The organism is Nonomuraea sp. NPDC005692 (assembly GCF_040631115.1).
In the GTDB taxonomy this organism is placed as follows: Bacteria; Actinomycetota; Actinomycetes; order Streptosporangiales; family Streptosporangiaceae; genus Nonomuraea.
In genome coordinates this window covers 57,672-169,822 of the sequence record NZ_JBEXYU010000004.1, presented here as the reverse complement: position 1 = coordinate 169,822, position 112,151 = coordinate 57,672, and the positions used below count along the sequence as shown (strand labels likewise).

107 protein-coding genes (2 of these 107 cut by a window edge) are annotated in these 112,151 nt (G+C 73.2%); 52 read left to right on the top strand and 55 right to left on the bottom strand.

The annotated features are described in order from the left end of the window. Both ABZ459_RS11390 and meaB read right to left on the bottom strand, forming a co-directional pair. A protein-coding gene (locus ABZ459_RS11390) for a CehA/McbA family metallohydrolase (protein ID WP_357968909.1) crosses the window boundary here: on the bottom strand, positions 1–1,183 show its 5' portion. The gene continues 980 nt to the left of window position 1, outside the view; only the first 1,183 of its 2,163 coding nucleotides appear in the window; its start codon is at positions 1,181–1,183; its stop codon lies beyond the left edge, outside the window. Between the two features lie 153 nt (positions 1,184–1,336). Further along, entirely contained in the window at positions 1,337–2,305 is a 969-nt protein-coding gene (meaB, locus tag ABZ459_RS11385; protein ID WP_357968907.1) for a methylmalonyl Co-A mutase-associated GTPase MeaB, read from the bottom strand. A gap of 102 nt (positions 2,306–2,407) precedes the next feature. Between meaB and ABZ459_RS11380 the strand changes: the two genes are divergently transcribed. Further along, positions 2,408–3,985 (top strand): protein kinase, encoded by a 1,578-nt coding sequence (locus ABZ459_RS11380; RefSeq protein ID WP_357968904.1) that lies wholly within the window; start codon positions 2,408–2,410, stop codon positions 3,983–3,985. A gap of 22 nt (positions 3,986–4,007) precedes the next feature. Here the strand turns inward: ABZ459_RS11380 and scpA are convergent, their stop codons facing one another. From scpA to ABZ459_RS11355, 5 genes are all read right to left on the bottom strand, one after another. Then, on the bottom strand, positions 4,008–6,152 hold the full coding sequence (gene scpA / locus ABZ459_RS11375) for a methylmalonyl-CoA mutase (protein WP_357968901.1): 2,145 nt from the start codon (positions 6,150–6,152) through the stop codon (positions 4,008–4,010). Next, positions 6,149–7,864: a methylmalonyl-CoA mutase family protein gene (locus ABZ459_RS11370; RefSeq protein WP_357968898.1), complete on the bottom strand. Its 1,716-nt coding sequence runs from the start codon at positions 7,862–7,864 to the stop codon at positions 6,149–6,151. The genes scpA and ABZ459_RS11370 overlap by 4 nt, the downstream gene beginning before the upstream one ends. Before the next feature lie 45 nt (positions 7,865–7,909). Then, positions 7,910–8,689, bottom strand: coding sequence for an N-acetylmuramoyl-L-alanine amidase (locus tag ABZ459_RS11365; RefSeq protein ID WP_357968896.1), 780 nt, complete (start codon positions 8,687–8,689; stop codon positions 7,910–7,912). Between the two features lie 78 nt (positions 8,690–8,767). Then, on the bottom strand, positions 8,768–9,706 hold the full coding sequence (gene mtnA, locus ABZ459_RS11360; RefSeq protein ID WP_357968893.1) for an S-methyl-5-thioribose-1-phosphate isomerase: 939 nt from the start codon (positions 9,704–9,706) through the stop codon (positions 8,768–8,770). 42 nt (positions 9,707–9,748) lie between these two features. Beyond that, positions 9,749–11,614, bottom strand: coding sequence for a potassium transporter TrkA (locus ABZ459_RS11355; RefSeq protein ID WP_357968891.1), 1,866 nt, complete (start codon positions 11,612–11,614; stop codon positions 9,749–9,751). Positions 11,615–11,709: 95 nt separating this feature from the next. Here ABZ459_RS11355 and ABZ459_RS11350 point away from each other — a divergent pair, with 95 nt between their 5' ends. From ABZ459_RS11350 to ABZ459_RS11325, 6 genes are all read left to right on the top strand, one after another. After that, positions 11,710–13,221 carry a serine/threonine-protein kinase gene (locus ABZ459_RS11350; protein WP_357968888.1) on the top strand — a complete coding sequence of 504 codons (1,512 nt, stop codon included), beginning with the start codon at positions 11,710–11,712 and terminating at the stop codon, positions 13,219–13,221. A 56-nt stretch (positions 13,222–13,277) separates the two neighbouring features. Beyond that, the gene (locus tag ABZ459_RS11345; protein WP_357968885.1) at positions 13,278–14,390 is read left to right on the top strand and encodes a DUF5925 domain-containing protein; all 1,113 of its coding nucleotides are present in this window, start codon (positions 13,278–13,280) and stop codon (positions 14,388–14,390) included. A gap of 118 nt (positions 14,391–14,508) precedes the next feature. Further along, a complete protein-coding gene (locus ABZ459_RS11340; RefSeq protein WP_357968883.1) occupies positions 14,509–15,543 on the top strand; it encodes a C39 family peptidase in 1,035 nt (344 codons plus the stop codon). A 6-nt stretch (positions 15,544–15,549) separates the two neighbouring features. After that, the gene (locus ABZ459_RS11335; protein WP_357968881.1) at positions 15,550–16,806 is read left to right on the top strand and encodes a hypothetical protein; all 1,257 of its coding nucleotides are present in this window, start codon (positions 15,550–15,552) and stop codon (positions 16,804–16,806) included. Continuing rightward, entirely contained in the window at positions 16,794–17,420 is a 627-nt protein-coding gene (locus ABZ459_RS11330) for a prolyl oligopeptidase family serine peptidase (RefSeq protein WP_357968877.1), read from the top strand. The genes ABZ459_RS11335 and ABZ459_RS11330 overlap by 13 nt, the downstream gene beginning before the upstream one ends. Next, complete coding sequence (locus tag ABZ459_RS11325; RefSeq protein ID WP_357968875.1) at positions 17,417–18,679, top strand: M20/M25/M40 family metallo-hydrolase; 1,263 nt, start codon at positions 17,417–17,419, stop codon at positions 18,677–18,679. Before ABZ459_RS11330 ends, ABZ459_RS11325 begins: the two co-directional genes overlap by 4 nt. A 22-nt stretch (positions 18,680–18,701) precedes the next feature. Here ABZ459_RS11325 and ABZ459_RS11320 read toward each other — a convergent pair whose 3' ends face one another. Beyond that, positions 18,702–20,246, bottom strand: a complete 1,545-nt coding sequence (locus ABZ459_RS11320) for an FAD-dependent monooxygenase (RefSeq protein ID WP_357968872.1) — start codon at positions 20,244–20,246, stop codon at positions 18,702–18,704. 84 nt (positions 20,247–20,330) lie between these two features. On the opposite strand from ABZ459_RS11320, the gene ABZ459_RS11315 reads away from it, so the two are divergent. Together ABZ459_RS11315 and ABZ459_RS11310 are read left to right on the top strand one after the other, a co-directional pair. Continuing rightward, on the top strand, positions 20,331–20,984 hold the full coding sequence (locus tag ABZ459_RS11315) for a TetR/AcrR family transcriptional regulator (RefSeq protein WP_357968870.1): 654 nt from the start codon (positions 20,331–20,333) through the stop codon (positions 20,982–20,984). Between the two features lie 54 nt (positions 20,985–21,038). Beyond that, positions 21,039–21,638 (top strand): TIGR03086 family metal-binding protein, encoded by a 600-nt coding sequence (locus ABZ459_RS11310; RefSeq protein WP_357968867.1) that lies wholly within the window; start codon positions 21,039–21,041, stop codon positions 21,636–21,638. Between the two features lie 42 nt (positions 21,639–21,680). On the opposite strand, the gene ABZ459_RS11305 is transcribed toward ABZ459_RS11310, so the two are convergent. The 3 genes from ABZ459_RS11305 to ABZ459_RS11295 form a co-directional block, all read right to left on the bottom strand. Next, positions 21,681–22,424 carry a DUF427 domain-containing protein gene (locus ABZ459_RS11305; RefSeq protein ID WP_357968864.1) on the bottom strand — a complete coding sequence of 248 codons (744 nt, stop codon included), beginning with the start codon at positions 22,422–22,424 and terminating at the stop codon, positions 21,681–21,683. 40 nt (positions 22,425–22,464) lie between these two features. Beyond that, positions 22,465–23,049, bottom strand: a complete 585-nt coding sequence (locus ABZ459_RS11300) for a hypothetical protein (RefSeq protein WP_357968861.1) — start codon at positions 23,047–23,049, stop codon at positions 22,465–22,467. 74 nt (positions 23,050–23,123) lie between these two features. Beyond that, a complete protein-coding gene (locus ABZ459_RS11295) occupies positions 23,124–23,591 on the bottom strand; it encodes an adenylyltransferase/cytidyltransferase family protein (protein ID WP_357968858.1) in 468 nt (155 codons plus the stop codon). 176 nt (positions 23,592–23,767) lie between these two features. Here ABZ459_RS11295 and ABZ459_RS11290 point away from each other — a divergent pair, with 176 nt between their 5' ends. Continuing rightward, on the top strand, positions 23,768–24,298 hold the full coding sequence (locus ABZ459_RS11290) for an ATP-binding protein (protein ID WP_357968857.1): 531 nt from the start codon (positions 23,768–23,770) through the stop codon (positions 24,296–24,298). Here the strand turns inward: ABZ459_RS11290 and ABZ459_RS11285 are convergent. Further along, positions 24,252–25,226 carry a LuxR C-terminal-related transcriptional regulator gene (locus ABZ459_RS11285; RefSeq protein WP_357968854.1) on the bottom strand — a complete coding sequence of 325 codons (975 nt, stop codon included), beginning with the start codon at positions 25,224–25,226 and terminating at the stop codon, positions 24,252–24,254. The genes ABZ459_RS11290 and ABZ459_RS11285 overlap by 47 nt on opposite strands. Positions 25,227–25,422: 196 nt before the next feature. Here ABZ459_RS11285 and thrS point away from each other — a divergent pair, with 196 nt between their 5' ends. Further along, positions 25,423–26,598: a threonine--tRNA ligase gene (gene thrS / locus ABZ459_RS11280; protein WP_357968851.1), complete on the top strand. Its 1,176-nt coding sequence runs from the start codon at positions 25,423–25,425 to the stop codon at positions 26,596–26,598. Positions 26,599–26,614: 16 nt separating this feature from the next. Here thrS and ABZ459_RS11275 read toward each other — a convergent pair whose 3' ends face one another. Next, on the bottom strand, positions 26,615–27,583 hold the full coding sequence (locus ABZ459_RS11275; protein ID WP_357968848.1) for a magnesium transporter CorA family protein: 969 nt from the start codon (positions 27,581–27,583) through the stop codon (positions 26,615–26,617). Further along, a complete protein-coding gene (locus ABZ459_RS11270; protein WP_357968845.1) occupies positions 27,583–28,296 on the bottom strand; it encodes a DUF72 domain-containing protein in 714 nt (237 codons plus the stop codon). The genes ABZ459_RS11275 and ABZ459_RS11270 overlap by 1 nt, the downstream gene beginning before the upstream one ends. Positions 28,297–28,366: 70 nt before the next feature. On the opposite strand from ABZ459_RS11270, the gene ABZ459_RS11265 reads away from it, so the two are divergent. Further along, on the top strand, positions 28,367–29,650 hold the full coding sequence (locus ABZ459_RS11265) for a YibE/F family protein (protein ID WP_357968842.1): 1,284 nt from the start codon (positions 28,367–28,369) through the stop codon (positions 29,648–29,650). Positions 29,651–29,656: 6 nt separating this feature from the next. Here the strand turns inward: ABZ459_RS11265 and ABZ459_RS11260 are convergent, their stop codons facing one another. Next, positions 29,657–30,514 carry an NAD(+)/NADH kinase gene (locus ABZ459_RS11260; RefSeq protein ID WP_357968839.1) on the bottom strand — a complete coding sequence of 286 codons (858 nt, stop codon included), beginning with the start codon at positions 30,512–30,514 and terminating at the stop codon, positions 29,657–29,659. Positions 30,515–30,592: 78 nt separating this feature from the next. Between ABZ459_RS11260 and ABZ459_RS11255 the strand changes: the two genes are divergently transcribed. Then, a complete protein-coding gene (locus ABZ459_RS11255) occupies positions 30,593–31,444 on the top strand; it encodes a DUF72 domain-containing protein (protein ID WP_357968836.1) in 852 nt (283 codons plus the stop codon). 25 nt (positions 31,445–31,469) lie between these two features. Here the strand turns inward: ABZ459_RS11255 and ABZ459_RS11250 are convergent, their stop codons facing one another. Further along, complete coding sequence (locus tag ABZ459_RS11250) at positions 31,470–32,726, bottom strand: cytochrome P450 (RefSeq protein WP_357968833.1); 1,257 nt, start codon at positions 32,724–32,726, stop codon at positions 31,470–31,472. 163 nt (positions 32,727–32,889) lie between these two features. On the opposite strand from ABZ459_RS11250, the gene ABZ459_RS11245 reads away from it, so the two are divergent. Next, the gene (locus ABZ459_RS11245) at positions 32,890–34,032 is read left to right on the top strand and encodes a glutamate--cysteine ligase (RefSeq protein ID WP_357968830.1); all 1,143 of its coding nucleotides are present in this window, start codon (positions 32,890–32,892) and stop codon (positions 34,030–34,032) included. On the opposite strand, the gene ABZ459_RS11240 is transcribed toward ABZ459_RS11245, so the two are convergent. Both ABZ459_RS11240 and ABZ459_RS11235 read right to left on the bottom strand, forming a co-directional pair. Beyond that, a complete protein-coding gene (locus tag ABZ459_RS11240) occupies positions 34,023–35,558 on the bottom strand; it encodes an NAD(P)-binding domain-containing protein (RefSeq protein WP_357968827.1) in 1,536 nt (511 codons plus the stop codon). The genes ABZ459_RS11245 and ABZ459_RS11240 overlap by 10 nt on opposite strands. Next, positions 35,558–36,130 carry a carboxymuconolactone decarboxylase family protein gene (locus ABZ459_RS11235; protein ID WP_357968826.1) on the bottom strand — a complete coding sequence of 191 codons (573 nt, stop codon included), beginning with the start codon at positions 36,128–36,130 and terminating at the stop codon, positions 35,558–35,560. Before ABZ459_RS11235 ends, ABZ459_RS11240 begins: the two co-directional genes overlap by 1 nt. A 139-nt stretch (positions 36,131–36,269) precedes the next feature. Between ABZ459_RS11235 and ABZ459_RS11230 the strand changes: the two genes are divergently transcribed. Next, complete coding sequence (locus ABZ459_RS11230; RefSeq protein ID WP_352354061.1) at positions 36,270–36,662, top strand: nuclear transport factor 2 family protein; 393 nt, start codon at positions 36,270–36,272, stop codon at positions 36,660–36,662. 24 nt (positions 36,663–36,686) lie between these two features. Here the strand turns inward: ABZ459_RS11230 and ABZ459_RS11225 are convergent, their stop codons facing one another. Beyond that, the gene (locus tag ABZ459_RS11225; RefSeq protein WP_357968823.1) at positions 36,687–37,202 is read right to left on the bottom strand and encodes a carboxymuconolactone decarboxylase family protein; all 516 of its coding nucleotides are present in this window, start codon (positions 37,200–37,202) and stop codon (positions 36,687–36,689) included. 320 nt (positions 37,203–37,522) lie between these two features. Between ABZ459_RS11225 and ABZ459_RS11220 the strand changes: the two genes are divergently transcribed. Further along, positions 37,523–38,230 carry an NAD(P)-binding domain-containing protein gene (locus tag ABZ459_RS11220; protein ID WP_357968821.1) on the top strand — a complete coding sequence of 236 codons (708 nt, stop codon included), beginning with the start codon at positions 37,523–37,525 and terminating at the stop codon, positions 38,228–38,230. A 16-nt stretch (positions 38,231–38,246) separates the two neighbouring features. On the opposite strand, the gene ABZ459_RS11215 is transcribed toward ABZ459_RS11220, so the two are convergent. From ABZ459_RS11215 to ABZ459_RS11205, 3 genes are all read right to left on the bottom strand, one after another. After that, the gene (locus tag ABZ459_RS11215; protein ID WP_357968819.1) at positions 38,247–40,652 is read right to left on the bottom strand and encodes a SpoIIE family protein phosphatase; all 2,406 of its coding nucleotides are present in this window, start codon (positions 40,650–40,652) and stop codon (positions 38,247–38,249) included. Between the two features lie 77 nt (positions 40,653–40,729). Next, entirely contained in the window at positions 40,730–41,575 is an 846-nt protein-coding gene (locus ABZ459_RS11210; protein ID WP_357968817.1) for an SDR family oxidoreductase, read from the bottom strand. Positions 41,576–41,848: 273 nt separating this feature from the next. Next, the gene (locus ABZ459_RS11205; RefSeq protein WP_357968814.1) at positions 41,849–42,295 is read right to left on the bottom strand and encodes an ATP-binding protein; all 447 of its coding nucleotides are present in this window, start codon (positions 42,293–42,295) and stop codon (positions 41,849–41,851) included. Between the two features lie 344 nt (positions 42,296–42,639). Here ABZ459_RS11205 and ABZ459_RS11200 point away from each other — a divergent pair, with 344 nt between their 5' ends. Beyond that, positions 42,640–43,020, top strand: coding sequence for an STAS domain-containing protein (locus tag ABZ459_RS11200; protein ID WP_357968812.1), 381 nt, complete (start codon positions 42,640–42,642; stop codon positions 43,018–43,020). Positions 43,021–43,524: 504 nt separating this feature from the next. Here ABZ459_RS11200 and ABZ459_RS11195 read toward each other — a convergent pair. Then, positions 43,525–43,887: an STAS domain-containing protein gene (locus tag ABZ459_RS11195; protein ID WP_357968809.1), complete on the bottom strand. Its 363-nt coding sequence runs from the start codon at positions 43,885–43,887 to the stop codon at positions 43,525–43,527. Between the two features lie 295 nt (positions 43,888–44,182). Here ABZ459_RS11195 and ABZ459_RS11190 point away from each other — a divergent pair, with 295 nt between their 5' ends. Together ABZ459_RS11190 and ABZ459_RS11185 are read left to right on the top strand one after the other, a co-directional pair. Beyond that, positions 44,183–44,791 (top strand): TetR/AcrR family transcriptional regulator, encoded by a 609-nt coding sequence (locus ABZ459_RS11190; RefSeq protein ID WP_357968806.1) that lies wholly within the window; start codon positions 44,183–44,185, stop codon positions 44,789–44,791. Positions 44,792–45,379: 588 nt separating this feature from the next. After that, positions 45,380–45,742, top strand: a complete 363-nt coding sequence (locus ABZ459_RS11185; RefSeq protein ID WP_357968804.1) for a DUF1622 domain-containing protein — start codon at positions 45,380–45,382, stop codon at positions 45,740–45,742. 158 nt (positions 45,743–45,900) lie between these two features. Here ABZ459_RS11185 and ABZ459_RS11180 read toward each other — a convergent pair whose 3' ends face one another. Continuing rightward, positions 45,901–46,656, bottom strand: a complete 756-nt coding sequence (locus ABZ459_RS11180) for a PASTA domain-containing protein (protein WP_357968802.1) — start codon at positions 46,654–46,656, stop codon at positions 45,901–45,903. Between the two features lie 123 nt (positions 46,657–46,779). Next, positions 46,780–47,532, bottom strand: coding sequence for a peptidylprolyl isomerase (locus tag ABZ459_RS11175; protein WP_357968799.1), 753 nt, complete (start codon positions 47,530–47,532; stop codon positions 46,780–46,782). Positions 47,533–48,013: 481 nt separating this feature from the next. On the opposite strand from ABZ459_RS11175, the gene ABZ459_RS11170 reads away from it, so the two are divergent. Beyond that, positions 48,014–48,580, top strand: a complete 567-nt coding sequence (locus tag ABZ459_RS11170) for a histidine phosphatase family protein (protein ID WP_357968796.1) — start codon at positions 48,014–48,016, stop codon at positions 48,578–48,580. Between the two features lie 160 nt (positions 48,581–48,740). Here ABZ459_RS11170 and ABZ459_RS11165 read toward each other — a convergent pair whose 3' ends face one another. After that, positions 48,741–50,210: an alpha/beta fold hydrolase gene (locus ABZ459_RS11165; RefSeq protein ID WP_357968793.1), complete on the bottom strand. Its 1,470-nt coding sequence runs from the start codon at positions 50,208–50,210 to the stop codon at positions 48,741–48,743. Positions 50,211–50,677: 467 nt separating this feature from the next. Between ABZ459_RS11165 and ABZ459_RS11160 the strand changes: the two genes are divergently transcribed. The 3 genes from ABZ459_RS11160 to ABZ459_RS11150 all read left to right on the top strand — a co-directional run bounded on the left by ABZ459_RS11160 (position 50,678) and on the right by ABZ459_RS11150 (position 52,726). Then, the gene (locus ABZ459_RS11160; protein ID WP_357968790.1) at positions 50,678–51,205 is read left to right on the top strand and encodes a hypothetical protein; all 528 of its coding nucleotides are present in this window, start codon (positions 50,678–50,680) and stop codon (positions 51,203–51,205) included. Between the two features lie 223 nt (positions 51,206–51,428). Beyond that, on the top strand, positions 51,429–52,022 hold the full coding sequence (locus ABZ459_RS11155; RefSeq protein ID WP_357968787.1) for a hypothetical protein: 594 nt from the start codon (positions 51,429–51,431) through the stop codon (positions 52,020–52,022). Between the two features lie 383 nt (positions 52,023–52,405). Beyond that, positions 52,406–52,726, top strand: a complete 321-nt coding sequence (locus ABZ459_RS11150) for a GYD domain-containing protein (RefSeq protein WP_357968785.1) — start codon at positions 52,406–52,408, stop codon at positions 52,724–52,726. A gap of 406 nt (positions 52,727–53,132) precedes the next feature. Here ABZ459_RS11150 and ABZ459_RS11145 read toward each other — a convergent pair whose 3' ends face one another. The 4 genes from ABZ459_RS11145 to pdhA all read right to left on the bottom strand — a co-directional run bounded on the left by ABZ459_RS11145 (position 53,133) and on the right by pdhA (position 57,619). After that, a complete protein-coding gene (locus tag ABZ459_RS11145; protein ID WP_357968782.1) occupies positions 53,133–53,450 on the bottom strand; it encodes a MazG-like family protein in 318 nt (105 codons plus the stop codon). 494 nt (positions 53,451–53,944) lie between these two features. After that, positions 53,945–55,489 (bottom strand): 2-oxo acid dehydrogenase subunit E2, encoded by a 1,545-nt coding sequence (locus tag ABZ459_RS11140; RefSeq protein WP_357968780.1) that lies wholly within the window; start codon positions 55,487–55,489, stop codon positions 53,945–53,947. Then, entirely contained in the window at positions 55,486–56,511 is a 1,026-nt protein-coding gene (locus ABZ459_RS11135; RefSeq protein ID WP_357968778.1) for an alpha-ketoacid dehydrogenase subunit beta, read from the bottom strand. The genes ABZ459_RS11140 and ABZ459_RS11135 overlap by 4 nt, the downstream gene beginning before the upstream one ends. Before the next feature lies 1 nt (position 56,512). Further along, the gene (gene pdhA, locus ABZ459_RS11130) at positions 56,513–57,619 is read right to left on the bottom strand and encodes a pyruvate dehydrogenase (acetyl-transferring) E1 component subunit alpha (protein ID WP_357968775.1); all 1,107 of its coding nucleotides are present in this window, start codon (positions 57,617–57,619) and stop codon (positions 56,513–56,515) included. A gap of 121 nt (positions 57,620–57,740) precedes the next feature. Here pdhA and ABZ459_RS11125 point away from each other — a divergent pair, with 121 nt between their 5' ends. Next, positions 57,741–58,250 (top strand): Lrp/AsnC family transcriptional regulator, encoded by a 510-nt coding sequence (locus ABZ459_RS11125; protein ID WP_357968772.1) that lies wholly within the window; start codon positions 57,741–57,743, stop codon positions 58,248–58,250. Between the two features lie 20 nt (positions 58,251–58,270). On the opposite strand, the gene ABZ459_RS11120 is transcribed toward ABZ459_RS11125, so the two are convergent. Together ABZ459_RS11120 and paaZ are read right to left on the bottom strand one after the other, a co-directional pair. Then, the gene (locus ABZ459_RS11120) at positions 58,271–59,062 is read right to left on the bottom strand and encodes an enoyl-CoA hydratase-related protein (protein WP_357968769.1); all 792 of its coding nucleotides are present in this window, start codon (positions 59,060–59,062) and stop codon (positions 58,271–58,273) included. Position 59,063: 1 nt separating this feature from the next. Next, positions 59,064–61,103 carry a phenylacetic acid degradation bifunctional protein PaaZ gene (paaZ, locus tag ABZ459_RS11115; protein WP_357968766.1) on the bottom strand — a complete coding sequence of 680 codons (2,040 nt, stop codon included), beginning with the start codon at positions 61,101–61,103 and terminating at the stop codon, positions 59,064–59,066. Between the two features lie 91 nt (positions 61,104–61,194). Here paaZ and paaA point away from each other — a divergent pair, with 91 nt between their 5' ends. Genes paaA through ABZ459_RS11080 form a run of 7 tightly spaced genes read left to right on the top strand, consistent with a single transcriptional unit; the run spans position 61,195 to position 66,659 of the window. Beyond that, the gene (gene paaA, locus ABZ459_RS11110; RefSeq protein ID WP_357968764.1) at positions 61,195–62,160 is read left to right on the top strand and encodes a 1,2-phenylacetyl-CoA epoxidase subunit PaaA; all 966 of its coding nucleotides are present in this window, start codon (positions 61,195–61,197) and stop codon (positions 62,158–62,160) included. Next, a complete protein-coding gene (gene paaB, locus ABZ459_RS11105) occupies positions 62,157–62,450 on the top strand; it encodes a 1,2-phenylacetyl-CoA epoxidase subunit PaaB (protein ID WP_352324188.1) in 294 nt (97 codons plus the stop codon). The genes paaA and paaB overlap by 4 nt, the downstream gene beginning before the upstream one ends. A 13-nt stretch (positions 62,451–62,463) precedes the next feature. Continuing rightward, positions 62,464–63,384, top strand: a complete 921-nt coding sequence (gene paaC / locus ABZ459_RS11100) for a 1,2-phenylacetyl-CoA epoxidase subunit PaaC (protein ID WP_357968760.1) — start codon at positions 62,464–62,466, stop codon at positions 63,382–63,384. Beyond that, on the top strand, positions 63,381–63,923 hold the full coding sequence (paaD, locus tag ABZ459_RS11095) for a 1,2-phenylacetyl-CoA epoxidase subunit PaaD (protein ID WP_357968757.1): 543 nt from the start codon (positions 63,381–63,383) through the stop codon (positions 63,921–63,923). Before paaC ends, paaD begins: the two co-directional genes overlap by 4 nt. Position 63,924: 1 nt before the next feature. Continuing rightward, positions 63,925–65,010 (top strand): 1,2-phenylacetyl-CoA epoxidase subunit PaaE, encoded by a 1,086-nt coding sequence (gene paaE, locus ABZ459_RS11090; protein ID WP_357968755.1) that lies wholly within the window; start codon positions 63,925–63,927, stop codon positions 65,008–65,010. A gap of 57 nt (positions 65,011–65,067) precedes the next feature. Next, entirely contained in the window at positions 65,068–65,808 is a 741-nt protein-coding gene (locus ABZ459_RS11085; RefSeq protein ID WP_357968754.1) for an enoyl-CoA hydratase/isomerase family protein, read from the top strand. Continuing rightward, complete coding sequence (locus tag ABZ459_RS11080) at positions 65,805–66,659, top strand: 3-hydroxyacyl-CoA dehydrogenase family protein (RefSeq protein ID WP_357968752.1); 855 nt, start codon at positions 65,805–65,807, stop codon at positions 66,657–66,659. Before ABZ459_RS11085 ends, ABZ459_RS11080 begins: the two co-directional genes overlap by 4 nt. Here ABZ459_RS11080 and ABZ459_RS11075 read toward each other — a convergent pair. Continuing rightward, on the bottom strand, positions 66,647–67,291 hold the full coding sequence (locus ABZ459_RS11075) for a TetR/AcrR family transcriptional regulator (RefSeq protein ID WP_357968749.1): 645 nt from the start codon (positions 67,289–67,291) through the stop codon (positions 66,647–66,649). The genes ABZ459_RS11080 and ABZ459_RS11075 overlap by 13 nt on opposite strands. 122 nt (positions 67,292–67,413) lie before the next feature. On the opposite strand from ABZ459_RS11075, the gene ABZ459_RS11070 reads away from it, so the two are divergent. Beyond that, on the top strand, positions 67,414–68,256 hold the full coding sequence (locus ABZ459_RS11070; RefSeq protein WP_357968747.1) for a PHP domain-containing protein: 843 nt from the start codon (positions 67,414–67,416) through the stop codon (positions 68,254–68,256). A gap of 19 nt (positions 68,257–68,275) precedes the next feature. Here ABZ459_RS11070 and ABZ459_RS11065 read toward each other — a convergent pair whose 3' ends face one another. From ABZ459_RS11065 to ABZ459_RS11030, 8 genes are read right to left on the bottom strand one after another with little or no spacing between them, the layout of a single operon-like run. Further along, positions 68,276–68,998: a tyrosine-protein phosphatase gene (locus ABZ459_RS11065; RefSeq protein ID WP_357968744.1), complete on the bottom strand. Its 723-nt coding sequence runs from the start codon at positions 68,996–68,998 to the stop codon at positions 68,276–68,278. Next, a complete protein-coding gene (locus tag ABZ459_RS11060; RefSeq protein ID WP_357969648.1) occupies positions 68,995–70,605 on the bottom strand; it encodes a beta-N-acetylhexosaminidase in 1,611 nt (536 codons plus the stop codon). Before ABZ459_RS11060 ends, ABZ459_RS11065 begins: the two co-directional genes overlap by 4 nt. A 16-nt stretch (positions 70,606–70,621) precedes the next feature. Next, entirely contained in the window at positions 70,622–72,571 is a 1,950-nt protein-coding gene (locus tag ABZ459_RS11055) for an NPCBM/NEW2 domain-containing protein (protein ID WP_357968741.1), read from the bottom strand. A 10-nt stretch (positions 72,572–72,581) separates the two neighbouring features. Next, entirely contained in the window at positions 72,582–74,126 is a 1,545-nt protein-coding gene (locus tag ABZ459_RS11050; RefSeq protein WP_357968739.1) for an alkaline phosphatase D family protein, read from the bottom strand. 8 nt (positions 74,127–74,134) lie between these two features. Beyond that, the gene (locus tag ABZ459_RS11045; protein WP_357968737.1) at positions 74,135–75,436 is read right to left on the bottom strand and encodes a sugar ABC transporter substrate-binding protein; all 1,302 of its coding nucleotides are present in this window, start codon (positions 75,434–75,436) and stop codon (positions 74,135–74,137) included. A 22-nt stretch (positions 75,437–75,458) separates the two neighbouring features. Further along, complete coding sequence (locus ABZ459_RS11040) at positions 75,459–76,268, bottom strand: carbohydrate ABC transporter permease (RefSeq protein ID WP_352353992.1); 810 nt, start codon at positions 76,266–76,268, stop codon at positions 75,459–75,461. Positions 76,269–76,276: 8 nt separating this feature from the next. Then, a complete protein-coding gene (locus ABZ459_RS11035; protein ID WP_357968734.1) occupies positions 76,277–77,203 on the bottom strand; it encodes a sugar ABC transporter permease in 927 nt (308 codons plus the stop codon). Then, positions 77,200–78,501 carry a glycoside hydrolase family 36 protein gene (locus tag ABZ459_RS11030; protein WP_357968732.1) on the bottom strand — a complete coding sequence of 434 codons (1,302 nt, stop codon included), beginning with the start codon at positions 78,499–78,501 and terminating at the stop codon, positions 77,200–77,202. Before ABZ459_RS11030 ends, ABZ459_RS11035 begins: the two co-directional genes overlap by 4 nt. A gap of 161 nt (positions 78,502–78,662) precedes the next feature. Here ABZ459_RS11030 and ABZ459_RS11025 point away from each other — a divergent pair, with 161 nt between their 5' ends. The 4 genes from ABZ459_RS11025 to ABZ459_RS11010 all read left to right on the top strand — a co-directional run bounded on the left by ABZ459_RS11025 (position 78,663) and on the right by ABZ459_RS11010 (position 83,493). Then, positions 78,663–79,817, top strand: a complete 1,155-nt coding sequence (locus ABZ459_RS11025) for an ROK family protein (protein ID WP_357968729.1) — start codon at positions 78,663–78,665, stop codon at positions 79,815–79,817. Positions 79,818–80,001: 184 nt separating this feature from the next. After that, the gene (locus tag ABZ459_RS11020) at positions 80,002–81,681 is read left to right on the top strand and encodes an RICIN domain-containing protein (RefSeq protein ID WP_357968727.1); all 1,680 of its coding nucleotides are present in this window, start codon (positions 80,002–80,004) and stop codon (positions 81,679–81,681) included. A gap of 145 nt (positions 81,682–81,826) precedes the next feature. Next, entirely contained in the window at positions 81,827–82,855 is a 1,029-nt protein-coding gene (locus tag ABZ459_RS11015) for an alcohol dehydrogenase catalytic domain-containing protein (RefSeq protein WP_357968724.1), read from the top strand. Positions 82,856–82,869: 14 nt separating this feature from the next. Then, positions 82,870–83,493 (top strand): cysteine hydrolase, encoded by a 624-nt coding sequence (locus tag ABZ459_RS11010; RefSeq protein ID WP_357968721.1) that lies wholly within the window; start codon positions 82,870–82,872, stop codon positions 83,491–83,493. On the opposite strand, the gene ABZ459_RS11005 is transcribed toward ABZ459_RS11010, so the two are convergent. Then, positions 83,482–83,958 carry a hypothetical protein gene (locus ABZ459_RS11005; protein WP_357968718.1) on the bottom strand — a complete coding sequence of 159 codons (477 nt, stop codon included), beginning with the start codon at positions 83,956–83,958 and terminating at the stop codon, positions 83,482–83,484. The two genes, ABZ459_RS11010 and ABZ459_RS11005, sit on opposite strands and share 12 nt — an antisense overlap. A 257-nt stretch (positions 83,959–84,215) precedes the next feature. Here ABZ459_RS11005 and ABZ459_RS11000 point away from each other — a divergent pair, with 257 nt between their 5' ends. The 9 genes from ABZ459_RS11000 (at position 84,216) to ABZ459_RS10960 (ending at position 94,699) form a co-directional block, all read left to right on the top strand. Beyond that, positions 84,216–86,447, top strand: a complete 2,232-nt coding sequence (locus ABZ459_RS11000) for a hypothetical protein (protein WP_357968715.1) — start codon at positions 84,216–84,218, stop codon at positions 86,445–86,447. 112 nt (positions 86,448–86,559) lie between these two features. Continuing rightward, positions 86,560–87,675 (top strand): GntR family transcriptional regulator, encoded by a 1,116-nt coding sequence (locus tag ABZ459_RS10995; RefSeq protein WP_357968713.1) that lies wholly within the window; start codon positions 86,560–86,562, stop codon positions 87,673–87,675. Between the two features lie 54 nt (positions 87,676–87,729). After that, on the top strand, positions 87,730–89,022 hold the full coding sequence (locus ABZ459_RS10990; protein WP_357968710.1) for an extracellular solute-binding protein: 1,293 nt from the start codon (positions 87,730–87,732) through the stop codon (positions 89,020–89,022). Then, entirely contained in the window at positions 89,019–89,951 is a 933-nt protein-coding gene (locus ABZ459_RS10985) for a sugar ABC transporter permease (RefSeq protein WP_357968707.1), read from the top strand. The genes ABZ459_RS10990 and ABZ459_RS10985 overlap by 4 nt, the downstream gene beginning before the upstream one ends. Next, the gene (locus ABZ459_RS10980; protein ID WP_357968704.1) at positions 89,944–90,756 is read left to right on the top strand and encodes a carbohydrate ABC transporter permease; all 813 of its coding nucleotides are present in this window, start codon (positions 89,944–89,946) and stop codon (positions 90,754–90,756) included. Before ABZ459_RS10985 ends, ABZ459_RS10980 begins: the two co-directional genes overlap by 8 nt. Positions 90,757–90,787: 31 nt before the next feature. After that, positions 90,788–91,795, top strand: a complete 1,008-nt coding sequence (locus ABZ459_RS10975; protein ID WP_357968701.1) for a Gfo/Idh/MocA family oxidoreductase — start codon at positions 90,788–90,790, stop codon at positions 91,793–91,795. Continuing rightward, positions 91,792–92,562, top strand: coding sequence for a sugar phosphate isomerase/epimerase family protein (locus tag ABZ459_RS10970; RefSeq protein ID WP_357968698.1), 771 nt, complete (start codon positions 91,792–91,794; stop codon positions 92,560–92,562). Before ABZ459_RS10975 ends, ABZ459_RS10970 begins: the two co-directional genes overlap by 4 nt. A 102-nt stretch (positions 92,563–92,664) precedes the next feature. Next, positions 92,665–93,690 carry an NAD-dependent epimerase/dehydratase family protein gene (locus ABZ459_RS10965; protein ID WP_357968696.1) on the top strand — a complete coding sequence of 342 codons (1,026 nt, stop codon included), beginning with the start codon at positions 92,665–92,667 and terminating at the stop codon, positions 93,688–93,690. Between the two features lies 1 nt (position 93,691). Then, the gene (locus ABZ459_RS10960; protein ID WP_357968693.1) at positions 93,692–94,699 is read left to right on the top strand and encodes a dihydrodipicolinate synthase family protein; all 1,008 of its coding nucleotides are present in this window, start codon (positions 93,692–93,694) and stop codon (positions 94,697–94,699) included. Between the two features lie 50 nt (positions 94,700–94,749). Here the strand turns inward: ABZ459_RS10960 and ABZ459_RS10955 are convergent, their stop codons facing one another. Continuing rightward, positions 94,750–95,856 carry a dipeptide epimerase gene (locus ABZ459_RS10955; protein WP_357968690.1) on the bottom strand — a complete coding sequence of 369 codons (1,107 nt, stop codon included), beginning with the start codon at positions 95,854–95,856 and terminating at the stop codon, positions 94,750–94,752. Positions 95,857–96,103: 247 nt separating this feature from the next. Between ABZ459_RS10955 and ABZ459_RS10950 the strand changes: the two genes are divergently transcribed. Continuing rightward, positions 96,104–96,601: a CAP family protein gene (locus tag ABZ459_RS10950; RefSeq protein ID WP_357968688.1), complete on the top strand. Its 498-nt coding sequence runs from the start codon at positions 96,104–96,106 to the stop codon at positions 96,599–96,601. Between the two features lie 64 nt (positions 96,602–96,665). Here the strand turns inward: ABZ459_RS10950 and ppk2 are convergent, their stop codons facing one another. The 4 genes from ppk2 to ABZ459_RS10930 form a co-directional block, all read right to left on the bottom strand. Beyond that, complete coding sequence (ppk2, locus tag ABZ459_RS10945; RefSeq protein WP_357968685.1) at positions 96,666–97,625, bottom strand: polyphosphate kinase 2; 960 nt, start codon at positions 97,623–97,625, stop codon at positions 96,666–96,668. A 109-nt stretch (positions 97,626–97,734) separates the two neighbouring features. After that, entirely contained in the window at positions 97,735–98,811 is a 1,077-nt protein-coding gene (gene pstS / locus ABZ459_RS10940; protein WP_357968683.1) for a phosphate ABC transporter substrate-binding protein PstS, read from the bottom strand. A gap of 68 nt (positions 98,812–98,879) precedes the next feature. After that, positions 98,880–99,584: an alpha/beta hydrolase gene (locus tag ABZ459_RS10935; RefSeq protein ID WP_357968680.1), complete on the bottom strand. Its 705-nt coding sequence runs from the start codon at positions 99,582–99,584 to the stop codon at positions 98,880–98,882. Between the two features lies 1 nt (position 99,585). Beyond that, positions 99,586–100,344, bottom strand: a complete 759-nt coding sequence (locus ABZ459_RS10930) for a DinB family protein (protein ID WP_357968678.1) — start codon at positions 100,342–100,344, stop codon at positions 99,586–99,588. Between the two features lie 72 nt (positions 100,345–100,416). Here ABZ459_RS10930 and ABZ459_RS10925 point away from each other — a divergent pair, with 72 nt between their 5' ends. Beyond that, entirely contained in the window at positions 100,417–101,373 is a 957-nt protein-coding gene (locus ABZ459_RS10925; protein WP_357968676.1) for a WYL domain-containing protein, read from the top strand. Here the strand turns inward: ABZ459_RS10925 and nhaA are convergent. Then, positions 101,370–102,590 (bottom strand): Na+/H+ antiporter NhaA, encoded by a 1,221-nt coding sequence (gene nhaA / locus ABZ459_RS10920; RefSeq protein WP_357968673.1) that lies wholly within the window; start codon positions 102,588–102,590, stop codon positions 101,370–101,372. The two genes, ABZ459_RS10925 and nhaA, sit on opposite strands and share 4 nt — an antisense overlap. A gap of 119 nt (positions 102,591–102,709) precedes the next feature. Next, positions 102,710–102,856 (bottom strand): hypothetical protein, encoded by a 147-nt coding sequence (locus tag ABZ459_RS10915; protein ID WP_352325968.1) that lies wholly within the window; start codon positions 102,854–102,856, stop codon positions 102,710–102,712. A 146-nt stretch (positions 102,857–103,002) separates the two neighbouring features. On the opposite strand from ABZ459_RS10915, the gene ABZ459_RS10910 reads away from it, so the two are divergent. Beyond that, complete coding sequence (locus ABZ459_RS10910) at positions 103,003–103,335, top strand: YnfA family protein (protein ID WP_357968670.1); 333 nt, start codon at positions 103,003–103,005, stop codon at positions 103,333–103,335. Here the strand turns inward: ABZ459_RS10910 and ABZ459_RS10905 are convergent. Beyond that, the gene (locus ABZ459_RS10905; protein ID WP_357968668.1) at positions 103,313–104,002 is read right to left on the bottom strand and encodes a glycosyltransferase family 2 protein; all 690 of its coding nucleotides are present in this window, start codon (positions 104,000–104,002) and stop codon (positions 103,313–103,315) included. The two genes, ABZ459_RS10910 and ABZ459_RS10905, sit on opposite strands and share 23 nt — an antisense overlap. Next, positions 103,999–104,979 (bottom strand): NAD-dependent epimerase/dehydratase family protein, encoded by a 981-nt coding sequence (locus ABZ459_RS10900; protein ID WP_357968667.1) that lies wholly within the window; start codon positions 104,977–104,979, stop codon positions 103,999–104,001. Before ABZ459_RS10900 ends, ABZ459_RS10905 begins: the two co-directional genes overlap by 4 nt. 128 nt (positions 104,980–105,107) lie before the next feature. Here ABZ459_RS10900 and ABZ459_RS10895 point away from each other — a divergent pair, with 128 nt between their 5' ends. The 3 genes from ABZ459_RS10895 to ABZ459_RS10885 all read left to right on the top strand — a co-directional run bounded on the left by ABZ459_RS10895 (position 105,108) and on the right by ABZ459_RS10885 (position 107,812). Then, entirely contained in the window at positions 105,108–106,433 is a 1,326-nt protein-coding gene (locus ABZ459_RS10895; RefSeq protein WP_357968664.1) for a glycosyltransferase 87 family protein, read from the top strand. A 41-nt stretch (positions 106,434–106,474) separates the two neighbouring features. Next, on the top strand, positions 106,475–107,089 hold the full coding sequence (locus ABZ459_RS10890) for a TIGR04282 family arsenosugar biosynthesis glycosyltransferase (protein WP_357968662.1): 615 nt from the start codon (positions 106,475–106,477) through the stop codon (positions 107,087–107,089). A 111-nt stretch (positions 107,090–107,200) separates the two neighbouring features. Beyond that, positions 107,201–107,812 (top strand): methyltransferase domain-containing protein, encoded by a 612-nt coding sequence (locus ABZ459_RS10885; RefSeq protein WP_357968659.1) that lies wholly within the window; start codon positions 107,201–107,203, stop codon positions 107,810–107,812. 160 nt (positions 107,813–107,972) lie between these two features. Here the strand turns inward: ABZ459_RS10885 and ABZ459_RS10880 are convergent, their stop codons facing one another. The 4 genes from ABZ459_RS10880 to ABZ459_RS10865 form a co-directional block, all read right to left on the bottom strand. Continuing rightward, positions 107,973–108,386, bottom strand: a complete 414-nt coding sequence (locus tag ABZ459_RS10880; protein WP_357968656.1) for a PepSY domain-containing protein — start codon at positions 108,384–108,386, stop codon at positions 107,973–107,975. Positions 108,387–108,529: 143 nt separating this feature from the next. Next, positions 108,530–109,372, bottom strand: coding sequence for a GNAT family N-acetyltransferase (locus ABZ459_RS10875; RefSeq protein WP_357968654.1), 843 nt, complete (start codon positions 109,370–109,372; stop codon positions 108,530–108,532). A gap of 65 nt (positions 109,373–109,437) precedes the next feature. Then, complete coding sequence (locus ABZ459_RS10870) at positions 109,438–110,484, bottom strand: methyltransferase (RefSeq protein ID WP_357968651.1); 1,047 nt, start codon at positions 110,482–110,484, stop codon at positions 109,438–109,440. A 115-nt stretch (positions 110,485–110,599) separates the two neighbouring features. Beyond that, positions 110,600–111,499 carry a hypothetical protein gene (locus ABZ459_RS10865; protein ID WP_357968648.1) on the bottom strand — a complete coding sequence of 300 codons (900 nt, stop codon included), beginning with the start codon at positions 111,497–111,499 and terminating at the stop codon, positions 110,600–110,602. Positions 111,500–111,664: 165 nt separating this feature from the next. On the opposite strand from ABZ459_RS10865, the gene ABZ459_RS10860 reads away from it, so the two are divergent. Continuing rightward, positions 111,665–112,151, top strand: the 5' portion of a protein-coding gene (locus tag ABZ459_RS10860; RefSeq protein WP_357968645.1) for a peptide deformylase. Its footprint extends 128 nt past the window's final position; 487 of the gene's 615 nt are visible here — the first part of the coding sequence; the start codon lies at positions 111,665–111,667; its stop codon lies off the right edge, out of view.

The following is a 112,151-nucleotide window of genomic DNA, read 5'->3' as shown; positions in this document are numbered from 1 at the left end:
AGACGTGGCCGAGCAGATCGTTGCGGTACTCGACGCCCATGCGGGCCAGGTGGGTGGCGTCGGACCAGGGCAGGTCCGCCCCCGCCCAGTGGTCGAGGGCCTCCCGGTCGTAGACGCGCGGCCCGGAGACGTTCCCGGCCAGCAGGTTGAGCACGTGCAGGTCCTCGCCGAGCTGGGCGGCGGCCGCGTCGGCGGGCAGGCCCACCAGGTCGCCGGCCCAGTTGAGGTGGACGTGCAGGTCGCCGCCGTACCAGCCGCGGGCGGCGGCGTCGTAGAGGCGTTCCGGGGAGAGCCGGAGCAGGCGTTCCTCGCCCGGGGCCAGGGTGACGTCCAGGGTGGACTCGGCGTACTCCATGCCCCTGGTGACGGTGATCGTCAGCGGTTCGGCCGGGACGTCGAGCGTGCGGCCGTCACCGTGGAAGTAGGGCCTGCCGTGGTAGTCGTGACGGGCCGGGACGCCGGGCGGGTACCAGCCGCGGCCGTCCCGGGAGGCGACGCTCCACCGGCACGGCTCCCCCGCCACCAGGGTGAGCCGGGCGGCGGGCACCGGGCGCAGCAGGGGATCGAGCCGGACGCGCTGCCCGTCGGCCACGATCACGCTGCCGGCGTCGGCCTCGACCAGCCAGGCCCCGTGGGGGGCCAGCTCGCGCTGGGCGTCGTCCACGCTGACCGGGCAGGGGGTGTCGCGGGAGGAGTCGACGAGCAGGAAGATCTTCTCCGCGCCGCGTCCGGACGGCGGCGGCGGGGCCTCAACGGCCCTCGCGGGCCGGGCGCCCGCGACCGGCACCTCGCCCACCCAGCGCGGGCCCGAAGGCGCCCTCGGGGCCAGGACGGTGATCGGCGCTCCCCGCAGCTCGATCCGGTCCGGGCCGACGCGCAGCGCGGTCAGGTGCGGCGGCAGCTCGCCGGCGAGGGTGTCGCGCAGCACCCGGTCGTAGTCGGGCTCGGCGAGGTGGGCGGCCAGCCGGTCGATCGGCTGCCCCCGGTGCAGCCGCCCGGCCTCCTCGAAGGCCAGGCGCCAGAACGTGCCGAACAGCGAGGGCGGCAGCACCCTGCGCCTGGCGAAGAACTTCACGTAGTGGATCTCCGGCTCGCCCCAGGTGATGCCGTGCTCGGCCAGCAGGCGACCGTACTCCTCCAGGGCCCCCGCGACCGTTTCGGGCAGCATCGGTTCCGCACACATCTGCGCTTCTCCCCACGTCGGTTGCGCGACATCGTGACATGTCCCGCTCAAGCCGTCGGATCGGAGATGACGCTGCGGATACGGATATTTCTCCCCCAGGCGCAAGTCTGTTCCTCCGGGGAGTGGACAGCTCCCGGCGACCGCCGCCGGCCGTCAGGGCCGCTTGAACACCGACAGCAGGCGGTCGGCGGCCAGCGCCGGGGTCAGCTCCCCCGCCAGCACCTCCCGCTCGACGTCCGCCGTGATCGCCGCCACCTCGGGGTCGTGGCGCAGCTCGGCGAGCAGGCGGTCGCGGACCAGCGTCCAGGTCCACTGCACCTGCTGGCGGCGGCGCTTGGCGGCCAGGTCCAGCGAGTCCTGATGGGCCAGGACCCGCCGCCACAGCTCCTCCAGGCCGTCCCCGGTGAGCCCGCTGCAGGTCAGGACGGGCGGCGGCCCGGCGTCCGAGCGGAGCATGCGCAGGGCTCCGGCCAGCTCCCTGGCCGCCTTCCTGGCCGCGAGCTCGTACTCGCCGTCGGCCTTGTTGACCGCGATCACGTCGGCCAGCTCCAGCACGCCCTTCTTGATCCCCTGGAGCTGGTCGCCGGTACGGGCCAGGGTGAGCAGCAGGAACGTGTCCACCATGTCGGCCACGGCGGTCTCCGACTGCCCGACCCCGACGGTCTCGACCAGCACCACGTCGAACCCGGCGGCCTCCACCACGACCATGGCCTCCCTGGTCGCCTTCGTGACGCCGCCGAGCGTGCCGGAGGTCGGCGACGGGCGGATGAACGCGGCCGGATCGGCCGACAGCCGGGCCATCCGGGTCTTGTCGCCGAGGATGCTGCCGCCCGTCCTGGTCGAGGAGGGGTCGACGGCCAGCACGGCCACCTGGCGCCCCTGGCCGGTGAGGTACGTGCCGAGCGCGTCGATGAACGTGGACTTGCCCACGCCGGGCACGCCCGAGACGCCGACCCGGCGGGCCCGGCCGGACAGCGGGGTGAGCTCGACGAGCAGCCGCTGAGCCAGCGCCATGTGGTCCGGTCTGGTCGACTCGACCAGGGTGATCGCGCGGGCGATCCACGTACGGGAGCCTGCCCGTACGCCTTGGGCGTAGTCCTCCAGCGAGCGCACGCGGTTCACCCCTTTCTTTCTCATTGATCAGCCTAACTTCTGACAAGTCCCGTTATTTGCCAGTAAGGTGCTGGAGTTCTGATCACAGCCGTCACAGGAGTCACTCCCCTCATGCCCAACGTCGAACCCCTCCGCGAGGGCGACCCGGCGGCGGTGGGACCCTACCGGCTGGCCGGACGGCTCGGCGCGGGCGGCCACGGTGTCGTCTACCTCGCCCGCGGGCGCGACGGCGGTCCGGTGGCCGTCAAGGTGCTCGCCGAGGGCGTCACCGCCGGTGAGCCGTTCGCCAGGGAGATCGCCGCCGCGCGTGCCGTGGAGCCGTCCTGCGTCGCGCGGGTGCTCGACGCCTCGGTCAGGGGCCGCCCGTACGTCGTGACCGAGTACGTGGACGGGCCCTCCCTCCAGGAGACCGGCGCGCTGCGCGGCGCGGACGAGCTGCGGCGGCTGGCGGTGACGACCGCGACGGCGCTGGCCGACGCGCACCGGGCGGGCGTCGCGCACCGCGACTTCAAGCCGTCCAACGTGCTGCTCGGGCCGGACGGTCCGCGGGTGACCGACCTCGGCGTCTCGGCGGCGTTCGGGACGGGGGTGAGCGCGACCGGCGCCATCACGGGCACGCCCGCGTACATGGCGCCCGAGCAGCTCTCGGGGCAGGAGGCGGGCCCGGCCGCGGACGTGTTCGCGTGGGCGTCGGTGATCGTCTTCGCGGCGACGGGGATGCCGCCGTTCGGCGAGGACTCGCTGCCGGCGGTGATCAACCGCATCCTGCACGACGAACCCCGCACCGGCGACCTGCCGCAGCCGCTGCTCGGCGTGGTCCTCGCCTGCCTGGCCAAGGACCCCGCCCGCCGCCCGCCCATGGCCGACGTCCTCCGCCACCTGCTCACCACCTCCTCGGCCACCTCCGGCCCCTCGCCCCACCCGTCACCGCCGGGCCCCCCGACCCACCCGGCACCCACCGGGGCGTCGGCCCGCCCGGCGGCCTCCGGGGGGTCGGATGCCGCGTCGGGGACGACCGGGCTGCGCCTGGTCGCGGGCACGCCGCCCCTTCCCCACGGGGGACCCCCGCAACCGCAGGCCCCGGCCGCGCAGGCCGCCAAGCCGGGGGCCGCGCCCAAGGTCAGGGTGCGGCGGCGGGTGAAGACGGCGATGGTCGCCGGGGTCTCCGGGGTGTCCGTGCTGGTGTTGTCGGGCGCCATCGTCTGGCTCACTCCCTCGACGCCCACGCCCAAGGCCACCCACGTGGCCGACGTGACCACCGCCCCCACCCCGGCACCCACCCCCGCCACGACGACCTCCCCCACGCGACGCCCGCGGCACACCCGCACCCCCGTCCCCGGGCCGCAGGAGGAGAGCACCTCCGGCACCACCCCGGCCCCCGACCGCCTCACCCTGACCCCCCTGCGCCCGTCCGGCGGCACCAGGAACGGCGACTGCTGGGACGGCACGGTACGGCTCCAGGCGGCGGTGACCAGAACCGGCGACCCGGTCACCCTCCGCTACACCTGGATCGTCGACGGCACGGTCACCGCCCGCTCCTCGGCCACGGTCGCCGAGAACGGCCCCCGGCACCTGACCTCGCCGACCGCGCTGACGGACGCCGGCCCCCACAGCATCACGCTGCGGATCACCGCGCCGGTGGCCCGCCAGCGCACCATCGCCGTCACCATCTGCGACGACGCCCTCTGACCCGGGCGGGCCGCCCATAGGGTCAGGGGCGGCCGGTGAGCGTCCGGAGCAGGTCGAGGGCGGCGTCGGCGATCACCGTGCCCGGCGGGAAGATGGCGGCGGCGCCGGCGGCGCGCAGCTCGTCGTGGTCGCCCGGCGGGATGACGCCGCCCACCACGATCATGATGTCCCCGGCGTCGAGGTCGGCCAGGGCACTCCGGAGCGCGGGCACCAGCGTGAGGTGCCCGGCCGCCAGCGACGAGACGCCCACGATGTGCACGTCGGCCTCGACCGCCTGCCTGGCCACCTCTTCCGGCGTCTGGAACAGCGGGCCGACGTCGACGTCGAAGCCCAGGTCGGCGAAGGCGGTGGCGATCACCTTCTGGCCCCGGTCGTGGCCGTCCTGGCCCATCTTGGCGACCAGGATGCGCGGGCGGCGGCCCTCGTCCCGCTCGAAGTCGGCGCAGGCGCGGCGGACGCGCTCGATGGCCTCGGCGGGGCCGGACTCGTCGCGGTACACACCGGAGATGGTACGCACCTGCTCGGCGTGCCGGCCGAACACCCGCTCCAGGGCGTCGGAGATCTCACCGACGGTGGCCTTGGCGCGGGCGGCGTCCACGGCCAGCTTGAGCAGGTTGGCCTCCAGGCCCGGCGCGGGGTTCTCGGCGGCCTTGGTGAGCGCGTCGAGCGCGCGCTGCACGGCCTCGCCGTCGCGTTCGGCCCGGAGCCGGGCCAGCTTGTCGAGCTGCTGGGCGCGTACGGCGCTGTTGTCGACCTTGAGCACCTCGATGGGCTCGTCGTCGGCGGCGCGGTACTTGTTGACCCCGATGACCGGCTGGCGGCCGGAGTCGATGCGGGCCTGGGTACGGGCCGCCGCCTCCTCGATGCGCAGCTTGGGCAGGCCCGCCTCGATGGCCCTGGCCATGCCGCCGGCCGCCTCGACCTCCTCGATGTGGGCCCAGGCGCGCTCGGCGAGGTCGTGGGTGAGCCGCTCGACGTAGTAGGAGCCGCCCCAGGGGTCGATCACCTGGGTGGTGCCCGACTCCTGCTGCAGGAGCAGCTGGGTGTTGCGGGCGATGCGGGCCGAGAAGTCGGTGGGCAGCGCGAGCGCCTCGTCGAGGGCGTTGGTGTGCAGCGACTGGGTGTGGCCCTGGGTGGCCGCCATGGCCTCGACGCAGGTGCGGGCGACGTTGTTGAAGACGTCCTGGGCGGTGAGCGACCAGCCGGAGGTCTGGCTGTGCGTACGCAGGCTCAGCGACTTGGGGTTGGCCGCCCCGAACCGCGACACCAGCTTGGCCCACAGCAGCCGGGCGGCGCGCAGCTTGGCGACCTCCATGAAGAAGTTCATGCCGATGCACCAGAAGAACGACAGCCGGGGGGCGAACCGGTCGACGTCCATCCCGGCGGCGATCCCGGCGCGCAGGTACTCGACGCCGTCGGCGAGGGTGTAGGCGAGTTCGAGGTCGCAGGTCGCCCCGGCTTCCTGGATGTGATAACCAGAAATGCTGATTGAGTTGAATTTCGGCATCTTTTCGCTCGTATAAGCGAAAATATCCGAGATTATGCGCATCGAGGGGGCCGGCGGATAGATGTAGGTGTTGCGGACCATGAACTCCTTGAGGATGTCGTTCTGGATGGTCCCGGCCAGCTCCTCCGGCGCGACGCCCTGCTCCTCGGCCGCCACGATGTACATCGCGAGCACGGGCAGCACCGCGCCGTTCATGGTCATCGACACCGACATGCGGTCGAGCGGGATGCCGTCGAAGAGCTGCCGCATGTCGTAGATGGAGTCGATCGCCACCCCGGCCATGCCCACGTCGCCGGCCACGCGCGGGTGGTCGGAGTCGTAGCCCCGGTGCGTGGCCAGGTCGAAGGCGACCGACAGGCCCTTCTGCCCGGCCGCCAGGTTGCGCCGGTAGAAGGCGTTGGAGTCCTCGGCCGTGGAGAAGCCCGCGTACTGGCGGATCGTCCAGGGCTGGTTGACGTACATGGTGGGGTAGGGCCCGCGCAGGTACGGGGCCGCTCCGGGATAGGTGCGCAGGAAGTCGAGCCCGTCGAGGTCGGCGGCCGTGTAGAGCGGCTTGACCCCGATGCCCTCCGGCGTCTCCCACACCTCGCCCCCGGGGACGGCCTCCGCGCCGGAGCCGGCCCCCGGCCCGAGCGGGACGCCCGAGAAGTCGGGGATCATCGCAGCACCTCCAGGTCCTCGAACGTCTGACGGAGCACGGCGAGCGCGTCGCACCCCGCGTACAGGCAGGCGTCCACGCCCTCGTAGTCTCCCTTCCCCGCCAGCCAGACGCGTCTCGCCCCCGCGTGCCGCAGGGCGGCGGCCACGGCGCGGGCGTGCTGGGCGTACAGCTTGTCGGTGGAGCACAGGCAGGCGACGGCGGCGCCGCTCACGGCGAAGGCGGTGGCGATCTGCTCGGGGTCGGCGCCCGGCCCGGCGGTCTCGGTGGCCAGGCCGCCGGCGTGGAACAGGTTGGCGGCGAAGGAGGCCCGCGCGGTGTGCGCGGCGACCGGCCCGATGGTGGCCAGGAACACCTTGGGACGCTCGGGCAGGGCGTCGGCGACGTCGCGCAGCGCCTCGAACTCCTGGGCGTAGCGGGCCACGGGCCGCCCGGCGGGGGCCGGTGGCCGGCGCAGCGGCTTCTCGCCGGGGTCGGGGAACTCGCTGACGCCGGTGATCGGGAAACGCCGGTGGGCGATGTCGTCGTCGCGGCGGGCCCGGGTGGCGGCGACGCGCCGCTCGATCAGCTCGCCGGCGGCCGCCACGCCGCCGGCGGCCTCGATCTCCTGGAACCACGCCCAGGCGCGTTCGGCCAGGTCTTCGGTGCGGCGCTCGACGTACCAGGAGCCGCCGGCGGGGTCGGCCACCCGCCCGATCCCCGACTCCTCCAGCAGCAGCGACTGCGTGTTGCGGGCGATGCGCCGGGAGAAGGCGTCGGGCAGGCCCAGCGCGGCGTCGAACGGCTGCACGGTGACCGCCTCCGCGCCGCCGACGCCCGCCGCGAAGCAGGCCAGGGTGGTGCGCAGCATGTTCACCCAGGGGTCGCGGGCGGTCATCATGGCCGCGCTGGTGACGGCGTGCTGGCGCTGGCCGCCGTGCTCGGCGGCGCCGCACACCTCGGCCACCCTGGCCCACAACCGGCGCGCCGCGCGCAGCTTGGCGATGGTGGCGAACTGGTCGGCGGTGGCGGCGTACCGGAAGTCGATCTGGCCTAGCGCTTGCTCAACCGTGAGGCCGGCGCCGGTGAGCGTGCGCAATTCGGCCACGCCCCGCGCGATCGAGCAGCCCAGTTCCTCGGCGTCGGCGGCGCCCGCGTCGTGGTACGGCGTGGCGTCGACCATGACCGCGCGCAGCCCCGGGACCGCGACGCACCGCCCGGCCAGCTCCGCCCCCTCGCCGCCGCTCGCGCCCAGGTTGCCGCTGGGCGTGACGCCCTTGGCGGCGGCCAGGCCGAACAGCGTCTCGGCGGCCTCCCGCGTGTGCTCCCCCGCCTCCAGCACGATCGGGGCCAGGTCGAGGTAGACGTCCTTCAGCACGGCGGGCAGCGCGTCCACCGGGATCGCGCCGTCGCCGACGACCAGCCAGAGCGAGGTGACGCCGTTCTCCAGGTCGGCCAGCACCGCCTCGGGGTCGGCCACGGCGTGCCGCTGCCGGACGTCCCAGCCGGGCCGCGCCCGCGCCCCCCGCGTGAACGGCGGCGCGCCCGGCAGCCCCGGATCGCCCGGCAGGTCGCCCGCGTCGTAGAGCGGCGCGACCGGCACGCCGTCGTAGGTCGGGCTGGACAGCGCCTCCTCCGGCGAGCCCGCCTCGACCCCCGACTTGCGCAGGACCTCGACCGCCAGCCTCCGCCAGTCGTCGCGAGTGGTGGGAGGAAAGCCCGCTGCCAGTTCCATGCAACGGATAGTAGGCGCTGCCCGGACGCCGCAGTAATCCGGGGGTTACCCGTCAGCCGTCGGCGCCTCCCAGGCCAGCCTCCACGTGAGCGGGCCCACGATCCCGTCGTCCTCGACGCCCTGCTCGCGCTGGAACTTGCGGCACACGTCGCGGGACCGGGCGCCGTACGCGCCGTCGACGGTCAGGTCGTAGCCGCGCTTGGTCATCTGCCGCTGCCACGTGCGCACGTCCTCGCCCTCCATGACCGGCGGGTACTTCAGCAACCGGCCGGGGAAGGGCGGCGCGCCCTTGGACGGCGGCGGGGTGGTGCCGCCGCCGGGGCGGGGCGCGCCGCGCTTGATCCAGGCGTACAGGGGGTCGCCGGGGCAGTCGGTCGAGTAGCCGTCGCGGTGGCCCTTGATCTCCTTGCCGGCGCCGCCCCGGTCGCGGACGTACTGGACGGCGTCGAGGACGGCCTCGAGCATCGCGTCGGGCGGCTGCACGAGCCCGGCGTTGCCGACCAGCCCGAGCACGGCGTAGTGACCGGCGTTGAGCCCGGGACCGTTGGCCGCCGGCAGATGATGCAGCCCCCGCCCCTCGAACACCTTCCGGTGCGGACAGGCGACGAAGCTGTAGCCGATGTCGATCCAGCCGTTGCCGTCCATGTGATAGCCCTGGATCGATCGCACGAGGGAGACGCAGCCGGCGTGGTCGGACACGATGGCGGGTTCGACCCGGCCGCCGGTGTAGTGGACCTTGACGCCCTTGGTCGAGTCAAGCTGGGTGTAGGCGCCGCGGGGCGCGCGGGCCTGCCAGTCGCGGCGTAACACCAGATCGATGTCCACGAGTGCTCTCCGAGAGTAGATATCGGGACGACCGAGCGTAACGCCAGCGAGGTGAACAGGTCCGGGGATCGCGCTATTTCACGGCCTGATCACCCGCCGTTCGGTCACGATCGCGGTGATCAGATCGTGCGGCGTCACGTCGAACGCGGGGTTCAGCGCCTGTGTGCCCTCGGGCGCCAGGCGTACACCTCCGACGGTGAGGAGCTCCTCGGGGTCGCGATCCTCGATCTCGATGTGGTCGCCGGTCGGGGTGGCGGCGTCGATGGTGGACTCGGGGGCGACCACGATGAACGGCACTCCGGCCCGTTCGGCGCCGAGCGCGAGCGCGTACGAGCCGATCTTGTTGGCGGTGTCGCCGTTGGCGGCGATGCGGTCGGCGCCGATGAGCACCGCGTCCACCTCGCCCTTGGCCAGCAGGTACGGCCCCGCCGAGTCGGCGACCAGCCGGTGCGGGGCGGCCATCCTGGCCAGTTCCCAGGTGGTGAGCCGGGCGCCCTGGAGCAGCGGGCGGGTCTCCAGGGCGAGCACCTCGGCCAGGCGGCCGCGTTCGTGCAGGGTCTGGACGACGCCGAGGGCGGTGCCGCGTTCGACGGCGGCCAGGCCGCCGGTGTTGCACACGGTCATGATCCGCAGCCGGTCGCCCTCCAGCAGGCCGGCGCCGCGCTCGCCCATGGCCAGGCAGGCGGCGATGTCGTCGTCGCGGATCCGCAGCGCGGCCGCCAGCACCGCCTGCCGGCCCTTGTCCAGGTGGGCGGCGGCCTGGTCGACGCCCCAGGCCAGGTTGGCGGCGGTGGGGCGGGCCGCGCGCAGCTCGGCGATCTGGCCGAGGTCGCCGTCGGCGAGCACGACGCCGAGCGCGCCGGCCACGCCGAGCGCGGGGGCACCGCGCACGGCCAGCCGCCTGATCGCCGCGACGAGCTCGGCCACGGTCTCGACGCGCAGCCGCACGCACCGGCCGGGCAGCAGGGTCTGGTCCACGAGCTCGATGGCGTCGCCGGCCCAGTCGATGGTCCTCACGCCGCACACGGTAACCCACGGCTCCCGGGCGGGGCCGTGGGGTCAGCGTTCGGCCAGGACGATCACCGAGTCCTGCCGGCCGAGGACGACGGTGTCGCTCTTGGCGGGGTTCAGCACGATTCCGTAGTGCGGCGGGACGTTCCTGGAGACGTTGTCGCGGTAGCCGATCGCGGTCTCGCCCCTGCGCCGGGCCGCCTCGACGATGGTGGCGAAGGTGACCTCGGCGCCGGTCCCGACGTAGGAGGCGGCGGGCCTGGGGTAGATCTCCGAGCCGTGCGAGTCGAACAGGTAGCCGAACACGTCGGCGAGGTGCCGGTTCTCGGCCAGCTGGGCCAGCAGGAGGCCGATGACGGTGTCGCTGATGACGATGTCGTCGGCCTCGGTGACCTCGGCCAGCGCCCGGTTGCCCTCGTCGTGCATCTCGCTGACGATCGAGTAGTGCTCGCCGAGCGTGCTCTGCATGTCGCGGAGCTGGAGCAGGGTCATGAGCGTGCGGGTGTCGGCGTGGTGGGGGTCGAAGCGGTCGTCGGAGAGCACGATGACGTGCTGGTAGAGGCCGACGCCGAGGGATTCCAGCGCGTACCGGTCGGTGGTGTCGCAGTCCTTGACGTTGACGGTGAGGGTGCGCAGCCCGGTCAGGCCGGTGCCGGCCTTGGGGTGGTCGGCGGCGATGTCCAGGACCGAGCCCGGGGAGACGTAGCCGTCCAGGTAGCGCACGATCTGCTCGGCGCGGCCGTTCCAGTTGAGCAGGAGGGTGCGTTCGGGCTCGGGCTGGGGGGCGGCGGCGGTGGTGACGGCCTGTTCGTCGATCGGGGGCTCGCCGGTGGCGAGCGTGATGTGGGAGTCGTCGTGGGCGATGACGACGACCTGGTCCTTGGCCGTGATGACGGTGTCCATGGGCGGGTTGAGCACGACGCCGGCCGGGCCGCGTAAGCCGATGACGGCGGCGGTCTCGTAGGCGTGCAGGGCCTGGCTGTAGGTGGCGCCGACCAGCTCCTCGTCGGCGCGCAGGTAGATCTCGCCGCCGTCGAAGTTGAGCAGGTCCATGCAGACGACGGACATGCCGGACTGGCGGGAGGACTGCACGATCAGCCGGGAGGCGGTGTCGTCGGAGTCGACGAGGTGCACGTCCTCGCCGCCGGCCAGCCGGGCGGCGGCCAGGTTGCGGGCGGAGGCCAGGGCGGCGACCACGGGCGGGTGGGAGCCGGCCCGCTTGGCCAGGGCGAGCAGGATCTTGATGACGTGCGCGTCGGGGTCCTCGCCCTCGGGGGAGAGCACGACGACGGACCTGGCCGTGGTGAGGTTCATCAGGCCGAGGTCGCGCGGCTCGGTGGGACGTCCGGTGCGGCAGACCAGGCGGGTCCTGCCCAGGTCGCCGACGTGCTCGCGGATGTCCTCCTCCATGGCGAGCTTGTCGCGGTCGGCCAGGACGGCGATGACCGAGTTCTTCTGGCTGGCGTGCGCCTTGACGAGCTCGGTGACGATCGTGAACACCTGGTCGGACCAGCCGAGCACCACGGTGTGGCCGGACTCGACGATGCGCGAGCGGCCCCTGCGCAGGCGGTCCACCTTCTGCTTGAGGCCGTTGGACAGCAGGCCGACGAGCATGCTGACGATGAAGATGCCGCCGAGCGACCCGGCGAACATGACGGTCATGTAGCCGAACGAGCCCTTGTCGCTGGCGACCTTGCTGGGGGTGAGGGCGTGCATGAGGGCGACCCACAACACCTGCCCCGGGCCGCTGACGCCGTCGGGCTCGTCGGGCGCGAGCCAGAGCGTGAGCGCGGCCACCACGAGGATGAGCGCGACCGACACCACCGCGAGCCAGCCGATGAGCGAGGCCGTCCCCCTGGACATGGTGTTGTCGAACCAGTACCGCGCCCGTTCGCGGACCGTGACCCTCGACACTTCCCCGATACCTCCGTGTAAGGAGTGATTTAAACCGACGTCACAAGGTACCGGGCGATCTTGGCTTCCGCATGGCGAGCGGTAACGTAGCCGCCATGGTGATCCCCCTCACACCGGACGATCCGGCGTTCTTGGGCGATTTCCGCCTGGCCGGGCGTCTGGGCGAGGGCGGGCAGGGCGTGGTCTACCTGGCCCACTCCCCCTCCGGGGAGCCGGTCGCGGTCAAGCTGCTCAACGCCGGTGACCAGGAGACCCGGGTCAGGCTGGCGCGCGAGCTCGACGCGCTGGAGTCGATCGCCTCCTTCTGCACGGCCCGCGTGCTCGACGTCTCGACGCGGGGCTCGCGGCCGTACGTGGTGAGCGAGTTCGTGGACGGGCCCTCGCTGGCCGACCGCGTGTCCGGGCGGGGTGCCGGGAGTGCGGCCGGGCGCGGGCCGCTGCGCGGCGGGGAGCTGGAGCGCCTGGCGGTCGGCACGGCCACCGCGCTGGCGGCCATCCACGCGGCCGGGATCGTCCACCGTGACTTCAAGCCGTCCAACGTGCTGCTCGGGCCGGACGGGCCGCGGGTGGTGGACTTCGGCATCGCCAGGGCCGAGGGGGCGGCGACGCACACCTCGGGGCTGGTCGGCACGCCCGCGTACCTGTCGCCGGAGCAGATCGCGGGCTCGCCCGCCTCCGGGGCCTCCGACGTGTTCGCGTGGGCGGCGACGATGGTCTACGCGGCCACGGGGGTCAGCCCGTTCGGGGCGGACACCGTGCCGGCGGTGCTGCACCGGGTGCTGCACGCCGAGCCCGACCTGTCGGCGCTGCCGTCCCGGCTGCGCGGGCCGGTCGCCGCCGCCCTGGCCAAGGACCCGGCCCGCCGTCCGACGGCCGCGGCCCTGCTGATGACCCTCGTCGCCCCCAGCCCGGCCGCGACGCCGACCGCGGGGCCGGGAACGGGACCAGGAGCGGGGCCGGCCGCGGGGTCCGGAGCGGGGCCTCTGGGTCCCGATCCGGGGGCGGCCGACACGCGCGAGAGCCGCGCGGGCCGAAATCGGGGACGCCGCGCCCTCGCCGGCGCCGGGGCGGTCCTGCTGGCCCTGGCCGTGGCCGGCGGCGTGGTGCTGCTGACCACCCGTACGCCCGGCTCGACCGCCACCCGGACCACCCCGCCGCCGTCCACGGCCACAGCTCTGTCCACCCGGCCGTCCGCCCCGCCGTCCACGGCCACCGGTACGCCCGCCGCCACCTCCAGGACGGCCACCGCGACCCCCGACGGCACCGGCGATCTGAAGATCCCGGCGGCCTTCGCCGGCACCTGGTCCGGCCACACCGACACCACCAACCCGCTCGACCCCGACGGCGCCGAGAACACGGTGGAACTGAAGGCCGGCCGGTCGCGGGCGGCCTGGAAGGAGAAGGACTCCCAGGTCGACTGCGCCGCCACGATCACCCTGACCGAGGTGCGCCCGGACCGGCTGACTTTCTCCCTCGGGACGTCCACGGGCGGCTGCATCCCGGGTACTGTCTGGCTGGAGCTTGAAGGCGACACTCTCACCTACACCTGGCGTGACGTGCCCGGCCTGGGCATGGTCACCCAGACCGGCGATCTCGGCAAGAAGTGAACGAACCGCTCGCATAACCCTTCGACATCCGAGCCCACGAAGGAGATCCTTTACCTATGTCTGTGATCAGGGAGGTGCCGTTCCCCAGCGCGGACTCCTCGTCCGAGCTGCCGATGAACATCTGGATCGACGACGCCGACTCAGCGATCGACGTCATCGACGCCCTCGCGTTGTCGCCGTTCGCGACCGGCGTCCAGCCCTGGTCCAAGCTGGCCAACCTGGAGCGCGTACGTCCGGACGCCCGGTTGCGGCCGGCCGAGGGTCGGGTGCTGCGCACCGCGCAGGTGGAGGACGGTTCGGAGTCGCGGCTCATCTGCGGCGAGGGCTGGACGCTGCGGGTCGTGCGGCACCGCAACCGCACCGCCACGGTGAGCGTGACGGCGGTGAACGAGGAGCTGGCCACCTCGGTGCTGAAGGAGAGCATCGACGGCGCCGAGGAGCCGATGCCCGACGCCGACCACGTCGAGATGGGCTTCTGGTGGCGCGGCTCCCACGGCGGCAACCGGTCGGAGAAGCCGATCACCGCCCAGCCGTGGGACGAGATCGGCACGAACTACTCGGCGCAGGTGCGCCCGGCGCTCGGCCGCCTGATGGCGACCACGCCCGCCGACGTCAACGGCCGGCTCATCCTGCTGCACGGCCAGCCGGGCACCGGCAAGACCACGCTGCTGCGCACGCTGGCCAAGCAGTGGCACGACTGGTGCCAGGTCGACTGCGTGCTCGACCCCGAGCGGCTGTTCAACGACCCCGGCTACCTGATGGAGGTGGCGGTCGGCTACGACACCGACGAGGACACGCAGCGGTGGCGGCTGCTGGTGCTGGAGGACTGCGACGAGCTGATCAGCTCGGGCGCCAAGGCCCAGGCGGGGCAGGGGCTGTCGCGGCTGCTCAACCTCACCGACGGCCTGCTCGGCCAGGGCCGCGACGTGCTGGTGGCCATCACCACGAACGAAGACCTGACCCGCCTGCACCCGGCCGTGATCCGTCCGGGCCGGTGCCTGGCGCAGATCGAGGTGGGCCCGCTGACCAGGGACGAGGCCGTCTCCTGGCTGGGGTCGTCGCAGGGCGTCGGCGCCTCGGGGGCGACCCTCGCCGAGCTGTACGCCCTGCGCGCGGGCCGCGCGATCGCCCCGGCGGGCGCCGACGAGTCCACCGGTCTCTACCTCTGATCCGACCCCGCCGGGGGCGCCACGCGCGTCCCCGGCGTCCCGCGCGCCGGGGGCACGTCCGGGCTGGTACGTAAACCAACCGATGTGCGACACCGGGTGTGAAACCACAATATGGCTGGTGCTCACCGTCGATCTGGCGCGCGTCGCCTTCACCCGCCTCACCGTGCCCGGAGGCACGTGGACCAGCGAGGAACACCGGGTCGGCTTCGCGGCCACCCAGCTCGTGCCCTCGTGGACCGCGCGCACCCCGCCGGGCGGCGAGGTCGAGGTGGAGCTGCGGGCCAGGACCGGGGCGGGCACGCTGACCAAGTGGTACGTCATGGGCCGGTGGTCCGAGCACGGGCCGCGCACCTCGGTGCCCGGCCAGGGCGACGAGGACGGCGACGTGGCCGTGGACACGTTCGTGGCCAGGCGGCCGGTCGTGGCGTTCCAGACGAGGGTCACCGCGCGCGGCGAGGGCGCGCGGATGACCTCTCTCGGCGTGCTGGCCTCGGCCCTGCCGCAGCGTCCGGTCACGGTGAGCACGCCAGGGGTGGCCGGGCACGTCGAGCTGGACGTGCCCGGCCACTCCCAGCACGCGCACGCCGGGCACCACCCGCGCTGGGACGGCGGCGGCGCGAACTGGTGCAGCCCCGCCTCGGTGGCGATGGTGCTGGCCTTCTGGGGCCGCGGCCCCGAGCCCGGCGAGCTCGCCTGGGTGGGCGCGGACGACCCCGCCCCGGCGGTGGACCACGCGGCCATGGGCACCTACGACGACAGCTACCAGGGCACCGGGAACTGGCCGTTCAACGTGGCCTACGCCGGGCGTTACGGGCTGACCGGCTTCGTGACCAGGCTGCTGTCGGCGGCCGAGCTGGAGGCGTTCGTCCTGGCGGGGATCCCGGTGATCGCCTCGCTGTCGTTCCGGGCCCACGAGCTGCCCGGCTCCGGCTACTCCACGAACGGCCACATCCTCGTCGTCACCGGCTTCACCGCCGGGGGCGACGTCGTCGTCAACGACCCCGCCGCGCCCGCGGACGGCGAGGTTCGGCGGATCTACCCGCGGGCAGCGTTCGAGAACGTGTGGCTGAGGAGCTCGGGCAGCGGCGGCATCGTGTACGTCCTCCACCCGCCCGGGCACCCGCTGCCTCCCTGTACCAACGGCAATTGGTGATCTTTCATGAGTATTCGACCGATCGATGTGGCGCGTACCGACGGCGGCCCCCAGTGGGTGGAGGCCGTGGCCACGCCCGAGGGCGTGGAGGTGTGGTGGGACGAGCCGCGCCCGCACGAGGGCGGCAGGCGCTGCGTGGTGCGCCGCCTGCCCGACGGCTCGCGCGCCGACGCGCTGCCTCCGGGCTGGAACGCCCGCAACCGCCTGGTCGAGTACGGCGGCCGCTCCTGGCGCCCGCTGCCGGGCGGCGGCCTGGTCTTCACCAATTGGGCCGACCAGCGGCTCTACCGCCTGGACGCCTCCCCCGCGAAGGCCGCCGACCCGGTCGCCCTCACGCCCGAGGGCCCGGCCCGGTACGGCGACCTCTACCTGCCGCCCGGTCGCGACGAGGTGTGGGCGGTCCGCGAGATCGGCGACGCGCGTGACCTGGTCGCGGTCTCCCTGGACGGCGGCCCGCTCAGGGTCGTCGCCCGCGCCCACCATTTCCTCATGAACCCCCGCCTGTCCCCCGGCGGCACCCGGATCGCCTGGATCGGCTGGAACCACCCCGACATGCCCTGGGACGGCACCGAGCTGTGCGTGGCCGACCTGTCCCCGGACGGCGTCGCGGGCCCCCACCGGGTCGTGGCCGGCGGCCCGGAGGAGTCGGTGACGCAGGCCGAGTGGCGCGACGAGGAGTCCCTGTACGCCGTCACCGACCCGACCGGCTGGTGGAACGTGCACCTCGTGCACCTCGACGGCTCCCCCTCGCGCAACCTCACCCCCGTGGAGCTGGAGTTCGGCGCGGCGGCCTGGAAGCCGGGCCTGGCCTGCCTGGCCCCGGCGGGCGAGCAGCTGGTCGTCGTGTACGGCACCGCCGACCACCGCCGCCTGGGCGTGCTCGACCCGGCGACGGGCGACCTGCGCGAGATCGGCGGGGCCGGGCACACGTACTGGGCCTCGACGGTGTCGGCGGCCGGGGGCAAGGCGGTGGCGGTGGGGGCGACGCCGTACACGCCGCTGGAGGTCACGCTGGTCGATCTCGCCACGGGCGGGCACGAGGTCGTCTCGGCCCCCAAGCCGCTGCCCGACCGGGCGCTGCTGCCCACGCCGGAGGCGGTGACGATCGAGGGCGTGCACGCCCATCTCCACCCGCCGGCCGGGGTCGCCGGGCCGGCGCCGTACGTGATCTTCGTGCACGGCGGCCCGACCGGGAACACGCCGGTCGTGCTGGACTGGAGGTCGCCTACTTCACCAGCCGAGGGATCGGCGTGGCCGTGGTGAACTACGGCGGCTCGACCGGTTACGGCCGGGCCTACCGCGAGCGGCTGCGGCACCAGTGGGGCGTGGTGGACGTCCAGGACTGCGCCAAGGTGGCGCGCGGGCTGGTGCAGCTCGGCCGGGCGGACGCGGCCAGGATCGCGATCCGGGGCGGCAGCGCCGGCGGCTGGACCACGGTGGCCGCGCTGGTGCACAGCGACGTGTTCGCGGGCGGCGTCGCGCACTACGCGATCACCGACCCGGAGAGCTGGGCGGCCGAGACGCACGACTTCGAGTCCCGCTACCTCGACGGCCTGGTGGGCCCGTTGCCCGAGACGCGGCAGCGGTACACCGACCGCTCGCCGCTCCTGAACGCGGCCCGGGCATCGGGCCCATGCCTCATGTTGCATGGTCTTGAGGACGCGATCGTGGACGTGAGCCAGGCCGAGCGATTCACCGCCGAACTGGACAAGCACGGCAAACAGTGGGCTCTGCTCACCTTCGCCGGCGAGCAGCACGGCTGGCGCAGGGAAGAGACCATCGTGGCGGTGCTCGAGGCCGAGCTGGCCTTCTACGGGCTGATCTTCGGCCTGGAGACGCCCGGCGTCCCGCCGCTGACGCTGAAGGGGAGAGCGTGAAGAGCGTCGCCGAGATCTGCTCGGACCTGATCAGGTTCGACACCACCAACCCGGGGTCGGGCGAGCGCCCGGCGGCCGAGTACGTGGCCACGCTGCTGGCCGACGCGGGGCTGGAGCCGGTGGTGTTCGAGTCGGCGCCCCGGCGCACCACCGTCGTGGCCAGGATCGACGGCGACTCCTCCGACGCGCTGCTCGTCCACGGCCACCTGGACGTGGTGCCGGCCGACCCCGCCGAGTGGCGGATGCATCCGTTCTCCGGCGAGATCACCGACGGCTGCGTGTACGGCCGGGGCGCGGTGGACATGAAGGGCTCGTGCGCGATGACGCTCGCGGCCGTGCTGGACATGGCGGCGCGCGGTGTGCGGCCGAAGCGGGACCTGGTGCTGGCCTTCCTGGCCGACGAGGAGGCGACCGGCGACCACGGCTCCCGGTACGCGGTGACCGAGCACCGGCATCTGTTCGACGGCGTCACCGAGGCCATCAGCGAGTCGGGCGGCTTCAGCGTCGAGTCCGGCGGGCGGCGCGTCTATCCGATCGCCGTCGGCGAGCGCGGCACCGCCTGGATGAAGGTGACCGCCCACGGCGTGGCCGGCCACGGCTCGCGGCCCGCCGTGGACAACCCCGTCGCCACGCTGGCCCACGCCCTGTCGCGGGTCGCCACGCACCAGTGGCCGGTACGCCTGACGCCGTCGGTCGCCGCGCTCCTGGAGAGCCTGTCGGAGATCACCGGGCAGCCGGTCGACCTGGACCGGCTGGACGCCGAGGCCGCCCGGCTGGGCCCGCTCGGCGAGCTGTTCCACGGCCAGATCCGCAACTCGGCGAACCCGACGATGCTGGAGGCCGGGTACAAGGTGAACGTGGTGCCCTCGACGGCCTCGGCGCACGTGGACGGCCGGTACCTGCCTGGGCTGCAGGAGGAGTTCCTCGCGACGATCGACGAGCTGCTCGGGCCGAAGATCACCCGTGAGTTCGTGAACCTGGAGGAGGCGCCCGCCGCGCCGTACCCGTCGGCGTTCTTCGACGAGCTGGCCGGGGCGCTGGTGGCCGAGGACCCGCAGGCGCGGCCGGTCCCGTACGTGATGAGCGGCGGCACCGACGCCAAGTCCTTCGCCACCATCGGCATCCAGGGGTACGGCTTCGCCCCGCTCATGCTCCGGCCCGACCTGGACTACTTCGGCATGTTCCACGGCAAGGACGAGCGGGTGCCGGTGGAGGGCCTGGAGTTCGGCACCCGCGTGCTGACCCGGCTGCTCACCTGACCGTCCCGGCCCGGCGACACCCTCATGACGCCGGGCCGAACCAGGCGGTCAGCGCCTCCTCCAGACCGTTCCCGTCCCCGCCCGCCCAGGCGACGTAACCGTCGGGACGGAGCAGCAGCGCCCCGCCCCCGGCCTGGGGCACGTCGGCCACGGCCGGGCGCACGCGGTCGCGGTGGCCCGCGGGCACGTCAGCCGGCACGCTCGGGTCCGCGCCGCCGGACAGGTCGAGCAGCAGCCCCCGCCCGTCCCGCAGCAACTCCGCGACCGGCCGTCCCGCCCGGTCCGCCGTCGCGGCTCGTGAGTCCGGCGGCGTGGCGGTCAAGGACGGGGTGAAGCGGCCCACCCGGGGGTCGGGCGCGGCGGGCGCGTAGTCGACGTCGGTGCCCTCGACCATGCGGGTGAAGTGGCGCTCGGCGTCCGGCAGCGCCATCACCTCCGCCAGCACCTCGCGCAGCGCGTCCACCTGGGCTCCCGGGCGCATCGCCGCCACCTGGGCGCGGGTGTTGCGCAGCATGCGGGCCGCCACCGGGTGACGCTCGGCGGTGTAGGTGTCCAGCAGGCTCTCCGGGGCCGCGCCGCGGGCGACCAGCGCCAGTTTCCACCCCAGGTTGACGGCGTCCTGCAGCCCCAGGTTGAGCCCCTGGCCGCCGATCGGCGAGTGCACGTGGGCGGCGTCCCCCGCCAGCAGGACGCGCCCCTTGCGGTAGGAGTCGGCGTGCCGGGTGTTGTCGCTGTAGCGGATGCCGGCCTCCAGGCGGGCGACCCCGACGTCCTCCCCCGTCACCCGGCGCAGGCTGCCCGCCAGCTCCTCGGCGGTCATCGGCGCGTCCCGCCCGGAGGGCGTGTCGCCGGGGCCGCCGTCGAACTCGATGGTCGCGATCTCCCCGGGCACCAGCGACAGGTTCACCAGCCCGCCCGGGCTGCGCAGGGACGAGCCGACCGGCCCGGTCAGCGTGGCCACGGCCGTCCTGCCGGTCATGGTGGCGGGCGTGCCGGAGAAGGCGAACCCGGACCGCTTGCGCACCAGGCTCCGCCCGCCGTCGCAGCCCACCAGGTAGGCGGCCTCGACGCGCTCGCCGTCCGCCAGGGTGGCCACCACGCGGTCGGCGTGCGGGGTGACGTCCACGACGGCGCGGCCGTGCCTGACCGGCACGCCGAGCTCGGCGGCCCGCGCGGCCAGCACGGCCTCGATGCGGTGCTGCTTGAGCATGGCGTACTCGGCCGTGCCGTCCTGCGCCAGCAGCGGCAGGCCGGCGAAGTGGCCGCGCATCATGCCCTTCTTCAGCAGCTCGGTCATCATGCCGACCATGTCGGAGCGGTCCGGCCCGGGGCCGGTGGCCAGCTCGTCGAGCATTCTCCACTGCGCCTCGGTCAGCGGCTCCACCAGCCCGCGCAGCTCCAGGGAGTGCAGGGTGCGGGCGTTGAGCGAGCGCAGGCCGAGGCTGCGGGTCACGCGTTCCTCCCCGGTTGCGGCCTCCAGGACCAGCGGCCGGGCGCCGCCGATCCGGAGCTCGCAGGCCAGCAGCAGGCCGACCGGCCCGCCGCCCACGATGATCACGTCGGTCATGCCGACTCCTTACTTACGCCGTATGCTTACGTCGTAAGTAGAGCACGTACACCGTAAGCTCTGTCAAGCGCGAAGGGAGAGCCGATGGCACGGCGCGAGCCACTGAACCGGGACAAAGTGCTGGCCGCAGCCCTGGAGCTGGCGGACAGCGAGGGCCTCGACGGCCTGTCGATGCGACGGCTGGCGAAGGTGCTCGGCGTGGAGGCGATGTCGCTCTACAACCACGTCTCGAACAAGGCCGACCTGGTCGACGGCATCGTGGAGCTGGTGTTCGGCCAGGTGGAGCCGCCCGACCCGGGGCTGCCGTGGCAGGAGCAGCTGCGCGTCACGGCGCGCAACATGCACCGGGCGTTCAGCCGCCATCCCGTGGTCCCGCTGGCACTGGCGACCGACCGGTCCAACCCGACCTCGCCGCACGCCCTACGGACCCTCGACGGCCTGGTGGGCACGCTGTACGCGGCGGGCTTCGACGACCTGGGCGCCTGGCGGGCGCTGACCGCCGTGAACGGCCTGGTGTTCGGCACCCTGTTGCTGTCCACCGGCGGCTTCGGCGGCGCCCCCGGCCGGCACGCCGGCGAGGAACAGGTCGGCGTCTACATCCGCGCCCTCGACCCCGGCCATCTGCCGCACTTCGCCAGGCTGCTCCGCTGGACGCGCGGCGGCGTCGATCCGGCCGCCGACTTCGAACAGGCCCTGGACCTGCTGATCGACGGTCTCGCACAGGCCGTCGCAAACTAGTGGAACAAAGCATTCCGTTCTGCTATAGTGGAGACATCTCGAAAGGAGCTCCACATGGGCGACATCATCAGCGGCTGGGACGTTCTGGACGCCTCGCACGAGGCGCTGCGCAAGGCCGTCAGCGGCATCCCGGCCGGCGGCTGGGACCTGCCGACCCCCTGCTCCGAGTGGAGCGTCACCAAGGTCTTCAAGCACGCGGTCGGCGACCAGATCGGCTTCGCCGCCACGCTCACGGGCGAGGCCGGGCCGGCGTTCAACCCGTTCGACCCGCCCGCCGAGCCGGGCGCCGACCCGGCGGCCGAGCTTGAGGACGCGCTGACCCGCTCGGCCAGGGCGTGGGCCGCGGTCGACCGCGACGCCGCCGAGGTGGCCACGCCGGTGCCGCCGAACAAGATGTCCCCGTGGGCGGGCTCGACGGCGTGCGCGCTCGACGCGGCCGTGCACGCCTGGGACATCGCCGTGGCCACGGGCCAGCCCTCGCCGCTGACGCCGGAGATGGCCGGGCCGCTGCTGGAGGTCGCCCGGCAGATCGCCGACCCGCTGCGGCCGTGGGGCGCCTACGCCGAGGCGCTGCCGGACGACGCCTCCGGCGACGAGGTCGCCGCCCTGCTGCGCTACCTCGGCCGCGACCCGCGCTGGTCGCCGGCGGCCTGAGGCCCGCGTGCGCCCCGCCCGACCGGCGGGGCGCCGCCGGGCTCAGGAGAACTTGGTCTGCGGGCGCTCCTCGCGCTCGCCGTCGATGAAGATGTCCAGCTTCTCGTTGTAGAAGGCGATCAGGCCCGCCACGCGCTCGCTCTCGGGCAGCGGCGTGCGGTAGGACCAGGCCAGGTCCTTCTTCCCGTTGACCGACCAGTACTCCGCCGTCCCCTTGTACGGGCAGTGGGTGGCGGTGTCGGTGTGCTCCAGCAGGTCGAGCCGTACGTCGGTCTTCGGCAGGTAGTAGCGGGCCGGCAGGCCGGTCTCGAACAGGATGCGGGCGTTGCGCGAGTCGGCCACGGTGACCCCGTCGACCTCCACCCGGATGTGCCGCGAGCTCGGCAGGATGTCCACCCGCGTGTACGGGTCGCGGGCGTGCACGTAGACCTCCTCGTCCTCCTCGAACCAGGCGTCCATCGCGTCCCAGTCGAAGCGCACGTGCCCGCGGATCTCCTCCAGCGGCGAGTCGTCGTAGACCAGCGCCGCCTCCGGGGCCTGCGCGGCGCCCGAGGTGACCGTGTGGACGGCGGCGTCGCCCCTGCTCGGGGAGTGCCGGGACGTGCCGGTCGGCTTGAGCGCCGGCTCCTCGACGTCCTGGAGGGGGAAGTAGTAGGTGGGGTAGAAGGGGCCTTCCCACACCAGCAGGGCCCGGGTCGTGTCGGCGATCGGCCGGCCGCCCAGGTAGGTCCGCACGCGCTTGGCCGACCGCTCGACGCGGACCCGGCCCCGGTTCGTGGCATCCATGTCCCCGCCAACCCGCGTGGCGGCGGTGCTATTCCGGCCTTCAGACCCCGAACAGCGCCAGCGTCACCCACGTGGTGAGCGTGCCGGTGACCGCGCCCGCCGCGACCTGCGCCCACGTGTGATGGGCGAGGCGGACCCTGGCCCAGCACACCAGCGTCACCACGGCCGCGCCGGCGATCGCCACCGGCACGGCGGGCAGCACGTGCGCCAGCACCACGACCGTGCCCGCCGAGACGGCGGCGTGGAAGGAGATCTTCCAGCGGGTGGTGATCGGCACGGTCACCGCCAGGGCGACCAGCATCGCGGTCACGGTGGCCACCAGCAGCCGCGGCGCGCCCAGCACGACCAGCAGCGCGAGCGCGACCAGCACGGCGGCCACGGCGGCCAGCAGCGGACCGGTGCGGCGGGCCCGGTCGACGATGTGGTGGGAGTCGAGCCGCCCCGAGCGCACGCCGAGCGCGATCACCGCCGCCGGCACGCCGCCGCAGAACGCCGAGGCCACCAGCCCCCAGGCCGCGCCGGCCCATCCCTGGGCGAGCAGGCCCACGGCGGGCGGCATGACGATCACCAGCACTTGCGGTGCCAGCAGGTTCGTCACCCGCTTCGCCACCAGGTCGGCCATCATGGCATGAAAGATTACGCGATCATGGCCGCTGCCCGTTTCAGCGACTCCCCCGTCGCTCCCGGGAGATCGGCTCGTCAGCCCTTTCCCGCGGCGTTCACGATGCGGGTCGTGGAGCGGTCGGGGATGGCCGCCATCTCCCAGCACTGCGCGCCCAGGATGGCCGCGGCCGTGGCGCGCGCGCCCGCGTGGGGGTCGCCGGCCGTGTGGGCCAGCGCACCGGGCCGCATCGGCGCGAGCAGGTCGATGTAGTCCTCGGGGCCGTGGGCCTCGGGCGGCCCGGCCACCACGAAGACGCCGGACACGCAGCGCAGCGCGGCCAGCACCTCGGCCCGCTCCGCCGCCGGGTTGAACGGCCGGCTGGGCCCCTTCCACGCCCGCACGCGCGGGTCGTCCTCCACGCCGACCACCAGAGGCAGCCCGCGGTCGGCCACGGCGCCCAGGTAGCGCACGTGGCCGACGTGCAGGATGTCGAAGACGCCGGTCACGACGGCCGCCCCGGGCAGGTCGTACGGCTCCACCCAGACGGCCTCCAGGCTGCTCACGCGACCTCCTCCGACGGCCGGGCGAGTAGGCTGCTGTGCACGCTTTGCTCCCCCACGGGCCTAGACGACTCGTCGATCGCAGCGTACTCGGTCGCCGCGGCAGGTCGTGCAGGCGACCTTGGAAAGAGCATTCCTACCTTTTCGCGATAATCTCTCGCCCCCTGCCCGCGCGTCTCATGACGTCACCTGATTCGGGGGAGGTCGCCGTGGCGCCGAGGGACTCAGACCATGCCGACGGGGGTGAAACGCCCGGGTTCCGCGACCTCGCGGTCCGGCTTCCGGGGGTTGCGTCCCAGGTCTCGCGGGCCAGGGGGCTCGTGACGGACGCGCTCGGCCGCGATCATCCGTTCCATGACGAGGTGGTGCTGCTCACCAGCGAGCTGGCCACGAACGCGATCCTGCACACCAGGTCCGGGGACGGCGGCTCGTTCACGGTGTCGGTGCTCAGCTCGGACACCACGGTCCGGGTGTGCGTGGCCGACGGCGGCGCGGACGGCCCGCCGTGCGTGTGCCGGACCGCTCTCCAGGCGACCAGCGGCCGGGGGCTGCCGCTGGTCGAGGCGCTCAGCCACCGCTGGGGGTTCGTCCGCGAAGGGGGCTCGACGACCGTCTGGTTCGAGCTGACGCAGGCCCGCGCGCCCGCCGGGCAGGAGACCTGCGTCAGAGGTCGAGCCGGCACAACCCTTCGGCCAGCGCCTTCGTGGTGAGCCTGGTCCGGCTGTCGCAGCCCAGCTTGGCGAAGATGTGCTCCAGATGGGTGGTCACCGTCCGGACGCTCAGCACCAGGCAGGCCGCGATCTGCGGGTTGGAGTCGCCGGCCGCGACCCGGGTGAGCACGTCGACCTCGCGGCCGGTCAGGTCGTAGGGCAGCGGGCAGGGCCGTTCGGCGGCGACCGCGCCCTGCAGCGAGCCCTGGTAGCCGACGCCGGCCCGCAGCAGCCGCACCTCGTGCCAGCGGCCGCCGCCGTCGAGCCACAGGCCGCGCCGGCTCAGCTCCCGCGAGTCGATGAACGCGCGCGCGAAGGCCGCCATGGCGGGGTCGTCCCACAGCTCGCGGGAGACCTCGTGGCCGGGCACCGCGCGGCGCTCGCCGAGCCGGTCGAAGGCGACCGCGCGGAAGTCGGGCGGCAGCCCGGCGGGGTCGATCACGCACCGGGTCAGGTCGGTGACGTGCGCGAGCATCGGGCTCACGGCGGCGACCAGGGCGCCGGTCAGCAGCGGGAAGTCGTCTTTGGCGGCTAGGTGCAGCAGGCCGGTGTAGCGGCCGCCGTCGGCGAGGAACAGCGGCGCGGTCAGCCCGGCCCGCCATCCGTAGGGGGCCAGATGGCGGCGGAAGTACCGTTCGGTGCCCGGCTGCGGCATGGGCACCGGCCGCCGCCCGGCGATGGCCTCGCGGCAGGCGTCGAGCGCGGCGTACTCCTCGGCGGCGTCGCGGTCGATGCGGCGGTGGCCGTCGGAGACGACGCTGTGGTGCCGGCCGGTGGCGGGGTCGAAGGCGACGAACTCGTAGGCGTCGAGCGGGATCACCCGGCGCAGCGCCGCCATCGCCGCGGGCGCGCCGCCACCGCCCGCGACCTGGTAGCCGACCTCGGCGAACGCCTGCAACTGGCGGACGCTCAAGGTGATCTCAGCCACGGCTCTTTTATATCATTTGCCATTCCTTGACCGGCTGTTGAAGATTTTCTTCACGGCCACCGCGGTGCTACGGTGGCAGGCATGCAGCGCGCTCTCGTCACGACGACGCCGGACACGGTCCCGGCGCGCTGATTCCATGCATCCCGGGCGGGCGCCCGGGAGCTGGTCGTTCGCCCTTTCACCGCAAAGGACGATCATGAACGACCACCGCAGGCTCGGCCGCGAGCTGGAGATCTTCGGCACCGACCCGCTGATCGGCTCCGGCCTGCCCTACTGGCTGCCCGCCGGGGCCGCCGTGCGCAAGGCCGTGGAGGACTACGTCCACGAGCTCGAACGCCGCCACGGCTATGTGCACGTCAACTCCCCCGTGCTCGGCAAACGCGAGCTGTACGAACGGTCGGGCCACTGGGCGCACTACGCCGAGGACATGTTCCCGCCGATGAACGTGGGCGGCGAGGAGTTCGTGCTGCGGCCCAGCCTGTGCCCGCACCACGCGCTGATCTATCGCTCGCGCGGGCGCAGCCGCCGGGAGCTGCCGCTGCGCGTGGCCGAGCTCGGCGGCATGTACCGCTCGGAGCTGTCGGGCGTGCTCGGCGGCCTGACCAGGGTGCGGGCCATCCAGCTCAACGACGGCCACGTGTTCTGCGCGCCGGAGCAGGCGGCGGCCGAGGTGTCGGCCGCGCTCGACCTGATCGAGGCCGCGCACGCCCAGCTCGGCATCGAGGCCGCCCGCTACCGGCTCTCGCTGCGCGGCGAGGGCGGCAAGTTCGTGGACGACCCCGCGATGTGGGCGCGCTCGGAGGCCGTGCTGCGCGAGGTGCTGGCGGAACGCGGCCGCGCCTACGACGAGGAGCGCGGCGAGGGCGCCTTCTACGGCCCGAAGATCGACATCCAGATCGCCGACCCGGCGGGCCGCGAGAGCACCCTGTCGACCGTCCAGGTGGACCTGTACCAGCCCGAGCGCTTCGACCTGTCGTACGCGGACGGGCGGCGTCCCGTCATGGTGCACCGCAGCGTGGTCGGCGGGATCGAGCGCCTGGTCGCGCACCTGATCGAGGTGCACGGCGGCGCGTTCCCCGCGTGGCTGGCGCCCGTGCAGGCGGTCGTGCTGCCGCTGTCGGACGCCGAGCTCCCGGCGGCCGAGGACCTGCTGCGGCGGGCCGTTGCCGCCGGGCTGCGGGCCGAGCTGGCGCCCGCGGACCGGGGCAGCCTCGGGGCCAGGATCAGGGCGCACCGGCTGGTGCCGTACCAGCTCGTGGTGGGGCCGCGCGAGGTGGCCGGCGGTGTGCCGGCCGTCCGGCTGCGGGACGGCCGTCAGGCGGGCCCGGTGCCGGTCGAGAGGCTGGCCGAGGAGTGCCGGCCGCGCTTCTGACGTCCGTCACCGGCGTTCAGAGCCAGTCCTTCTTCTTGAAGACCGCGTACAGCACCACGGACGCCACCGCCACCAGCACCGACGACACCCAGAAGCCCGAGATGTCGCCGGAACCGGGGTAGGGCACGTTCTGGCCGTAGAAGCCGGTGATGGCGGTGGGCACCGCGATGATGGCGGCCCAGCTCGTCACCCGCTTCATGATCTCGTTGAGGCGGAAGCCCTGCTGGGCCAGGCGGGTCTCCCGGACGTTGGCGAGCATGTCGCGGATCGCCTCCACCCACTCGGCGACCCGCTGGACGTGGTCGTAGACGTCCTCGTAGTAGGGGGCCATCACCGGGTCGGCGACGATCTCCTGGTCCCGGCGGAGCAGGGTGCCGAGCACCTCCCGCATCGGCATCGAGATCTTGCGGAGCCTGGCGGTGTCCTTGCGCAGCACGTACATGGCGCGCTGGAGCTCCCTGCCGTCGCGGGGCGCGTCGTCGAACAGCGACTCCTCCATGGCCTCGGCCCGCGCGTCGAGGTCCTGGACGAGGTCGAACTGGCTGTCCACGACGTAGTCGAGCAGGCCGTGCAGCAGGAAGGAGACGCCGTGCGAGGCCAGGCGGGAGGTCGCGTCCCAGCGCCTGACCACCTCGTCGATGTCGAAGCGGGCGCTCTCGCGCACGGTCACCAGGGCGTTGGGGGTGACGAAGACGTTCACCTCGACGGGGACGAGGTGGCCCTCGTCGAGGTGGATGCCGTACACGGTGATGAACAGGTGGTTGTCGTAGACGTCCAGCTTGGGGCGCTGGTGGTCGCTGAGGACGTCCTCGACGGCCAGTTCGTGCAGGCCGAGCTCCTCGCCGACCAGGTTGAGCTGCTCGGGGGTGGGCGAGCACAGATCGAACCAGACGGCGGCCTCGGGGTCGCCGACGTGGTCGGAGACCTCCTCGACGGGGAAGCCCTCCTTTTCGAGGACGCCGTTCCTGTACAGACGCGTGCGCATCAGGCGAGTCTGGCAAATCGCCGGGCATCGCGCACGGCCGCTCCCCCCGGATCGTTGTTGAAGTAGACGTGGACGTCCTGCCATCCGGCCTGCTCCACCCTCCTCGCCCAGCTCTTCAGCGCCGCCGCGCCGTAGGAGGGCCGGGGGGTGGCCAGACCCTCGTGCAGGCGCACGTACCCCCAGTCGGCGGTGCGCCACAGCGGCGTCAGCGGCCGGCCGAGCCGGTCGGCCCAGCACAGCGCAGCGCCCCGCGCGAGCAGCACCTCGCGCACCTCGCCGGTCCACCAGGAGTCGTGCCGCGGCTCCACCGCCACCCGCACGCCGCCGGGGAAGCAGCCCAGGCAGCGGTCCAGCAGGGCGGGGTCGGCGCGCAGCGTGGGCGGCAGTTGCAGCAGGACCGGGCCCAGCTTCTCCTTGAGCGCCCCGGCGGCCGCCATCAGCCGGGCGACCGGCTCCTCGGGCTCGGTCAGCCGCTTGATGTGGGTGAGGTACCGGCTGGCCTTGACCGCCATCACGAACCCGCCCGGAGTCCGCTCCCGCCAGGCGGCGAACGTCTCCGGCGACGGCAGGCGGTAGAAGGCGTTGTTGCTCTCGACGGTGGGGAACTCGGCCGCGTACGTCTCCAGCCACAACCGCTGCGGGACCCCCTCGGGGTACAGCACGCCGCGCCAGTCCTTGTACTGCCATCCGGAGGTGCCCACCAGCGTCGCCACACCCGGCTCCTACCCCGCGCCGGGTGCGTTACTGTCGCAGTCCCGGAAGCCTAGGAGGATCTTTCACGCGATGGGCGCCGATCATTTCCACGGCCACGGCCACGGTCACGGCCACGGCGCGCCCGCCGCGCCGCCGTCGCGCCGGGCGGTCGTGGCGAGCCTGGCCGTGCTGGTGCCGCTGGCCCTGGCGACGCTGGCCTGCCTGGTGTGGCTCTGGCCCGCGGGGCAGGCGGCGCCGTCCGGCCAGGACGGGCGGGAGGAGCCGGCGGTCGAGCGGGTCGAGGGCACGGTCACCTCGGTCACGCTCCGGCGCTGCCCGGCCGTCCAGGAGGGCATGCCGGTGCCCGACCCGGCCACCTGCGGCAACGCCACCATACGGGTCGGCTCGGGGCCCGACGCCGGCCGCGACGTCACGCTGCGGCTGCCGGGCGGGCCGGGGGCCCAGCGGTTCACGTCGGGCGACGACGTGCTGCTGCTGCGGGCCGCCGACGGGGCCTACCAGCTCTCCGACCACGACCGGTCGACGACGTTGTGGCTGCTGGGCGGCGCGTTCGCGCTGGCGGTCATCGCCTTCGGACGGTGGCGCGGGGTGACGGCGCTGGTGGGGCTGGCGGTGACGTTCGGGCTGCTGCTGACGTTCGTCATCCCGGCCGTGCTGGCGGGCGAGCCGCCGATGCTGGTCGCCGTCGTCGGCTCGGCCGCGATCATGCTGACGGTGCTCTACCTCACCCACGGCTTCTCCCTGACCACGTCGATGGCCGTGCTGGGCACGCTGGCCAGCCTCGCGCTCACCGGGCTGCTGTCGTACGGGGCGCTCGGCCTGGCCCGGCTCAACGGCGTCACCGACGACACCGCCCTGACCCTGGGCATGAGCCTGTCGATCGACACCGAGGGGCTGCTGCTGGCCAGCATCATCATCGGAGCGCTCGGCGTGCTCGACGACGTCACCGTCACCCAGGCCGTGACGGTGGGCGAGCTGGCCGCGGCCAACCCCTCCTACGGCTTCGCCCGCCTGTACCGGGCCGCGGGACGCGTCGGGCGGGCCCACATCGCCTCGGTGATCAACACGATCATCCTGGCGTACGCGGGGGCGTCGCTGCCGCTGCTGCTGCTGTTCAGCATCGGCGCGCAGCCGCTCGGCGACGTGCTGACCACGCCGGTCGTGACCCAGGAGATCGTCCGCAGCGTCGTGGGCACGCTCGGGCTGATCGCCGCCGTGCCGATCACGACCGCGCTGTCGGCCCTGGTCGCCGCCCGCGGCGCGCGGCCCGCGGAGGTGCCGGAGGGCGAGCCGTTCACCCGGCCCGTGCGGGCCGGCGGCCCGCTCACCAGGCCCGCCCGGCACCGCCGCTGAGCGGGGTCAGCCGACCTCGGCGCTGCCGTCCACCCGCAGCTTGCGGCGGGCGCGCTCGTAGAAGGTGGTGCCGACGCGGACCACCTTCGCCGCCCCCGGCCAGGCCGTGACCGTGACGGTGTCGCCGGAGCACAGGTGGCCGACCACCCGCCCGTCCACCTCGACGGCGAGCCTGCCGCTCGTGGGCAGCACCTCCAGCGTCACCTCCTCGTCGGCGGGCAGCACCAGGGCCCGGTTGAAGGAGGAGTGGGCGGCGGCGGGCACCACGAGGATGGCCTCCACGCGCGGCGAGACGATCGGCCCGCCGGCCGAGAAGCTGTAGGCGGTGGAGCCGGTGGAGGTGGCCACGATCACCGCGTCCGCGGACAGGCTCACGAACGGGCTGCCCGACGGGGTGACCGACACCGCGGCCAGCCCCTCGCCGGGGATGCGCACCAGCGCGATGTCGTTGAACGCCGTCACCGCGACCCCCGCGACCACGCTCTTGACGGCCATCCGCGGCTCGATCGTGTACTCGTGGCGGTCGATGGCCGACAGCGTGCCGGCCAGCTCGTCCACGTCGATCTCGGCAAGGAAGCCGAGCTTGCCCAGGTTCACCCCCAGGATGGGCGTGGGCCGGCCGGCCAGCAGCCGCATGGTCCGCAACATCGTGCCGTCGCCGCCCAGCCCCACCAGCAGGTCGGCCCGCTCGACCAGGGCGACCGCGTCGACCGGCACCGCGCTGCAGTCGATGCGCCCGACCTCCTCGGGCAGCCCGAGGACGGTGGCCCCCTTGTCCGCGGCCCAGCGCAGGATGGTGTCGATCGCCTTCTTGGAGTCGCGCTGGGGATGCAGCACCAGCCCGACCGTCCCGACCATGCCCATGCGACCAGCCTAAACGGTGGCGTTCCCGGACATCCGCGGCGGCCCCTGGCACCCGGCGGCTCCGCTAACGTCGGAGGCATGCGGCTTCATGTGGGATGCGCGATGTGGACGCACACACCGTGGAACGGACGTTTCCTGCCCCATCCGCTCCCGCCGGGAGAGCGCCTGCGCGCCTACGCCACCTGGTGCGACGCGGTCGAGGGCAACACCACGTTCTACGCCACCCCCGCGCGCGCCACGGTGGAGTCGTGGGCCCGGCAGCTCGACCCCGACTTCCGCTTCGTGGTCAAGCTGCCCAAGACCATCACCCACCACCACCGGCTGACCGGCGCCGAGCAGGAGCTCCACGCCTTCCTCGACGCCATCGAGCCGCTCGGGCCGCGCGCGCACGCCCTGTGGGTGCAGTTACCGCCCGCCTTCGGCCCCGCCGACCTCGGCACGCTGGCGGCCTTCCTGCACCGCCTGCCCCGCTCCCACCGCTACGCCGTGGAGGTCCGCCACCGCGCCTTCTTCGACGACGCCCGCCAGGCCGGGCAGCTCGAACGGGTGCTGGCCGCCGCCGGCGCCGAATGGGTGCCGTTCGACACGGTGACGCTGTTCCGCACCCCGCCGACCAGCGACGCCGAGCGCGACGCGTGGACGAAGAAGCCGCGCGTGCCGCGCCGCACCCGCGCGCTCACCGGCCGTCCGATCGTCCGCTACCTGGGCCGCGACTCCGTCGAGGCCACGGTCGAGGGCTGGCGGGAGTGGGTGGACACGGTCGCCGGGTGGCTGCGCGAGGGCCGCTCCCCCACCGTGTTCGTCCACACGCCGGACAACGCCGACGCGCCGATGCTGGCCCGCCGCTTCCACGACGAGGTGCGCGCCCGGGTGCCGGAGCTGCGTCCGCTGCCCGAGCCGATGCCCGCCGAGCCTCCGACGCTGTTCTGACCGGCCGCCGGATTCGCGGGCGGCCTCACGCGCGCAGCGTGTAGCGGATCGGCAGGTGCTTGAGCCCGCCCACGAACGTGGTGGCCACCCAGGCGGGCTCGCCGTCGAACTCCACGCTCTCCAGCCGGGGCAGCAGCTCGGCGAACAGCGCCCGGATCTCCATGCGGGCGAGCGCGGCCCCGAGGCAGTAGTGGACGCCGGAGCCGAAGGCCAGGTGCCGGTTGGGGTCACGACCGGCGTCGAACCGGAACGGCTCGGCGAACACCTCCTCGTCCCGGTTGGCCGACGGGTACGACAGCAGCACCGACTCCCCCCGCCTGACCGGCGTGCCGCGTACGACGGTGTCGGCGGCGGCGGTGCGCATGAACTCCTTCACCGGGCTCACCCACCGGATCATCTCCTCGGCCGCCAAGGGCAGCAGCCCGGGGTCCCGGCGCAGCCGCCGCAGCTCGCCGGGGTGCCGGATGAGCGCCTCCAGGCCGCCGGCGATGGTGGAGCTGGTGGTGTCGTGCCCGGCGGTGGCGATGATGACGTAGTAGGAGGCGGCGTCGAGGTCGCTCAGCGGGCGGCCGTCCACGCGGGCGTTGGCGATCTCCGAGGCGAGGTCGCCGGTGGGCCTGGCCCGGCGCGCCGCGGTCAGCTCGCGGAAGTAGTCCAGCAGGTCGGCCAGCACGGCGGTGTGGTCCTGGGCGGTGCCGCCGCGCCGGTTGTCGCTGTCGTCCTGGCCGAACAGCTCCTGGGTGAGCCGCAGCATGCGCGGGAAGTCCGACTCGGGCAGGCCCAGCAGCGACAGGATGACGTAGAGCGGGTAATGCACGGCGACCTGCCGGGCGAAGTCGCAGGAGCCGCCATGGGCGGCCATCCGGTCGACGTAGCGGCGGGCCAGGTCGCGTACGCGTACCTCCAGGGCGCGCATGGCCCTCGGCCGGAACCAGTCGGCGCCCACGGCGCGCAGGACGCGGTGCTCGGGGTCGTCCATGTGGACGAGCGTCTTCAGGCCGGTGCCGCGCGCCCGCTGCTCGGCCAGGCGGGCGTCGATCTCCGCGCTCCGCAGCACCGGACGCGGCGCGCTCAGCCACAGGGCGTCGTTCCGCTCGATCTCCAGCAGGTCGGCGTGCCGGGTGACGGCCCAGAAGGGGTTGTAGCCGGGCACCTCCACGCGGTGCACCGGGGACTCGCGGCGCAGCAGCGCCAGGGCCTCGTGGAGCCGGGTCTCGTCGGCGTACGCGGCGGGCGTGGCGAACACGTGCCCGGCCTCCTCCACGGACATGGTCGCGGTCACGGGCGGGCCCTCCTCTGGATGTGGGGGTAGTACGGCCAGGAGAGCCATTCCCCCGGGGCGACTGCGCCATTCGGCCCTGCGGCGGCGCCCGGCAGGGCAAGATCGGATGGCAGTGTTCCCGCAGTGTCCCCGCAGTCGAGTCGAGCAGTGGAGTGGAGCGCACATGACGGCTACCGCCGAGTCGTTACGGCAGACCTCCGGCGGCGTGACCGCCCGCCTGATGGGCGTCGAGGAGGAGTACCTGGTCGTCGATCCGGCCACCCGCGCCGTGGCCCCCGGGGCGGCGGCCGTCGTCGGGCGCGCCGCGGCCGGGCTGGGCGACCGGGTCTGCACGGAGATCACGCAGTTCCAGGTGGAGGCCAAGACGGCGCCCTGCGCGAGCCGGGCCGAGCTGGCGGCGGAGCTGCGGCGGATGCGCGAGGTCGTGGCCGCCGCCGCGCGCGCCGAGGGCCTGGCCGTGGTCGCCTCCGGCACGCCGGTGATCGGCGACGTCGTCCCGCCGCCGATCACCGAGCACCCCCGGTACGGCGTCGGCATCGACAACTACCGCGCCCTGCACGACGAGCAGGCCATCTGCGCCGGTCACGTGCACATCCACGTGCCCGACCGGGAGCAGGCCGTGCTGGTCTGCAACCACGTGCGCCCGTGGCTGCCCGTGCTGCTCGCGCTCATGGCCAACTCGCCCTTCTGGGCCGGCCGCGACACCGGTTACGCGGGCTGGCGGGTGCTGGCCTGGGGCAAGTGGCCGGTGGCCGGGCCGCCGCCGTACTTCGGGTCGCTGGAGCACTTCGAGCGCACGGTCGCGGCGCTGACCGACAGCGGCGCGCTGGTCGACCCCGGGACGCTGTTCTGGGACGTGCGCCCGTCGGCCCGGCTGCCCACGGTGGAGGTGCGGGTGGCCGACGTGCCTGCCTCCACCCGCGAGTCGGTGTTCCTCGCGCTGGTGGTGCGGGCGCTGGTCACGACGTCGCTGCAAAGGGTGCGGGACGGCGATCCGGGCCCCGAGGTGCCCGGCGAGCTGCTGCGCGTGGCCTACTGGCGGGCCGCCAGGGACGGGCTTGGCGGGTCCGGCGTCGATCCGTTCACGGGGGCGGCGCGGCCGGTCGCCGAGCTGGTGGCGCGGCTGCTGGAGCAAGTCGGGCCCGCGCTGGCCGCCGCCGGCGACTCGGCGGCGGCCGGGCAGGGGTGGCGGCTGCTGCGCGAGAACGGCGGCGGCGCCGAGCGCCAGCGGGCCGCGCACGCCCGGCGGGGGGCGCTCGCCGACGTGGTCGACGATCTCGTGGCCCGCTTCTCCTCCTACGACTGAAGCCGGGCGGCCAGGAACGCGCGCAGCGGTTCGACGTGGCGTACGGGGTCGCGCCAGCGGGCCTGCAGGTCCTCCAGGAGGTGCTGCTCGGCGACCGGCTCGCCGTGCCGCCAGACCCGGACGACGGGATGCAGGAAGGCGCACTCGTCGGCCCGCTCGGGCGTGGGGTGGCGCTGGATGGCGAACACGTCGGCGCGGTCGCGCGGCCCCCAGCGCAGGGTCAGCGTCAGGCACAGCCCGGCGGCGGCGAAACGCTCGCGGGCGTAGTCCTCCGGCAGGTCCTCGTAGTGGCGCACGACGCCGTCCGGGTCGAGCACGTACGCGTCCGACAGGTACTCGAACTGGGTCCACAGCGCCGAGCTGTGGTTGACCCGGTCGAGCATCGACCCGGTGAGCACGCCGGCGTCGGCGGGCAGCTCGCGCACGGGCAGCGGCCTGCCCTCGTAGCGTTCGAGCAGCAGGGCGGTCAGGGAGCGCAGGTTGTAGCGGAAGCCGTCGATGAACGCCGAGGAGGCCCGTTTGAAGTCGCGGGCCTGCATGAGGGTGCCGGCGAAGTACAGGCCGTCGACGTCGGCCGACTGGAAGTCGGGGCGGATCGCCGGCATCCGGCCGCCGGGGGTCAGCGCGGGACGGCAGGAGTCGCCGAACAGGCCGGTGTCCATGGTGAAGCCGGTGCAGCGCAGGACGGCGTCGTAGTCGAGCAGCGCCTGCTCGCCGTCGGCCAGCGTGTAGGTGATCGCGGCCCTGATCCCGCCGCCCTCGCGCCAGAGGCGGTCGACGGTGCACTCCAGGACGCCGTGCAGGGTCTTGAACCAGTAGCTGTCCAGGAAGGCGCCGTACTGGCCGCGGACGTGGCCGGGATGCTTGCTCGTCCAGGCCAGGCGGACGGGGCTGGGGCTGGCCAGGTGGATGACCGCGGCGTGCGGGAGCAGCGCCTGCGCGGTCTCGAACGCCGAGTTGCCCTTGCCGATGACCAGGACGCGCTGGTCGGCGAAGTCCTCCCCGTTGACGGGGACGTCCTCGTAGCCGGTGGCCAGCTCGATGCCCGGGATGTCGGGGACGTGCGGGCCGCCCCAGCCGGTGGCGACGATCAGGCAGTCGGCGCGGAGAACCTGGTCACCGGCGTGGACGACGAAGCCCGCGCCGTCCTTCTCGACGCGCTCGACGGCCGTCGAGTACCGCACGCGCAGCCCGTGGACGCGCTGGAAGTCGGCGAGGTAGCGGACCAGGTCGTCGGCGTGCGGGAAGTACTCGCGCGAGTAGTTCGGGAACATCAGGTCGGGCTCGTCGTTGAGCAGGGAGTTCCAGTCCCAGCGCAGCTGGATCTCGCGCTCCTTCTCGCCGGTGTGCACCTTGTTCAGCGAGATGAGGCGGCGGTGGCGCGGATAACTGCGGAAGAAGGCGCCGGGTGCGTCCTCGCGTTCCAGGGTGACGTAGTCGGCCCCGGCGCGCTGCAGGAAGTAGCTGAGCTGCAGCCCGCCGGGTCCCGCGCCGATGATGACGAACCGGTGGTGTTCCCCGTCCATCAGCCCTGCTGTCCCGTCGCCGGTGGGACGGTCGTGTAGCCGTGCGTCAGGATGCGCTGCGCGGCCAGGTCGTACCCGGCGGGGTCGTCGGGGGCGGAGGTGCCCAGGCCGTCGACGTACCGGTTGAACATGCAGAACGCGGCCGCGATCAGCACGGTGTGGTGCAGTTCCTTGTCGGTGGCCCCCTCCGCCCTGGCCGCGGCCACCAGCTTGTCGGTGACGTCCCGGCCGCTCCGCTGCACGGCGGCGGCGATGGCGAGCAGGGCGCGGAGCTTGGGGGTGACGGGCGCCGTGCCGGGGTCGGCGCGGACCTGGTCGACCAGCGTCATGCCCTCGGGGAGCTGGGCGGCGGCGAACGCGGCGTGCGAGGCCGTGCAGAACCGGCACTCGTTGAGCCCCGACACGTAGGCCGCGATCAGCTCCCGCTCGCCGCGGCTCAGTGTGCTGTCGCCACGCAGGAGGACCTCGGCCAGCGCGTTCATCGGGGCGGCCGTCTCCGGGCTGAACTGGAAAAGTCCGCGGATTCCTGGTTCATCGGAATCGAGGGCAATATGGGGCACGCAAGCTCCCATCGATGCGGTTTTCTCCTAGTCTGCACACTCTGGCAAATTGCGCAAGATCTCGTTATTTGCGCCTCCTTCTTGTCTCCTGCAACTGACGCGCGTAATGTCTCGGACGCCACCTAAACCCCGTTTGTGACTGGCGGTCGTCATGGATGAGCATCCCCACATCACCGTTGCCGGCAACACCTACGACGCCATTGCCAAGGGCGACCTGGAGGACCTTCGCCGGCTGCTCGCCGACGACGTGATCTTCCACGTCCCCGGTCGCGGACCGATGGCCCGCGACTACTCCGGCAAGGAAGCCGTGCTCGGCTACCTGGCCGAACTGCTGCAGTCCACCACCGGCACGCTGCGCCTGGAGCCGGAGTCCTACCTCGTCGGCGGCGACCAGGTCGCCGCCGTCCTGCGCATCCGCGGCGAGCGCGACGGCCGCTCGCTCGACGACCGCGGCATGCAGTTGTTCCGGATCACCGACGGGAAGATCAGCGAGCGCTGGAGCTTCCCGCTCGACCCCTATTCGGTGGACGAGTTCTTCGGCTGATCACGCCCCGCCGGACGGGGCCACTCAGCCGGCCTCGTCCAGCGCCTCGTCGTTCCACACCTTCACGTATCCGCTGGTCAGTCGGGCCCTGTCGGCGTAATGGGCGGGGTCGTCGGTGGCCAGCGTGGCCAGGCCGTCCACGTACCGGTTGTACATGCAGAAGGCCGCCGCGATCAGCACCGTGTCGTGGATCTCCAGGTCCGTGGCGCCCTCGGCCCTGGCCGCGCGCACGTGCTCGTCGGTGACCTCCCGCCCGCCGCGCTGCACCGCCCCGGCGATGCCCAGCAGGGCCTTGAGCTTGCCGGAGAGCGGGGCCGCCGCCGGGTCGGCGCAGGTCTCCTCGACCAGCTCCATGCCGTCCGGCACGCGGACGGCGGCGAAGGCCGCGTGGGTGTGGAAGCAGAACCGGCACCGGTTGAGCGACGACACGTACGCGGCGATCAGCTCGCGCTCGCCCCGGCTCAGCGGGCTGTCCCCGCACAGCAGCACCTCGGAGAGCAGGGTCAGCGGTTCGGCCGCCTCGGGACGGTAACGGAACAACCCCCGAATCCCCGGCTCGTCGGACACCAGCTGGATATGCGGACGCGTCCCGCCCGCGTGATTAACGAATTCACGCCGCCCAGCGTCGTGCGAGACGGAACGTAATGCTGAATTTCCCATTCGGCCCTCCAACGTCCGTTTGCCTGCCTATGGCATCCAGTGTGCGGGTTCGTCGCGCGCAGATTCCGCCGGGGAACGGCCAGGAAGTTGCGTACCGGTGACCACTTGATGCCAGCGGCGGCGCTGGAACCATCCGCCCGGAATCCGGTTCGGCCGTCCTCCGGCGCGCCGACAGGGCCTCCGACCAGCGATAACGTGTTGTGACGATATCCTGGCGAACAGTAGTTGAGGCGCACAACCGGGGGCGGAGCATGAAGATCGGCATCATCGGCGCGGGGAACATCGGCGGCACGCTCACCCGGCGCCTGACCGAGCTGGGGCACGAGGTGGCGGTGGCCAACTCCCGGGGCCCCCAGACGCTCACCGGCCTGGCCGGCGAGACCGGCGCGACCCCGGTGACCGTCGAGGAGGCGCCCCAGGGAGCCGACCTGGTCGTGGTCACGATCCCCCAGGGCAAGGTGCCCGAGCTGCCCGACGACCTGTTCGACGACGTCACCGGCGGCCTGACCGTCGTGGACACCGGCAACTACTACCCCCAGCGCGACGGCCGGATCGACGAGATCGAGGCCGGGATGCCGGAGAGCCGATGGGTCGAGCAGCAGCTCGGCCATCCGGTGGTGAAGGCGTTCAACAACATCTTTGCCGACCACCTCGGCCACGGCGGCCGCCCCTCCGGCACCCCCGGGCGCATCGCCCTGCCCGTGGCCGCCGACGACGAGCGCGGCAAGAAGATCGTGATGGGCCTGGTGGACGCGCTCGGCTTCGACCCCGTGGACGCCGGCGGCCTCGACGAGTCGTGGCGGCAGCAGCCCGGCAGCCCCGTCTACACCACCGACAAGGACGCCGAGGGCGTCAGGGAGGCCCTGGCCCAGGCCCGCCAGGAACGCACGCCGGAGTGGCGCGCCTGACCCCGACTGGCGTGGCTCAGGCTCGGCCGGTGCGCAGGAGCAGCATGGCGATGTCGTCGGCGCGGTGCTCGACGGCCGCCGCCGCCGCGATCATGTCCTCGGCCACGTCGGCGAGCGGCTGCTCCGGCGCGGGGGCGAACCCGGCGGCCAGGCCGCCGATGGCCTCGCCGAGGTCGCGTCCGGGCACCTCGATGAGCCCGTCGGTGTAGAGGGCCAGCACCGAGCCGGGCGGCAGGGCGAGCTGGGTGGTGGCGTACTCGGTGCCGGGTTCGATGCCGAGCAGCAGCCCGGGGGCGGCCTCCACCACCTGGGCGGGCTCGCCGGGCCGGCGCAGCAGCGCCGGCAGGTGGCCCGCGCTGGCCACGCACGCCATGCTCCGCCCCAGGTCGACGCTGATGTACAGGCAGCTCGTGAACCGGTCCGGGGCCAGCTCGCTGAGCAGGCGATTGGTGTGCGCGAGCACCTCGCCGGGGTTGGCGCCCGCGCTCGCGTGGGCGTGGATGGCGGTACGCACCTGGCCCATCAGCGCGGCGGCGGTGACGTCGTGCCCCTGGACGTCGCCGATGACGGCGGCGGCCACCTTCTCCTCCAGCCGGATCAGGTCGTAGAAGTCGCCGCCGATGTCCATGCCGGGCGTGGCGGGCAGGTAGCGGGCGACCACCTCCAGCCCCGGGACGCCGGGCAGGGTGCGCGGCAGCAGGCTCGACTGCAGCGACTGCGCGAACTGGTGCTTGACGTCGTAGAGGCGGGCGCGCTCGAACGCCTGGGCGATGAGCCCGCTGAGGGCCGTCAGGCTGGCCCGCTCGTCGGTGGTGAAGCGGTGGGGACGGTCGTAGGCCAGGATGCACATGCCGGCCGTCCGCCCGCCGGCCGTCAGCGGCAGGAACGCCCAGGCCGACATGTCGTCCGACCTGATCGCCTCCGGGTACGTCGCGCGCAGCTCGGCCCAGGTGCCGAAGAAGGCCGGCGCGCCGGCGGCCAGGGGGTGGCCGGGCGACAGGTGCAGCAGGGGCTGGCCGTCGTACTCCTCGATCGCCTGCTCGCTGTACCCGCGCGAGGCGGCCACCTGCATGCGCCCGCCCCTGGAGGTGAGGATGGCCAGGGCCTGCACGTGGTAGGCGGGCATCACGTGGTCGGCGACCAGGTTGATCACCTCCTGGGCGGTGACGGCCCGCGCCAGGGTGGTGGCCAGGTGCAGCATCTCGTGCAGCGCGACCAGGCGCGGCGGCCGGTCGGTGGTGACGAGCTGGTCGGGCATGACCGGACGCGGGTCGCGGGCCATCGTGCTCGGCGTGACCCGCATGGTGACGCCGGCCAGGCCCGGATAGAGATGGAAGGCCAGCCACTGGCCGCCCGGGTTGCGGGTGGTGAAGTAGGTGACCTCCTGGCTGACCACCGCGGCGCGGTAGCGGTCCTCGTAGGCGGGCTCGCCCAGCCACGGCAGGACGTCCCAGGGACGCTTGCCGGTCAGCTCGCCCGCCTCGGCCTGCAGCAGCTCCTCGGCGGGGGCGGTGACCAGGGTGAGCCGCCCCTCGACGTCGAGCATGCAGTAGCCCTCGGGCAGCCGGTTGAGGCAGGTCAGCAGCAGGTCCTCGCCGCCGGGCGGCTCCCTGGTCAGTACGCGCGGCTGGTGCCCCGGCGGCACCGGCCGGTTCCCCCTAGGGACGATCTCCGCCAGGTCGGCGCAGGCGGCGGTCAGCACGTCGAGCTGGTGCCCGGTGGGACGGCGGGCCGGGGCGGGCGGCCAGAGCAGCATCATGGCCCCCCGCACCTCGCCGTCGCGGCCGACCAGGGGCGCTACGGCCAGCGCGAACCCGTACGGGAAGGCGAGCGCCACGAGCGGGAACTCGCGGGCCATGGTCTCCCGGTCGGGCACCCACACCAGCCGCCGCTGCCGCACCGCCACCGCGACCGGCGACTGGTCGGTGGACCTGATCAGGACCCACGAGCGCGAGAAGGGCTCGGGAAGGCCCGACTCGGCCTCCATCATCAGCACACGCCCGTCCTCGGCCAGGACGAAGAGCACGCACACGTGCGCCTGCGTGCTGGTCGCCGCGCCGAGCAGCAGCCTGTCGACGTGCGCATCACGCGCCATGCCACCGTCGTGGGCACACTCCTCGTCGTGAGCCCGGCCCTCGTCATGGGCTCGCGCCTCGTCGTGAGCCCGCCCCTCGTCATGGGCTCGCGCCTCGTCGTGAGCCTGCGCCTTGTCACGGGCCCGGCCCTCGTCATGGCCCAAGCCGCCACGGGCCAGCCCCTCGTCGGCGTCCCGCGCCTCGCCGTTGGCCCGCGCCTCTTCGTGGGCCGGGCCGCCGTCGTGGGCGGGGCCGCTATCGTGGGCCGGGGCGCCTTTGTGGGCCGGGCCGCCGTCGCCGTCCGCCGGGCCGGGACGTGGTGGCGGCGCGTGGGGGATATCTCCCATGAAATCAGGCTATGCAAGCTCCTTGTACGGATATATGCACTCTCCGCAATGGATGAGCAAAGTGTTCCAAGGCTCTGTCAGGCGAGCGGCCCGAGGTACGTGCCACCCGAGACGTCGATGGTCTGACCGGTCACCCACCGACCCGGCGGACCGGCCAGGAAGCCCACCACGTCCGCGACGTCCTCGGGCTCGCCGAGCCGGCCGAGCGCGGTGATGGACTCCAGCGCGGCCACCACCTCGGGGATCGAGGTGTAGCCCGCGGTCATGTCGGTCCGTACGGCGCCGGGCGCGACCGTGTTCACGGTGATGCCGCGCCGTCCCAGCTCGTTGGCGAGCGTCGGGGCCATCGCCTCCAGCGCCGCCTTGCTGATCGTGTAGCCGATCTGCGTGGTGACGGCGAGCCGGCTGGCCGTCGAGCCCATGTTGATGATGCGGCCGCCGTCGTTCAGCAGCGGCAGCGCGCGCTGGATCACGAAGAACGGGGTGGTGACGTTGATCGTCATCACCCGCTCGAACTCCGCCGGGGTCAGGTGCGCGATCGGGACGGTCGAGGCGATGCCGGCGTTGTTGACCAGAATGTCCAGGCCACGCCCGGCCAACCCGTCGGCCAGCCCCTCGAACAACCGCTCCACCGCCCCCTCGACGCCCCTGCCCTCTTGCGCGCCCTCCACCCCCGTAACGCCCACCCCGCCTTCCACGCCCTTGACGCCCTCCTGGGACTTCGCGCCGAAGCGGGCGCGCACAGCGAACGCCTGGCCGCCGCCCTCCTCGATCAGGGCGACGGTCTGCTTGGCCGCCTCGTCGTCGCCGCCGTAGTGCACGGCCACCAGCGCGCCCTCGGCGGCCAGCCGCAGCGACACCGCCCGGCCGATGCCCCGAGAACCGCCCGTCACCAGCGCCGTCTTGCCGGTCAGCATGCCCATTGTCCGCTCCCCACGTGTGTGGCCTCTGCTCCGCGATCGCGGAGACAGGTCAACAGTGGCGGGGGCGGCTCACCGCGTCCTCACCGACGACTCACCGCCCGTCCGGCCGGCTGGTGATCCGCCCGTCCGAGCGGCTCACCAGCAGCCCGGACGTACCGACGGACGGGCGGACCGGCGGACCGGCGGGGCGAGCAGGCTCCCGGGCGGATCGCCGGCCGTGCGGGCGGAAGGGCGGCCTTCCGGACGGAGGGGCGGGCGGGCGGATCACCGTGGCTAGCTGGCCGCCGGTGAGGAGTCGCCGCCCTGCCAGGGACGCAGGTGGGTGGCGAGGGGCAGGCGCATACGCAGCCGCAGTCTGCTGCCATCTTGCGGATGATCGATGCCGACCTCGTCGCACAGACGGTGGATCAGCCACAGCCCGAGACGCCGCGCCGCGGGCGAGGGACGCGTGAGCCGTGCGTCGGCCAGATGCTCGGCCCGCAGGCGTCCGGCCGTGTCGCAGACATCGACCGTGAGGACGGCGGCGTCGGTGTAGGCCGTCACCGTGCCGCGACCGCCACCGTGCTCCAGGACGTTCGCGGCGGCCTCGTTGACGGCGAGCACCAGGTGGTCGAGTCGCGCGCCGGACAGCCCCGCGTGGCTGGCGTAGACGCGCACCAGATCGCGGGTGAGCGCGAGATTGTTGGTGATGGTGCACCGCAGGTGGAAGGGTGCGTGCATGGCTTGCCCCTACCGTGTACGGGGGTTACGGCGGCGTAAAGCGCTCGATCGAGGGCAGAGAGTAAGGCGACCGAGTAAACGAGCCGAGCCGGGCGCGCCACGGGCGCACCCGTCCAGTTCACCGGCGGCCGAGGCCGCGGTGACCTGGCCGATGCCTGGCGGAAAGGGTTGATCGCCCGACATCTGCACCTCCCTCTGCCCGATGTGCCGACGCTGTATGGACGCGCGGCGCGCCGGGCCCTCTTGTTTTCGGCGATCTGTCAGGGGCGCCCGCACCTTCCCTTGATCGGGAACGTGGCGCGGCTCGGCTCTGCCCTGAGACGACCGCATTGGTGTGATTTTCAATGAACGACCAGACCGGCGACCCTGCCGATGTGCTGCCCATGGTGCACCCCTTCGGCCTGCGCGTACGCGGCGAGATCGACCACCATGGACGGCCCGCGCTGGCTCGAGCGCTGGCGTGGGCATTACGCATCGGCGAGACCGACATCCATCTGGACCTGTCCGAGCTTACCTTCATCGACGCCGGCGGGCTGCGGCTGATCATCAGCACGGCCACCGACCTGCCGCCGCCGCGCAGGCTGGTGCTCCAGAACGCCTCGTCGACGGTGCGCGAGCTGCTGGAACTGCTCGGCTGGCGACTGGGGCCCGAGGACCAGCTGTACCGGATGCTCAACGCGTCACATCCCCACGGCCCGGACCCGGCCCCCTCCCCACCGTCCTGACCTGACGCCCGGCCCGATCCCGGCCCCCGCCCGGGCTGATTCCGGACCCCACCCGGCCGATCCTGGACCCCGCCCGGCCTGCCCCACTCCCGGCCCGGTTCGGCCTGGCCCACTCCCGGGCCCAGCCTGGCCTCACCCGCACCCCCGGGCCCCAGGCCCCGGGCGCCGGGCCGGCAGCGGGGCCGGCGTCAGGCGGACAGCGGGGTCGGGAGCGCCCTCCGGCCCTTCACCGGCACCCACCCGGCCTGAGGTACTCACCGCGATCCCCCTGAGGGCCGTTGCCGGGCTCCTGGCCTCGAGCCCTCACCGCGCCCCTGGCCCGACCAACTCGTGCTGAACCTTGGCTCGACTGGCTCGTGCTGAACCTTGGCCCGACCGGCTCATACTGAGCCTTGGCCCGACCGGCTCGTACTGAGCCTTGGCCCGGCTGACTCGTGCTGGGCCCGGACCCGTGCATGTCGGTGCGGAGCGGCCGTTGCCGCCGCTCTCGCCGTCCCTCAGCAGTCAGGACGGCCAGCCGCGCGGCTTGGCCCAGCTCGCGGCCTCGGCCGGAGCGTCGTCCGAAGGGAACAGGCGCGACAGACGGGTGATGTCCAGCAGGCGGGCCAGCGGCCCGTGCACCCCGACCAGCCGGACGGTGCCGCCGCGCCGCTCGGCCTGCCGCTGGCCGATGATGAGGGCCCAGAGGCCGCACGAGTCGCAGAAGGTCAGGTCGGTGACATCGATCACGACCTTCGGGCGCGGCACCTCCAGGAGTTCCGCGAGCGTACGGGCCAGCGGCATGCGGGTCACACGGTCGAGCTCGCCGTCGAGGTGCACCACGTGGCAGCCCGGCAGACGTTGGACGTTGATCGCTAACTCTGTCATGAGGGGATCCAGAGCTCAGCGCCACCCCTGTCCGCATCCGGCACATCGGCGGCGACATCGGACATCGCCCGCCCCTACCCCTCAGCGGCAGCCTTGCTCCTCCAGGCGCCCCGGGTAAGCACGATGTGGCTCAGCCGCCACAACTTGACGCCGCGCCCGGACGATAGCCGCTGTTCAGCATGCCACCCCAGGTCGTACGCCTCCTGGCGCTTCGCCGCGTCCTCACATAGCCGCGCGGCCCCGATCGGGACGGGGAAGCGCTCGTCCCATCTGTCTCCCACGTATAGTCAGTTGGGTGACTGACTCAACGAGGACACGGGCCCGGGGGGCCGACAAGCGGCGCAGGCTGATGGCCGCCGCCGCCCGCGTCCTGCACGAGCAGGGCGTCGAGCGGACGACCATCGCCGACATCGCCGAGGCCGCCGGCGTGCCCGTGGGGAACGTGTACTACTACTTCAAGACCAAGGACGAACTGATCCTTGCCGCGCTGTCCGAGCACGCCGGGCACCTGGCCGAGCTCACCGCCGAACTCGACCGGCTCCCCGACCCGCGCGCCCGCCTCAAGGCCATGGTGGACGCCTGGGTGAGCCATCGGGACATCGCCGCCCGGTACGGCTGCCCTACCGGTACGCTCGCCGCCGAGCTGGACAAACGGGAGGAGGGCGGCCTCGACGTCGAGGCGGGCCGGGTCCTACGGCTGCTCCTCGACTGGTCGGAACGCCAGTTCCGCGACCTCGGCCAGCCGGACGCCGACGATCTCGCGCTCACCTTCGTCGGCGCGTACCAGGGGATGTCGCTGCTGGCCAACGCCTTGCGCGATCCCGAGATCATGACCCGCCAAGGCTCCCGCCTGACCCACTGGCTCGACTCCCTCCCCACCGACCCCCCTCACCCCACGGACTGACTTCACCCCTCCGCCATCCACGAACAACGCCGCCGTCCAGACCACCACCTGGACGGCCCGACCTCCCAGCCCTCGGAAAACCGCCCCGCGATTCCCCGAGCGCGCACACCCCCATTGCAGACCCGCCTCTCTGCCCTCAAATCGCGCATGGCCTTCGCGCGAGGCCCGCACCCCTCCCCCATCCGCGCGCGTGTGCCCTCCCGCCCCCAGCCTGCACCTCTTTCCTTTGCGATCGCGCAGGGCTTCCCGCCCCAAGCCGGCCCCCCAGATCGCGCACCGGCTTCCCGCCCCCAAGCCCGCGCATCAGCCCTTGCGATCGCGCAAGACTTCCTGCTCTCGGCTGGCCGCCCTCCCCCATCCGCCCACGTACGACCGCCCAACCCGTGCCCGCCCCTCATCTCTCCGATCGCGCATGACCTCCCCGTCCCCCATCCGGTCATGTATGGCTTCCGCTCAAAGCCCGCGCCCCTCCCCACGCGAGGCCCCGTGCGGTGGCCGGGCAAAGAGGGGGGCTGGTGCGGCGTGTCGGGACGGTCGGCGGAGCGCGGGACGCTGATCCTTGCTGAAGGCGGGACAAAGAGGGTGGTCATGGACTTCGCGCGGATCGTGGAGGCGATCGGCCAGGCTGTCGATCTCGCAGGCGTGGCGATCATCGTGCTGGGCGCGCTGACGGCCACCGTGTCCTTCGTGCTGCGGCTGCGCGAGCGACAGGCCCCGCACGACGTCTACCGCGCCTACCGCCAGGGCCTCGGACGGGCGATCCTGCTCGGGCTGGAATTCCTGGTCGCCGGGGACATCATCCGTACGGTGGCGGTGGCTCCGACGTTCGTGAGCGTCGGCGTGCTCGCGCTCATCGTGCTCGTACGGACCTTCCTCAGCTTCTCGCTGGAGGTCGAGCTGGAGAACCGCCTGCCCTGGCAGCCACGGCGCAGCACCGACACTCCCAGCTGAACCCGCCCCACCCGCCCTACCGCGGTCACCCCCCCACCAAGGCCCACGAAGTCGGCCACCTCGATGGAAGGCCCGATTTCGGGCGAAACAGCCGTCCACCCCAAGGCGTCCGGCCGCCCGAGGAGACGAGGTCGCCTCGGACAGCCGGACCGCCGGGGTCATCTGAAGATGCAGGGCCGCCCGTTGCGGTCCACCCCGCTGGACTCGTTGAGGTTCACCGCCGAACCGCGCGGCACGGTCGCCCCCGCACCCGGGCTGCTGAACAACACGGTCCCGCGAACGTCGACGCAGTTGTTGTCGAAGGTGACCCCTCCGACCGTGAGGCCCGCCCCCGCGATGGCGTTCCGCGCACTGCCGTCGTCGAAGCCCTGCACGTTCGGGACGGCGGTGAGGTTGCACTGCACCCGGAACAGCTCCCACGACCGCACCTGGGTCGCGTCGCTGTGCACCACGTCGGTGGTCCGGTTGCCGCCGCCCACGGCGGTCAGGAAGTGGCCGTCGACCGTCTGGATCGCGACGCCGTCGCCGCCCTGGCGTACCAGCGCGAACTTCTCCCACGCCTGCAGGAGCGTGGCGTTGGAGTGGATGACGTCGGTCTGCAGGCCGCCGCCGTTCACGGCGGTGAGGTAGTTGCCGGTCAGCGTCCTGATGCCGACGTGCACGCCGTCGCCGGCGTCCACGAGGGTGAAGCGTTCCCACGAGCGGGCCACGGTAGCGTCGCTGTGGATCACATCGGTCGTACGGCCCCCGCCACCCACCGCCGTCAGATAGTTCCCGGTGTTGGACGTCTGGAACGTACAGGTGGTCGGGGTGACGAACGGCAGCGCCGCCCACGCGGGCCCGCTCAACCCCACCATCCCCGCGGCAGCCAGTGCCAGTCCCGCCACCGTGCCGAACGCACGTCTCAGGTTCATGCGTCTCTCCCTGCTCCCGGCTCCTCGGTCGGAGCCCTCGCTCTGAGGGCGTTCCAGACCGTGCCGCCCCCGTTCCACCGGCATCGGGGACGGGGGCGGGGCGGCGTGGGAGCGGGGGTGACGCTACTTCCGGCAGACCCGGGCGTCCCGGATGTCGACCGGCAGGACGGGCTTGCCGTCCACGGGCGGCGTGGGTCCGTCGGGCTCCGGCTGGATGCCGCCGGCGGCGATACGGTCGAGCGCGGCGAGCCCGGCGGCGTCGACCGTGCCGAAGACCGTGTAGTTGGGCGCCAGGCCCGAGTCACCGTAGACCAGGAAGAACTGGCTGCCGTTCGTGTCGGGCCCGGCGTTGGCCATGGCCAGCACACCCCGCGCGTACGTCTTGCGCACCCCGGTCGGGTCGCCGGGCCACGGCGGCAGGTCGGTGGGCAGTTCGTCCTTGTACCGGTAGCCGGGCCCGCCTTCGCCGGTGAAGCTGGGGTCGCCGCACTGCAGCACCTTCAGCCGGTCGTACGCGGTGAGCCGGTGACAGGAGGTGACGTCGTAGAAGCGATGACGGATCAGGTGTACGAAGCTCTGCACGGTGCACGGCGCCTTGGCGGGGTCGAGGGTGAGCCCGATGTCGCCGTGGTTGGTCCTGAGCACCGCCGAGACCGGACGGGTGGAGGTGCGGCGCGGGTCCGGCGGCAGCGGCACCTTGCGCACGGCCGGGTCGTCGGGGGTCTCGGTGTACGCGCACGGCCCCTTGGTCGTCCGCGGCGGCCGGTCCAGGACCGTCGCGGAGGCCGGCATCGCGGCGGCCGCGACCAGCGCGCCCGTCGTGACTGCGGATAACGCGGCGCGGGCCGCGAGTCGTACCAACGCTCTGCCGGACATCGTGTCCTCCACTGCGTGATGATCGCCGGGCTTCCTGTGGTCTAGTCGATCTGACCCGCCCAGTCAAGACCGTGGCCGCACGAGGTCGGCGCCTCCCCTCTGCGACTTCCACGGCAGCCGGAGTGCACCCCTGGTCGGCGCGTCAGGAGCGGCGCCGAGTCGTCGTGACAGCTGCCCCTCACCACCTCGCCTTTCGTCCGGTGGATCTTCGCCGTCGTCTCTGCTCCACAGCTGACGTTGGCCCTGGCACGCAGCCGTACGCACACCATCCGGCGGCGGCCTACCCATTCCAGCGGTAGAGCCTGATCATGCGACGATCCGACCCGTGAGCCGTCGAACATCGACAGCCGGCCGGGCACGGCTACGCTATGGCCTGCGGCCACCGCATGATCTTTGGTTGTCAGCACACCGCTCGACGATCTCGATGGCCGCACGCGTCGCTGTCCTTGCCCACCGGAACACCGTTGCAGGAGGACGCCAAGTGCGTTGGCTCGACGTGCGCCGACACAGCCTGACCAAGAAGGGCGCGGCACGCGGGCGCGGGTCACACCTGTCGGCTGACGGCATCGCCCTCGCCCGCTTCATCGGCTCCGGAGTCGGCCCCTACGAGCGCGTCGTCACCAGTTCGTCTCCTCGGGCCGTCGAGACCGCTGTCGCGATGGGTTTCGCCGTCGACGACACCATGGAGATGCCGTCGGGTTATGTGCCGGGAGAAATCCCTCGGCACGCACAATGGGGCTGGACCGAGCCCTACCGGCGGCTCGCGGAGATCATCCGGGACGGCCGGGCCGCGGCGACCGTGGCCGAGAACCACCGAGCGATCTGGGTGGACACGGTCAGTGCCGTCACGGAGGGCTGCTCAGCGCTTCTGGTCGGGCATGGAGGGGCGATCGAGCTGGCGTTGGCGGCGTGCTTCCCGGAGGCTGCACACGATTCCTGGGGGACGCCGTTCGCGCACTGCGACGGTGCGCGTCTCGGCTTCGCCGACGGTCGGTTCGTGAGCATCGAGTTCTACCGGGCGCCGCAGAGCCCCATCCGGCCGGGTTGAGGATCGCCGACTGCGGCTGGCGTACTGGTAGACCAAGCCTCGGTCCTTCTCCCGATGCTCGGGCTTCTCGAAATCGGGAGGCGCACCGATCCGGCTGAAGCATGGGACGAGGGCGTTCCCGTTCAGCCCGGATGGCTGCCTACCGGCGGGTTCGCCGTGGTCAGCATTGGGTGTTCGGCGGTGGCAGGGTCAGGTCGGTGAAGTAGCGGTTCATCAGGTCGCGGGCGCAGGGATTGAAGCCGTAGAGGGTGTGGCCAGGGCCGTCGTGGTGGATGGTGACACTGCCGGGGACGGCGGCCAGGGCGCGTTCGACCGCGTCCGACTCGCCCCAGGCGCCTGCTCCCAGGACGGGGGGCACGCCCTTCGGGAGGGGAGCGGGCGGGTTGGTGACAGGGACGGGCCAGCCGATGCAGTTGAGGGTCGCCGAGGCCAGCGTATTGGCAGTGCCGGTGAGAGGGGCGATCTTGCGGAGGCGGGCGTCGGTGGTGGCCAGCTCCTTGAGGGTCGTGTAGCGCGGCCAGTCGAGGCATTCGGTGACGGGCGTGGACTGGTCGGGGTAGCGGGCGCCACGGGCTGGGACGAAGTCGGAGGCGTCGCCCTGGACGGCCGCCTTGCGGATCGCACGTGCCAGGGCGGGCCAGGAGGGGGCTCCCTGACGGGCCATGGAGAGGGCGAGGGACTGCAGGTCGCGAGCATCGTAGGCCATATTGGCCGTCGTGGTGGGGATGGGCTTGTGGCGGGCTCGTTCGGTCAGCTTGTGCCAGAGGCCGGGTATGTCTTGGCAGTCGTGGGTGGCGCACCAGGTGAAGAAGCGCTGCATGGACTGCTCGTTGGACTTCGCCGTCTCTTCCAGTTCGCGCGACCAGTCGGCGGGGCTGTGGTTCCAGGTGCCGTCGAGGACCATCGTGCGGATCTGACCGGGGAAGAGGCGGGCGTAGTCCTGGCCGTAGAAGCCCGCGTAGGAGGCGCCGTAGTAGTTGAGCTTCGCGCCGCCCAGTGCCTTCCTGATCGCCTCCATGTCTCTGGCCTGGTCGGCCGAGCTCATGTTGGCGAACAGCTCGGGGTCTTGGTGGCGGCATGGCTCGGCGTAGCCGCGGTTGGTGTCGGACAGGCGGCCGAAGCCGGCGTCGTCACGCGGGGCTTCCGGGATGGGGATGCGGGTCCAGACGCATGCCAGGCCGGTGCTCAGGCCGCCGAACTGCTCGCCGTAGCCGCGGGTGTCCCAGGTGACGATGTCCATGCGCTCGCGCAGCCGGGCCCACCAGTCGGGGACGGCTGCGGTGGTCGCGATGCCGGGGCCTCCTGGGCCGCCGTAGGCGACGAGGACCGACCCTTCGGAGGCGCCGGTCGCCTTCAGCCTGCCCAGCTTCAGTGTGATCTTGCGGGCGTCGGGTTTGCGCCAGTCGACCGGGACCTGGAGGTCGGCGCACTCCATGCCGATCTTGTTGTTGGGGCAGGGCTGCCAGGTCAGTGAGGATTGAGCGGTCATGGCGGATGGGGTGACCGAGGAGGGACGGGCTGTGCTCTCGTTTCCGGGTCGGGCCTCGGCGGTTGGGGTGGCGGCGGCCATGGCGGGTTGGCCGGTCATCGCCAGCAGGACAGCCAGGGTCGTGGCGAGGGGTTTCAGCATGCGGCCATGATTGCGGCGCGGGGGGCGGGAGCGCGTCGGACCAGGGTCTGGTCTTGGAGCGGGGATGTCCTACCACGGGTTGTCAGACCGTGGTCTGGTCAAGGTCACGCACGACGCGGTCTGGTCAAGGTCACGCACGACATGGTCTGGCCGGTGTCACGCACGACGTGGTCTGGCCGGTGTCACGCATGCTCTGTGGTCCGGCACGATCCGTGGTCCAGCCGGTGTCACGCACGATCTGAAGCCCCTGTTACTGCTCGTGAAGGCTGTCCCGTCACCTGTCCGCCGAGGAATCTGTCCGGTCAGGGCGCTTGCTGGGGCAGCGGCACGGGGTCCGTCCTGTTTGGAGAGGCTCCGGGTTGGTTGCCCGGAAGAGGGCGAGGAGCATCGGCTTGTTGCCGAATGGCCCTGTCAGCCTGCGGGCAGGCCGGGCTGAGCGGCGGGTACGGCTGCGCTAGCCTGCCGGGATGCGGCGGATTCTGGTGGCGGGCATCAGCGGAGCGGGCAAGTCGACGCTCGCCCGCGCATTGAGCACCCGGATTGCCGTGCCCTGTCACGAGATGGACGGCCTGTACTTCGCCGGGCCCGATTGGGCCGTGGACCAGGCGTTCCCGGAGCGGGTCGCCGAGATCGCCGCGACCTCGGCGTGGATCTTCGACTCCTTCGGCTACCCGGAGGTGCGCGACCTGCTGTGGGAACGCGCCGACACCATTGTCTGGCTGGACTACCCGCGCCGGGTCGTCATGCCGCGAGTCCTGCGGCGTTCGCTGCGCAGGACGGTTCTGCGCGAACCCGTCTTCAACGGCAACCGGGAGACGGTCGCCGGATGGTTCCAGAGTGATCATCCGGCGTGGTGGGCCTGGTCGCAGCACGCGGCGCGACAGGCGGAGATCCGGCGGCGCACCCGTGATCCGCGTTTCGGGCCCCTACGCGTGCTCCGCTTCACCAGCCCGTACTCGGCGGCGGTCTGGCTGCGGTCGGTCGGGCCGGCCTGACGTCGGACAGGATCTCCTCACCGGCGTCCGTCGTCAGTGGTCGAGAAGCTCACCGGGCAGCCCGGCCAGACCTCTGCGTAGTGGGCACCGCGCCCTCCGGCCAGGGGCAGGTGGTGGCGGTCGGCAGGGTGAACGTGGGGTGGGCGGACCGGGATCGCAGGATTCTGGACGTTCGGGGTGTTCGGCCTCAAGGCCGGCGGAGGTGGCGCGGGAGAGTGGGGGCATGGTTGAGATGTCGTCCGCGCAAGGCGGCTCGCAGGGGCGCTCCCCCACCGGCCGCGTGCTCATGGCCGTCGCACGTCGCTGGCCCACGTGGCTGGGCCTGGCCTTCATGGTCTTCAACGTCCTGGGGCTGGAGGACGGGCGGGACGCGGCCCTTGTGGTGTTCCTCGCCGCGCTCATCTACCTCGCCACGGCGGTGACCGGCAGACCGGGGGTGGTCTGGCCGTTGTTCGGGGCGTCCGTGGTGGCGGTGACGGTGCTGCGGCTGCTCGGGCTGGAGCCGTGGCCGGGGCTGGTCGGGGGTGCGGTGTGCGTCGCCGTCGTCGGCCTGGCGGGCGGGTTGTCGCGCAGGCCGACGCTCGACGCCGCGCAGGTTCCCGCGATGCTGGTCTTCGGGACGGTGTCGGTGGCCGCGCTGACCTTGTCGCCTGCGGTCGGGGGCTATTTGGTCGCGGCGGCCCTGATCGGGCATGCCGCTCTGGACGTGGTCCTCTGGCGCAGGAACAAGGTGGTGGCCCGGTCGATGGCCGAGTTCTGCGCCGCACTCGACCTGCCGCTCGGGGTGGCGATCGTGGTGCTGACGGTCTCGGCCTAGTTCGCCGGGACGCACTGCAGCTCCGGCTGTCTGCGGTGTCCTCGTAGAAGATCTTGTATGTCCATTGGGGGCGCGACCCCGGGAACTTCGGTGAAGGTGCCGTCGGCGCTGGTGCCCCGGGGGCGCTGCTCAGCAGGTGGTAGACCTCAGGCTTGCGGGGTCGTGACGTTCCAGCGCCAGTTCGCCTCCTTTGTCAGGACGGGCATCAGGCGGCCTGCCCTGTCATCCGCTGGTCACGTCCTGGCTGGACGACGTCGGGGCCCGTAGGGGAAAACCCAGCACAACCAGTGGGATTACCTTCATCCGGAGCCGAGAATTCCGACCTCGTGACCCGCGACAGCCACCTCGCACCGGGGCGGCGGCACGAGAAGAGGAACTCGACCATGCCCAAGTATCTGATTCAGTCCACGTACACCACAGACGGCCTCCGCGGGGTGCTGCGAGACGGTGGCACCGGACGCCGACAAGCGGTGGATCGCCTGGTGGAAAGCCTTGGCGGGCGGGTCGAGCAGATGTACTTCGCGTTCGGCGAGACGGACACGTTCGTGATCGTCGACTTGCCGAGCAATGCGGCGTCGGCTGCGTTGGGGATGGCAGTGTCGGCGTCCGGGGCGGTGCGGACGACGACGGTCGCCCTGCTGACGGCGGAGGAGGTCGACGAAGCCACGCGGATGGACGTGGCTTACCGGGCTCCTGGCGCGTGACAGCCAGTCGCGGGTGAGCGCGGCGGCTGATCCCGACACTGCGGGCGATGCAGGCCCTTGCCTCGGCTCGCAGGATGTCGGGGAAGTCAGCCGCGCTCCGCTCCTTCAGGTACGGCGGCACGGGGTGACGTGCCGGCTCTGGCTCTTCGCTGCTGTTACGGCACGGGTCGTCGACATTCGCCAGGACATCGGCAGCCTCGGAGAGGTCGTCCGCCGAGGCTCAGCCGCCTCGACCGCCCTGATGCGAGCCTCAGCAGCGGCGAGGCACAGGTCCGAATCCCCGCCCGCCCTCAGGCGGCTACGGGCCTGTTCGAACGACGCGGCGGTGAGGCGCGGCCCTCGGTCCTCACCCGCGTGGTGCGCGGCGAGCGCCGGAGCGGCGGCTTGTACGGCTTCCCCGGGAAGGTCAGGCGCGCTTGGCCTCCAACGCTGACACGCGGTCGGCGATCTTCCTCAGCTTCGCCTCGAACACCGCCTGCGGGTCATCGTCGACGGAGGCGAGCGCCACCATTGCCGTCACGATCACGTCGCACAACTCGTCAGCGAGATCTTGGCGGGTGTGGGAGGCGGGCTTGCGCGGGTTCTGGCCGAGTTCCCCGATGCGGGCCTCGATCGCCTCGCCGAACTCCTCGCCGATCTTCATGACGCGCAGCGTGAGTTCGTGAGGGTCCCGGCCGTTGTTACGGTCCAGCCATGCCACCAGCTCGCCGATCGTGGACCACACGTCTGTCGAGGTGGGCTCAGGCATCGGCTCCTCTTTTCCATGTCGGCGTCTGGCGAGTGCTCGTACAGGCGGTCGACGCCCAGGCGCCCGGCGCAATGATCGGTGGCGTGATTCGCGCTCTTTCGCCGTCGTGAGTGTGAGAGGAGCGTAAGCGATCCATGGCCCTCCGGCGGGTATGAGGACACACCTACTCGCCGGGTGCCGTCTTCGCGGGCACCCTGGTACTTCTCAGCGTCATGGTGGTGGCGATGGTCGGCATCGGCTTCATGATCGCAGTGGTTGCGCTGGCGGTCAGCTCGAACACTCACGTACAAACCCATGCCGCCGGATCTGAGGCGCCGGAACACCCAAAGCGTGAGCAAGACGAGTAGGTCGTTGACAGCCGCGACGTGGACGGTGGCTTCATGCCGCGCCGGTTGCCGGCGGCCGGTGGGCCTGAGGGTTGCCGCCCTTGGGCCCACCGGGTGGCGTTCGCCGGCGTGGGGAGCGTGCTGCTAGACGTGGGCGAGCAGCACCGCGGGGTTCTCCACGCAGTCGGCGACGAAGCGGAGGAAGCCCCCCGCGGCGCCGCCGTCGCAGACGCGGTGGTCGAACGTGAAGGACAGTTGGGTGATCTTGCGGGGCACCACCGCGCCGCCGTGCACCCAGGGGCGGTCGATGACGCGGCCCACCCCCAGGAGCGCCGCCTCCGGGTGGTTGATGATGGGGGTGGAGCCGTCCACGCCGAAGACGCCGTAGTTGTTGAGCGTGAACGTGCCTCCCGTCAGCGCGGACGGGGGCAGGCTGCCGGAGCGGGCCAGTGCGGTCAGGCGGGTCAGTTCGGCGGCCAGGCCGGCGGTGGTCATGAGGTGCGCGTCGCGGACCACCGGCACGACGAGGCCGCGTTCGGTCTGGGCGGCGAAGCCCAGGTTGATGTGGCCGTGGCGGACGATCTCGGCCCGCTCGGTGTCGACCGAGGAGTTCAGCTCGGGGAAGCGGAGCAGGCCGGCCACGCAGGCGCGGGCCAGCAGGGCCAGCAGGCCGATGCCCAGGTCCGGGCTGGTCCGCCGGAGGGTGTCGCGGATGGCGAGCAGGTCGGTGGCGTCCACGTCCACCCAGGTGGTGGCGTCGGGGATCTCGGTGCGGCTGCGGGTCAGCTTGTCGGCCACCGTACGGCGCAGGCCGCGCAGGGGGATCCGCTCCGCCACCGGAGACACCGGAGCAATCTGGGACGCCGGGGCCGCTGTCCTGTCGGCGGACAGGGCGTCAGGGGTCGCGGCGGGGTCGGTCCCGGGGTTGGCGATGGCGTGCTCGACGTCGCGGCGGAGGATGACGCCGTGCGGTCCGGTGGGGAGGACGGCGGCGAGGTCCACGCCGTGCTCGCGCGCCATCCTGCGGACCAGCGGCGAGATCACGCGAGGCGCGCCCTCCGGCCCGCCCGGGGATGGAGAAGCCGGCTCGGGCCCGGACGCGTGTCCAGGTGCGGATGCGCGCCCAGGTGCGGACGCGCGCCCAGGTGCGAGCCCGGACCCCGGTGCCGGTCCCTGAGCGGGTGCCGGCGCGAGTCCCGCAGCCGATCCCGAAGCGGGTGCCGGTACGGAACCCGGTGCCAGTGCGGGTCCCGATCCCGGAGCGGGTGCGAGTACGGATCCCGGGGCGGGCCCCGAGGCCGGGGTGGAGGGGACGGGCTTGGTGGGGCGGCGGCGGCGGCCCTTGTGCGGGGTGCCGGTGGTGCCGTAGCCGATCAGGACGTTGCCCGAGCCCGCCTGTTCCTCCTCCCGGTACCGCGTCGCCGCCGGGTCCTCCTCCCCGCCCCCGACCTCGATGAGCGGCTCCCCCACCGCCACGACCGCGCCCGCCTCGGCGTGCAGCCGCAGCACGGTCCCCGCGTACGGCACGGGCACCTCCACCGCCGCCTTCGCGGTCTCCACCTCCACCACGATCTGGTCGATCTCCACCGTGTCCCCCACGGCCACCTTCCACTCGACGATCTCGGCCTCGGTCAGGCCCTCGCCGAGGTCCGGCAGCCGGAACACCTGCCGCGCGGCGGTCGTCGTCATGACGCCTCCCGGGTGAGGTGCAGCAGGTCGGGCTGGTCGTCGAACTGGAGCCGGTCCACGGCGTCGAGGACGCGGTCGACGTCCGGGAGGTGGGAGTGCTCGAGGATGGGCGGCGGGTACGGGATGTCGAACCCGGTGACGCGCAGCACCGGCGCGGCCAGCGAGTGGAAGCACCGCTCCTGCACGCGGGCGGCGATCTCCGCCCCCACCCCGGCGAACCCCTGGGCCTCCTGGATCACCACGCAGCGCCCGGTCTTACGCACCGAGGCCACCACGGTCTCGTCGTCGAACGGGACGATCGTCCGCAGGTCGACCACCTCCAGCGAGAGCCCGTCCTGGGCCGCGGCCTCGGCGGCCTGGAGCGCGACGGGCACGCTGGGCCCGTAGGCGACGAGCGTCGCGTCGCGGCCCTCGCGGCGGACGGCCGCCCGGCCGAACCCGGCGGCGCGGCGGTCCGCGGTGGACGTCTCCTCCTTGGACCAGTACAGCCGCTTGGGCTCCATGAAGATCACCGGGTCGGGGTCGGCGATGGCGTCGCGCAGCAGCCAGTAGGCGTCGTCGGCCGTCGCGGGCGTCACGACCTTGAGCCCCGGCGTGTGGGCGTAGTACGCCTCGCTGGAGTCGCAGTGGTGCTCGACGCCGCCGATGCCGCCCGCGTACGGGATCCGGATCACGAGCGGCAGCGACAGCCGCCCGCGGGTGCGGTTGCGCAGCTTGGCCACGTGCGAGGCGATCTGCTCGAAGGCCGGGTAGGCGAAGGCGTCGAACTGCATCTCGATCACCGGGCGGAAGCCGCCCATGGCGAGGCCCACGGCCAGGCCCACGATCCCCGCCTCGGCCAGCGGCGTGTCGAAGCAGCGCTCCTCGCCGAACTCCTTGGTGAGCCCGTCGGTGACGCGGAAGACGCCGCCGAGCAGGCCGACGTCCTCGCCGAAGACGAGGACGCGCTCGTCCTCGCGCAGGGCGTCCCGCAGGGCGGCGTTCAGCGCCTGGGCCATGGTCATCGTGGTCGTCGCGGTCATGTCAGTCCTCCCGCGCGGTCAGCTCGGACGCCAGCAGGGCCCGCTGCTCGTGCAACTGGGGCGTCGGCTCGGCGAAGACGTGGTCGAACAGCTCGAAGGGGTCGGCCTCGGGGTCGGCGTTCATCGCCTCGCGCAGGCGCGCGGCGTACTCCTCGGCGGCCTTGTGCGCGGCGGCGACGTCCTCGGCGCCGAGCAGGCCGCGCCCGCGCAGGTAGGTCTCCAGCCGGGCCAGCGGGTCGGCCGACTCCCACTGCTCGACCTCCTGGCTCTCGCGGTAGCGGGAGGGGTCGTCGGCGTTGGTGTGGGGGTCCATGCGGTAGGTGTGCGCCTCGACGAGGAACGGGCCGCCGCCCGTCCTGGCGTGCGTCACGGCGGCGTTCAGGACCGACAGCACGGCGACGAGGTCGTTGCCGTCCACCTGCTCGGAGGGGATGCCGTAGCCGATGCCCTTGTAGGCCAGCGCCGGAGCGGCGCTCTGCTTGGCCAGCGGCACCGAGATGGCGTACTTGTTGTTCTGGACGAGGAACACGACGGGGGCGCGCAGCACCGCGGCGTAGTTGAGCGCCTCGTGGAAGTCGCCCTCGCTGGTGCCGCCGTCGCCGATGAAGGCCATGACGACGCCGTCCTCGCCCTTGCGGCGCATGGCCTCGGCCATGCCGACGGCGTGGATCGTCTGGGTGGCCAGCGGCGTGCACTGGGGGGCGACGCGCGTGGCGGCGGGGTCGTAACCGCAGTGCCAGCCGCCGCGCAGCAGCGTGAGCACCTCGACCGGGTCGAGGCCGCGGGAGACGAGCGCGACCGAGTCGCGGTAGGTGGGGAACAGCCAGTCGTCCTGGCGGAGCGCGAGGACTCCGGCGATCTGGCAGGCCTCCTGGCCGCGGCTGGAGGGGTAGACGGCCAGCCGGCCCTGCTTGGTCAGCGCGGTCGCCTGACGGTCGAAGCGGCGGCCCAGGACCATCCGCCGGTACGCCTCCACCAGCTCCTCGCCGGCGGGCTCGGTGTACCCGGCGGGCGGCTCGACGGCGGTGCCGTCCTCGGCGACGAAGCGCACCGGCTCTGGTGAGGGCAGCAGGCCGTCGACCGTCTGGGGACTCCTCCTCACGGACATGGCGACGCTCACTTTCTTCTGGACGTTTGTGAGGGAAAGCGTCCGCTCCTGGAGCCATCCGTTCAAGACATCAGGCATGATGAGCGACAAACGGCTTTATATGGGATTAATGGAGGGCCAATTGTCAGCCAACGAGGGCGTCGAGGGCGGCTGGCCGGGACGTTCGGCCGCAAACCTGGACGGAGTAGACCGGGCGATCATCGCCGAGTTGCTGCGCGACGGCCGGATGTCGATGCGCACCCTGGCCGAACGCGTGCACGTCTCGCGCGCCAACGTCTACGCCCGGCTCACCCGGCTGATGGACGACGGCGTGATCACCGGCTTCACCGCCGAGCTGGCACCGCACCGGGCCGGCCTGGGCACCAGCGCGTACGTGTCGGTGACGATCGAGCAGAACTCCTGGCGCCAGGTCACGGCACGGCTGCGCGAGACGCCGTACGTGGAGCACTTCGCCATGGTCGGCGGCGACTACGACGTCCTGGTGCTGGTCAGGACGCCGGACAACGCCGCGCTACGGCACGTCGTGCTGGAACGCATCCAGGACATCCCCGGGGTGCGGGCCACCCGGACCTGGCTGGTGTTCGAGGAGGCCCGTGGCCGGGGTGCGGATTGGGGGGCCCACGACGGCTGAGCCCCCGCCAAGGTCCTCGTTCAGCGCCCGCCGAAGGTCGGCCTGCGCTTGGCGAGGAACGCCTCCACCGCGCCCGCGTGGTCGGCGGTCAGGCCCAGCCGGGCCTGCGCGCCGGCCTCGGCGGCGAGCACCGCCCCGAGGCCCTGCTCCCACCCCTGTGCGATGAGCCGCTTGGACTCGGCGTAGGCCGCGGTCGGCCCGGCCGCCAGCCGGGCGGCCAGCTCGCGTCCCGCCATGCACACCTCGGCCCCCGGCACCACCCGTCCCGACACGCCCCACGCGACCGCCTGCGCGGCGCCGAACGGCTCGCCGAGCAGCACCAGCTCCTTGGCCCTCGACTCGCCGACCGCCCGCGTCAGCGTCGCGGACAGGCCGGAGTCGCAGGTGAGCCCGATCCCCGTGAACGCCGTGGCGAGCTTGGCGTCCTCGGCCAGGACGCGCAGGTCGCAGGCGAGCGCGAGGGCCAGCCCGGCGCCGACGCAGGCGCCGTTGACGGCGGCGACGACCGGTTTGGGCATCGTGGCGAGGAGCCGGACGACCGGCGCGTAGTCCGCCTCGACGGTGTCGAAGGCGTGGGCCGGGTCGGCGCGCAGGGCCTCGGCGTGCTCGGCGAGGTCCTGGCCGACGCAGAACGCGCGGCCGGCGCCGGTCAGCAGCACGGCCCTGACCGAGTCGTCGGCGGCGGCCTCCTCCAGCGCCCGGCGCAGGCCCTGCTTGAGCGCGGCGTCCAGCGCGTTGCGCCGGTCGGGACGGTTGAGCGTCACGACGGCCACGGCGCCGTCGCGTTCGAGCAGGACCGGGGTGTCGTCCACGTCAGTCCTCCGGCCAGGTCTTGGCCACGAGGGTCAGCACGTCGTACGTGGCGACCGGGACGCCGTCCTGGTTGGTCACGGTGGCGTCCCAGCGCACCTCGCCGTAGTCGGCGCCGCTGCGCGGCGTGATCTGCTTGACGGTCAGCGCGACGGCGATGGCGTCGCCGGCCTTGACCGGGGTGAGGAAGCGCAGCCCGTCGACGCCGAAGTTGGCCAGCACCGGGCCGGGCGCCGGGTCCACGAACAGCCCGGCGGCCAGGGACACCACCAGGTAGCCGTGCGCGACGATGCCGCCGAACAGCGGGTTGCGGGCGGCGGCCTCGGGGTCGGTGTGGGCGTAGAAGGTGTCGCCGGTGAACTCGGCGAAGTGCTCGATGTCGGCGAGCGAGACCGTGCGCGGCGCGGAGGCGATCGTGTCGCCCACCCGCAGCTCGGCCAGCGACTTGCGGAAGGGGTGGACGCCGGACTCGGCGCGGGCCGAGCCGGTCGTCCAGCGGCCGGTGATCGCGGTGAGCTGGTCCGGCGACCCCTGAAGAGCGGTGCGCTGCATGTGGTGCAGGACGCCGCGCACGCCGCCCAGTTCCTCGCCGCCGCCGGCCCGCCCGGGGCCGCCGTGGACGAGCACCGGCAGCGGCGAGCCGTGCCCGGTGGACTCCTTGGCGTCGTCGCGGTCGAGGACCAGGATCCGGCCGTGCCAGGGCGCGAGCCCGAGCACGACGGACCGCGCGACCTGCGGGTCGTGGGTGGCGACGGAGGCGACCAGGCTGCCCTTGCCGCGCGCGGCCAGGGCGACCGCCTCCTCGACGCCGTCGTAGGCGAGCACGGTCGCGACCGGCCCGAACGGCTCCACGTCGTGCGGCTCGGCGGCGCCGGGGCGGGCGCGCAGCAGCAGCGGGGTCATGAACGCCCCGCGCTCGGGGTCGCCGTCGAGCAGGGAGGCGCCGCGCGGGTCGCCGTGGACCACCTCCGCGCCGGCCCGCAGCGCCTCGACCGCCTTGCGCACCTCGTCACGCTGGCCCAGGCTCGCCAGCGGGCCCATGCGCACGTCGGGGTTGCGCGGATCGCCGACGGTGATCGCCGACAGGCGCGCGGCCAGCGCCTCGGTCACCTGGTCCGCCAGGTTCGCCGGCACGAGCACGCGGCGGATGGCCGTGCACTTCTGGCCCGCCTTGACCGTCATCTCGGTGACGACGCCCTTGACGAACAGGTCGAACTCCGGATCGTCCGGGCGCACGTCGGGGCCGAGGATCGAGCAGTTGAGCGAGTCGGCCTCGACGCCGAGGACGACGCCGCCGTCGAGCACGTTCGGGTGGCGGCGCAGGATGCCCGCGGTGTGGGCCGAGCCGGTGAAGGCGACGGAGTCCTGGACGGTCAGCTCGTCGAGCAGCCCGGTGGGGCTGCCGGCCAGGAGCTGGAGCGTCCCTTCGGGCAGGATGCCGGACTCGATGATCTGCCGGACGGCCAGCTCGGTGAGGTAGGCGGTCTGGGCGGCGGGCTTGACGATCGAGGGCAGCCCGGCGAGGAAGGCGGGGGCCAGCTTCTCCAGCATGCCCCAGACGGGGAAGTTGAAGGCGTTGATCTGCACGGCGACGCCCGGTCGCGAGGTGTAGACGTGCTGGCCGGCGAAGGTGCCGCCCTTGCTCAGGCGCTCCAGGCCGCCGTCGAGGTAGACGGTGTCGTTGGGCAGCTCGCGCACGCCTTTGCTCGCGTAGCTGAACAGGGTGCCGATGCCGCCGTCGACGTCGACCATGGTGTCGCGGGAGGTGGCGCCGGTGCGCGTGGACAGGGCGTACAGCGCGTCCTTGCGCTCGATCAGGTGCTTGGCCAGCGCCTTGAGCAGGGCGGCCCGCTCGTGGAAGGTCAGGGCCCGCAGCGCCGGGCCGCCGGTGTCCCTGGCGTGCCTGACCATGGCGGCGACGTCCAGCCCCCGGCTGGAGATCCGCGCGACCTCCTCGCCCGTCGCGGCGTCGAGCAAGGGTTCCCCGTCGTCCGACGCGCGGAACCATCGTCCGGCGGCGTAGCTCTCCAGCAGCGCGCTCACGCTGTCTCCTCTCTTGCGCGGAAGCCCCGACTCATGCAACCGTATTACTGACCGAGCGATAAGTAAATAAGACCGATGTCTCGGAGGGACGATGACCACCACGCCGGCGGAGCCGGACCTGGAGGAGCGGCTGCAGTCCGCCTTCGACGCGACCATCGCGGGTCACGACCGGATCGAGCCCCGCGACTGGATGCCGGAGGCGTACCGCAGGACGCTCGTCCGCCAGATAGCCCAGCACGCGCACTCCGAGATCATCGGCATGCAGCCGGAGGGCGAGTGGATCGGGCGCGCCCCGTCGCTGCGCCGTAAGGCGATCCTGCTGGCCAAGGTGCAGGACGAAGCCGGGCACGGCCTCTATTTGTACTCCGCGTGCGAGACGTTGGGCGTCTCCCGCGCCGAGCTGACCGAACTCCTTCTGTCCGGGAAGCAGAAATACTCCTCGATCTTCAACTATCCGACGCTGTCCTACGCCGACGTCGGCACCATCGGCTGGCTCGTGGACGGCGCCGCGATCTGCAACCAGGTGCCGCTGTGCCGCACCTCCTACGGCCCGTACGGCCGAGCCATGATCCGCATCTGCAAGGAGGAGTCCTTCCACCAGCGGCAGGGCTACGAGCTGCTGATGACGATGATGCGCGGCACCGAGGCCCAGCGGGAGATGGTCCAGGACTCGGTCAACCGGTTCTGGTGGCCCTCCCTCATGATGTTCGGCCCGCCCGACGACCGCTCCCCCAACAGCGAACGCTCGATGGCCTGGGGCATCAAGCGCAACTCCAACGACGAGCTGCGCCAGAAGTTCGTCGACATGACGGTCCCGCAGGCCGAGGCGCTCGGCGTCACGCTGCCCGACCCCGAGCTGCGCTGGAACGAGGAGCGCGGGCACCACGACTTCGGGCAGCCGGACTGGTCGGAACTGGCCGCGGTCATCCGCGGCGACGGGCCGTGCAACGCCCAGCGGATGCGCCACCGCCGCGCCGCCCACGAGGACGGCGCCTGGGTGCGCGAGGCCGCGTCGGCGTTCGCCGGCCGTACGGCTGCCGGGGCGGGCGCCCGATGAGCGCCGACCGGCGGGAGTGGCCGCTGTACGAGGTGTTCGTCCGGGTCAAGCGCGGGCTCAACCACGTGCACGTCGGGTCGCTGCACGCCCCCGACGACGCGATGGCCCTGCGGCACGCCCGCGACGTCTACACCCGGCGCAACGAGGGCGTGAGCATCTGGGTCGTGCGCTCCGACGCCATCACGGCCTCCAGCCCGGACGAGAAGGACCCGCTGTTCGCGCCGAGCGGCGACAAGGTCTACCGGCACCCGACGTTCTACGACATCCCGGGCGACGTCCCGCACATGTGAGAGGGGGTCCAGCGTGAGCGATGACCACGAGAGCATCTTCGACGGCCTGACCGGCGGGGACTCCGCGCAGTGGGCGTTCGGCACGGACTTCGAGGACCCGCTGGCGGGCGTGGACACGACCGTGCCCGAGGGGGTCGGCCACGCCGAGCTGGCGGCGTACTGCCTCATGCTCGGCGACGACGCGCTGGTCATGTCGCAGCGGCTCGCGGAGTGGTGCAGCCGCGCCCCCGACCTGGAGGAGGACATCGCGCTCGCCAACGTGGCCCTCGACCTGCTCGGGCAGGCGCGCCTGCTGCTGGCGCGGGCGGCCGCGGCCGACCCCGGCGTGGTGCCCGCGCTGCCCGAGGGCTCGCCGGTGCCGCCGGAGGACGCGCTGGCGTTCTTCCGCGACGCCGGGCAGTTCAGGAACGTGTGGCTGGCCGAGGTCGCGAACGGCGACTTCGCGCACGTCGTCGTGCGCCTGCTGCTGTTCTCGACGGCCCGGCTGGCGCTGCTGGAGCGGCTGTCGGCGAGCGCGGACACGGTGCTGGCCGCCGTCGCCGCCAAGGGCGTCAAGGAGGTCGCCTACCACCGGGACTGGGCGGGCCGCTGGTTCCTCACCCTGGCCCAGGGCACCGAGGAGTCGCGCCGCCGGCTCGACGCCGCGCTCGGCGAGCTGTGGCCGCTGCTGGCCGAGCTGGTCACCGCGCATCCCGTCGAGCGCGCGCTCGCCCGCTCGGGCGTCGCCGTCGAGGCCGCCGCGCTGCGCGCTGACGTGGAGGCCGTGCTCGACCAGGTGCTGACGGTGAGTGACGTCCCCCGCCCGGCCCTCGAAGACCGACCGGACGAAGACAGGCCGGGCAGCGGCCGGGACGGCGGCCACACCCCGGCCCTGGCCGACCTGCTCGCCGACATGCAGTCGGTCGCCCGCGCCCACCCGGCAGGCCGCTGGTGACGGCCGCCGGGCAGGCCGGACCCGCGCCCGGGGACGCCCGCGGGCGCGCCGCCCGGGTGGCTGAGCTGGTGCGGGACCCGGAGATGCCGATGCTCACCCTCGCCGACCTCGGCGTGCTGCGCGGCGTCGAGCTGCGGCCGGGGCCGGACGGCGAGGTCGTGGTCGCCTCGATCACCCCGACGTACACCGGCTGCCCGGCCATGGCGACCATGCGCGACGACCTCGTCCACCGGCTGCGGGAGGCGGGTTTCCCGCGCGTCGAGGTGCGTGTCGTGCTCGACCCGCCGTGGTCGAGCGACTGGATCTCCGAGCGCGGCCGGGCCGCCCTGCGCGCCGCCGGGCTGTCGGCGCCCGGACCGGCCCGGCGGACGTCCGGGCCGATCCCGCTGACGCTCGGCCCGGCCAGGTCCGCCCCGGCCTGCCCGCGCTGCGGCTCCCGGGCCACCCGGCTGACCTCCGAGTTCGGCGCCACCGCCTGCAAGGCCCTCTACGCCTGCGCCGACTGCCTGGAACCGTTCGAGCATGTCAAGGAGATATGAGATGACCACGCTCGCGCCCGCGCCGGCCCGGGCGCACGCCGCCTTCCACGAGCTGACCGTGGCGGCGGTCGACCACCTGTGCGAGGACGCCGCCGCGATCACCTTCGCCGTGCCCGGCGAGCTGCGCGAGGCGTACGCCTTCCGCGCGGGCCAGTCGCTCACCCTGCGCCGGTTCGTGGACGGGCGGGAGGAGCGGCGATCGTACTCGATCTGCGCCCCGGCCGGGGACGCGCCGCGCATCGGCGTCCGGGAGATCCCGGACGGCCTCTTCTCCTCCTGGCTCGTCCGCGAGGTGCGGCCGGGCACGCGGATCGAGGTGCAGACCCCGACCGGCTCCTGGCAGGCCGACCCCGCCCCGGGCGAGCGGCACCTGTGCGTGGCCGCCGGGTCGGGCATCACCCCGATGATGTCGGTCGCCTCGACGGTGCTCACCCATCCCGGCGCGCGCGTGTCCCTCCTGTACGGCAACCGCAGCAGCCGCACCGTGATGTTCGCCGAGGAGCTCGGCGACCTGAAGAACCGGTACGGCCCCCGCTTCCAGCTCGTCCACGTGCTCTCCCGGGAGCCGCGCGACGTCGAGCTGTTCTCCGGCCGGCTGGACGGCGACCGGCTGCGGCGGCTGTTCACCGAGCTGGTGCCGATCGAGACGTTCGACCACGTCTGGCTGTGCGGGCCGCTGCCCATGGTCGAGGACGCCCGCCGGGTGCTGGCCGAGCTCGGCGTCCCGGCCGCGAAGGTGCACGTCGAGCTCTTCTACGTCGACGCTCCCCCGCCGCAGCCGAGGCGGCCCGAGGGCGTGCCGGCGGGCGCGACGACCGTGCTGACGACGGTGCTCGACGGAAGGCGCACGACCGCCACCGTCTCGCGCGAGTCGACCCTGCTCGACGGCGCCCAGCAGACCCGCTCGGACCTGCCGTTCGCCTGCCGGGGCGGGGTCTGCGGGACGTGCCGGGCGGTGGTCCGCGAGGGCGCGGCGGACATGCGCCGCAACTACGCGCTCGAACCGGCCGAGGTGGACGCCGGTTTCGTGCTCACTTGCCAGACGTTCCCGGCCGGCGACCGTGTCACCGTGGACTACGACGCCTGACCCCTACGCAGAGGAGTTTTCCGTGACCGAAGCCCGCGCTCCCCAGGCGGAGCGCCCATGACCCTCATCGTCGAGGAGGGCGCCGACCGGGTGGTGTGGCGGCTCAACCGGCCGCAGGTGCGCAACGCGATCGACCGGGAGCTGGTCGCCGCGCTGCACGAGGCGTGCGCGGCCGTCGAGGAGGAGCCGCGCGTCGTGCTGCTCACCGGCGAGGGCACGACCTTCGCCGCCGGGGCGGACATCGCCCAGCTCCGCGACCGGGACCGGGACGACGCGCTGCGGGGCATCAACTCCAGGATCTTCGACCGGATCCACCGGCTGCCGATGCCGACCGTGGCCCTCGTGGACGGTTACGCCCTGGGCGGCGGGGCCGAGCTGGCCTACGCCTGCGACTTCCGGATCGGCACGCCGCGCACCCGGATCGGCAACCCGGAGACCGACCTCGGCATCCTGGCCGCCGCCGGGGCCGCCTGGCGGCTGGCCGAGCTGGTCGGGGAGCCGCTGGCCAAGGAGATCCTGCTCGCGGGCCGGGTGCTGACGGCCGAGGAGGCGCGGGCGGTCCACCTGCTCAACGACGTCGTGGAGCCGGAGGACCTGCTCGCCGCCGGTCACCGGCTCGCCGACCGCATCGCGGCGCGGGCGCCGCTGGCCACCCGGCTGACCAAGGCCGTCTTCCACGCCCCGCGCGCCGCGCACCCGTTCGTGGACGACCTGGCCCAGGCGGTCCTGTTCGAGACCGAGGAGAAGCACGCGCGCATGACGGCGTTCCTCGACCGGCGCAAGGAGCGACGCTCATGACCTTCGCCTCGACCCTGCCACGGATCGTCGGCGTCTTCGGCGGCGGGCGGATGGGATCGGGCATCGCGCACGCCTTCCTCGCCGCCGGCTGCCGGGTCGTCGTCGTGGAGAGCGACCCGCGGGCCGCCGCCCAGGCCCTGGAACGGGTGACCGGCAGCCTGGCCAAGGCCGCGGAGAAGGGCCGGCTGGGCAGCCCGCTCCAGGACGTCCTGGCCCGGCTGCGCACGACGGCCGACCCCGCCGAGCTGGCCCCGTGCGAGCTGGTCGTGGAGGCGGTGCCGGAGGACGCGGCGCTCAAGGCCCAGGTGTTCGCCCTGGTCGAGCGGCAGGCGCCGGACGCGGTGCTGGCCACCAACACCAGCAGCCTGTCGATCGGCGGCCTGGCGGCCGGCCTGGCCGCGCCGGAGCGCTTCATCGGGCTGCACTTCTTCAACCCCGTCCCGGTCAGCGACCTCATCGAGGTCGTCGTCGGCCCGCGTACGGAGCCCGAGCTGGTCGAGCGGGCCCAGGAGTGGACGCGGGCGCTCGGCAGGACGCCGGTCACGGTGGCCGACTCGCCGGGCTTCGCCAGCAGCCGGCTCGGCGTCTGCCTGGCCCTGGAGGCGATGCGGATGCTGGAGGAGGGCGTGGCGAGCGCGGCCGACATCGACACGGCCATGACGCTCGGCTACCGCCACCCGACGGGCCCGCTGCGCACCACCGACGTGGTGGGCCTGGACGTGCGGCTCGCGATCGCCGAGCACCTGGCCCGCGAGCTCGGCCCCCGGTTCGAGCCGCCGCGGATCCTGCGCGACCTGGTGGCCGCCGGGCATCTCGGCCGCAAGACGGGCCAGGGGTTCTACACCTGGTGAGCTCCGGGCGTGTGCCCGGCCAGGCCGTCGAAGGCGATCGCGGTGACGGCGTCGGCGACCATCGCCCGGTCGTAGGCGCCGTCCGGGCGGTACCACTCCACCAGCGAGTTGACCATGCCGAACAGCAGCCGGCTGACCAGCGCGGGCGGCACGTCGTCGCGCAGCGCGCCCTCGGCGACGGCGTCGGCGACCAGCACGGCGAGGCGGTCGTCGAGCCAGCGGCGGCGTTCCAGGGCGGCCAGCTCGACCGGGCTGTTGCCGCGCACCCGCAGCAGGAGCGTGACGCTCGGCTGGTGGGCGACCAGCACCTCGACGCTGCGCCGCACGACCTCGCGCAGGCGTTCGTAGGCCGTGCGGCCGGCGGCGTCGCGGGTGGCGGCGGTCACGGCGGCGGTGAGCTCGTCGAGGGCGTCGTCGAGGGCCTGGCCGAGCAGCTGCTCCTTGCTCGTGACGTGGTGGTAGATGGCCGGCTTGGTCAGGCCGAGCTCCTTGGCCAGGTCGCCCATGCTGGTGGCGTCGTAACCCCTGCGGTTGAACAGCTCCACCGCGGCGCGCAGGATCGCGGCCTGGTCGTAGCCGGGTCGGCCGCGCCCGCGGCGCGGGGCGGGCCCGGCGGGCTCGGTCGTCGTCACGAAAGCCAGCATCTCACGGCAGATCAGACCTCTTCCCCGAGGCGGTCACACCCCCGGGACGCCGGGACGCTCGCGGGGTACAGTCGTGACGATCTTCTCCTACCCCTCGAGGAGTGAGCCCCGTGACGTTGCCCGCCGACAGCCATGTGCACAGCGAATGGTCCTGGGACGCCCCGAAGGGCGACATGGAGCGTTCCTGCGCGCGGGCGGTGGAGCTCGGCCTGCCCGCCATCGCCTTCACCGAGCACGTCGACCACACGGTCTGGACGGTCGACCCCGGCGCCCTCGACGGCCACGACCACCTGCTCGCGCTGACGACGCAGGACGGTCACCTCACTCCCCCGGCCTTCGACGCCGCGGGCTACCTGGAGGCGGTCGAGCGGTGCCGCGAGCGTTTCCCGCAGCTGCGCATCCTGAGCGGCCTGGAGCTGGGCGAGCCGCACCGGCACGCCGGGGACGTCGCCCGCGTGCTCGCCGCCGGCCGCTTCGACCGGGTGCTCGGCTCCCTGCACAGCCTGCCCGCCGGCGACGGGTTCTGCGAGCCGCCCGGCCTGTACGCCCGCGGCGCCGCCGGCCAGGTGATCCGGGACTACCTGGCCGAGATCCCCGAGCTGGTCGCGGGCAGCGACGTGTTCTCCGTGCTGGCCCACGTCGACTACCCGGTGCGCTACTGGCCGCAGGCGGCCGGGCCGTTCGACCCGGCCGACTTCGAGGAGGAGTTCCGGCACGCGCTGCGGGTGACCGCCGGGTCGGGCCGGGCGCTGGAGATCAACACGGTCCTGCCGCTGCACACGACGCTGCTCGGGTGGTGGCGGGAGGAGGGCGGGCAGGCCGTGACGTTCGGCAGCGACGCCCACGAGCCGTCCGTCGTCGCGCGCCGGTTCCGGGAGGCGGCGGAGCTGGCCCGGGCGCACGGCTTCCGCCCGGGCCGGGACCCGTACGACTTCTGGGGCCGTACGGGGTGACCCCCGCCGTCCGGGCCCCCTACCGGTCCACCAGGCGGGCCCGGAGCAGGGCCAGGTCGTCCGGTGGCAGGCCGCCGGCCAGCAGGTACGCCTGCGCGCCGCCGTGCCGGTCGTCCAGGTGGGTCAGGGCGGCCAGCATGGTGTCCGCGGTGACCTCGGCGAACAGGCGCAGTGCCCTGGCCCGCCCCGAGTCGCCGTCCAGGGCGGCGAGGTGGTCGTCGAGGCGCAGGCAGACGGCCGTCATGGCGTAGTCGGCGGCGATCTCCTGCCGGGAGACGCCGGCCAGCGAGAGGGCCAGCGCGACCGCCAGCCCGGTTCTGTCCTTGCCGGAGTGGCAGTGCAGCAGGACGCCCCCGTCCGGCGCGTGGGCGACGGCCGACAGGACGGCGGCGAACCGGGCGGCGCCCCGGTCGAGGATCACCCGGTAGATGCCGGGCAAGGTGTCGTCCAGCGCCTCCAGGACGGTGTCCTCGTCCCGCAGGACGGGCAGGTGGCGGCGGCCCGGCACGTCGGGACCCGGGTCGGCCTGGCACTCGGCGGCCAGCCGGAGGTCGGCGACGAGCCGGATCCCGTGGGCCCGCAGCGCCGGGACGGCGCTACTCCTCGGGCGGTCGCCCCGCACCAGCGCGCCCCACCGGATCCGCCCGCCGTCCTCGGTCGGCAGCCCGCCGAGGTCGCGCACGTTCTCGCAGCCCGGCCAGCTCAGCACCCGTCCGCCCGACGGCGGCTCCGGGGGCCTCACGCGAGGTCCCGCAGATTGCTGGTCCAGGCGTCGATGGTGGCCTGCCACTCCTTCGGATCCTCCGGCCGCCCCGGCACGCCGGGCCTGGTCTGCCAGGGCAGCGGCCCCGACTCCGGCCGGTACTCCACCCCGATCGCCGCCAGCCGCGGCAGATGGCCCGCCAGCCGCGCGCGGAAGTCCTCCAGGTCGCGTCCGGGCGGCCCCCAGACGGTCTCGGCGAAGGCCGCCAGCCGAGGGAAGACCATGTAGTCGACCCGCCGGTTGGAGTCGATCAGCTCGGTCCAGACCTGGCACTGCGCGCCGAGGACCCGGGCCGCCGCCGGGTCTTCGCGCAGCTGCGCGGGCACGGGCTCGAAGGCGTAGACGTCCTCCAGCGCGAGCACGGTCCCGAACGGCACCGGCTCGTCCTCGCCCGGCCCCTGGCGGTAGTCGAAGTAGACCTGGGTGTTGGAGCAGTTGATGACGTCGTGCCCGCGCCGGGCGGCGGCCACCGCCCCGAGGTCGCCGCGCCAGGACGCCACCACCGCCCCGGGCGCCAGCCCGCCCTCCAGGATCTCGTCCCAGCCGACCAGGCGGCGTCCCCGGGCGGCCAGGAAGTCGTCGAACTGGTGGATGAACCAGCTCTGCAGCTCCTCCTCGTCGCGCAGGCCCAGCTCGCTGATCCGGCGCTGGGCGGACGGGCTCTCCCGCCACTGCTCCTTGCGGCACTCGTCGCCGCCCACGCACACGTACGGGCTGGGGAACAGCTCCAGCACCTCGTCGAGCACGTTCTTGAAGAAGGTGATCGTGGCGTCCTCGGCGTTGAGCACGTTCCGGCCGATGCCCCAGGTCGTGCGGACCTCCAGCGGCGTGCCGAGGTTGCCCAGCTCGGGGTAGGCGGCGATGGCGGCCTGGGTGTGGCCGGGCAGGTCGATCTCCGGCACGACGGTGATGTGCCGGGCGGCGGCGTAGGCGACGATCTCCCTGATGTCGTCCTGGGTGTAGTAGCCGCCGTGGGGGCGGCCGTCCATGGCGCCGTTCCAGCCGGTCTGGCTCTCCCGCCGCCACGCGCCGACCTCGGTCAGGCGGGGGTATCGCCTGATCTCGACGCGCCAGCCCTGGTCGTCGGTCAGGTGCAGGTGCAGGACGTTGAGCTTGTGCAGGGCCATCAGGTCGATGAAGCGCAGCAGGTCGTGCTTGGTCATGAAATGCCGGGCGACGTCGAGGAGGCAGCCGCGCCAGCCGAAGCGCGGCTCGTCCTCGATGTGCGCGCCCGGCGCGACCAGGGGTTCGGCGGCCGGTGTCCGGCGGTAGGCCGCGGCGGGCAGGAGCTGGCGGAAGGTCTGCGCGCCGTAGAAGGCCCCGGCGGGCCCGCCCGCGTCGATGGCGACGCCGTCCTCGCCCACGCTCAGGCGGTACGCCTCCGGACCGAGGCCGTCGCCCAGCCCCAGGGTGATCGTCCCCGGGCCCGGCGTGCCGGGCAGCAGCTCACCTCCGGTGACCTGGCTGAGCTCGGCGCGCAGCCAGGCGGCCACCCCGGCGAGCGCCGGGTCGGCGGTGAGCGCCGTGCGCCCGTCGAGGACGAACCTCCCGCGCCTGGTCTCCTGGCCGACGGGCCTGGGAACGATCTTCAAGTGGATCTCCTCACTGACAGGTGATGGTGGCGTCGGCGAAGTCGGCGTGGTCGGAGGTGGCGTTGTCCCCGCCGTTGGTCGCGACCAGCCGGACGAACCGGGCGCCCGCGACGGACGCCGTGACCTTCCTGGCGGGCATCGCGCCGGTCAGCACGCCGGAGTGCGCGACCCGGCCGCCGTCGGCCCACACCTCGAAGTCGGCCGATCCGGCCTGCCCGACCTCGTCGTCGATGCCGGCCTGGAACTCGACCGTGGTGCAGCGGCCGGCGGCGTAGAACTCGATGTCGGCGGGGGCGTGCGTGCCCAGGCCCTTGGCGTACCGGACGCCCTCGACGGTGATCGGGCGGCCGTCGCCGGCGGCCCGGTCGCCGTTGCTGGTGTCCTTCTCGACCGGGCCGAAGTAGTTCGTGGCCCTGGTCCAGGCCAGGTCGCTCAGGTAGGTGCGGCCGGTGCCCGGCGCCTTGGTCACGATGACGACGGCGACGGCCTGCTGGCCGCCCTGCGTGAAGGCCACCGCGTAGGTGCCGGGCGCGGCGCCCGCGGGCGGGGTGACCGTCCAGGTCACGGTGAACGTCTCGGCGGCGCCGAGCCGGGCGGTCCTGGCCGGTGTGCGGGCCTCGGCGCGCCAGCCGTCCGGCGCGGACGCCTTGACCTCGACGTCCCGCAGCGGGGCGGTGGCCCCGGTGTTCGTGACGCGGGTGACCAGCTCGCCGGGCACGCCGGGCTCCAGCACCGACGGGCGGTCCTCGCCGAGGAAGCGCGGCGGGTCGGCCTCGAACGTCACCAGCGGCGGCGCCTGCTCCCGGCTCTCCGAGACCCGGTAGAGCACCGCCGCGTGCGCCGGGACCTGCGCCGACAGCACGTCCTTCGTCGAGCTGACCGCGCCGGACCACAGCTCCTCGACGCGGTGGCGGGAGCCCGCGCCGAGCCGGGTGGAGATCACCGCCGCCCGGTCGCTCTCGTTGAACAGCGCGATCGCCCGGTCGCCGCCGTCCAGCGGCTTGGCCAGGACGTGGTACCAGCCGTCGGAGGAGACGAGCCGGCCGTGCGCGCCCAGCCGGTCCTGGTCCACCGCGATCACCTTGGGGTTGGCGACGACGGCGGCCGGCGCCTTGGCCGGGTCGGCCTGCAGGACGAGCGGCGCGGCCCCCATGGCCCACAGCGTGAACTGGGCGCGGTACTCGGTCTCGGTCATCCCGCCGCGCCCGGCCTGGATCAGGTCGGGGTCGGCCCAGCTGCCCGGCCCGGCGTACTCGGCTCTGAGCTGGTTGGTCTCCCAGATGTCGACCATGCTGGGGTAGCTGTCGGGGATGGGCCTGTTGTAGACGTTCGTCCGCCAGGTGGTGGCGCCGGCGTCCTTGCCCCACAACCAGGGCACGGTGCTGCCGTCCTCGTTGTTCATGGCGAACACCACGTCGTCGCCCAGGGCCTGGCGCATGCGCGGGTAGAGGGTCTGGGCGATCTGCTGCACGTTCTGGCCGGGGAAGTCGGCCGTGGGGACGTTGCACCAGTCGTACTTGACGTAGTCGGCGCCCCAGGCCTTGAGCTGGGCGGCGTCGGCGGCCTCCTGCTTGTAGGCGCCGGCGCCGCCGCCGGAGCACGCCTTGGTGCCCGCCGACACGCTCAGGCCGAGCTTGAGCCCCTTGGCGTGCAGCTCGTCGGCCAGCGCCTTGACGCCGCCCGGGAAGCGGGCCGGGTCGGGGGTCAGGGCGCCGCCGCTGCGCTGGGCGGCCAGCCAGCAGTCGTCGAGGACGACGTACCGGTAGCCGAGCGGCGCGAGCGGGGCGAGGGCGTCGGCGGCCTGGCGGACGGCCGCCTCGGAGACCGAGCAGCCCAGGGAGCGGCTGCTCCAGCCCATGGGGGGCGCCGCGGCGGTCGCCGCGGTCGCCGTTGAGCCTGGTAAGGGCGCGAAGGGCAGGGTGAGGAGGGCCGCCGCGGCGGCGGCCGTGATCGTGCGCATGGGGATCCCGTCAGGCTGGGTGGAGGCTCGGGTCGCCCGGCTCGACGACGAACGAGCCGGAGGTGTAGGCGGGCGCGTACGGCTCGGTCACCCGGGACAGCGAGCGGAAGTCGACCTTCATCTCCTGCTGGGTGAGCTTGGCGCGGACGTAGCCGCGGCGGCCGTTGAAGAACTTCACGTGCGGGTTCTCGTCGAGCAGGATCTGGGTGTTGGGGTACTCGTCGAAGCCGTTGCCGGCGCTGGTGACCGACGTGGTGACCAGCTCGACCGCGACGGACTTCGACTCGGGGTCCTGGAAGTCGCGCTTGACCTCCCCGGCCCAGTGGGAGTGCACGTCGCCGGTGAGGACGACCGCGTTGCGCCGGTAGTCGTCGATGGCGGCGGTCAGCCGGTTGCGGGAGGCGACGTAGCCGTCCCAGCCCTCGTTGGAGTAGCCCTTGCCCTCGCCGTTGGTCCAGTCCATCTCCATGAGGAAGACCTGCTGGCCGAGCAGGTCCCAGGTGGCCTGGGAGCCCTTGAGCTGCCCGTCGAGCCAGGACTCCTGCTCGCCGCCGAGCATCGTGCGGTTGGGGGCCAGCCGCTCGGCGCAGTCGGCGCCGACCGTGCCGCTCCTGCCGGTGCAGGCGTACAGGTCGCGGTACTGGCGGGTGTCGAGCATGTGCAGGTTGGCGACCGCGCCCCAGCGGATCGTGCGGTAGAGCCGCAGGGCGGGGCCGTGGGGGCGCTGGGCGCGGCGCAGCGGCATGTTCTCGTAGTACGCCTGGAAGGCCGCGGCCCGGCGGGCGAGGAAGGGCGGGTCGGGCTGCTCGGGCACGTCGCCGGCCCAGGCGTTCTCGATGTCGTGGTCGTCCCACACGACCACCCAGGGGGCGATCGCGTGGGCCAGCCGCGATTCGGGGTCGGCCTTGTGCTGGGCGTGCCGCAGCCGGTATCCGGCCAGGTCGAGGCATTCGCCGCCGGCCTGGTCGCGGACGGGGTACTTGTAGTCGCCGTACTCGTAGATGTAGTCGCCGAGGAAGGCGATGAGGTCGGGGTGGTCCTCGGCCATCCGGCGGTAAGGGGTGAACCAGCCGGTCTGGTAGTCGGCGCAGGAGGTGAAGGACAGGTTCAGGGGCCGGGAGCGGGCGCCGGGGGCGGGGGCGGTCAGGGTGCGGCCGACCTCGCTGATCTCGCCCTCGGCGCGGAAGCGGTAGAAGTACTCCGCGCCCGGACGCAGGCCGTCCAGCTCGACGTGCACGCTGTGGGCCGACTCGCGGCGGGCCTGGTCGACGCCCTGGCGCACGACGTGGCGGAAGTTCTCGTCGGAGGCGAGCTGCCAGTGCACCGGCACGACGCGGTCCGGCATGCCGCCGAGCCCGTCGAGCGCGACCGGGTCCATGGCGAGCCGGGTCCAGAGGACGACGCCGTCCGGCGTGGGCTCGCCGGAGGCGACGCCGAGCTGGAACGGGTCGGACAGGGGGGCACGCCGGGCCGCCGCGCGCACGGGTGAGGCACCCAGTGCGGCGGCGAGGCCCAGGCTCGCGCCCCCGGCGAACAACGATCGCCGGGTGATCAATGGAGCTCCTACTTGACGGAGGCGTTGCCGGCGGCCACGGCCTGGTCGGCGGCCTGCTGGGGGGTGAGCTTGCCGAGGTACATCTCGTTGAGGATCTGGTTGAGCTTGGTCTCGAAGCCGGTGAAGCCGGTGGTGACCGGCAGCGGGAAGGTCTGGCCCTCCGACTCCTTCTGGAACGGCGAGACGTCGAGCTTCTTGGACTTCCAGTAGTCGACGTAGCCCTGCGACAGCCCGTTGAGCGCGGGGAAGACGTAGCCGCCGTCGGCCATCATCTTCTGCGGCTCCTCGGTGCCGAGCCAGGTGGCCAGCTTCATCGCCTCGGCCGGGTGCGCGCTCTTGGCGGAGACGGCCTCCGACAGGCCGTTGAGGTTCACCGAGCGGCCCTGCGGTCCCTCGGGCATGGGGGCGACGCCGATCTCGAAGTTGGCCTCCGGCGCGACGAACGGCAGCAGCGCGTTGTTCGCCGGGAACATGGCGACCTTCCCGGCCTTGAACATGTCGGTGACCTTGCCGGTGGGCGGGTTGGTCTGGGTGGCCGGCGGCGAGACGTGGTGCTTGTTGACCAGGTCCACGCCGAACTGCAGCCCCTGGACGGAGGCGGCGTCGTTGAAGGTGTAGTTGCCGAAGGGCTTGTCCAGCAGCTTGCCGCCGTTGGAGCTGACCCAGTTCATCCACTGCGTCTGGTAGTGGTTCCAGGAGGCGAAGCCGTACGTGGCGACCTTGGCGGGGTCGAAGCCGGACTCGCCGGGGTGCTTGCCGGCCTCGTCCACGGTGAGCTTGCGGGCCGTGTCGAGCAGAGTGCCGGAGCCGTCGGCCGCCCAGGTGAGCTTGTCCGGCATGGTGACGCCGGCCTTGGCGAACAGGTCCTTGTTGTAGAGCAGGCCGACGATCCCCCAGTCCTTCGGCACGCCGTACAGCTTGCCCTGGTAGGTGAACGAGCCGACCACGGTCTGGTGGTACTTGGAGCCGTCCACCTGGACGGGCGCCAGCACGCCCTTGGTGACGTACTCGGGGAACTGGGTGGGGCTCATCCAGAAGACGTCCGGCGCGGTCCCGGCGACGGCGTCGGCGGTGAGCTTGGTCCAGTACTGGTCGTAGGGCAGCAGTTCTATCTTGACGTCGATGCCCGGGTTGGCCTTCTCGAAGGCGGCCATCACCTTCTCGTAGCCGACCTTCTGCTGGTCGTCCCAGAGCCGGTAGGTGAGCGTGACCTTGCCGGAGTCTCCGGAGCCCGACCCACAGCCGGACAGGATGAGCGTGGCGGCGCAGAGCAGCGCCCCGGCCCAGCGAATCGGGGGGGATTGCAACATTCGCTGACCTCTTGTTCGTGTGCTACTTGAGGCCGGTGAGGACCACCGACCGGACGATGTGCCTTTGGAAGAAGACGAAGACGGCCACCATCGGCACGAGCGCGATCAGCCCGCCGGCCATCATCAGGTTGTAGTCGACGCCGATGCCGACCTTGAGGGTGGCGAGCGCCACCGTCATCACCCTGGTCTCGTCGCCGCTGGTGATGATCAGCGGCCAGATGAAGCTGTTCCACGACGAGATCACGGTGATGATCGTCAGGGTGCCGAGCGCCGGGCGGCACAGCGGCAGCAGGATGCGCAGCAGGACGGTCATCGCCCCGGCCCCGTCGATCCGGGCGGCCTCCTCCAGCCCGGCGGGCAGGGACTTGAAGAACTGGCGCATCAGGAAGATGCCGTACGGGGTGCCCAGCACGTACGGGATGAGCAGGCCGTACCAGGTGTTGACCAGGCCGAGCTCGCGCATGATGAGGAACAGGGGGATCATCGTGACCGCGCCCGGCACCATCATGGTGGCGACGTACAGCCAGAACAGGGCCTCCCTGCCCCGGAAGCGCAGCCGCGCGAAGGCGTAGGCGGCGAAGGTGGTGAAGACGAGCTGCCCGAGGGTGAGCACGACCGTCATCAGCAGCGTGTTGAGCACGTACCGGGGGAAGTCGCCGCTCAGCAGCCGGGTCAGGTTGGCGGTGGTCGGCGGCAGGCCGGGCAGCCACGGCTCGGTGGAGCTGAGCTGCGACTGCGTCTTGAAGGCGGTCAGCACGACCAGCAGGTACGGGAAGACGGAGACGAACGCGCCGGCCGCGAGCACGACGTGGAGCAGGGTGCGCTTGATCATGGGGGGCCTCAGCTCAGGTCGTAGGTGGTGCGCTTGCCGAAGAACCTGACCTGCGCCAGCGTCACCAGCAGGATGACCCCGAACAGCAACATCGACAGGGTCGAGGCGTAGCCGAAGTCGAACTGCTTGAACGCCGTCTCGTAGATGCGGAAGTTGAGCACTTCGGTGCTCTGGCTGGGGCCGCCGTTGGTCATGACGTAGACGGTGTCGAACACCTGGAAGGCGCCGATCAGGTTGGTCACCATGACGAAGAACATCGTGGGGTTGAGCAGCGGCAGCGTGATGCGCCAGAACCGCTGGGCGGGGGTGGCGCCGTCGGTGGCGGCGGCGTCGTACAGCTCCTTGGGGATGCCCTGGAGGCCGGCCAGGAAGAACAGCATGGTGTAGCCGGTGTGCTGCCAGACGTTGACCAGCGCGATCGCGGGCAGCGCCCAGGCGGGGTCGGACAGCCAGTCGGGGCCGGTGATGCCGGCCAGGCCGAGCAGGCTGTTGAGCGCGCCGTCGCGCGGGTCGAAGATCCAGTTCCAGACCAGGCCGAGGACGATCGGGGTGGCCATCCACGGGATCAGGTACAACGAGCGGTACAGCCGCAGGCCCTTGACCTTGCGGTCCAGCAGCAGCGCCAGCACCAGGGCCAGCACGGTCTGCAGCGGGATGCACAGGACGACGTACAGGAGGGTGACGCCCAGCGCGTGCCAGGTCTCGCCGTCCGCGGCCAGCCGGCGGTAGTTGTCCAGCCCGGCGAAGGTGGGTTCCGACAGCAGCTCCCAGTTGAAGAAGCTGAGCACCAGGACGATGACGACCGGCAGCAGCAGGAAGGCCACCACCCCGAACAGGCTGGGCCCGACGAACAGGTAGGCGTGCCAGTCGCGGGCGCGCCTGCGCGGCCGCCGCGGGGCCTCCTTGGCGGCGGCCCGGACGGTCTCGGTGATCACGACGGGTCCGTGGCGGTGGGGACCAGCAGGCGGCGGGTGGTCTCCAGCCCCCAGTCGTCGAGGGAGGCGATCGGGTCGCTGGAGCCGCGCAGGCCGCCGGTGCCCTCGATGTGCGCCGCCCACTCCTGCCGGGCCTCCACCTCGGGCCGCGCGATGAGGCAGTCGGGGTCGTTGACCCACCAGCGGGCGTGCAGGAACTCGCGGGCCGCGCCGGTCAGCCGGGCGCCGAGCTGGGAGGGCTGGCTGATGTCGCCCGAGCGGGGGTGCAGGGTGGGCGCGATGTCGGGGCTGACCCGCATGATGTCGACCAGCCCGATGCTGGGCAGCATGGGCGCGCCGCAACCGTGCAGGGTGGCCTCGGGGCCCGCGCCGCGCCGGACGAGCTCCAGCCCGCGCCGGTAGGCCGCGATCGGGTCGAGCTCCTCGTGGCGGCGGCCGGCCAGGGCGCCGGCGTAGAGGTAGTCGAGCTTGAAGTGGGTGACGCCCATGGCGGCGAAGGTGGCGAACACGTGGACCAGGTGCTCGGCCGCGCCGGGGTGGGTGACGTCGAGGACGGCCAGCTCCTGGTTCCACATGCGGCCCGCGTACGCGCCGTCCACCAGCCAGTCGGGGTGCTCGTGGAACAGGCGGCTGTCGTGGCCGACGAGGAAGGGGGCGGTCCAGATGCCGGCGCGGCGGCCGGAGCCGGTGACGGCATCAAGGGCGCGGGGAAGGGAGCCGAAGCCTGGCCTGGGGTCCAGCCAGTCGCCGATGCCGGCCTCGTAGCCGTCGTCGACGAGGAACATGTCGGCGGTCAGGCCGTGCCGGTCGGCCAGCGCCAGGTTCTCCAGGACGTCGGCGTCGGTGACCTTGTCCCAGTAGCCGTACCAGGTGCACCACATGGGCGGGACTGCGGGGAACGTCCTGGGTTCGGCCATGCCGTCCGCCCAGGCGCGCAGGGCCCGGTCGAGGTCGCCCTCGATGCGGTGGTGGCGTACCGGGCCGTCGGCGGAGATGACCAGGCGGTCGCCCTCCCGGCGGGCCCGGACGGAGGGCACCTGGAGCGGTCCGGGCGCGCTCCACAGCTCGACCGCGCCGTCACCGGTCTCGACGGCCAGCAGCCCCTCGCCCTGGAAGACGCCGTCGGGGACGGGCGTCTCGGGCCGGTAGCAGAGGATCTGGATCGTCTCGTCGGCGGGTCTGGGCGGAAGGTGCCCGAGGCCGTAGGCGCCCGTGGGGCTCCACGACTGCCAGCCGTGCTCGAACACCCGGGTCCGGGCCTGGTCGCACCTGATCTCGCCGACGTCAACGAATGACATCAGACCTCATCTCTCTCAACTTACGAAGGAGCGCTTCATTAGTAGCACCGTCGGTTTCCGAGGGTCAACGCCCAATTTGAAGGGGTTCGTAGGTGGTGCGCTGTCGAGCTGGCCCCTGGCATAATCTCTGCTTACAGAGGAGACCTACGTTAAGGACGGCGATGGCGGATCTACGCGGCGGCGACCTGTCACGGCTGCGACAGCTCAACTCGCTGACCGCCATCCGGGCGTTGCGCCGGGCCGGCCCGCTCACCCTGTCGGCGCTGGCCGAGCGCACGGGGTTGTCGCGGCCGTCCATGAAGGAGGTCGCCGGCGAGCTGATGGACCTGGGCTGGGTGGAGGAGGTGCCGCCGAGCCCCGGCTCGATGGGCCGGCCGGCCCGCCGCTACCGCTTCCGCGCCGACAGCGGCTACCTGGTCGGCGTCGACGTGGGCGGCCACAACATCCGCGCCGCCCTGTCCGACCTCGACGGCGAGATCCTGGCCGAGACCCGCCAGCCGGTGTTGCCGGACGCGCCGCTGGAGGACCGCCTGGCCGCGATCGAGCGGGCCGTCTCCGGCTGCCTGACCCTCGGCCGCGTCGAGGTGTCCGACCTGTGGACGATCGCCGTCGGCACCATCGGCATCATCGACATCGAGGGGCGGGTCATCTACTCGGCCGCCGTCCCGTCCTGGCGCGACCTCGACCTGGCGGGCCGGATGCGGGAGATGTTCCCCTGCCAGGTGCTGATCGAGAACGACAGCCGCCTGGCCGCCATGGCCGAGACCCGGCGCGGCGTCGCCCAGGGCGCCAAGGACGTGGTGTTCCTGCACGTCGGCAGGCGTATGGGCGCCGGGCTGATCATCGGCGGCCGGGTCCACCGAGGGTTCGGGGCGGCGGCCGGGGAGATCTCCATGCTGCCCGAGGCCCGCTGGTTCGACGCGCCCGAGCACCTCAACTCGTGCGCGGCCGTCCCCCAGGGCACGCCGCCGGAGGACGCGGCGGGCTACACGCTGGCCGCCGCCAGGAACGGCGACCCGGTCGCGCTGGAGGCCGTCGGGCGCTTTCTCGACGACCTGGCCGTGGGCGCGGCCGCCATGGTGCTCGTCCTCGATCCGCAGGTCGTGGTGCTGGGCGGCGGGTTCTCCAGGTCGGCCGACGTGCTGCTCGGGCCGCTGCGCGAACGGCTGGAGCGGCGGTGCATGCGCATGCCGGAGGTGCGGGCGTCCACGCTGGGCGACGAGTGCGTGGTGGCGGGCGCGATCGACTACGCCGTCGACCACCTCGACGAGCAGCTCTTCACCCCCGAGAGCGGCCCGCTCCCCCTCACCCGCTGATTGCAGGATTCCTGCAATCGGTTGTTGCAGAAATAACGACGCCACCAGGCAGAACGCTCGAAGCGTTTGCAGTTTTACCTGGACGTATTGACCTTTCCTTGGCACGAAGCCACTGTTACTGCAACCGGTTGGCACGGCTCGCGCGGCATCCCCCTTCCACTCCTCCACCGAAACGGAGCTGGACGTGCGTAAGAACCAACCCTTGGCGACGAGACCGGCGGTCGTGCTGGCCACCGGCCTGCTCACCGCGGGCGGCCTGGTCGCCGTGCTGAACACGCCCGCCTCGGCGGCCCCGGCCGGCGGGAACTACACGCTGGTCAACGGCGGCAGCGGCCTGTGCGCCACCGTGCCGGAGCAGAGCACCGGCGACGGCGTGCAACTCGCGCAGAACGCCTGCGCCGAGGCCGCCGGGCAGGTCTTCACCCTCACCGCCGCCGGGAGCGGCTTCCAGGTCAAGGCGGCGCACAGCGGCAAGTGCGCGGGCGTCCGCGACGCCTCCACCAGCGCGGGCAAGCCCGTGCAGCAGGAGACCTGTACGGGCGCCGCCTCCCAGACCTGGCAGCTCACCGCCGCCGGCGGCGCGTACCGGATCGTCAACGCCAACGGCGGGAAGTGCCTCAACGTCAAGGACAACGCCACCGCGCCGGGTGCGCTCCTGCAGCAGAACTCCTGCGACTCGGCCGCCACCAAGCAGTGGACCCTGAAGCCCGCGGGCGGCGGACCCACCACCAGCCCCACCCCGACCCCGACCGTCACGCCCACCGTCCCGCCCGCCGACGCCCTGTACGTCTCCCCGACCGGCAGGGACGGCGCGACCGGCACCCGGTCCGACCCGACGACGCTCACCTCCGCCATCACCCGCGTCGCGGCGGGCGGCACGATCTACCTGCGCGGCGGCACGTACGCCTTCAGCCAGACGGTCACCATCGCCCCGGGCAACGACGGCACCGCCGCGGCCCGCAAGAGGTTGTCGGCCTACCCCGGCGAGACGCCGGTGCTGAACTTCGCCGCCCAGAGCGAGGACCCGGCCAACCGCGGGCTCGCCGTCAACGGCTCGTACTGGCACCTGTACGGCATCACCGTCGAGCGCGCCGGCGACAACGGCATCTTCGTCGGCGGCAGCGGCAACATCATCGAGAGGTCGGTGACCCGGTACAACCGCGACACCGGGCTGCAGCTCTCCCGGATCGCCTCCGACACGCCGCAGAGCCGGTGGCCGTCCGGCAACCTCGTCCTGAGCACGGTCTCGCACGACAACGCCGACTCCGACGGCGAGGACGCCGACGGCTTCGCCGCCAAGCTGACCGTCGGCCCCGGCAACGTCTTCCGGTACGCGGTGTCCCGCAACAACATCGACGACGGCTGGGACCTCTACACCAAGACCGAGACCGGCCCGATCGGCCCGGTCACCATCGAGGACTCCCTGGCCTACGGCAACGGCACGCTCAGCGACGGCGGCCAGGCCGGCAACGGCGACCGCAACGGCTACAAGCTGGGCGGCGAGGACATCAAGGTCGACCACGTCGTGCGGCGCAACATCGCCTACCGCAACGGCAAGCACGGCTTCACCTACAACCGCAACCTCGGCACGATGTCGATCACCGGGAACGTCGGCATCGACAACACCGAGCGCAACTTCTCCTTCGACGGCGGCACCTCGGTGTTCCGCGACAACACCTCCTGCCGCTCCGGCAGCGGCGCCAACGACAAGATCGTCGGTGCCGCGGACGCCTCCAACCAGTTCTGGTCCGGCTCGAACGGCTCCCGCTGCTCGGCCTACTCCGGCGCCCTGAACTGGTCCTTCGCCGCGGACGGCCGCCTGGTGGTGACCTTCGGCGGCGTCCCGGTCGTCCCCGCGGGCTGACCGGCGGCCCCCAGGTCCGGGACCCGCGCCAGGGTCCCGGGCCTTCGCGCGCCGGTGGGGTAAACGAGCCGGAAGTGGAAAAGGTGGCCTTGTGAGGGCCTCCCGTCGAGGCCGCTGCTGCCCGTACGAAGAAAGAGCAGACGCCATGCCGTCTTCTGCCCTGCACCGTTCCATCCAGGTCGCCGAGCCCGGCGGCGCCATGGCCCAGGCCCCGGCGCAGACCCGCGAACCGGGCCCCGGCCAGGTGCGGATCACCGTCGAGGCGTGCGGGGTGTGCCACTCCGACGCGCTGATCATCGGCGGCGCGCTCCCGGGCACCGCCTTCCCCGTCACGCCGGGGCACGAGATCGCCGGACGCGTCGACGCGATCGGTGACGGCGTCGCGGGCTGGTCCGTGGGCGACCGGGTGGCGGTCGGCTGGTACGGCGGGAGCTGCGGCCACTGCGACGCCTGCCGGGAGGGCGACGGCGTGCTCTGCCCCGAGCTCCGGGTGCCGGGCGCCGCCTACCCCGGCGGGTTCGCCGACTCCGTGGTGGCACCGGCCGTCGCCCTGGCCGCGATCCCCGACGAGCTGACCGCGGTGCAGGCGGCGCCCCTGGCCTGCGCGGGCGTGACCGTGTTCAACGCGCTGCGGCGCAGCTCGGCGCGGCCGGGCGACACCGTCGCGATCCTCGGGCTGGGCGGCCTCGGCCACCTGGGCGTGCAGTTCGCCGCTCAGATGGGCTTCGAGACGGTCGCGATCGCGCGCGGGAGCGACAAGGAGCCGCTGGCCCGCGAGCTCGGCGCCGCCCACTACATCGACGGCGCCGCGGAAAAGGCCGCCGACGTGCTGCTGGCGCGGGGCGGGGCCAAGGTGGTGCTGGCGACGGTGACCAGCTCGGCGGCGATGTCCGGCACGGTCGACGGGCTCGGCCGGCGCGGCGAGCTCATCACGGTCGGCATCGACACCGACCCGCTCGCCGTCACTCCCCTGCAGCTGGTCGGGGGCGCCCGGCGGGTCTACGGGCACGCCTCCGGCATCGCCGTGGACACCCAGGACACCATGAGGTTCGCCGCGCAGAGCGGCGTGCGGGCCTGGACGGAGGAGGTGCCGCTGGAGGAGGCCGCGACGGCGTACCAGCGGATGTTGTCGGGGCAGGCCCGCTTCCGCATGGTCCTGACCACCGGCAACTGAGCGGGGAGGCGGCCATGAGCGAGTCCTACGACCCGCGCCGCACGGCGGTGCTGCTGGTCGATCCGTACAACGACTTCATCTCCGAGGGCGGCAAGGTGTGGCCGCGGCTCGGGCCGGTGGCGCAGGCGATCGGCCTGCTGGACAACCTGCGGGCGGTGATCGCCGCGGCGCGTGGGGCCGGCGTGCGGGTGGTGTTCGTCCCGCACCGCCGCTGGGAGCCGGGCGACTACGAGAGCTGGGCCCATCCGAACCCGACGCAGCACGGCATCCAGGAGCGGCACACCTTCGCCCGCGGCTCGTGGGGCGGGGAGTTCCATCCCGACCTCCAGCCGCAGGAGGACGACGTCGTCGCCGCCGAGCACTGGGCGCAGAGCGGGTTCGCCAACACCGACCTGGACCTCCAGCTGCGGCAGCGCGGCGTCACGCACGTGGTGGCCGTGGGCGTGCTGGCCAACACGTGCGTCGAGTCCACCGGGCGGTTCGCCATGGAGCTGGGCTACCACGTGACGCTGGTGCGCGACGCGACCGCCGCGTACCTGCCGGAGATGTTGCACGCCGCGCACGAGCTCAACGGCCCCACCTTCGCCCACGCCATCCTGACCACGGAGGAACTGGTCGCGGCCTTCTCACGGGGCTGACCCGGCCGGGTCAGTGGCTCGGGCGGGGCGGGTGGCCGTCCAGTAGGACCGGGTCATCTCGGCGGCCAGGCCGGCCACGACGAGCCCGATGATCCCGTGGTACCAGCGCCAGCCGACGCCGAGGCCGACGAACCCGTCCAGGATCATGATGCCCGCGCCCCCGCCGAGCGCCGCCAGCATCACCGCCAGCACGGCGAGCATCGCGGCCCGCGGCAGCCGGCGGCCCGCGGCGGTGACGGTGGCCAGGGCGACACAGGCCGCCAGCACCCCGGAGGCCGCCGCGAACCCCTGCGCGAGTGACGGGTCCAGGAAGTAGCCCGCGGCCTCGGCCGCCAGCACGGGCGGCCCGCCCGGGAAACCGAGCCTGCCCTGGACGGCGAAGGCGGCCTTGCCCGCCGCGTACCCGAGCATCAGCGCCGCCAGCCCGTATGCCGGCCAGCGCCGCGGGCGATGAGAGTCGACCATGCCCGCAACGCTAGGGACCGCCCGGCGCACGCTCCTCCCCACCGCGCGCGAACCCCCTCCCCCGTCAGGGGGATCCCCCCCACCTTCCGCGTCGGCGAGGGGGCCTGTCTCGCAGCCGAGAGCGCCCCGCCATTCGATAGCCGGAATTCATGCCATTCTTCTTCCGGAAATTCGGGGCTATCGTTTCGCCATCTCATGGATTCAATGTCCGGACATATCCGTTTCCGGCGTTAATTCATTCCTATGGAGGTGGCTTCATGCCCGCAAGGCTGTGGAGAATGGCGGCCGCGCTCGCGCTCACAACGCCGCTCATAGTGCCGCTCACAGTGGCGCTCACAGTGGCCACACCGGCCGTGGCGAGCGCGGCGGACCCGCCGTCGGTGGTGATCGACTCCGCCGGGCCCGCCCCCGGCCTGGTGCGCCTGACCGGCCGTTTCACCGCCGCCTACGACGTGTCGGTCGTGGTGGACGGCGAGCGCGTGGACCGGGCCGAGGTCACCGACCCCGACGCCGACGACAGCGGAACCTGGTCCTACGACCTCGACACCAGCGCCCTGGACGGCGAGATCGAGGTCTACGCCAAGGCCACGGCCGCCGACACCCGCTACGGCGCCTGGTCGCCGCCGCTGACCCTGCGCGTGGACAACCCGCAGGCCAGGGCCCCGCGCGTGTCGATCGCCGAGCCCGCCGACGGGGCCCGGCTCACGCGTCCCACGCCGGTCCGGGTGAACGTGACCGGCACGGACGTGCGCTCGGTCCGGGTCCGCGTCAACGGCGGCCCCTGGCAGCCCGCCGCCGGCGCGCGAGGGCGCTACGTCACGCTGCTGAACCCGGCCGGGTACGGCGACGTGATGGCGAGCCTGGAGGCGGAGGCGGTCGACGCGCGCGGCCACGTGTCCAGGTCGTCCACCACGTACGTGGCGCTCGGCGCGGCGAGCAGGCGGGCCCCGGTGCCGCACCGGCAGGACCGGGCGATGTGGATCTGGGAGAAGGCGTCCTACAACCTGGTGCTCAACCCGGGGTCGCGCCGCCTGCTGGAGACCGTCCTGCCCGCCGGATCGACGCTCTACCTGGGCGTGGACACCTACGCAGGGCGCGACATGCTCGAGGACGCCCGTCCCGGGCTGCGTGACCTGGTGGCCTGGGCGCACGGCCGGGGCATGAAGGTGCACGCCACCGTCGCCGGCGGGACGCGGCCGCCGTACCTGGGGGCGCTGTCCCGCTACCGCGAGCGGGCCGTCGGGGAGATGGAACGGGTGCTCGACTACAACCTGTCCTCGAAGCCGGCGGAGCGCTTCGACGGGATCAACGTCGACATCGAGCCGTACAGCCTGCCCTGGTTCACCAGCGGCAAGCCCGACGTGCAGATCCAGTGGCTGGACACGCTGCGCGCGATGATCGCCCGTCGGGACGCCTCCGGGCAGCCGCTGCTGTTCGGCCCGGCCGTGCCGCGCTGGCTGGACACCTCGGCCTGCTGCACCGGCATCACGTACGGCGGGACCACCCGCACCATGGCCGAGCACGTCCAGGACCTCAGCGACTACATCGCGATCATGGACTACCGCGACCAGGCGGACGGCGGCGCCGGCATCATCGCGCAGGCGGCCGGCGAGCTGGCCTACGCCGAGCGGATCGGCAAGCCGCTGTCGGTGGTGGTCGGCGTGGAGACGCTGGACATCGCGACCAGCGGCGACCCCGCCGCCATCACCTTCCGAGAGGAGGGCAGGGACGCGCTGGAGGCCGAGCTGGCCAAGGTCTCCGGGACGTTCGCGGGCAGCCCGGCCTTCGCCGGGATCGCGCTGCACCACTACGACTCCTACCGGGAGCTGCCCACGGTCTGGGGCCCCTCGGCCAGATGGCCCGAGCCGCCCGCCGACTCCGGGCCGCCCACGGGCGTGGCCTCGCCGCCGCGGGCCGTGGCGTTCGGCCACGCCACGGTGGACCTGACGTACGGGCGGGCACGCGACGACACCGAGGTCGCCCACTACGAGGTGCACCGCTCGACCGAGCCGGGCTTCACCCCCGGCCCCGGCACGCTCGCCGGGAAGGCGCGCGGCCTCACCCACACCGACACCGGCCTGCTGCCCGGCACCGCCTACCACTACCGGATCGTGCCGGTGGACGTGGCCGGTCACCGCGGCCCGCCCTCCGCCCCGGTCACCGTGACGACCGGCGCGAGCGGCCTGCGGCCCATGGTCGTGCAGTCGATGGCGGTGACGGTGGAGGGCGGCGCGGCCCGCGTCCGGCTGCGCGTGGTGGACAAGGAGAGCGGGCAGCCGGTGGCCGCCACGGTGCGCGGGCGCTTCACCTTCTCCGCCGGCCGCTACGTGACGGTGACCGCGGGCCCCGACGGCTGGGCCACCGCGACGTCGGAGGCGCTGAAGCTGCCGACCGGCGAGGTCGGTTTCGCCGGTCACCGCCTGACCGCCGCGGGCCACTACTGGGCCGCCGCCTACGACCGCGACAAGGACGTCACGGCCCGCTGGTGACCCCCAAAAGGAGGGAATTCATTCCTAATATGTCGCGAATAACGGAGTGAATTTAGGGTTGACATTACTTTGGAATGACGAGAAGAATCCCGTTATGGAGCCACCTGAAGGAATGAATTCCCTCCCCAGGGGAAGGCGATTCCGCACCCTCGCGGCGCGCCTGCGGCAGGAGATCGTGCAGGGCCGCTGGCCGGTCGGCGGGCGGCTGCCGACCGAGTCCGAGCTGGCGCAGACCTACTCGGTCGGGGTCAACACCGTGCGCCGCGCGGTCGACCTCCTGGTCGAGGAGGGGCTCGTCCGGCGCCGGCAGGGGTCGGGCACCTTCGTGACCAGCTCCGTCACTCCGGGGGCCAGGCCGCGTCTCATCGGCGCGCTCGTCCCGTCGAACACCTACTACTTCCCGCAGGTCGTGCAGGGCATCGAGCGGGCGGCCACCGCCGCCGGCGTGCAGCTCGTGCTGGCCTGCTCCAACTACGACCCCGACGTCGAGGCCGGGCAGATCCAGCAGCTCGTCGACGTCGGCGTGGCCGGTCTGCTGCTGGTGCCCAACCTGCACCTCGCCGCCGACCCCGACGCCCACCTGGCCCGCCTGCGCGGGCTGCCCGTGCCGTACGTCCTGGTGGAACGCCGGCCGGCCGACCCCCGCCCGGCCGACCCGACCTCCTACGTCTGCACCGACGTGCACGGCGGCGGCTACGCGGCGGTGCAGCACCTGAGCGGCCTCGGCCGCAGCCGGATCGGCTATCTCGGCCGGGTCGGCACCGCCAGCTCCGAGCAGGTCTTCGCGGGATACCGCCAGGCCATCGCCGACCTCGGGCTTCCGGAGATCCCGGAGGCCGTGGCCAGGCAGCCCGTCTGGACCGGCCCCGACATGCTGGCCTACGCCAACACGCTGGTCGCCGAGAAGGTGCGCGCGGTGGTGTGCCTCGGCGACCGCGAGGCCACCGCGCTGCTGCCCTACCTGCGCCGGGTCGGCCTGACCGTGCCCGACGACATCGCCGTCGTCGCCTACGACGACGAGGTCGCCGACCTGTCGGAGGTGCCGCTCACCGCGGTCTCGCCGCCCAAGGCCGAGGTCGGCCGCATGGCGACCGAGCTGCTGCTGCGCCGGATCGAGCTCGGCCCCGCCGCCCCGGTCTGCCGGGTCGTGCTGCAGCCCCGCCTGGCCGTACGCGCCTCCTGCGGAGCCGCCTCCGGCAGCCTGGTCGAGGTCCGCGTCCCGACGTGACGGCGGCGTCCCCCTCACCCCCTTCCCCCCTCTTCGTTCCTGTTGGAGGACCCAATGAGAGTGCGCGTGCTCGCCGCTGCCGCGGTGGCCGTCCTCACCGTGGCCGGCACGGCGTCGTGCGGCGGCCCGGCCGACGACTCCGGGGCGGTCACCCTGAAGCTCGGCTTCTACGCCGCCGCGGGCGACCCGGCCGACACGACCATGCGGGAGCTCGTCAAGGAGTTCACGGCCGCCAACCCGTCGATCAAGGTGCAGCTCGAGGTCGCGCCGTACGTCAAGTTCTTCGAGCGGCTCAGGACGCAGATCGCCGGCGGCCAGGCGCCCCAGGTGTGGCTGTCGGACGGCGTGCTCGTGCAGGAGTTCGCCGCCCGCGGCGCGCTCGCCGACCTGAGCGACCGGGTCAAGACCGTCAACGCCGCCGACTTCTCCGGCATCGAGCTGAACCGCGACGCCCAGGGCCGGGTCTTCGGCTTCCCCCAGGGCGCCCAGACCCCGGTGCTCTTCTACAACAAGAAGCTGTTCGCCGAAGCCAAGGTGGCCGAGCCGACGGCCGGGTGGACCTACAACGACCTGGCCGCCGCCGCCAAGAAGCTCACCAAGGACGCCAACGGCGACGGCAAGCCCGACACCTACGGCTTCCGCGCGTACTCGCCGGGGTTCACCGAGAGCTGGTGGCCCATCGTCAAGGCGTTCGGCGGCGACGTCGTCACCGACGGGGGCCGCAAGGTCGTCGTCGACAGCCCGCAGTCCACGGCCGCGCTCGACTGGATGCTGCGCACCATGGGCAAGGACGGCTTCGCCCCCGACTACGTGACCACCGAGGCCATGGGCAAGGGCGTCGTGCACACGCTGTTCGCGACCGGCCGGGTCGCCATGTCGTACGGCATCTACGCCCGGACCCTGCCCGCGGTGAGCGCGGGCGTCGACTTCGGCGTGGCGCCGCTGCCCAAGGGCCCGGCCGGGCGCGGCAACGTCGCGATCGTCAACTCGTGGGTGGTCGGCAAGGGCGCCTCCCCCGCGCAGGCCGACGCGGCGTGGAAGTGGATCACCTTCTTCTCCGGCGAGGGCCCGCAGCGCAAGTGGGCCGAGCTGGGCGAGGCGATCCCGATCAACAAGAAGGTGGCCGCCACCGCCCTGCCCGCCGACCGCGGCCCGGTCTTCCTGGACTCGCTCGACGCGGCCACCGACCTCGGCACCAACGCCGTGTGGTCGGAGTACACCGAGGCCCTGGCCAAGCGCATGAACGAGGCGCTGTCGGGCGCCACGCCGGTCGCCACCGCGCTGCAGACCGGGCAGAAGGAGGCCCAGGAGGTCATCGACCGCTTCTACGCCGGGAAGACGCAGTGACGGTGCTCACCAGGCGCTCCGGGCAGGTGGCCGCCGAGCCGCGGCCGCCCGCCCGGCGGCGGCGCGCGGGCGAGCGGGCCTGGGCCTTCGCGTTCGCCTCGCCCTACCTCCTCCACCTGGTCGCGCTGGCCGCCTGGCCGCTGCTGGCCTCGCTGTTCTTCAGCATGACCGAGTACGACCTGATGTCGGCGCCGAGGTTCGTCGGGTTCGGCAACTTCACCCGTCTGTTCGGCGACCCGGTCTTCTGGCGCACGCTGGGCAACACCGCCTACTTCGCGGTGCTGTTCGTGCCGGCGCAGACGGCGCTGGCCCTGGCCCTGGCGGTCGCGCTCAACCAGCGGCTGCGCGGCATGGCGCTGTTCCGCGCGGCCTACTTCGTGCCGGTGGTCTCCTCGTGGGTGGTCGTCGCCTACGTGGCCGACGCCGTCTTCAACCCGCAGACCGGCATCGCCAACCAGGTGCTCGGGTTTCTCGGGCTGCCGGCCGAGAACTGGTTGCAGGATCCCGCGCTGGTGATCCCCACGCTGGCGGCGGTCGCGGTCTGGAAGGGCGTCGGCTACATGACGGTGCTCTTCCTGGCGGGCCTGCAGGCCATCCCCGAGGAGCGCTACGAGGCGGCCAAGATCGACGGCGCGTCGGCCTGGAACCGGTTCCGCTACATCACCCTGCCGGGCATCTCCGGCACCACGTTCCTGGTGCTGGTGCTCACCTCCATCGAGACGCTGCAGTCGTTCGAGCAGGTCTTCGTGATGACCGACGGCGGGCCGCACGGCGCGAGCGAGCTGACCGTGCTCTACCTCTACCGGCAGGGTTTCCAGTTCTTCCAGATGGGCTACGCCTCGGCCGTGGCGTGGGTGCTGTTCGTGCTGGTGCTCGCGCTGACCCTGGTGCAGTTCCGGCTCCAGCGCAGGTGGGTGCACTATGCGTAAGACCGTCTCGTACGTGCTGGTGCTGGCGGGGGCGGCGGTCATGTTGCTGCCCTTCGTCGCGGCGCTGGGCAACTCGCTCAAGAGCTTCGCCCAGTACATCCAGGTGCCGCCCGCGTGGATCCCTGACCCGGTCCAGTGGGACAACTACGCCGAGGTGTGGCGGCGCACGCCGTTCGGGCTCTACCTGGTCAACAGCCTGCTGATCGCGGTGCTCGCGGTGGCAGGGAACGTGCTGACCAGCGCCATGGTCGGGCACGCCCTGGCCAGGATGCGGCTGCCGGGCAAGCAGGCGCTGCTGACGATGGCCCTGGGCACGATGATGTTGCCGACCGTCATCACGATCGTCCCGAACTTCCTGCTGTTCCGCTCGCTGGGCTGGCTGGACTCGATGTTGCCGCTCATCGTGCCGTACTGGCTGGCCACGCCGATCGGGATCTTCCTGATGCGGCAGACGTTCCTCGGCATCCCCAAGGACTTCGAGGAGGCGGCGGGCCTCGACGGGGCCAACCCCTGGCAGGTGTTCTGGCGCATCCACCTGCCGCTGGCCAAGCCCGCCCTGGCCACGCTCGCGGTCTTCACCTTCACCACCTCGTGGAAGGCCGTGCTGGAGCCCACGATCTACCTCACCTCGCCGGAGAACTACACGCTGCCGGTCGGCGTGCTGAGCCTGAAGGGGCAGTTCGTCGGCAACGACCAGCTCGTGACGGCCGCGGCGATGATGAGCCTGCTGCCGATGCTGGTCGTGTTCGTGCTGGCCCAGCGTTACTTCGTCCGCGGAACCATGTCCGCGGGTCTCAAGGGCTGACCAGAGCCCATTCCGATCCGGAAAGGAAATCGTGACCACAACATCCGGGCTGCGCCTGGGCGTCATCGGCGCGGGCACCATCGCGGAGTTCCACGTGGCCGCCGCCCGCCAGAGCGCCGGGCAGGTGAAGGTCGCCGCGGTGTGCGACGTCCGGGCCGAGGCGGCCGAGAAGCTGGCCGCCGAGGCCGGCGCCCGCGTCTTCACCGACCACCGGGCGATGCTCGACGCCGGCGGCCTCGACGCGGTCGTGATCACCGTGCCGCACGCGCTGCACGCCCCGATCACCCTCGACGCCGCCGCGGCCGGGCTGCACGTGCTCGTGGAGAAGCCGATCGCCACCACGCGCGAGGACGCCGTCCGCATGATCGGGGCGTGCCGGGCGGCCGGCGTCGTGTTCGCCGTCGGGCACGTGCTGCGCTTCGTCCCGATGCTGCGCGCGGCGGCCGGGTTCCTCGCCTCGGGCGAGCTCGGCCAGGTCGTGGTGGCCGCCGAACGGCGCACCGCCGACTACGCCGACCCCACGCGCCCCCGCTGGTTCCTCGACGCCGACATGGCCGGCGGCGGCATCGTGCTCAACGTCGGCACGCACAGCATCGACAAGCTCCAGATGCTGGTCGGCTCGCCGATCGTGGAGGTCACCGCGCACGTCGCCGGGCCCGCCGGCGGGTCGGTGGAGACCGAGGCGGTCGCCCTGGCCCGGCACGCCGACGGCACCCGTTCGACGCTCTCGGTCACCGGCACCGGCCTGCCGTTCACCGACGAGGCGGAGATCGTCTGTGGCGAGGGCGCGCTGCGCATCAGCCGCGGCGAGGGCGTCTGGTCCTTCCGTGGCGGCGTCGCCACGCAGGTCGCCGCGCCCGGCATCGGCGAGATGGCCACCGCGTTCGCCGCGCAGCTCGCCGACTTCGCGCGCGCCTGCGCCGGCCGGACCGCCCCCGAGGTGAGTGCCGAGTACGCCCTGTCGGTCCTCGACGTCGCCCTGGCCGTCTACGAGTCCGCCCGCCGGGGTTCCACCGTCACAGTGAAGGGACAACCATGAACCCGCTCGCGTTCAGCACGCTCGGCATGCCGGGCGCACCGGCCGAGGAGGTCGTCGCCACCGCCGCCCGGTACGGCTGCGCCGCCGTCGAGCTGCGCTGCGCCGTAGGTGAGATCGTCGCGCCGGACACCCCCGACGCCGAGCTGCGCTCGATCGCCCGGACGTTCGCCGCCGCCGGGATCGGGATCGTGGCCGTGTGCTCCTACACCCGCGTGGCCCGGCCGGACGGCGACCCGGTGGCCGAGGTGCTGCGCCACGTCGAGATCGCCGAAGCGCTCGGCTCGCCGTACGTGCGGGTCTTCGGCGGGGTCGAAGGGCAGGACGACCCGGCCGCCGCCGCGACTCGGAGGCTCGCGGACGTGGCCGGGCGGCTGCCGGACAACGGCGTGGACGTGCTGCTGGAGACGCACGACGTGTTCCTGACGGGCCAGGCGGTCGCCGGCGTGCTGGCCGGGGTCGGCTCGCCGCGCGTCGGCGCGCTGTGGGACGTGGTCAACCCGTGGCGGGCCGGCGAGAGCGCCGCGGCCACCGCGGACGCGTTGGGGCCGTACCTGCGGCACGTGCAGATCAAGGACGCGGCCTCGCCCGCCGACCTCGCGCCGGTGCTGCCGGGCAAGGGCGCGGTGGGCGTGCCCGGCGTGCTGGCCGAGCTGGACCGGATCGGCTACGCGGGCTTCCTGGCGCTGGAGTGGGAACGCGCCTGGTACCCCGACGCGGCGCCCGTCGGCGAGGCCCTGGCCGCCTTCCGAACGGTGCTGGGACGGTGATCCCCCTGATCGCCGCGGCCGGCGTCGCCGGGCGGACGGCCGATCACCTCCCCCTGCCGGACCGGATGGGCGTGGCCTGCCGGCGACCCGAAGGAGCCGTGCGTGTTCACCTCTGAGCAGGAGCTGGAGGACCGGCTGGCCACCCCGTCGGCCGCGCTGGCCGCCGACGTCGCCGGCCTGGACGGCGACCTCGTCGTGCTCGGCGCGGGCGGCAAGATGGGGCCGAGCCTGGTCCGGCTGGCCCGGCGGGCCCTGGAGGCGGCGGGCCGCGGCTCGGCCCGCGTGTACGCCGTGTCCCGCTGGTCGGACGGCCGGGCGGCGCGGGCGCTGGCCGACGAGGGCGTCGAGGTGGTCGCCTCCGACCTGATGTCCGGCGGCGACCTGGCCGGGCTGCCCGACGCGGCCAACGTCGTGTTCATGGCGGGCGCCAAGTTCGGCACGTCGGCGGCGCCGTACCAGGCGTGGGCGGTCAACGCGGCGCTGCCGGCCGCCGTGGCCCGGCGCTACCGCGACTCCGCGATCGCGGTGTTCTCCACCGGCAACGTGTACCCGCTGGTGGACGTGGCCGGCGGCGGCAGCGCCGAGGAGGACCGGCCGGACCCGGTGGGCGAGTACGCGATGAGCTGCCTGGGCCGGGAACGCGTCTTCGAGCACGCCGCCGCGGCGTACGGCACCAGGGTCGCGATCCTGCGCCTGAACTACGCGGTGGACCTGCGCTACGGCGTGCTGGCCGACCTGGCGGCCACCGTGGCGGCGGGCGAGCCGGTCGACCTCACCACCGGGCACGTCAACGTCGTCTGGCAGGGGTACGCGAACGAGGTCGCGCTGCGGTCGTTGCGCCACGCGCGCGCCCCGGAGGCGTTCACCCTGAACCTGACCGGCCCGGAGACCGCCTCGGTGCGGCGCACGGCGGCCCGGCTGGCCGCCGCGATGGGGACGAAGGCGTCCTTCACCGGCGGCGAGAGCGGCACCGCGCTGCTCAGCGACGCCTCGCGCTGCCACGGCCTGTTCGGCTACCCGGACGTGCCGCTGGACACCCTGATCGCCTGGCAGGCCGGCTGGTTGTCGCGCGGGCTGCCCCTGTCGGGCAGGCCGACCAAGTTCGCGGTACGCGACGGGAGGTTCTGAGATGTCGATCGGCCTGCTGCGGGAGGGGACGGTCATCCCCGCCCACCCGCTGGCGCTGACCGGCGGGCGCGCCCTGGACGAGCGCCGCCAGCGCGCGCTCACCCGCTACTACCTGGCCTCCGGGGCGGGCGGCGCGGCCGTGGCGGTGCACACGACGCAGTTCGAGATCCGCCGGGCGGGCCTGCTGCGGCCGGTGCTGGAGCTCGCCGCCGAGGTCGTGGCGAAGGAGGCGGGGCGGCCGTTCGTCATGGTCGCGGGCGCGTGCGGCGGGACCGCCCAGGCCGTGGCGGAGGCGGAGCTCGCCGCCTCGCTGGGCTACCACGCCGTGCTGCTGTCGCCCCAGGTGCCCGGCGCGGGCGAGCCGGAGCTGCTGGCGCGGGCCAGGGCGGTGGGCGAGGTGCTGCCGGTGATCGGCTTCTACCTCCAGGAGGCGGTGGGCGGACGCCGGCTCGGCCCGTCGTTCTGGAGGTCGCTGAGCGAGCAGGAGTCGGTGGTGGCGATCAAGATGGCGCCCTTCGACCGGTACCGCACGCTCGACGTGGTCAGGGCGGTGGCGGCGTCCGGGCGCGGCGACGACATCGCGCTCTACACCGGCAACGACGACAACATCCTGGCCGACCTGCTCGCCCCCGTCGCGGGCCGCCGGATCGTCGGCGGGCTGCTCGGCCAGTGGGCGGTGTGGACGCGGGCCGCGGTGCTCATGTTCGACGAGGTGCGCCGGGCGTGGGCGGGCGACGACGAGGTCCTGCGTTCCCTGCTGGCCCGCGCCGGCGACCTGACCGACGCCAACGGCGCGGTGTTCGACGTGGCGGGCGGCTTCCGCGGCTGCATCGCCGGGGTGCACGAGGTGCTGCGCCGCCAGGGCCTGCTGGCCGGGACGTGGTGCCTGGACCCGGACGAGGGGCTCTCGCCCGGACAGGCCGCGGAGATCGCACGGGTGGGCGCGGCCTATCCGTGGCTGGTGGACGACGGGTTCGTCGCCGCGCACCTGGACGACTGGCTGCGCTGAGAGGGGAACCGGGGCCGGGACACGCGTCCCGGCCCCGGCTTATTCGTTCGTCAGACGGTCCAGTGGGCCGTGGACAGGGCGCGGACGGCTTCCTCGTCCACCTCGACGCCGAGGCCGGGGCCGGTGGGCACCAGGGCCGTCCCGCCCGAGACCTCCACCGTCGGGCCGCCGACGTAGGCCGAGCGCACGAACTGGCGGCCGTTGAGGTCGACCGGGGTGTCCACGCCGAACGCCGCGAACAGGTGCAGCGAGGCGGCGAACCCCAGGTCGGTGTCCGTCAGCCCCGAGCCCATGATGCGCAGCCCGGCGTCCTCGGCGAGCTGGCACAGCCGGCGCGACAACGTCAGCCCGCCCGACCGCTGCACCTTGGCGATGGCGATGTCGACGGCGTCGAGCTTGACGAACGTGGCCAGGTCTGTGGGATGGCGCAGGCTCTCGTCGAGCGCGACCGGGAGCGGGCTGTGGTCGCGCAGGCGGCGCAGCCCGGTGACGTCGTTGGCGGGCAGCGGCTGCTCGAACGCCGTGACGTCCAGGTCGGCCAGCCGGCGGGCCATGCGCAGCGCGCCGTCCACCGTGTAGGCCTGGTTGGCGTCCACCCACAGCGGCGCGTCGGGGGCCGCCTCCCTGACGGCCGCGACGACGGACACGTCCGTCGCCTCGTCGTGCAGGCCGACCTTGACCTTGAACGCGTGGTAGCCCTCCGCCCGCCCCTCCTCGACCGCCTGCCGCACCTCGCCGGGCGTCTGACCGGCCACGATCCAGCCGAGCGTGATCCGGTCGAGGCGGCGCTGGCCCCACAGCACGCCGACGGGCACCCCGAGAGCCCGGCCGAGCAGGTCGTGCAGGGCGATGTCGAGCGCGGACTTGGCGATGGGCGACCCGATCGTCAGCCCGCGGTTGATCACCTTCTCGTAGGCCGCGCAGGCGCCGTCCAGGTCCCAGGCCGGGCGGCCGAGGAGGGCGGGGGCCAGGTAGCCGGCGATCGTCGTCGAGATCGACTCCACGGTCTCGTACGTCCAGGCGGGCGTCGGCGTGGCCTCGCCCCAGCCGGTCACCCCGCCGGCCGTCACCTTGACGAGAACCCGCTCGGCGGGCTTCCCCTCGGTGGTGACGTTTCCTCCTGAAATGCTGAACGAACGGATGGACGGCAATTCCACGACGAATATCTCAATACGCTCGACGACCAGCGATTTCATCATTCTCCAATGAGCAGGAATTCATGCTTACCCGAGCATTTAAGCCTCCCGAATCTAGCACGCCGGAATTGATTTCAGAATCAATGGCAGGAATTCATGCGGCCCTTTCGCCGGGGCCCTCTGGCCGCATCCGGACGTTGACCGGCGGCCCGCCCGGGCGCAGGCTTCGGTGGTCCCCACTTCTCCCGTTCACGACGAGGTGATCGTGATGGCCGGACCCCGTCCCGCCCTTCCGGACGCGACCAGCGACAGCTTTCTGGCCGAAGCACTGAACGAGGCCAACGCCTACCGCGCCAAGCACCACGCGCCCCCCATGGAGATGGACGCCAAGCTCGTCGAGTACGCCAAGGAGCGCGCGTCCTCGCGCTCGGAGTACGCGAAGCTGTCGGCCGGCCACGACGGCCTGCGCGACACCACCGGCGAGAACATCTTCTGGGGCATGTCCTCCGGCTCCACGCCGAAGACCGCCGGCGACGCCGTGACCGCCTGGTACAACGAGATCGCCGACTACAACTGGGCGAACCCGCCGGGCGACCCGGCCAAGACCGGCCACTTCAGCCAGCTCGTCTGGAAGGACACCAGGAAGGTCGGCGCGGCCCGCGTCGCCGGCCAGGGCCCCGACGGGTTCGAGACCTACATCGTGTTCGTCTTCGAGAACCCGGGCAACTACGAGGGCGAGTACCCCCAGAACGTCCTGCCCGCCTGACGACGGGCCGGTCAGGGGGCGGCGAGGGCCCCCTGACCACCGGCCGCCGGCCGGCGCCGGACGGTCACGGGTCGGTGCCCTGGGAGGCGACGTGGTCCTCGTCGAAGATGTCCCCCGCCGAGATCACGATCCGCGGGTCGGGCACGCCGACGACCTCGTCGTCCTTGTCGTCGTAGTCGAAGAGGCTGAGCACGTGACGCATGGCCTCCAGCCGGGCGCGTTTCTTGTCGTTGCTCTTGATGACGGTCCAGGGCGCCGACTCGGTGTCGGTGTGCAGGAACATGTCCTCCTTGGCCTGGGTGTAGTCGTCCCATTTGCGGAGGGACGCCAGGTCCATCGGCGACAACTTCCACTGCCGCACCGGGTCCACCTGGCGGATGATGAACCGGGTGCGCTGCTCGGCCCGCGAGACCGAGAACCAGAGCTTGACCAGGTGCAGCCCCGAGTCCACCAGCAGGTCCTCCAGGCGGGGCACCTGCTCCATGAACTCCAGGTACTCGTGCACGTCGCAGAAGCCCATGACCCGCTCTACCCCCGCCCGGTTGTACCAGGAGCGGTCGAACAGCACGATCTCCCCGTTGGCCGGCAGATGGGCGATGTAGCGCTGGAAGTACCACTGGCCGCGCTCGCGCTCGCTCGGCTTCTCCAGCGCGACCACCGTGGCCCCGCGCGGGTTGAGGTGCTCCATGAAGCGCTTGATCGTGCCGCCCTTGCCGGCCGCGTCGCGCCCCTCGAACAGCACCACCAGCCGGCGGCCGCTGCCCTTGATCCAGTACTGCAGCTTGAGCAGCTCGATCTGCAGCAGCCGCTTGTCCCGCTCGTAGACCTCCCTGGACAGGCGCTCGTCGTAGGGGTAGTGCTGCCGCCAGGTGTCCACCGGCCGTCCGTCGGCGCGCACCAGCACCGGATCGTCGTCGTCGCCGTCGTCCACCCACAGCCCGGGAGTGGTGTCGAGCAGTTCGCTGTGCTCCGCGGCCGCCAGGGGGGCGAGGACCACGGGCTGCTCGTCGCCTGGACCGGTCATGCGGCCCGCGACCGGATGTTCGCGTTCATGGCGTCCTCTCTTCACCGGATGCGGCCGGCTAATCGTGCCGGCGGCCCCTGTTCCGGGAATTCCGCCGGCGGCGGGCCGTTCAGCTCGTGGCTCCCAGGTGGCCGCGTACCTGGGCGAGCAGGTCGTGCGGCAGGGGGGCGTAGCCGTACAGGGCCAGGTAGGACTGGCCGGCGTCGCTGGCGGCGTAGCCGAGGAAGGCGCGCGCCAGCGGGTCCGCCCGGCCCGCGCAGATGATCTCGTACGTGACCTGCACGATCGGGTAGGCGTCGGGGACCGGCCGCCTGTGGTCGAAGGTCAGCACCAGCCCGCGCCCGCCGCTCTCGACCGTGGCGCCCTGCAGGGCCTTGCTGGCGCTCTCCGGCGACAGCTCGGCGAACTGCCCGGCGGCGTTGCGCACGTCCGCGGTGCTCAGGCGGGCGCTGCCGGCGAAGCCGTACTCCACGTACCCGATGGAGTCCCTGGTGTGCTGGAGGACCTGGGTCATGCCGCTGGAGCTGGTGACGCCCTGGCCGGCGCCGGTCCACGTCCTGGCCGGCTGGTGCGGCCAGCCGCCGGTCGCCCGCAGGAACTCGGTGAGGTTCTGGGTGGTGCCGGACTGGCCGGAGCGGTGGAAGACGCGGATGCGGGCGGCCGGCAGGCGGTTGCCGGGGTTGTCGGCGGCGATCTCGCGGGCGTTCCACCTGGTGAGGCGCCCGGTGAAGATGCCCGTCAGGGTCGCCGGGGAGAGCCGCAGGCCGGGCACGGAGGGCAGGTTGTAGGCCACCGCGACCGGTGCGACGACCATCGGCAGGTGCTCGGCCCGGCCGCCGCAGCGCCGGTCGGCCCGGACCTGCTCCTCCTGGGTCATCGGCACGTCCGAGCCGGCGAACGCGCTGCGTCCCGCGATGAAGTCCTCGATGCCGCGGTCGGAGCCGTTGGCCTCGTAGACGACCCGCAGTTCGGGGTGGACGCGCTCGAACTCGCCGGTCCAGGCGTCGATGGCCCCCTTCTGCGCGGTCGAGCCCGAGCCGTGCAGCCACGCGGCGACCCGCTCGGGGGCGGCCCCTTCCTCGCTGCTCATGCTCAGGAACACGGCCCCGGCCGCGGCGGCGGCCCCGGCGACCAGAACGAGCACGGTGACCAGGACCGACTTGGCCGTCCATGTCAGCCTTGCCATTGCACAAGGCTATGAACCGGACGCGTCCGGACGCGTCATCCCGCGGTCAAGCCCACGGACACGAAGGGTTACCTTGTCGCCAAGCCGTCCGGCGTCCCGTCGGCCGCGGCGGCCAGGAGCCGGGCCAGCTCGACCGGCCTGGTGAACATGGGCCAGTGGCCGGAGTCGATGTCGACGAGGTCGAGGTGCTCGACCCGGGCCAGCTCCGCGTCGTCGCCGCCGTCGATCCACTCCCGTGCCTGCGCGGGGCTGAACTCGGGGCACACCACGACGGCCGGCACCCCGAACCGCCGCTCGTCCGTCATCCGCACCACGCCCTTGGCCACCCCCTCGGGGACGGGGACCGCGGCGGCGGCGAACCTCTTTCTGGCCTCCGCGTCGAGGTCGGCCGAGTCCGGCCCCTCGAACGGCTCCCATCCCGGGAACGGCACGACGCCGTCCACGGCCTCGAAGAGGTCGGCGTAGGCGCCGTCGGCAGCGGGAAAACCGCCGATGAAGGCGACCTTGCCCACCTTGTCCGGCCGCGCGTCGGCGGCCAGCCAGGCCAGCGTGCAGGCCGCGGAATGGCCGGCCACCAGAGGCCTGCCGTCCGCCGCGTCCACGGCGGCGAGCACCGCCGCCACCTGGTCGGCGAGCGTGGCGGAGGCGTTCCCGTCCCCCTGGCCGGGGAGGGCGACCGGCACGGGACGGTGGCCGAGCGCCTCGATCGCGGGCGCCACCTCGTCCCAGGCGGACGCGTCGAGCCAGAGGCCGCCGATGAGCAGGATGTCCATGTCAGTCTTCTTTCTCCAGTGCGTTCAAATCGCGTTCCGCGTAGAGCCGGTGTTCCCATTCCTCGTTGAGGACGATGTGCAGGCACTCCTTGAGGGGGAAGCCGGTCAGCCGCGGCCAGCCGGGCTCGTCGCGGGTGACGTGTGAGGCGAGCAGTTCGGGGGTGAGCGAGGCGACGACCCGGCCGATCATCGCCCGGCGGTCGCGGCGGACCGCGAGCACCTCCGCCAGCGGTGGCCGGGCCGCGCGGTCCCACGGGACGCCGTCCCAGCCGGGGGCCTCGTCCCATGGCAGGTCGAGCGGGTGCCAGGGCGAGAGGTCGCCCAGGATCATCCGGCCGACCCAGGCGGCCGAGGCGAAGTTGAGGTGCCGCAGCGTCTGGACGAAGGACCATTCGCCGTCGACGCCCCGGTGCAGCGCCGCCTCGGGGAACGTCGCGGCGCGGGCGAGGGTGCCCGCCCACAGCCGGTCCAGGATCGCCCATGCCTCGCCGAACCCCTCGGGGTCGTCGGGGCGCATCCTGGCGCGCTCGGGCATGCGGCGGTTCAGCTCGGCCTCGACGAGGGGGACGATGTCCACGCCGTTCACCACGACGTTCCGCAGCCGGCCGCTGATCTCGACGTCGACGAGCTCGGCGCCGCGCACCCGCACGCCGGACAGGTCTGCCGCGCGCACCCCGACGTCGATCAGGCGTACCCGTGTGAACGCGGCCTGCCGCACGCTCAACCCTTCGACGTGCGGGTCTTCCCGGGAGTCGGTCATGACGCCACACGGTAGGGCGTATTCCGGACGTTCTACTTCCGGTACCTGCCCTGACCGCTCTAATCTGCTCGGGTGCCGACCGAACTCAGCCCCACCGCGCGGGCCCTGCGCGCCATGGAGGTCCTCCGGCAGCGTCCCGGCGTGACGGCCGGCGAGCTGGCCGCGGCCCTGGGCGTGACCGAGCGCGCCGCCCGCCGGTACGTCGGGATCCTGCGCGAGGCGGGCATCCCCGTCGAGTCGGCCAGAGGCCCCTACGGCGGCTACCGGCTCGGCCGCGGCACCAGGCTGCCGCCGGTCGCCTTCACCGAGCCCGAGGCGCTCGCCCTGGTCATGGCGGTGTTCGACGGCCAGCCGGCCGCCACCGACCCCGACGACCTGGTGGGCACCGCCCTGTCCAAGGTCATCCGGGCCCTGCCGGAAGGCGTCGGACGGCAGGCCGCCGCGCTGCGCGAGCACGCCTCCGCCGCGCCCGACCGGTACGCGGCCCGTCCCGGCGTCGCCGTGACCAGCGCGCTGGTCGCCGCGTCCGCGGCCCGGCGGCGCGTCCGCATCGCCTACCGGAGCGGGTCGGGCACGGAGTGGGAGGCCGAGGTCGACCCCTGGGCGGTCGTCGTCCGGTACGGGCGCTGGTACCTGTTGTGCCACTCCCACCGCGTCGGCGCGATCCGCACCTACCGGGTCGACCGCGTCCGGGCCGTCCATGAGACCGTGCACGGCTTCCGGCCGCCCGACGGCCTGGACCCGGTGGCGGCGCTGGAGGAGAACCTGGGCACCGGATGGGCGTACTCGACCCGCGTGGTCTTCGACGCGCCCCTGGCCGAGGTGGCGCCCTGGGTGCACCCGCCCATGGGGCGGCTCGAACCGCACGGCGAGGGCTGCGTGCTGGTCGGCAGCACGGGCAACCCCGCCATGTACGCCCAGGAGTGGCTGCCGGCCGTGCCGTTCCCCTTCCGCGTCGAGGGCGGGCCGGAACTGCGCGCGGCGGTCGCGAGCCTGGCCGCCCGCCTGGCCGCCGCGCTGCCCGGCTAGGCCGCCGCCGCCCGCCCTGCCGTACGGTGCCGGCGGACGCGCGCGCCGAGGATCAGGGCGGCCAGCACGGACGCCGCCGCCGTGGCCAGCAGGATCGCGCCCTTGGCCTGCGTCAGGTACGCCGGCCCGGTGTAGGAGAGCTCGGCGATCAGCAGCGAGACGGTGAAGCCGATGCCGCCCAGCACGCCCACGCCGGCGATGTCGCTCCAGCCCAGCCGCGGGTTGAGATGGGCGCTGGTGAGGCGGGCGGTGAGCCAGGCGGCCCCGACGATGCCGAGCGGCTTGCCGGCCAGCAGCCCGGCCAGCACGCCCCAGGTCACCGTCCCCGCCCAGAAGCCGCCCGCCCCCGACAGGGAGATCCCGGCCGACAGCAGCGCGAACACCGGCAGCACCACCCCGGCGCAGAACGGCCGCAACACGTGCTCGGCACGCTGCGAGGGCGGCTCCGGCTCGCCGGCGTGCGGCCGGGTGCGTATCAGCAGGCCCATCGCGACGCCTGCGATGGTCGCGTGCACCCCGCAGGCGTGCACCAGCGCCCAGATCAGCACGGCGAGCGGCCCGTACAGCAGCCACGCGGGCAGCGCGCGGCGCACGGCGGTGACCGCGCGGCCCCGCCCGTGCTGCAGGTACGCCCACACGCACAGCGCGGCGGCGGCCCCGGCCAGGGCGGCGAGGTTCAGCCCCGAGGTGTAGCCGACGGCGATCACGACGACCGCGCACACGTCGTCCACGGTCGCCAGCGTCAGCAGGAACGTGCGCAGCGGGGCGGGCAGGCCGCGGCCCACGACGGCCAGGACGGCGAGCGCGAAGGCGATGTCGGTGGCCATCGGCACGCCCCAGCCGCGGGCCGCCTCGCCCGGCGCGGCGGCGTTCACCGCCAGGAACAGCAGCGCCGGGACCACCACGCCGCCGAGCGCGGCCACCACGGGCAGCGCGGCGCGGCGCGGGTCGCGCAGTTCGCCGTGCACGAGCTCCTGCTTGAGCTCGTTGCCGACGATGAAGAAGAACACCGCCAGCAGCCCGTCGGCGGCCCACGCCTGCGCGCTCAGGCGCAGGCCCAGCCACTCCGGGCCGAAGGACCACGTGCGCAGGGCCTCGTAGGAGCCGGCGAGGGACGAGTTGGCCCAGGCCAGCGCGGTCAGGGCGGCGACGATGAGCAGGACGCCGCCGACCGCGTCGGAGCGCAGGGCAGTGATGATCCGCGAGGAGGCAGACATGAAGGGAGAACTCCAGGACGGTACGGGCACGATCGGGCCGCCGGACGCGCGACCCCGCACGGCGGCCCGCGGAACCCCGGATCACCTCCGGGCGCGGGCCTCCGCGTGGCGGAGGGCTCTCAGCGGCCCTGCGGCGGGCGGATGCCCGCGATCACGCCCCACGTGCTGACGTAGCCGTTCGTGCCGACCGGACGGAACTCCAGCGGGCGCAGCGGGCGGGCGTGCCGCTCGCGCGCGAGGTGGAGGCAGGAGCGGAATTCGCGCACCTTCGCCTCCCTTTTGTCCGATCGTGTCCTCCTCCTACCCTACAAGTTCCCGCCGCTCCTGGAATCCGGTACCCGGGTACGGGATGACCGCGGACCTGCTGCCCCGGCCCCGCCGCCGCCCTCGCGGATGCGATGTACTGGCCGTCATGACGATGATCCGCTCCCTGCTGCTGTTCGCCCTGGCCGCGCTCGCCGAGATCGGCGGCGCGTGGCTGATCTGGCAGGGCGTGCGCGAGCAACGCGGGCTGCTGTGGATCGGCGGCGGCGTCGTCGCCCTCGGCCTGTACGGCTTCGTCGCCACCCTCCAGCCGGACGCCGACTTCGGCCGCATCCTGGCCGCCTACGGCGGCGTCTTCGTCGCCGGGTCCCTGGTGTGGGGCATGGTCGCCGACGGTTTCCGCCCCGACCGCTGGGACGTCATCGGCGCCCTGATCTGCCTCGCCGGCGTCCTCGTCATCATGTACGCCCCCCGCGCCTGACCTCGTCCCGGGGGCGCGCGTCCGCCATGACGCGGCGCATGTCGGCGACGGCCCGCAGCGTTCCGCGCAGGGTGCCGGTCACCTTCGAGCGGCCCGTGCGGGGCAGGTAGTCCACGTCCGTCTCGCCGATCCGCCAACCGGCCGCCGCGGCGCGCAGCACCGTCTCCAGCGGGTAGCCGAAGCGGCGGTCGGCCGTCCCGAGCGACAGCAGCGGCACGCGGGCGGCCGCCCGCATCGGCCCGAGGTCGCGCAGCGCCACCCCGGTGCGGCGGCGCAGGCCCCGGGCCAGGACGGCGTTGCCCAGCCGGGCGTGCGCGGGCCAGACGCCGGCGCCGCGCGGCCGACGGCGTCCGAGCACGAGGTCGAGCTTGCCGTCGAGGACGGGCCCGGCCACCCGGGGAAGCTGGGCGGGATCGAGCGAGGCGTCGGCGTCCATGAAGCAGACCAGGTCGGCGGAGGAGGCCAGCAGCCCGGCGTGGCAGGCGGCGCCGAACCCGCGCACGGGCTCGGTGACCACCCGCGCCCCGAGATCGCGGGCGACCCGCGCCGAGCCGTCGGTGGAGCCGTTGTCGACGACGATCGGGCGGTAGCCGGCGGGCATGCGCCCGAGCACCCAGGCGAGCGCGGCCTCCTCGTTCAGGCAGGGCAGGATCACGTCGATCGTCATGATCGGGCGAACTCCGCCATCCCGGCCTCGAACCCGATCGCGGCGCGGAAGCCGAGCTCGGCCTCCGCCCGCCGGGGCGAGGCGACGATGTGGCGGACGTCGCCCAGCCGGTAGCCGCCGGTGACCCGCGGCCCGGGGCCGCCGCACCCGGCGGCGAGCACGCGGGCCATCTCCCCCACGGTGCGCGGTGTGCCGGAGGCGATGTTCCAGGCCCTCAGCCCGCCGGCCGGCCAGGACGCGGTCAGGGCCGCGAGGTTCGCCCCGGCCACGTCCCGCACGTGGACGAAGTCGCGGAGCTGTTGGCCGTCCTCGAACACCGCCGGCGCCCGGCCGGCCCGCAGCGCGGAGCGGAAGATCGCGGCGACCCCGGCGTACGGGGTGTCGCGCGGCATGCGGGGCCCGTAGACGTTGTGGTAGCGCAGGGCCGCGACGGTCCCGCCGGTCTCCCTCGCCCAGTTGGCGGCCAGGTGTTCCTGGGCGAGTTTGCTGGTGGCGTAGGCGTTGCGCGGATCGGGCGGGGCGTCCTCCTCGATCGGCGCCCAGCGCAGGGGCTCGCCGCAGCGCGGGCAGGGCGGCTCGAACCGGCCGCCGTCCAGGTCGCCCGCGGTCCGCGGGCCGGGCCGGACGTCGCCGTGCGCCGCGCAGGTGTAACGTCCCTCGCCGTAGACCACCATCGAGGAGGCCAGCACCAGCCGGGTGATCCCGTGCCTGGCCATGGCGGCCAGCAGCACGGCGGTGCCGAAGACGTTGACGTCGGCGTAGGCGGGCAGGTCGGCGACGTCCACGCCCAGGCCCACCTTGGCCGCCTGGTGCACGACGGCCTCGACGCCGGGCAGCAGCGCGTCCAGGGCCGTGGCGTCGCGCACGTCCGCGCCGGTCCGCGTGTCGAGGCCGACGACGTCGTGGCCCGCCGCCTCCAGGGCCTCGGCGACGTGGCCGCCGATGAAACCGGCCGAGCCGGTGACCATCACTCTCACGCCGCCGACGGTAGCCGCCGGGCCGGGCGGGCCGAAGCGGCGTTCGCGGTTCGTAAGGCTTCTTACGAAGAACGAACGTGCACCGCCGCGGCGGCCCGGGACCGGCCCCGGGATGCGAGGCTGCCGCCGTGAACCGGAACACGACGGTGGCCGCCGGGACGCTCGCCGCCCTGGCGGCCGTGGTGCTGCGGCTGGTGACGGGACCGCCCCACCTGGGCTGGTACCTGGCGGCCTGGGCGCTGTTCGCGGCCGCGCTGTGGCAGACCGCCCGGCTGCCGGGACGGACGACGGCCGCGCTGGTCCTGGCCGGCGGGATCACGCTCGCCGCGACCGGCCTGGCCGCCCCGCCGAGCAGCAGCACCGACTCCTTCCGGTACGCCTGGGACGGCCGGGTGCAGGCCGCCGGCATCTCGCCCTACGACCACCCGCCGGCCGACCCGGCGCTCGTCCGGCTGCGCGACGACTGGCTCTTCCCGGCCGCCTGCGACGCCCCGGCCCTGTGGCCCCTGCCCGGCGGCGGCTGCACCCGGATCAACCGCCCCACCGAGCCGACGATCTATCCGCCGGTCGCGCAGGGCTACTTCCTGCTGGTCCACTGGTTGTCGCCGGACGGGGTGCGGCACAAGGCGCTCCAGCTCGGCGGCTTCGTGGCGGCCGTGGCCGTGCTGGCGATCCTGTGCCGGGCGGCGGGGGCCCGGCGGGCGGCGTACTGGGCGTGGTGCCCGGCCGTGCCGGTGGAGGCGGTGAACAACGCGCACGTCGACATGCTGGGCGTGCTGCTGGTGGTGCTGGCCTGCACCGCTGTACGGGGGCGCGGCGCGCTGCTCGGCGCGGCCGTGGCGGCCAAGCTGCTGCCGGTGACCGCGCTGCCCGGCGCGCTGTCCGGGGTGCTGGCCGGGGGGCCGGGTGCCTGGCGGCGGGTGCTCGGCACCGTCGTGCCCGCCGGGCTCGTGGTCGCGCTGTCCTACCTGCCGTACGTGCTGGCCTCGGGCGCCTCGGTGGCGGGCTACCTGCCGGGCTACCTCAAGGAGGAGCGCTACGACGGGCCCGGCGGCGGGAACCGCTACGCCGTCCTGCGGCTGCTCGTGCCGGACGGGTGGGCGCCCTGGGCCGCCATCGCGCTGCTCGGCCTGGTCGTCCTGGCCGTCCTGCGGTACGGCGACGCCGACCGGCCCTGGCGCGGCGCGCTGCTGGTCAGCGGCTCCCTCCTGCTGCTGTTCACCCCCGGCTACTCCTGGTACGCGCTGCTCGTCGTCGCCCTGGCCGCGCTGGACGGCCGGTGGGAGTGGCTGGGCGTCGCCCTGGCCGGGGCGGTCGCCTACACCACCGGCCCGGCGGCCCCGGGCAGCCCCGGCACCCCCGCGTACGCCCTGGCCGCCGTGGCCGTGCTGGCCGGCTGGGCCGTGCGGCGGCCCCGCGGCGATCACCTGCTGTCATCGGCACGGAAGGACTGAGGAAGCTGAGTCGTCCCACGTTCGAGCACTCGCCGCAGATCGTGCTCATCGCCAAGGAGCCCGTGGCCGGGCGCGTCAAGACCCGGCTGACGCCTCCGTACAGTCCGGCCGAGGCCGCCGCGCTGGCCGAGGCCGCGCTCCGCGACAGCCTGCGCGCCGTCGCCGCGGCCCCCGCCGGCCAGCGGATCCTCGCTCTGGACGGCCTGCCGGGCCGCTGGCTGCCGCCCGGTTTCGTGGTGATCCCGCAACGCGGCGCCGGCCTGGACGAGCGCCTCGCGGCGGCCTTCGCCGACGCCCACCGGCTGCGGCCCGGACCCGTCGTGCTCATCGGCATGGACACCCCGCAGGTCACGCCCGAACTGCTGCGCGAGGCCGGGGAGGCGCTGGCGGACCACGACGCGGTGTACGGCCCGGCGGCCGACGGCGGTTTCTGGCTGCTGGGGCTCCGGCGGCCGGACCCGGCGCTGCTCCTCGGGGTGCCCATGTCGCACCCGGAGACCGGCAAGGTCCAGCTCGACCGGCTCGTCCGCGCCGGGCTGGCCGTCCATCACCTGCCGGAGCTGGTCGACGTCGACACCGCCGCGGCCGCGACCGAGGTGGCCCACCAGGCCCCCGCCTCCTGCTTCGCCACCACCCTCCGAACGCTGCACCGATGACCGGGGAGAGCCATGCCGAACAGGGAACCGGGCCGGTGACCGGGAAAACTCTGCCGCACGGGGAACCGGGCCGGTGACCGGGAACAGTCACGCCATCGGGGAGCCGGGCCGGTGATCGGGGAGATCTATGCGGCCGCGCTCGCGGGTGAGCGCGCCGAGATCGAGTACCTGGACGGCACCCGCGCCGAGCTGCCGGCCGCGCGCTGGTCGGCGCCGATCGACGGCGACGAGGAGCTCCTGAGCCGCTGCCGCAGCCCCACGCTGGACATCGGCTCCGGCCCCGGCCGGCTCACGGCGGCGCTGACCCGGCGCGGCGTCGCCTCGCTCGGCATCGACGTCACGCCGCACGCCGTCGCCCTGACCCGCCGGGCGGGCGGGTTCGCCCTCCTGCGGGACGTCTTCGACGACGTCCCCGGCACCGGCCTGTGGGCGACGGCGTTGCTCGCCGACGGCAACATCGGCATCGGCGGCGACCCCGCGGCGCTGCTGCGCCGGGTCCGGCAGCTCGTACGGCCGGGCGGCACCGTCCTGGCCGAGCTGGCGCCGCCCTGGACGCGCAGCCGGGTCGACCGGGTACGGCTGCGCCGGGGAGCGCGTGCCGGGGAGTGGTTCGGCTGGGCGACCGTCTCGGCGGCCGACATCGGGCGCCTGGCCGCGAACGCGGGGTTCACGGCCGCCCACTGCCGGCCGACGCACGGCCGCTGGCTGGCCCACCTGCACTGACATCCAGCCCACGACCCCGGCACTGACACCCGGCCCTCAGCCGCCCACGACCCCCGGCACTGACACCCAGTCCCCGCCGGCCCACGACCCGCCGGCACTGGCGTCCGACGCCGGGCCGCGCCGGGATCAGCGTCCGGTCGGGCCGCCTGCCCGGCGCCGCTCAGTCGTCGTCGGCGTCGTCGTCGCCACCGGTCTGGCCGTGGTCGTCGTGGCTACCGGCGGTCTGGCCGTTCTTCTGGTCGGTCTTCTGGGCGTCCGCCTGGTCGTCGGACTCGTCGTCGGTCTCGTCGGCGAGGACGGTGCCCTTGGCGGCGTCCACGGTGATCTCGCGCTCGGTGCCGTCGGCGGCGTCGATGTCGATCTCCCAGACCTGGCCGGCGTCCTCGTTCTCCAGCTCGGCCGAGGTGACCTTGCCGCCCGGCACCTTCTCCAGCGCCGTCTTCTCGGCCTGCTCCCGGGGCACCGCCGGAGCGGGCGCGGACGTGGGGCTGGACGTGGGGGTGGAGGCGGTGGCGAAGGCGGTGCCGGCGCCCGCGGCGAGCACGGCGGCCGTGGCCAGTCCAGCGATGATCATAGGCTTACGCATGCGGAAACACTCCGTCGGTTCGGTCGTCGTCCTGACGCCTCCCAGAGTGGCCGCCGGGACGATAGCGACGAACTGCGGGAACCCTAACGTCCGGTTAAGAAGCCGAACGGGCCCCGCACCCCCCGACGGACCTACTCGTAACGGGCGCGACGGGCGATCTTCTCGAACCCGAGACCACCGAAGAGCGCGGCCGAGGCCGGGTTGTTGACGTTGACGTCCAGGAAGACCTGGTCGGCACCGCCCTCGCGCATACGTGCGAGCGCCGCGACGGCGAGCGCCCGCGCCAGCCCGCGCCGCCGCCACCCGGGCACGGCCCCGACCTGGATCAGGAACTCCTCCGCGCACGTCACGAAGCCGACGGCGACGTCGCCCTCGACCGCCACCAGCGAGCACCCCGGCAGGAACTCGTCGTCGACCAGCCAGTCCACCCACTCCTCCCGCGTCCAGCCGGGAAAGCCGGGACGGTCCGAGAAGGACGCGGAGTACGCCTGGTGGAAGGCCCCTTCGGTGAGCGGGGACCACTCCTCGACCGCCACCTGCGCCGGCATCGGGACGTCCGGCAGCGGCCGGGCCAGGTCGCGACGGAAGACGTCCTCGGCGAACGCCTGGCGGAAGCCGCGCGCCAGGAAGAGGTCGTACGCCTGCGGGGTGAGCGACTCGGTCTCCAGCCGCACCTTCCCGGGCTCGGCGGCCAGCCGGTCGAGCAGGCCCGACCCCAGCCCCCGTCCGCGGTGGTCGGGGTCGACCAGGCCGGTCGCCGCCGACGTCTCCCCCACCGGCCGCACGGCCCCGCAGGCCACCAGCCGGCCGTCGGTGAACGCGCCCACCGCGGTGCCACCGGTGTACCTGCGTTCCAGGAAGGAGGGCGACGCGGTGGCCGGGAGCCCGCCGTCGCGCGCCGCGCACCTGGAGGCCAGCCCGGCGATCGCCGGCAGGTCCGTGGCGGACAGCGCGGCCCATTCGATGCTCACCATGGTCTCCTTCGCGTGCGGATGATCAAGTATGTCATCACGCGGGGCCGCGCTGGAGCAGAGCCCGATCAGCCGCTTCGCGGGACGCAGTCGAGGACGACGTTGCCGAGCGGGGTGTGGCGCACCCCGGCCACGTCGAGCCCGGCCTCGGCGGCGAGCGCGGCGTAGTCGGCGACGGTGCGCTCCCGGCCGCCGCTGATCACGAGCATGCGCAGGTCCATCTCGGCGAACATGGCCGGGTCGTCGCCGGCGCCGCCCCTGGACTCGATCAGCACGACCCGTCCGTGCGGCCCGGCCGCGTCGGCGCAGCGCCGCAGGACGCGCGCGGCGTCGACGTCGTCCCAGTCGTGGATCACGCGCCTGAGCACGTAGACGTCGCCGCCCGGGGGCAGCGGCTCGAAGAAGCTCTGGCCGGCGAACGCGCACCGCCCGTCGAGCCCGAGCCCGGTCAGGAACCGCCGGCCCCGCTCCAGCGTGTCCGGCAGATCGACGAGCGTGGCCCGCAGCCCCGGGTGGGCCCTCAGCATCTCGGCGATCAGGGCGCCGGTGCCGCCGCCGACGTCGACCACGTGCCGTACGCCGGACCAGTCGTACCCCTCGGCCGCGTCGGCGAGGTCGTCGGCCCCGGCGGCCATCAGGACGTCGAACGACTCGCCGACCTGCCGGTGGGTGGCGAGATGGGTCCAGATCGGGGCGCCGTGGACGCTCTCCCACGCGGGCCGCCCGGTGCGGACGGTGTGCAGCAGGCCGGTGAACGCGACGTCCATCTGCCCGCCGAAGCCGTCGAGGTCGAGCCGGTCGCGCATCATGGAGGGATGGCCGGAGGCCAGCAGCGCGGCGGGCTCGTTGACCGCGAACACGCCGGGCTCCCGTTCGGCGTAGACGCCGCGGCAGGCCAGGTGGCGCAGCAGCCGGCCCAGGGCGTCGGCGTCGGCGCCCGACCGGCGGGCCAGCTCCGCGACGGGCAGCTCGTCGCCGCCCATCAGATCGGTCAGGCGCAGGGTGGCCGCGACGCGTACGGCCATCGGGGTGACCATGTCCGTGACGGGGGCCAGCACCTCCCACGCCGCCTGCCACGCCGTCGGGTGGACGGTCTCGTCGCCGGTGCCTGTCACGGCCGCAGCCCCCTTCCCCCAAAGGATCAAGGCTCGCCCGCAACCTACCACGCGATCCCGGCCCCCGCCCGTCCCGCGCACGAACTCCGGCGCTGGGGCCGCCTCAGGGGGCGCGTCAGCCCAGGAGCCTGGAGAACAGGGCCCCGAGGCCGAGGCCGCTCAGGAGCGACCTCGGCCGGTCCTGCTCGGTGGTCGCCGCCGACAGGGGCACGTCGGCGGCGGGGCAGGCCGCCGGGGGACGGCCGGTCAGGACGTCCAGCGTCCTTCTGACGCCGAGCGCGTCGAGCAGCGACGTCCGGGACGACGCCGTCGTGACGTACATGCCGTCGTCGGAGGTGACGATGGTCGAGGTGCCGTCGGTGACGCACGTCTCGGGTCGGTTGACCAGCGCTTCGAGCACCGCCGTGGCGCCCGCGGCGTCCAGCAGGGACGCCGGCTCCGCCTCGGCCGACGCGCCGGTGTCCGTCAGACCGGTGTCCGCCCAGCCGGTGTCCGACGCGCCGGTGTCCGACGCGCCGATGTCCGACGTACCGATGTCCGACGCGGGAGTGTCCGACGCGGGGGTGTCCGAGGAGCCGGTGGCCGGGGCGCATCCCAGGGCGCCGGCGACGAGCGGCTCCAGGATCCGCCGGGCCAGCGTGTCGCTGTCCGCCGCGGTCAGCCGGGGCTCCTCCGTGCCGCCGCCCGGCCTGCTCACCCCGATCTCCCGCTCGACGTCGAGCAGGAAGGCGTCGAGCATGCCGGGGAACTCGGCGGCCTCGGCGAATCCCGCGTCCGCCGAACGCGGCAGCGCCCCGGGCCGGTCCGCCGGGCGGACGAGCCCCTGCAGGAACGTCCGCACGACCGAGGTGTCGAGCAGCGTGCCCGCCGCGACCGAGGGCCCGCCGGCGATCTCGAGCCGGGCGGCGACACAGGGCGCGGCGACGCTGCTGCCGTCCTCGGCCGCCGCCGGGCCCGCCGCCGTCAGCAGCCCCGTTGCGGCCAGGCCGAGGACGGCGATCGTTCTCTTGCACATGGGTGTCTCCCTGCGACGTTACGTGATCATCCGCAGCGATCATTACCCATTGCAGTGGATCAACTACTCTATGAATGTTTCTAGCCCTCTTTACCCGCCGAAACCGGGTCACCGCGCATGCTCTACCGTCTGCTGAGCGAGCGACCGTCGAGCGGAAGGACCCCCATGAGCCCCCTGAACGGCACCGGCCGGAGCACCGAGGAGCTGACCGAGCGGGTGCACGCCCTCCTCGCCTCCCCCAGGCCCTGGTCGGTCACCCAGGTCGGCGACCCCGTGCTGCGCCGGACCGCCGAGCCGTACGACGGCCAGCTCTCCGACGCCCTCCTGCGCGAGCTGCTCGACGCGATGTTCCGGCACCTGCCCGGAGTGGGCGTGGGCCTGGCCGCGCCGCAGGTCGGCATCCCGCTGGCGCTGGCGGTCATCGAGGACCCGGCCGAGCTGCCGGCCGGCCTGGCCGCCGAGCGCGAACGCGCGCCGCAGCCGCCCCTGGAGCTGGTCAACCCCGTCGTGACGCCGGTCGGCTCCAGATATCGGGCGTTCTACGAGGGATGTCTCAGCGTGGAGGGGCTGACCGCCGTGGTGCCCAGGCACGCGCGGGTGCGGCTGTCGGCCCTCGACGGGGACGGCCGCCCGTACGAGACAGAGCTGTCCG

Coding starts and splice junctions, on each gene's coding strand:
- ABZ459_RS11380 (WP_357968904.1), top strand. CDS start 2,408: ATGCCCAACGTCGAACCCCTCCGCGAGGGCGACCCGGCGGCGGTGGGA.
- scpA (WP_357968901.1), bottom strand. CDS start 6,152: ATGATCCCCGACTTCTCGGGCGTCCCGCTCGGGCCGGGGGCCGGCTCC.
- ABZ459_RS11370 (WP_357968898.1), bottom strand. CDS start 7,864: ATGGAACTGGCAGCGGGCTTTCCTCCCACCACTCGCGACGACTGGCGG.
- ABZ459_RS11350 (WP_357968888.1), top strand. CDS start 11,710: ATGGTGATCCCCCTCACACCGGACGATCCGGCGTTCTTGGGCGATTTC.
- ABZ459_RS11345 (WP_357968885.1), top strand. CDS start 13,278: ATGTCTGTGATCAGGGAGGTGCCGTTCCCCAGCGCGGACTCCTCGTCC.
- ABZ459_RS11335 (WP_357968881.1), top strand. CDS start 15,550: ATGAGTATTCGACCGATCGATGTGGCGCGTACCGACGGCGGCCCCCAG.
- ABZ459_RS11320 (WP_357968872.1), bottom strand. CDS start 20,246: ATGACCGACGTGATCATCGTGGGCGGCGGGCCGGTCGGCCTGCTGCTG.
- ABZ459_RS11315 (WP_357968870.1), top strand. CDS start 20,331: ATGGCACGGCGCGAGCCACTGAACCGGGACAAAGTGCTGGCCGCAGCC.
- ABZ459_RS11310 (WP_357968867.1), top strand. CDS start 21,039: ATGGGCGACATCATCAGCGGCTGGGACGTTCTGGACGCCTCGCACGAG.
- ABZ459_RS11305 (WP_357968864.1), bottom strand. CDS start 22,424: ATGGATGCCACGAACCGGGGCCGGGTCCGCGTCGAGCGGTCGGCCAAG.
- ABZ459_RS11300 (WP_357968861.1), bottom strand. CDS start 23,049: ATGATGGCCGACCTGGTGGCGAAGCGGGTGACGAACCTGCTGGCACCG.
- ABZ459_RS11290 (WP_357968857.1), top strand. CDS start 23,768: ATGACGTCACCTGATTCGGGGGAGGTCGCCGTGGCGCCGAGGGACTCA.
- thrS (WP_357968851.1), top strand. CDS start 25,423: ATGAACGACCACCGCAGGCTCGGCCGCGAGCTGGAGATCTTCGGCACC.
- ABZ459_RS11275 (WP_357968848.1), bottom strand. CDS start 27,583: ATGCGCACGCGTCTGTACAGGAACGGCGTCCTCGAAAAGGAGGGCTTC.
- ABZ459_RS11265 (WP_357968842.1), top strand. CDS start 28,367: ATGGGCGCCGATCATTTCCACGGCCACGGCCACGGTCACGGCCACGGC.
- ABZ459_RS11260 (WP_357968839.1), bottom strand. CDS start 30,514: ATGGGCATGGTCGGGACGGTCGGGCTGGTGCTGCATCCCCAGCGCGAC.
- ABZ459_RS11255 (WP_357968836.1), top strand. CDS start 30,593: ATGCGGCTTCATGTGGGATGCGCGATGTGGACGCACACACCGTGGAAC.
- ABZ459_RS11245 (WP_357968830.1), top strand. CDS start 32,890: ATGACGGCTACCGCCGAGTCGTTACGGCAGACCTCCGGCGGCGTGACC.
- ABZ459_RS11240 (WP_357968827.1), bottom strand. CDS start 35,558: ATGGACGGGGAACACCACCGGTTCGTCATCATCGGCGCGGGACCCGGC.
- ABZ459_RS11235 (WP_357968826.1), bottom strand. CDS start 36,130: ATGGGAGCTTGCGTGCCCCATATTGCCCTCGATTCCGATGAACCAGGA.
- ABZ459_RS11230 (WP_352354061.1), top strand. CDS start 36,270: ATGGATGAGCATCCCCACATCACCGTTGCCGGCAACACCTACGACGCC.
- ABZ459_RS11215 (WP_357968819.1), bottom strand. CDS start 40,652: ATGGGAGATATCCCCCACGCGCCGCCACCACGTCCCGGCCCGGCGGAC.
- ABZ459_RS11210 (WP_357968817.1), bottom strand. CDS start 41,575: ATGGGCATGCTGACCGGCAAGACGGCGCTGGTGACGGGCGGTTCTCGG.
- ABZ459_RS11205 (WP_357968814.1), bottom strand. CDS start 42,295: ATGCACGCACCCTTCCACCTGCGGTGCACCATCACCAACAATCTCGCG.
- ABZ459_RS11200 (WP_357968812.1), top strand. CDS start 42,640: ATGAACGACCAGACCGGCGACCCTGCCGATGTGCTGCCCATGGTGCAC.
- ABZ459_RS11195 (WP_357968809.1), bottom strand. CDS start 43,887: ATGACAGAGTTAGCGATCAACGTCCAACGTCTGCCGGGCTGCCACGTG.
- ABZ459_RS11185 (WP_357968804.1), top strand. CDS start 45,380: ATGGACTTCGCGCGGATCGTGGAGGCGATCGGCCAGGCTGTCGATCTC.
- ABZ459_RS11180 (WP_357968802.1), bottom strand. CDS start 46,656: ATGAACCTGAGACGTGCGTTCGGCACGGTGGCGGGACTGGCACTGGCT.
- ABZ459_RS11175 (WP_357968799.1), bottom strand. CDS start 47,532: ATGTCCGGCAGAGCGTTGGTACGACTCGCGGCCCGCGCCGCGTTATCC.
- ABZ459_RS11165 (WP_357968793.1), bottom strand. CDS start 50,210: ATGCTGAAACCCCTCGCCACGACCCTGGCTGTCCTGCTGGCGATGACC.
- ABZ459_RS11160 (WP_357968790.1), top strand. CDS start 50,678: ATGCGGCGGATTCTGGTGGCGGGCATCAGCGGAGCGGGCAAGTCGACG.
- ABZ459_RS11155 (WP_357968787.1), top strand. CDS start 51,429: ATGGTTGAGATGTCGTCCGCGCAAGGCGGCTCGCAGGGGCGCTCCCCC.
- ABZ459_RS11150 (WP_357968785.1), top strand. CDS start 52,406: ATGCCCAAGTATCTGATTCAGTCCACGTACACCACAGACGGCCTCCGC.
- ABZ459_RS11140 (WP_357968780.1), bottom strand. CDS start 55,489: ATGACGACGACCGCCGCGCGGCAGGTGTTCCGGCTGCCGGACCTCGGC.
- ABZ459_RS11135 (WP_357968778.1), bottom strand. CDS start 56,511: ATGACCGCGACGACCACGATGACCATGGCCCAGGCGCTGAACGCCGCC.
- pdhA (WP_357968775.1), bottom strand. CDS start 57,619: ATGTCCGTGAGGAGGAGTCCCCAGACGGTCGACGGCCTGCTGCCCTCA.
- paaA (WP_357968764.1), top strand. CDS start 61,195: ATGACCACCACGCCGGCGGAGCCGGACCTGGAGGAGCGGCTGCAGTCC.
- paaB (WP_352324188.1), top strand. CDS start 62,157: ATGAGCGCCGACCGGCGGGAGTGGCCGCTGTACGAGGTGTTCGTCCGG.
- paaE (WP_357968755.1), top strand. CDS start 63,925: ATGACCACGCTCGCGCCCGCGCCGGCCCGGGCGCACGCCGCCTTCCAC.
- ABZ459_RS11085 (WP_357968754.1), top strand. CDS start 65,068: ATGACCCTCATCGTCGAGGAGGGCGCCGACCGGGTGGTGTGGCGGCTC.
- ABZ459_RS11080 (WP_357968752.1), top strand. CDS start 65,805: ATGACCTTCGCCTCGACCCTGCCACGGATCGTCGGCGTCTTCGGCGGC.
- ABZ459_RS11055 (WP_357968741.1), bottom strand. CDS start 72,571: ATGCGCACGATCACGGCCGCCGCCGCGGCGGCCCTCCTCACCCTGCCC.
- ABZ459_RS11045 (WP_357968737.1), bottom strand. CDS start 75,436: ATGTTGCAATCCCCCCCGATTCGCTGGGCCGGGGCGCTGCTCTGCGCC.
- ABZ459_RS11040 (WP_352353992.1), bottom strand. CDS start 76,268: ATGATCAAGCGCACCCTGCTCCACGTCGTGCTCGCGGCCGGCGCGTTC.
- ABZ459_RS11030 (WP_357968732.1), bottom strand. CDS start 78,501: ATGTCATTCGTTGACGTCGGCGAGATCAGGTGCGACCAGGCCCGGACC.
- ABZ459_RS11025 (WP_357968729.1), top strand. CDS start 78,663: ATGGCGGATCTACGCGGCGGCGACCTGTCACGGCTGCGACAGCTCAAC.
- ABZ459_RS11015 (WP_357968724.1), top strand. CDS start 81,827: ATGCCGTCTTCTGCCCTGCACCGTTCCATCCAGGTCGCCGAGCCCGGC.
- ABZ459_RS11010 (WP_357968721.1), top strand. CDS start 82,870: ATGAGCGAGTCCTACGACCCGCGCCGCACGGCGGTGCTGCTGGTCGAT.
- ABZ459_RS11005 (WP_357968718.1), bottom strand. CDS start 83,958: ATGGTCGACTCTCATCGCCCGCGGCGCTGGCCGGCATACGGGCTGGCG.
- ABZ459_RS11000 (WP_357968715.1), top strand. CDS start 84,216: ATGCCCGCAAGGCTGTGGAGAATGGCGGCCGCGCTCGCGCTCACAACG.
- ABZ459_RS10995 (WP_357968713.1), top strand. CDS start 86,560: ATGAATTCCCTCCCCAGGGGAAGGCGATTCCGCACCCTCGCGGCGCGC.
- ABZ459_RS10990 (WP_357968710.1), top strand. CDS start 87,730: ATGAGAGTGCGCGTGCTCGCCGCTGCCGCGGTGGCCGTCCTCACCGTG.
- ABZ459_RS10980 (WP_357968704.1), top strand. CDS start 89,944: ATGCGTAAGACCGTCTCGTACGTGCTGGTGCTGGCGGGGGCGGCGGTC.
- ABZ459_RS10970 (WP_357968698.1), top strand. CDS start 91,792: ATGAACCCGCTCGCGTTCAGCACGCTCGGCATGCCGGGCGCACCGGCC.
- ABZ459_RS10960 (WP_357968693.1), top strand. CDS start 93,692: ATGTCGATCGGCCTGCTGCGGGAGGGGACGGTCATCCCCGCCCACCCG.
- ABZ459_RS10950 (WP_357968688.1), top strand. CDS start 96,104: ATGGCCGGACCCCGTCCCGCCCTTCCGGACGCGACCAGCGACAGCTTT.
- ppk2 (WP_357968685.1), bottom strand. CDS start 97,625: ATGACCGGTCCAGGCGACGAGCAGCCCGTGGTCCTCGCCCCCCTGGCG.
- pstS (WP_357968683.1), bottom strand. CDS start 98,811: ATGGCAAGGCTGACATGGACGGCCAAGTCGGTCCTGGTCACCGTGCTC.
- ABZ459_RS10935 (WP_357968680.1), bottom strand. CDS start 99,584: ATGGACATCCTGCTCATCGGCGGCCTCTGGCTCGACGCGTCCGCCTGG.
- ABZ459_RS10930 (WP_357968678.1), bottom strand. CDS start 100,344: ATGACCGACTCCCGGGAAGACCCGCACGTCGAAGGGTTGAGCGTGCGG.
- nhaA (WP_357968673.1), bottom strand. CDS start 102,590: ATGTCTGCCTCCTCGCGGATCATCACTGCCCTGCGCTCCGACGCGGTC.
- ABZ459_RS10910 (WP_357968670.1), top strand. CDS start 103,003: ATGACGATGATCCGCTCCCTGCTGCTGTTCGCCCTGGCCGCGCTCGCC.
- ABZ459_RS10905 (WP_357968668.1), bottom strand. CDS start 104,002: ATGACGATCGACGTGATCCTGCCCTGCCTGAACGAGGAGGCCGCGCTC.
- ABZ459_RS10880 (WP_357968656.1), bottom strand. CDS start 108,386: ATGATCATCGCTGGACTGGCCACGGCCGCCGTGCTCGCCGCGGGCGCC.
- ABZ459_RS10875 (WP_357968654.1), bottom strand. CDS start 109,372: ATGGTGAGCATCGAATGGGCCGCGCTGTCCGCCACGGACCTGCCGGCG.
- ABZ459_RS10865 (WP_357968648.1), bottom strand. CDS start 111,499: ATGTGCAAGAGAACGATCGCCGTCCTCGGCCTGGCCGCAACGGGGCTG.